The 115,343-nt window shown below is 71.5% G+C and carries 95 protein-coding genes and 7 pseudogenes (1 of these 102 only partly in view); 39 read left to right on the top strand and 63 right to left on the bottom strand.

Annotation, left to right across the window (positions count from 1 at the left end; all coding sequences use genetic code 11):
* The 14 genes from ACO0M4_RS32245 to ACO0M4_RS32180 all read right to left on the bottom strand — a co-directional run.
* On the bottom strand, positions 1-175 hold the 5' end (the start) of the coding sequence (locus tag ACO0M4_RS32245) for a tyrosine-protein phosphatase (protein WP_430374613.1). It extends 947 nt beyond the left edge of the window; 175 of the gene's 1,122 nt are visible here — the first part of the coding sequence; it begins with the start codon at positions 173-175; the stop codon falls past the left edge of the window.
* Between the two features lie 238 nt (positions 176-413).
* On the bottom strand, positions 414-5,636 hold the full coding sequence (locus ACO0M4_RS32240; RefSeq protein ID WP_430374612.1) for a beta-ketoacyl synthase N-terminal-like domain-containing protein: 5,223 nt from the start codon (positions 5,634-5,636) through the stop codon (positions 414-416).
* A 64-nt stretch (positions 5,637-5,700) separates the two neighbouring features.
* Positions 5,701-5,892 carry a ferredoxin gene (locus ACO0M4_RS32235; protein WP_351475334.1) on the bottom strand — a complete coding sequence of 64 codons (192 nt, stop codon included), beginning with the start codon at positions 5,890-5,892 and terminating at the stop codon, positions 5,701-5,703.
* A gap of 92 nt (positions 5,893-5,984) precedes the next feature.
* Positions 5,985-7,160, bottom strand: coding sequence for a cytochrome P450 (locus ACO0M4_RS32230; RefSeq protein WP_430374611.1), 1,176 nt, complete (start codon positions 7,158-7,160; stop codon positions 5,985-5,987).
* Positions 7,161-7,190: 30 nt separating this feature from the next.
* Positions 7,191-8,249, bottom strand: coding sequence for a DegT/DnrJ/EryC1/StrS family aminotransferase (locus ACO0M4_RS32225; protein ID WP_430374610.1), 1,059 nt, complete (start codon positions 8,247-8,249; stop codon positions 7,191-7,193).
* A gap of 56 nt (positions 8,250-8,305) precedes the next feature.
* On the bottom strand, positions 8,306-9,694 hold the full coding sequence (locus tag ACO0M4_RS32220; protein WP_430374609.1) for a glycosyltransferase: 1,389 nt from the start codon (positions 9,692-9,694) through the stop codon (positions 8,306-8,308).
* Positions 9,695-9,876: 182 nt separating this feature from the next.
* Positions 9,877-11,538 carry a GMC oxidoreductase gene (locus ACO0M4_RS32215; protein WP_430374608.1) on the bottom strand — a complete coding sequence of 554 codons (1,662 nt, stop codon included), beginning with the start codon at positions 11,536-11,538 and terminating at the stop codon, positions 9,877-9,879.
* Between the two features lie 249 nt (positions 11,539-11,787).
* The gene (locus tag ACO0M4_RS32210) at positions 11,788-13,440 is read right to left on the bottom strand and encodes a hypothetical protein (RefSeq protein WP_430374607.1); all 1,653 of its coding nucleotides are present in this window, start codon (positions 13,438-13,440) and stop codon (positions 11,788-11,790) included.
* Positions 13,441-13,467: 27 nt separating this feature from the next.
* Entirely contained in the window at positions 13,468-15,405 is a 1,938-nt protein-coding gene (locus tag ACO0M4_RS32205) for an ABC transporter ATP-binding protein (RefSeq protein WP_430374606.1), read from the bottom strand.
* Positions 15,406-15,536: 131 nt separating this feature from the next.
* Complete coding sequence (locus tag ACO0M4_RS32200) at positions 15,537-15,683, bottom strand: hypothetical protein (protein WP_430374605.1); 147 nt, start codon at positions 15,681-15,683, stop codon at positions 15,537-15,539.
* Positions 15,680-16,300: a 2OG-Fe(II) oxygenase gene (locus tag ACO0M4_RS32195; RefSeq protein WP_430374604.1), complete on the bottom strand. Its 621-nt coding sequence runs from the start codon at positions 16,298-16,300 to the stop codon at positions 15,680-15,682. The genes ACO0M4_RS32200 and ACO0M4_RS32195 overlap by 4 nt, the downstream gene beginning before the upstream one ends.
* Positions 16,301-16,311: 11 nt before the next feature.
* A complete protein-coding gene (locus ACO0M4_RS32190) occupies positions 16,312-17,097 on the bottom strand; it encodes an SDR family oxidoreductase (RefSeq protein WP_430374603.1) in 786 nt (261 codons plus the stop codon).
* A 287-nt stretch (positions 17,098-17,384) separates the two neighbouring features.
* On the bottom strand, positions 17,385-18,122 hold the full coding sequence (locus ACO0M4_RS32185; protein ID WP_430374602.1) for a methyltransferase domain-containing protein: 738 nt from the start codon (positions 18,120-18,122) through the stop codon (positions 17,385-17,387).
* Between the two features lie 19 nt (positions 18,123-18,141).
* Positions 18,142-18,918, bottom strand: coding sequence for a DUF6071 family protein (locus tag ACO0M4_RS32180; RefSeq protein WP_430374601.1), 777 nt, complete (start codon positions 18,916-18,918; stop codon positions 18,142-18,144).
* A 677-nt stretch (positions 18,919-19,595) separates the two neighbouring features.
* Here ACO0M4_RS32180 and ACO0M4_RS32175 point away from each other — a divergent pair.
* From ACO0M4_RS32175 to ACO0M4_RS32125, 11 genes and pseudogenes are all read left to right on the top strand, one after another.
* On the top strand, positions 19,596-21,068 hold the full coding sequence (locus ACO0M4_RS32175) for a carbamoyltransferase family protein (protein WP_430374600.1): 1,473 nt from the start codon (positions 19,596-19,598) through the stop codon (positions 21,066-21,068).
* A gap of 93 nt (positions 21,069-21,161) precedes the next feature.
* Positions 21,162-22,013, top strand: a complete 852-nt coding sequence (locus ACO0M4_RS32170) for a glycosyltransferase family 2 protein (RefSeq protein ID WP_430374599.1) — start codon at positions 21,162-21,164, stop codon at positions 22,011-22,013.
* A gap of 9 nt (positions 22,014-22,022) precedes the next feature.
* A complete protein-coding gene (locus ACO0M4_RS32165; protein WP_430374598.1) occupies positions 22,023-23,627 on the top strand; it encodes a hypothetical protein in 1,605 nt (534 codons plus the stop codon).
* Between the two features lie 18 nt (positions 23,628-23,645).
* Positions 23,646-24,923: a sulfotransferase gene (locus ACO0M4_RS32160; protein ID WP_430374597.1), complete on the top strand. Its 1,278-nt coding sequence runs from the start codon at positions 23,646-23,648 to the stop codon at positions 24,921-24,923.
* Entirely contained in the window at positions 24,920-25,783 is an 864-nt protein-coding gene (locus tag ACO0M4_RS32155; RefSeq protein ID WP_430374596.1) for a sulfotransferase family protein, read from the top strand. Before ACO0M4_RS32160 ends, ACO0M4_RS32155 begins: the two co-directional genes overlap by 4 nt.
* Positions 25,780-26,739, top strand: a complete 960-nt coding sequence (locus ACO0M4_RS32150) for a UDP-glucuronic acid decarboxylase family protein (protein WP_430374595.1) — start codon at positions 25,780-25,782, stop codon at positions 26,737-26,739. Before ACO0M4_RS32155 ends, ACO0M4_RS32150 begins: the two co-directional genes overlap by 4 nt.
* A 23-nt stretch (positions 26,740-26,762) precedes the next feature.
* Positions 26,763-27,737, top strand: a complete 975-nt coding sequence (locus tag ACO0M4_RS32145; RefSeq protein WP_430374594.1) for an NAD-dependent epimerase/dehydratase family protein — start codon at positions 26,763-26,765, stop codon at positions 27,735-27,737.
* A complete protein-coding gene (locus tag ACO0M4_RS32140) occupies positions 27,734-28,324 on the top strand; it encodes a sulfotransferase family protein (RefSeq protein ID WP_430374593.1) in 591 nt (196 codons plus the stop codon). Before ACO0M4_RS32145 ends, ACO0M4_RS32140 begins: the two co-directional genes overlap by 4 nt.
* Positions 28,325-28,330: 6 nt before the next feature.
* Entirely contained in the window at positions 28,331-29,353 is a 1,023-nt protein-coding gene (cysD, locus tag ACO0M4_RS32135; RefSeq protein WP_430374592.1) for a sulfate adenylyltransferase subunit CysD, read from the top strand.
* Positions 29,354-29,555: 202 nt separating this feature from the next.
* Positions 29,556-30,759, top strand: a pseudogene (locus ACO0M4_RS32130) (NAD(P)/FAD-dependent oxidoreductase).
* The gene (locus ACO0M4_RS32125; RefSeq protein ID WP_430374590.1) at positions 30,756-31,682 is read left to right on the top strand and encodes an RNA polymerase sigma-70 factor; all 927 of its coding nucleotides are present in this window, start codon (positions 30,756-30,758) and stop codon (positions 31,680-31,682) included. Before ACO0M4_RS32130 ends, ACO0M4_RS32125 begins: the two are co-directional and overlap by 4 nt.
* Before the next feature lie 87 nt (positions 31,683-31,769).
* Here ACO0M4_RS32125 and ACO0M4_RS32120 read toward each other — a convergent pair whose 3' ends face one another.
* Positions 31,770-33,122, bottom strand: coding sequence for an alpha/beta hydrolase (locus tag ACO0M4_RS32120; protein ID WP_430374589.1), 1,353 nt, complete (start codon positions 33,120-33,122; stop codon positions 31,770-31,772).
* A gap of 67 nt (positions 33,123-33,189) precedes the next feature.
* Here ACO0M4_RS32120 and ACO0M4_RS32115 point away from each other — a divergent pair, with 67 nt between their 5' ends.
* Positions 33,190-33,807, top strand: coding sequence for a TetR-like C-terminal domain-containing protein (locus ACO0M4_RS32115; protein ID WP_430374588.1), 618 nt, complete (start codon positions 33,190-33,192; stop codon positions 33,805-33,807).
* 42 nt (positions 33,808-33,849) lie between these two features.
* On the opposite strand, the pseudogene ACO0M4_RS32110 reads toward ACO0M4_RS32115, so the two are convergent.
* A pseudogene (locus ACO0M4_RS32110) lies at positions 33,850-34,026 on the bottom strand (alpha/beta hydrolase); the annotation flags it as partial.
* 50 nt (positions 34,027-34,076) lie between these two features.
* Between ACO0M4_RS32110 and ACO0M4_RS32105 the strand changes: the two are divergent.
* Together ACO0M4_RS32105 and ACO0M4_RS32100 are read left to right on the top strand one after the other, a co-directional pair.
* Positions 34,077-34,601 carry a MepB family protein gene (locus ACO0M4_RS32105; protein WP_430374587.1) on the top strand — a complete coding sequence of 175 codons (525 nt, stop codon included), beginning with the start codon at positions 34,077-34,079 and terminating at the stop codon, positions 34,599-34,601.
* Positions 34,602-34,680: 79 nt separating this feature from the next.
* The gene (locus ACO0M4_RS32100) at positions 34,681-35,142 is read left to right on the top strand and encodes a hypothetical protein (RefSeq protein ID WP_430374586.1); all 462 of its coding nucleotides are present in this window, start codon (positions 34,681-34,683) and stop codon (positions 35,140-35,142) included.
* A gap of 61 nt (positions 35,143-35,203) precedes the next feature.
* Here the strand turns inward: ACO0M4_RS32100 and ACO0M4_RS32095 are convergent, their stop codons facing one another.
* Both ACO0M4_RS32095 and ACO0M4_RS32090 read right to left on the bottom strand, forming a co-directional pair.
* Positions 35,204-36,016 carry a maleylpyruvate isomerase family mycothiol-dependent enzyme gene (locus tag ACO0M4_RS32095; protein ID WP_430374585.1) on the bottom strand — a complete coding sequence of 271 codons (813 nt, stop codon included), beginning with the start codon at positions 36,014-36,016 and terminating at the stop codon, positions 35,204-35,206.
* Between the two features lie 200 nt (positions 36,017-36,216).
* Positions 36,217-37,047, bottom strand: coding sequence for a ZIP family metal transporter (locus ACO0M4_RS32090; protein ID WP_430374584.1), 831 nt, complete (start codon positions 37,045-37,047; stop codon positions 36,217-36,219).
* Between the two features lie 194 nt (positions 37,048-37,241).
* Between ACO0M4_RS32090 and ACO0M4_RS32085 the strand changes: the two genes are divergently transcribed.
* The gene (locus tag ACO0M4_RS32085; RefSeq protein WP_430374583.1) at positions 37,242-38,435 is read left to right on the top strand and encodes a hypothetical protein; all 1,194 of its coding nucleotides are present in this window, start codon (positions 37,242-37,244) and stop codon (positions 38,433-38,435) included.
* A 34-nt stretch (positions 38,436-38,469) separates the two neighbouring features.
* Here ACO0M4_RS32085 and ACO0M4_RS32080 read toward each other — a convergent pair whose 3' ends face one another.
* The 8 genes and pseudogenes from ACO0M4_RS32080 to ACO0M4_RS32045 all read right to left on the bottom strand — a co-directional run.
* A complete protein-coding gene (locus tag ACO0M4_RS32080; RefSeq protein ID WP_430374582.1) occupies positions 38,470-40,044 on the bottom strand; it encodes an alpha/beta hydrolase in 1,575 nt (524 codons plus the stop codon).
* Positions 40,045-40,292: 248 nt separating this feature from the next.
* On the bottom strand, positions 40,293-41,903 hold the full coding sequence (locus ACO0M4_RS32075) for a carboxylesterase/lipase family protein (RefSeq protein WP_430374581.1): 1,611 nt from the start codon (positions 41,901-41,903) through the stop codon (positions 40,293-40,295).
* 292 nt (positions 41,904-42,195) lie between these two features.
* A pseudogene (locus ACO0M4_RS32070) lies at positions 42,196-42,402 on the bottom strand (VOC family protein); the annotation flags it as partial.
* Positions 42,403-42,468: 66 nt separating this feature from the next.
* Positions 42,469-43,950 carry an NADH-ubiquinone oxidoreductase-F iron-sulfur binding region domain-containing protein gene (locus ACO0M4_RS32065; protein ID WP_430374580.1) on the bottom strand — a complete coding sequence of 494 codons (1,482 nt, stop codon included), beginning with the start codon at positions 43,948-43,950 and terminating at the stop codon, positions 42,469-42,471.
* A complete protein-coding gene (locus ACO0M4_RS32060) occupies positions 43,947-44,714 on the bottom strand; it encodes a hypothetical protein (protein WP_430374579.1) in 768 nt (255 codons plus the stop codon). Before ACO0M4_RS32060 ends, ACO0M4_RS32065 begins: the two co-directional genes overlap by 4 nt.
* A 662-nt stretch (positions 44,715-45,376) precedes the next feature.
* Positions 45,377-46,537: a ferritin-like domain-containing protein gene (locus ACO0M4_RS32055; protein WP_430374578.1), complete on the bottom strand. Its 1,161-nt coding sequence runs from the start codon at positions 46,535-46,537 to the stop codon at positions 45,377-45,379.
* 310 nt (positions 46,538-46,847) lie between these two features.
* Positions 46,848-47,990 carry a peptidase dimerization domain-containing protein gene (locus tag ACO0M4_RS32050; protein ID WP_430374577.1) on the bottom strand — a complete coding sequence of 381 codons (1,143 nt, stop codon included), beginning with the start codon at positions 47,988-47,990 and terminating at the stop codon, positions 46,848-46,850.
* 98 nt (positions 47,991-48,088) lie between these two features.
* A pseudogene (locus tag ACO0M4_RS32045) lies at positions 48,089-48,385 on the bottom strand (MFS transporter); the annotation flags it as partial.
* Positions 48,386-48,569: 184 nt separating this feature from the next.
* On the opposite strand from ACO0M4_RS32045, the gene ACO0M4_RS32040 reads away from it, so the two are divergent.
* Positions 48,570-49,586: an Lrp/AsnC family transcriptional regulator gene (locus tag ACO0M4_RS32040; protein ID WP_430374576.1), complete on the top strand. Its 1,017-nt coding sequence runs from the start codon at positions 48,570-48,572 to the stop codon at positions 49,584-49,586.
* Between the two features lie 46 nt (positions 49,587-49,632).
* Here ACO0M4_RS32040 and ACO0M4_RS32035 read toward each other — a convergent pair whose 3' ends face one another.
* The 3 genes and pseudogenes from ACO0M4_RS32035 to ACO0M4_RS32025 form a co-directional block, all read right to left on the bottom strand.
* A complete protein-coding gene (locus ACO0M4_RS32035) occupies positions 49,633-50,601 on the bottom strand; it encodes a nitronate monooxygenase (RefSeq protein WP_430374575.1) in 969 nt (322 codons plus the stop codon).
* Positions 50,602-50,711: 110 nt separating this feature from the next.
* Positions 50,712-51,098, bottom strand: coding sequence for a DoxX family protein (locus ACO0M4_RS32030; protein WP_430374574.1), 387 nt, complete (start codon positions 51,096-51,098; stop codon positions 50,712-50,714).
* A gap of 53 nt (positions 51,099-51,151) precedes the next feature.
* Positions 51,152-51,439 (bottom strand): annotated as a pseudogene (locus ACO0M4_RS32025) (carboxymuconolactone decarboxylase family protein); the annotation flags it as partial.
* A gap of 283 nt (positions 51,440-51,722) precedes the next feature.
* On the opposite strand from ACO0M4_RS32025, the gene sigJ reads away from it, so the two are divergent.
* A complete protein-coding gene (gene sigJ / locus ACO0M4_RS32020; RefSeq protein WP_430374573.1) occupies positions 51,723-52,661 on the top strand; it encodes an RNA polymerase sigma factor SigJ in 939 nt (312 codons plus the stop codon).
* 119 nt (positions 52,662-52,780) lie between these two features.
* Here sigJ and ACO0M4_RS32015 read toward each other — a convergent pair whose 3' ends face one another.
* From ACO0M4_RS32015 to ACO0M4_RS32005, 3 genes are all read right to left on the bottom strand, one after another.
* Positions 52,781-55,951: a tetratricopeptide repeat protein gene (locus ACO0M4_RS32015; protein ID WP_430374572.1), complete on the bottom strand. Its 3,171-nt coding sequence runs from the start codon at positions 55,949-55,951 to the stop codon at positions 52,781-52,783.
* A gap of 276 nt (positions 55,952-56,227) precedes the next feature.
* Positions 56,228-57,154 carry a LysR family transcriptional regulator gene (locus ACO0M4_RS32010; protein ID WP_430374571.1) on the bottom strand — a complete coding sequence of 309 codons (927 nt, stop codon included), beginning with the start codon at positions 57,152-57,154 and terminating at the stop codon, positions 56,228-56,230.
* Positions 57,155-57,289: 135 nt separating this feature from the next.
* A complete protein-coding gene (locus tag ACO0M4_RS32005; protein ID WP_430374570.1) occupies positions 57,290-59,599 on the bottom strand; it encodes an FdhF/YdeP family oxidoreductase in 2,310 nt (769 codons plus the stop codon).
* A 590-nt stretch (positions 59,600-60,189) separates the two neighbouring features.
* On the opposite strand from ACO0M4_RS32005, the gene ACO0M4_RS32000 reads away from it, so the two are divergent.
* A complete protein-coding gene (locus ACO0M4_RS32000; protein ID WP_430375339.1) occupies positions 60,190-61,368 on the top strand; it encodes a molybdopterin molybdotransferase MoeA in 1,179 nt (392 codons plus the stop codon).
* An 89-nt stretch (positions 61,369-61,457) separates the two neighbouring features.
* Here ACO0M4_RS32000 and ACO0M4_RS31995 read toward each other — a convergent pair whose 3' ends face one another.
* Entirely contained in the window at positions 61,458-62,216 is a 759-nt protein-coding gene (locus tag ACO0M4_RS31995; protein WP_430374569.1) for an AfsR/SARP family transcriptional regulator, read from the bottom strand.
* Between the two features lie 1,353 nt (positions 62,217-63,569).
* Here ACO0M4_RS31995 and ACO0M4_RS31990 point away from each other — a divergent pair.
* The 7 genes from ACO0M4_RS31990 to ACO0M4_RS31960 all read left to right on the top strand — a co-directional run bounded on the left by ACO0M4_RS31990 (position 63,570) and on the right by ACO0M4_RS31960 (position 68,397).
* On the top strand, positions 63,570-63,986 hold the full coding sequence (locus tag ACO0M4_RS31990; RefSeq protein ID WP_430374568.1) for a hypothetical protein: 417 nt from the start codon (positions 63,570-63,572) through the stop codon (positions 63,984-63,986).
* A complete protein-coding gene (locus ACO0M4_RS31985; protein ID WP_430374567.1) occupies positions 63,944-64,219 on the top strand; it encodes a hypothetical protein in 276 nt (91 codons plus the stop codon). The genes ACO0M4_RS31990 and ACO0M4_RS31985 overlap by 43 nt, the downstream gene beginning before the upstream one ends.
* Positions 64,220-64,281: 62 nt before the next feature.
* Complete coding sequence (locus ACO0M4_RS31980) at positions 64,282-64,815, top strand: nitroreductase family protein (RefSeq protein ID WP_430374566.1); 534 nt, start codon at positions 64,282-64,284, stop codon at positions 64,813-64,815.
* On the top strand, positions 64,772-65,098 hold the full coding sequence (locus tag ACO0M4_RS31975) for a DUF6092 family protein (protein WP_430374565.1): 327 nt from the start codon (positions 64,772-64,774) through the stop codon (positions 65,096-65,098). The genes ACO0M4_RS31980 and ACO0M4_RS31975 overlap by 44 nt, the downstream gene beginning before the upstream one ends.
* Before the next feature lie 30 nt (positions 65,099-65,128).
* Positions 65,129-65,911, top strand: a complete 783-nt coding sequence (locus ACO0M4_RS31970) for a tRNA-dependent cyclodipeptide synthase (RefSeq protein WP_430374564.1) — start codon at positions 65,129-65,131, stop codon at positions 65,909-65,911.
* A gap of 464 nt (positions 65,912-66,375) precedes the next feature.
* On the top strand, positions 66,376-66,579 hold the full coding sequence (locus ACO0M4_RS31965; protein WP_390718617.1) for a cold-shock protein: 204 nt from the start codon (positions 66,376-66,378) through the stop codon (positions 66,577-66,579).
* Positions 66,580-66,666: 87 nt separating this feature from the next.
* Entirely contained in the window at positions 66,667-68,397 is a 1,731-nt protein-coding gene (locus tag ACO0M4_RS31960) for a DEAD/DEAH box helicase (RefSeq protein ID WP_430374563.1), read from the top strand.
* A 301-nt stretch (positions 68,398-68,698) separates the two neighbouring features.
* Here the strand turns inward: ACO0M4_RS31960 and ACO0M4_RS31955 are convergent, their stop codons facing one another.
* Positions 68,699-69,526, bottom strand: a complete 828-nt coding sequence (locus ACO0M4_RS31955; RefSeq protein WP_430374562.1) for a 3-hydroxybutyrate dehydrogenase — start codon at positions 69,524-69,526, stop codon at positions 68,699-68,701.
* A 351-nt stretch (positions 69,527-69,877) separates the two neighbouring features.
* On the opposite strand from ACO0M4_RS31955, the pseudogene ACO0M4_RS31950 reads away from it, so the two are divergent.
* Positions 69,878-70,879 (top strand): annotated as a pseudogene (locus tag ACO0M4_RS31950) (extracellular catalytic domain type 1 short-chain-length polyhydroxyalkanoate depolymerase); the annotation flags it as partial.
* Between the two features lie 60 nt (positions 70,880-70,939).
* On the opposite strand, the gene ACO0M4_RS31945 reads toward ACO0M4_RS31950, so the two are convergent.
* From ACO0M4_RS31945 to ACO0M4_RS31930, 4 genes are all read right to left on the bottom strand, one after another.
* Complete coding sequence (locus ACO0M4_RS31945; protein ID WP_430374561.1) at positions 70,940-71,140, bottom strand: hypothetical protein; 201 nt, start codon at positions 71,138-71,140, stop codon at positions 70,940-70,942.
* A gap of 132 nt (positions 71,141-71,272) precedes the next feature.
* Positions 71,273-71,704: a methyltransferase domain-containing protein gene (locus ACO0M4_RS31940; protein WP_430374560.1), complete on the bottom strand. Its 432-nt coding sequence runs from the start codon at positions 71,702-71,704 to the stop codon at positions 71,273-71,275.
* Between the two features lie 64 nt (positions 71,705-71,768).
* On the bottom strand, positions 71,769-72,377 hold the full coding sequence (locus tag ACO0M4_RS31935) for a TetR/AcrR family transcriptional regulator (RefSeq protein WP_430374559.1): 609 nt from the start codon (positions 72,375-72,377) through the stop codon (positions 71,769-71,771).
* Positions 72,378-72,659: 282 nt separating this feature from the next.
* A complete protein-coding gene (locus ACO0M4_RS31930; RefSeq protein WP_430375337.1) occupies positions 72,660-73,274 on the bottom strand; it encodes a CatB-related O-acetyltransferase in 615 nt (204 codons plus the stop codon).
* 245 nt (positions 73,275-73,519) lie between these two features.
* On the opposite strand from ACO0M4_RS31930, the gene ACO0M4_RS31925 reads away from it, so the two are divergent.
* Entirely contained in the window at positions 73,520-74,035 is a 516-nt protein-coding gene (locus ACO0M4_RS31925) for a TetR-like C-terminal domain-containing protein (RefSeq protein ID WP_430375336.1), read from the top strand.
* A 74-nt stretch (positions 74,036-74,109) separates the two neighbouring features.
* On the opposite strand, the gene ACO0M4_RS31920 is transcribed toward ACO0M4_RS31925, so the two are convergent.
* From ACO0M4_RS31920 to ACO0M4_RS31900, 5 genes are read right to left on the bottom strand one after another with little or no spacing between them, the layout of a single operon-like run.
* Positions 74,110-75,552: an MFS transporter gene (locus ACO0M4_RS31920; protein ID WP_430374558.1), complete on the bottom strand. Its 1,443-nt coding sequence runs from the start codon at positions 75,550-75,552 to the stop codon at positions 74,110-74,112.
* Positions 75,549-76,844, bottom strand: a complete 1,296-nt coding sequence (locus ACO0M4_RS31915) for a hypothetical protein (protein ID WP_430374557.1) — start codon at positions 76,842-76,844, stop codon at positions 75,549-75,551. Before ACO0M4_RS31915 ends, ACO0M4_RS31920 begins: the two co-directional genes overlap by 4 nt.
* On the bottom strand, positions 76,841-77,623 hold the full coding sequence (locus ACO0M4_RS31910) for a creatininase family protein (protein WP_430374556.1): 783 nt from the start codon (positions 77,621-77,623) through the stop codon (positions 76,841-76,843). The genes ACO0M4_RS31915 and ACO0M4_RS31910 overlap by 4 nt, the downstream gene beginning before the upstream one ends.
* Positions 77,620-78,519: a dihydroorotate dehydrogenase gene (locus ACO0M4_RS31905; protein ID WP_430374555.1), complete on the bottom strand. Its 900-nt coding sequence runs from the start codon at positions 78,517-78,519 to the stop codon at positions 77,620-77,622. Before ACO0M4_RS31905 ends, ACO0M4_RS31910 begins: the two co-directional genes overlap by 4 nt.
* 1 nt (position 78,520) lies before the next feature.
* Positions 78,521-79,036 (bottom strand): hypothetical protein, encoded by a 516-nt coding sequence (locus ACO0M4_RS31900; RefSeq protein ID WP_430374554.1) that lies wholly within the window; start codon positions 79,034-79,036, stop codon positions 78,521-78,523.
* A 688-nt stretch (positions 79,037-79,724) separates the two neighbouring features.
* Between ACO0M4_RS31900 and ACO0M4_RS31895 the strand changes: the two genes are divergently transcribed.
* The 8 genes from ACO0M4_RS31895 to ACO0M4_RS31860 are packed head-to-tail and all read left to right on the top strand — an operon-like array spanning position 79,725 to position 86,094.
* On the top strand, positions 79,725-79,994 hold the full coding sequence (locus ACO0M4_RS31895; RefSeq protein ID WP_430374553.1) for an acyl carrier protein: 270 nt from the start codon (positions 79,725-79,727) through the stop codon (positions 79,992-79,994).
* Positions 79,991-81,376 carry an aminotransferase class III-fold pyridoxal phosphate-dependent enzyme gene (locus ACO0M4_RS31890; RefSeq protein ID WP_430374552.1) on the top strand — a complete coding sequence of 462 codons (1,386 nt, stop codon included), beginning with the start codon at positions 79,991-79,993 and terminating at the stop codon, positions 81,374-81,376. Before ACO0M4_RS31895 ends, ACO0M4_RS31890 begins: the two co-directional genes overlap by 4 nt.
* Positions 81,373-81,921 carry an acyl-CoA thioesterase gene (locus ACO0M4_RS31885; protein WP_430374551.1) on the top strand — a complete coding sequence of 183 codons (549 nt, stop codon included), beginning with the start codon at positions 81,373-81,375 and terminating at the stop codon, positions 81,919-81,921. Before ACO0M4_RS31890 ends, ACO0M4_RS31885 begins: the two co-directional genes overlap by 4 nt.
* Positions 81,922-81,928: 7 nt before the next feature.
* A complete protein-coding gene (locus ACO0M4_RS31880; RefSeq protein WP_430374550.1) occupies positions 81,929-82,312 on the top strand; it encodes a 3-hydroxyacyl-ACP dehydratase FabZ family protein in 384 nt (127 codons plus the stop codon).
* Entirely contained in the window at positions 82,306-83,415 is a 1,110-nt protein-coding gene (locus tag ACO0M4_RS31875; RefSeq protein ID WP_430374549.1) for a beta-ketoacyl-[acyl-carrier-protein] synthase family protein, read from the top strand. The genes ACO0M4_RS31880 and ACO0M4_RS31875 overlap by 7 nt, the downstream gene beginning before the upstream one ends.
* The gene (locus tag ACO0M4_RS31870) at positions 83,412-83,930 is read left to right on the top strand and encodes a polyketide synthase (protein WP_430374548.1); all 519 of its coding nucleotides are present in this window, start codon (positions 83,412-83,414) and stop codon (positions 83,928-83,930) included. The genes ACO0M4_RS31875 and ACO0M4_RS31870 overlap by 4 nt, the downstream gene beginning before the upstream one ends.
* Entirely contained in the window at positions 83,927-85,285 is a 1,359-nt protein-coding gene (locus tag ACO0M4_RS31865) for a class I adenylate-forming enzyme family protein (RefSeq protein ID WP_430374547.1), read from the top strand. The genes ACO0M4_RS31870 and ACO0M4_RS31865 overlap by 4 nt, the downstream gene beginning before the upstream one ends.
* Positions 85,282-86,094 (top strand): TIGR03619 family F420-dependent LLM class oxidoreductase, encoded by an 813-nt coding sequence (locus tag ACO0M4_RS31860; RefSeq protein ID WP_430374546.1) that lies wholly within the window; start codon positions 85,282-85,284, stop codon positions 86,092-86,094. The genes ACO0M4_RS31865 and ACO0M4_RS31860 overlap by 4 nt, the downstream gene beginning before the upstream one ends.
* 78 nt (positions 86,095-86,172) lie before the next feature.
* On the opposite strand, the gene ACO0M4_RS31855 is transcribed toward ACO0M4_RS31860, so the two are convergent.
* Together ACO0M4_RS31855 and ACO0M4_RS31850 are read right to left on the bottom strand one after the other, a co-directional pair.
* Positions 86,173-86,724: a GNAT family N-acetyltransferase gene (locus ACO0M4_RS31855; protein ID WP_430374545.1), complete on the bottom strand. Its 552-nt coding sequence runs from the start codon at positions 86,722-86,724 to the stop codon at positions 86,173-86,175.
* Between the two features lie 173 nt (positions 86,725-86,897).
* The gene (locus ACO0M4_RS31850; protein WP_430374544.1) at positions 86,898-87,491 is read right to left on the bottom strand and encodes a TetR/AcrR family transcriptional regulator; all 594 of its coding nucleotides are present in this window, start codon (positions 87,489-87,491) and stop codon (positions 86,898-86,900) included.
* Between the two features lie 41 nt (positions 87,492-87,532).
* Here ACO0M4_RS31850 and ACO0M4_RS31845 point away from each other — a divergent pair, with 41 nt between their 5' ends.
* A complete protein-coding gene (locus tag ACO0M4_RS31845; RefSeq protein ID WP_390018932.1) occupies positions 87,533-88,093 on the top strand; it encodes a GNAT family N-acetyltransferase in 561 nt (186 codons plus the stop codon).
* Between the two features lie 44 nt (positions 88,094-88,137).
* On the opposite strand, the gene ACO0M4_RS31840 is transcribed toward ACO0M4_RS31845, so the two are convergent.
* The 12 genes from ACO0M4_RS31840 to ACO0M4_RS31785 form a co-directional block, all read right to left on the bottom strand.
* Complete coding sequence (locus ACO0M4_RS31840; RefSeq protein ID WP_430374543.1) at positions 88,138-89,805, bottom strand: glycoside hydrolase family 13 protein; 1,668 nt, start codon at positions 89,803-89,805, stop codon at positions 88,138-88,140.
* A complete protein-coding gene (locus tag ACO0M4_RS31835; protein WP_430374542.1) occupies positions 89,802-90,671 on the bottom strand; it encodes an endonuclease/exonuclease/phosphatase family protein in 870 nt (289 codons plus the stop codon). The genes ACO0M4_RS31840 and ACO0M4_RS31835 overlap by 4 nt, the downstream gene beginning before the upstream one ends.
* Entirely contained in the window at positions 90,668-91,663 is a 996-nt protein-coding gene (locus ACO0M4_RS31830) for a methyltransferase (protein ID WP_430374541.1), read from the bottom strand. Before ACO0M4_RS31830 ends, ACO0M4_RS31835 begins: the two co-directional genes overlap by 4 nt.
* A 52-nt stretch (positions 91,664-91,715) precedes the next feature.
* Complete coding sequence (locus ACO0M4_RS31825; RefSeq protein ID WP_430374540.1) at positions 91,716-92,333, bottom strand: DUF1349 domain-containing protein; 618 nt, start codon at positions 92,331-92,333, stop codon at positions 91,716-91,718.
* Positions 92,330-93,187, bottom strand: coding sequence for an SDR family NAD(P)-dependent oxidoreductase (locus tag ACO0M4_RS31820; protein WP_430374539.1), 858 nt, complete (start codon positions 93,185-93,187; stop codon positions 92,330-92,332). Before ACO0M4_RS31820 ends, ACO0M4_RS31825 begins: the two co-directional genes overlap by 4 nt.
* Complete coding sequence (locus ACO0M4_RS31815; protein ID WP_430374538.1) at positions 93,184-94,569, bottom strand: glycosyltransferase; 1,386 nt, start codon at positions 94,567-94,569, stop codon at positions 93,184-93,186. Before ACO0M4_RS31815 ends, ACO0M4_RS31820 begins: the two co-directional genes overlap by 4 nt.
* Positions 94,550-96,334 carry a 1-deoxy-D-xylulose-5-phosphate synthase N-terminal domain-containing protein gene (locus ACO0M4_RS31810; protein ID WP_430374537.1) on the bottom strand — a complete coding sequence of 595 codons (1,785 nt, stop codon included), beginning with the start codon at positions 96,332-96,334 and terminating at the stop codon, positions 94,550-94,552. The genes ACO0M4_RS31815 and ACO0M4_RS31810 overlap by 20 nt, the downstream gene beginning before the upstream one ends.
* The gene (locus ACO0M4_RS31805) at positions 96,331-97,647 is read right to left on the bottom strand and encodes an aspartate aminotransferase family protein (protein ID WP_430374536.1); all 1,317 of its coding nucleotides are present in this window, start codon (positions 97,645-97,647) and stop codon (positions 96,331-96,333) included. Before ACO0M4_RS31805 ends, ACO0M4_RS31810 begins: the two co-directional genes overlap by 4 nt.
* Before the next feature lie 194 nt (positions 97,648-97,841).
* Positions 97,842-98,924, bottom strand: a complete 1,083-nt coding sequence (locus ACO0M4_RS31800) for a phosphotransferase (protein WP_430374535.1) — start codon at positions 98,922-98,924, stop codon at positions 97,842-97,844.
* Between the two features lie 43 nt (positions 98,925-98,967).
* Positions 98,968-100,215: an ATP-grasp domain-containing protein gene (locus ACO0M4_RS31795; protein WP_430374534.1), complete on the bottom strand. Its 1,248-nt coding sequence runs from the start codon at positions 100,213-100,215 to the stop codon at positions 98,968-98,970.
* Positions 100,216-100,261: 46 nt separating this feature from the next.
* Entirely contained in the window at positions 100,262-100,945 is a 684-nt protein-coding gene (locus tag ACO0M4_RS31790; protein ID WP_430374533.1) for an HAD family hydrolase, read from the bottom strand.
* A gap of 92 nt (positions 100,946-101,037) precedes the next feature.
* Positions 101,038-101,601, bottom strand: a complete 564-nt coding sequence (locus ACO0M4_RS31785; protein WP_430374532.1) for a sugar O-acetyltransferase — start codon at positions 101,599-101,601, stop codon at positions 101,038-101,040.
* Between the two features lie 700 nt (positions 101,602-102,301).
* On the opposite strand from ACO0M4_RS31785, the gene ACO0M4_RS31780 reads away from it, so the two are divergent.
* Positions 102,302-103,417 (top strand): SagB/ThcOx family dehydrogenase, encoded by a 1,116-nt coding sequence (locus ACO0M4_RS31780; protein ID WP_430374530.1) that lies wholly within the window; start codon positions 102,302-102,304, stop codon positions 103,415-103,417.
* An 82-nt stretch (positions 103,418-103,499) separates the two neighbouring features.
* Here ACO0M4_RS31780 and ACO0M4_RS31775 read toward each other — a convergent pair whose 3' ends face one another.
* The gene (locus ACO0M4_RS31775; protein ID WP_430374529.1) at positions 103,500-106,274 is read right to left on the bottom strand and encodes an ATP-binding protein; all 2,775 of its coding nucleotides are present in this window, start codon (positions 106,272-106,274) and stop codon (positions 103,500-103,502) included.
* A 369-nt stretch (positions 106,275-106,643) separates the two neighbouring features.
* On the bottom strand, positions 106,644-106,994 hold the full coding sequence (locus ACO0M4_RS31770; protein ID WP_430374528.1) for an ArsR/SmtB family transcription factor: 351 nt from the start codon (positions 106,992-106,994) through the stop codon (positions 106,644-106,646).
* A 90-nt stretch (positions 106,995-107,084) separates the two neighbouring features.
* On the opposite strand from ACO0M4_RS31770, the gene ACO0M4_RS31765 reads away from it, so the two are divergent.
* Positions 107,085-108,062: a quinone oxidoreductase family protein gene (locus ACO0M4_RS31765; RefSeq protein WP_430374527.1), complete on the top strand. Its 978-nt coding sequence runs from the start codon at positions 107,085-107,087 to the stop codon at positions 108,060-108,062.
* On the opposite strand, the pseudogene ACO0M4_RS31760 reads toward ACO0M4_RS31765, so the two are convergent.
* A pseudogene (locus tag ACO0M4_RS31760) lies at positions 108,063-109,173 on the bottom strand (MFS transporter). It abuts the gene before it with no gap.
* Positions 109,174-109,318: 145 nt separating this feature from the next.
* Between ACO0M4_RS31760 and ACO0M4_RS31755 the strand changes: the two are divergent.
* Complete coding sequence (locus ACO0M4_RS31755; RefSeq protein ID WP_430374526.1) at positions 109,319-109,939, top strand: uridine kinase family protein; 621 nt, start codon at positions 109,319-109,321, stop codon at positions 109,937-109,939.
* Between the two features lie 36 nt (positions 109,940-109,975).
* Here ACO0M4_RS31755 and ACO0M4_RS31750 read toward each other — a convergent pair whose 3' ends face one another.
* The 3 genes from ACO0M4_RS31750 to ACO0M4_RS31740 form a co-directional block, all read right to left on the bottom strand.
* Positions 109,976-110,917: a phosphotriesterase family protein gene (locus ACO0M4_RS31750; protein ID WP_430374524.1), complete on the bottom strand. Its 942-nt coding sequence runs from the start codon at positions 110,915-110,917 to the stop codon at positions 109,976-109,978.
* Between the two features lie 125 nt (positions 110,918-111,042).
* The gene (locus ACO0M4_RS31745) at positions 111,043-112,935 is read right to left on the bottom strand and encodes an alpha-keto acid decarboxylase family protein (protein WP_430374523.1); all 1,893 of its coding nucleotides are present in this window, start codon (positions 112,933-112,935) and stop codon (positions 111,043-111,045) included.
* Complete coding sequence (locus ACO0M4_RS31740; protein ID WP_430375335.1) at positions 112,932-114,986, bottom strand: flavin monoamine oxidase family protein; 2,055 nt, start codon at positions 114,984-114,986, stop codon at positions 112,932-112,934. Before ACO0M4_RS31740 ends, ACO0M4_RS31745 begins: the two co-directional genes overlap by 4 nt.
* Positions 114,987-115,343 lie beyond the last annotated feature (357 nt).

The raw sequence follows: 115,343 nt of genomic DNA, 5'->3' as shown, positions 1-115,343 counted from the left end.
GGATCCCGTGTGCGGCGAGCGGTGCCCGCGGGGCGTGTTGGCTGGCTTCGGGGGACGGGCCGAGGGGATCGGCCGCGGCGAGCGGCGTGGCGCCCCCCACTGCCGATACGGCGGCCATGAACGAGACGGCGATGCGGCGGGCGGATAACACCGCCGCCGTGGAAGGAGAATTCATGACGAGACCATACGGCCCGAAATAGGCCGGAATTATCTAGTTTTGTGCGGCGGACTCGGGCCGCGACGGGCGCGCGGAGCCCGGCACACCGAAGCGGCGGGCGCTGCCGGCGCACGCCGTGGCCGACGGGCGGCGCGGGGTCCGGTCGCCCGTCGGACGACCGGACCCCGCACGCCGCAAACCCCGGCGTCCGTCCATGGTGGTGGGCGCCCGGAGGCCATCCGGACCCACCTGCCCGTCAGCCCTCCGCGTCCATCAGGCGGAACAGGTCCTCGTCGCTGGCCGAATCCAGGTCCAGCGCCGCGTCCGAGCCGGGGTCGGTACCGCCGTCCGCCCCCCGCGCCCCGGCCGTCACCGCCTTCAGCCGCGCCATCGCCTCCTGCGGCACCTCCGCGCCGGCCGTGAGCAGGGCGTGCAACTCGCCGACGAGCGCGGCCACATCGCGACCGGGGGCGTTTGGCGGTGCGAGGCGTTCGCGCACGAGGCGGACCACGGCGAGCGGCTTGGGGTAGTCGTAGACGAGCGTGGCGGGCAGCCGCAGTTCGGTGGCCGCGATCAGGCGGTTGCGCAGTTCGACGGCGTTGACCGAGTTGACGCCCAACTCCTTGAACGTACGGTTGCCGTGCTCGGCGGACAGCTCCTCGCCGCCCAGCACGGCCGAGGTCTCCGCGAGCACCAGGGCCAGCACGAGCGCGTCCTGCTCGGCGTCGTCGAGACCGGCCACGCGGGACGCCAGCCCCGACGGCTCCGCACCGGCCGCCGCGTCACCGGCCGACACGGCGTCCGCCGCCTCGGCAGCGCGGTCCACCGGGCCCACGGGCACCGGCGCCAGCCAGAACCGCCGCCGCTGGAACGCGTACGTGGGCAGCGGCACGGTCCGGGCCCCGGGGAGTACCGCGTCCCAGTCGACCGCGACGCCGTGGGCGTGCAGCCGGGCGACCGCGGTGAGCAGAGCCTGCCGCTCCGACGCCCCACCGCGCAGGCTCGGCAGCACGGCGGCCGCCAGCTGCGGGTCACCCGACTCCAGGCACTCGTCGATCATCGGCGTGAGCGCCGGCTCGGCGCCCAACTCCAGGAATCCGGTGACGCGCGCGTCCAGGAGGTGGTCGATCCCGTCCCGGAACCGCACGGACTGCCGCACGTGCCGCACCCAGTGCTCCGGGTCCCGCGCCTCCGCCTCGGTGAACGGCCGGCCGGTGACGGTGGAGACGAGCGGCACGGCGGGCGCGGCGAACGACAGCGTCCCGACGACCTCGCGGAACGCGGCCAGCATGGGTTCCATCAGTGGCGAGTGCGGCGCGGTGCTCACCGTGAGCCGCCGGGTCTTGTGGCCGGCGGCCGCCAGCCGGTCGGTGAGGGCGAGGAGCGGCGCCTCGGCGCCCGAGAGCACCAGGGAGTGCGGACCGTTCACGGCCGCGACCGCCACCGAGTCCGTCACGTCGGCGAGCCACGGCAGTACCTCGTCCTCCGTGATGCGCACCGCCACCATCGCGCCCCCGGGCGGCAGCGAGCCCATCAGCCGGCTCCGGGCCGCCACCAGGGTGCACGCGTCCCGCAGCCCGAGCACGCCCGCCACGTGGGCGGCGGAGATCTCGCCGATCGAGTGCCCCACCAGGTGGTCGGGGACCACGCCCCACGACTCGAACTGCCGGTACAGGGCGACCTGGACGGCGAACAGCGCCGGCTGCGTGTAGGTCGTGTCGTCGAGGAGGGCCGCCTCGTCGGAGTCGGGCGCCGCCCACATCACCGGGGTCAGCGGCCGGTCCAGCAGCGGGTCCAGCGCGGCACAGACCTCGCGCAGGGCCCGCCCGAAGACGGGGAACGCCTCGGCGGCCTCGCGCCCCATGCCGCTGCGCTGGCTGCCCTGCCCGGAGAACACGAAGGCCAGGCCGCCCGGATCGGCGTCGTGCAAAGTGACTCCCGAAGAGCCCTCGCCCCGCCCGAACCGGTCCGCCGCGGACAGCAGTTGGGCCCGCTCGGTGCCGCTGACGACGGCCCGGTGCCGGTGCACGGCACGCGTGGTGGCCAGGGCGTGGGCGACGTCCTGGGCGCGCAGCGCGGGGTCGGCGGCAACGTGTTCGGCCAGCCGCCGCGCCTGCGCGCGCAGCGCCGCCGGACTCCGGGCGGACAGCACCCACGGCACGGCCGGGTCACCCATCGGCTCCGTGGCCGCGGTCGCCGCGCCCCCGTCCGGTGCCGTCTCCGGCACCCCACCGGGCGACGCCTGCGCCGCGGCGGCCGGCGGCTCCTCGACGATCACGTGTGCGTTGGTGCCGGTGAGCCCGAACGAGGACACGCCCGCCCGCCGGGTCGCTCCGTCGTCCGGCAGCCAGGGCCGGGCCTCGGTCAGCAGCCGTACCGAACCGGCGGACCAGTCGACCTTGGTCGAGGGCACGTCGACGTGCAGGGTCCTGGGCAGCACGCCGTGGTGCAGCGCGAGCACGGTCTTGATGACGCCGACGACGCCGGCGGCGGCCTGCGTGTGACCGACGTTCGACTTCACCGACCCCAGCCACAGCGGCCGTTGCGCCGGCCGCTCCCGGCCGTAGGTGGCCAGCAGGGCCTGCGCCTCGATGGGGTCGCCCAGCGGGGTGCCGGTGCCGTGCCCCTCCACGGCGTCCACGTCCTGCGGCAGCAGCCCGGCGTCGGCCAGCGCCTCGCGGATGACGCGCTGCTGCGCCGGGCCGCTCGGTGCGGTCAGCCCGTTGGAGGCACCGTCCTGGTTCACGGCGGACCCCCGCACCAGGGCCAGGACCCGGTGTCCGTTGCGCCGGGCGTCGCTCAGCCGCTCCAGCAGGAGCAGCCCGGCACCCTCCGACCAAGCGGAGCCGTTCGCGGAGTCCGCGTACGCCATGGCGCGGGAGTCGGGGGACAGCGCCCGCAACCGGGAGAAGTGCGCGAAGGGCGTCGGATTCGCCATCACGGTGACGCCGCCGGCCAGCGCCAGGTCGGTCTCGCCCGACCGCAGGGACCGGCACGCCAGGTGCAGGGCGACGAGCGACGACGAGGAGGCGGTGTCGACCGTCAGCGCGGGGCCTTCGAGCCCGTAGGTGTAGGCGATGCGTCCCGAGATCGCACTGGCGGAAGCACCGGTGATCAGCATGCTCTCCCAGGCGCGGGGCACGGCGGACGCCTGCGCGCCGTAGCCGCGGTCCATCGCCCCGGTGAACACGCCGGTGCGGCTGCCCTTGAGGGACCGCGGGTCGATGCCCGCCCGCTCGAACGTCTCCCAGGCGGCCTCCAGGAGCAGTCGCTGCTGCGGGTCGGTCGCCGTCGCCTCCTGGTCGGACAGGCCGAAGAAGCCCGCGTCGAAGTCGCCCGCGTCGTCCAGGAAGCCCCCTTCGCGGGCGTACGAGGTCCCGGGGCGGTCCGGGTCCTCGTCGAAGAGCCGCTCCAGGTCCCAGCCCCGGTCGTCCGGGAACGGGGACATCGCATCGGTCCCGCCGGCCAAGAGGTCCCACAGCGCCTCGGGGGAGTCGGCCCGGCCGGGCAACCGACAGGCCATGCCGACGATCGCCACCGGGTCGGCACCTTCGGCCGGCACCCCCCGTGCGGCCGGCCGGAGCCGGTCCTCCTGCTGGACCAGTACGTGGGCGACGGCGCGCGGATCGGGACGGTCGAAGGCCAGGGTGGCCGGCAGCGGCAGCCCGGTCGCCTCGCACAGCAGGCTCCGCAGCCGTACCGAACGGAGCGAGTCGAGGCCGAGCCGGCGGAAGTCCGTGTCGGGCGCGAACGGAACCGCGGCGCCGTCCTCCCCGAGCACCCGCCCGACGCAGTCCCGCACGAGGTCCAGGGCCTCCTCGACGGTGGCCGGGGGGACGGCGCCGGGACGGGCCGACACGGGCGGCGCCGCACCGTCGGCGAGCAGCTGCGTGAGCCGTTGCCGGTCGAGCTTCCCGGCGGGGGAGCGGGGGAGCGCGCGCACCGTGACCAGTTCGACGGGGATCTTGTGCTCGGCCACCCCCAGTCCCCGCAGGAACGCGGTCACCTCGCCCAGGCCGAGGGCGCGGTCCGCCTCCTCGGTCACGACCAGGCAGGGATACTGCCCCAGCCGGTCGTCCGGCGCTGCGACCACGGCCAGTGGGCCCAGGCCGGTGAGGCCCGCGAGCCACCCCTCGACCTCCGGGGCGGCGAACTTCCGGCCCGCCGTGTTGATCAACTCGGCGGTCCGGCCGTGCAGCACCACCACGCCGTCCGCGTCGACGGCGGCGAGGTCACCGGTCCGCAGCCACCCGTCGTCGGTGAGGGCCGCGCGGGTCAGCTCCGGCTCGCGGAAGTAACCGCGGAACAGTCCGGGCCCCCGGTACTGGAGCTCCCCGGTCTCGCCCGCCGCGCACACCGCACCGTGCGCGTCGACGGTCCGCAGCTCCACGCCGGCGACCGGGCCGCCGACACTGCCGTCGGGGTCCTGCGCCCGGGTGCTGGTGCCGGTGCCGATCTCGGACATCCCCCACACCACGACCAGTTCGCAGTCGAGGGCCGCCCGCACCCGCCCGGCGAGCGCGGGCGCGACCGCGGCGCCCGCCGTACGCACCTGGCGGGGGGCGAACCCCGCCGGCCCCTCGGACGACTCCAACCGGCCGACGACGTCCCACAGTTGCGTGGGCACGGCGAAGACGACGCGCGGGTCGTGCTCCCGGGCCAGGGCCAGGAAGCGGTCCGCGTCCCAGTCGGTGAGCACGACCTGGCGGCAGGCGGCGGACAGCGCCGCGTGCACGGCCTGGAGGCCGAACAGATGCGTCATCGGGCAGGCCGTGAGGACCGTGCCGGAGAAGGCGTCGGCGGCCTCGGCGGTCACGGCCGCGGTGTGCGACAGCAGACCGTCGTGGCTGTGCAGACACAGCTTGGGCCGCGCCGAGGCCGTTCCGGACGACGGGACCAGGACGAACGGGAGGTCGGGGGTGACCTCCATCGGCCGGGGCCCGCTGCCCGCCCAGGCCGCCAGCAGCCCGTCCAGCGTCCCGACCCGCGGCTCCTCGCCGCCGGTCGTCGCCCCGCCGGTCAGCAACACCCCGCGCAGCGACGGCACGCCGTCCAGCAGCGAACGGGCCGTCGCCGAGCCCTCGTCCGCCGCGCCCGACAGGACGAGGAGGACGGGCTCCGCGCGGGTCAGCAACGCGCGCGTCTCACCCGTCGAGGTGCCCTGGTGCAGGGGCAGCAGCACCGCGCCGACGGCCGCGACCGCCAGGTGCAGGGTCTGCAACTCCCAGCAGTTCGGCAGCCGCACCGCCACCACGTCGCCGGGCGCGACGTCCGACTCCTGGAGCCCGCGGGCCAGCGCGTCGACGTCCGCCCGCCACTCGGCCCACGTCCAGGAGCGGTCCCCGTCGACGAGGGCCACCGCGTCGGGGGCGGCCGCCACCGCGGAGGCGAACACCTCGGGGAGCGTGCGGCCCCCCGAGGCACCAGCGCCGTCGGACGGCGGGTCGATCACATAGTCATCGGTGTGGACGGGCACCATCTCTCCCGGATGTCGAGCACGTGCGTCGGTCGGGGATCCGGAAGGTGGATCGCCCGTGCGGGCGTCAGCCCTCGTGTGCGGTGATCGCCCCGGAGGGGCACAACGCCGCGGCGATGCGGACCTTGGCCGCCTCGTCGGCGCCGGGCGCGGCGAGCAGGCTGACGATCCCGTCCTCGTCCTGATCGAAGACCTGTGGCGCGGACAGCACGCACTGGCCCGCGCCCACGCAGCGGTCCGAATCGATGGTGATACGCATGCCGATGTCTCTCCTGCAAGGGGATCGGGGTCCACCGGCGGCCGCTGGCGCGCCGGGTGGACGGTACTGGGCCTTCCGCTGGCGGGACGTGCCTACCAGCGGACGGGAAGCTGCTCCAGGCCGTAGAGCACGCCGTCGTACTTGATGCTCAAGCCCTCGTCGGGCGTGGCCAGTTGGATGTCGGGAATGCGCTCGAAGAGCTTGCGGTAGGCGATCTCCATCTCGACGCGCACCAGGTTCTGCCCCAGGCACTGATGGATGCCGTAGCCGAACGCCACGTGGTGGCGGGCGCTCCGGGCGGGGTCGAACATGTGCGGGCACTCGAAGGCGCTCGTGTCGTGGTTGGCCGCGGCGATCAGGGGCACGATGCCGTCGCCCGCCTTGATGAGCTGCCCGGCGATCTCGACGTCCTCGACGGCCACCCGCAGGGACACGATGTCGGCGACCGAGTGGAAGCGCAGGGTCTCCTCCACCGCCCGGTCGTCACCGATCCACTCGGGGTTCGCCAGCAGGGTGACGACGCCCAGCGCGATGTTGTTGGCCGTGGTCTCGTGGCCGGCGATGAGCAGCAGCATCAGCACGCCCGACAGCTCGTGCGGCGCGATCGAACCGGCGGCCAGCAGCCGGCTGATGAGGTCGTCGCCCGGCCACTTCTGCTTGATGCCGACCAGCCGCTTGATGTAGCGCAGCAGCTCCTTGACGGCGGTCTCGCGCTGCGCGTCGGTCGAGGCGCGGAGCGAGACCAGGGTGCGGGTCCGGGACTCGAAGAAGTCGCGGTCGGAGGGCGGCACGCCGAGCAGTGTCGAGATCACCAGGGAGGGCACGGGCAGGGCGTAGTCCGCAACGAGGTCGGCGGAGTTGCCCGCGGCCAGCATCGCGTCGAGCCGCTCGTCCACCGTGCGCTCGATCGCCGGGCGCAACCCCCGGATCCGCCGCACGGTGAACTCGGGGATGAGGGCCTTGCGGAACCGGTCATGCTCGGGGGAGTCCAACCCCACGAACCAGCCGGGGATCTGCTCCTGCGTGGGCACGCCCACCGTTCCGACGTTGGGGAAGCCCTTGTGCGAGGGGTTGGAGCTGATCCTCGGGTCGGTCAGCACGGCGCGCACGTCCTCGTGCCGGGTGACCAGCCACGCCCGGGCGCCATTGGACAGGCGGGAGAGGACCAGTCCCTCGTGCTCGCGGTACCCGCCGTAGTCGGGCGGCGGGAAGGGCACGCCGGGTTTGCGGGTGGGGAAGTCGACCACCATCGGGTCCGAGTGCGTCATGAACGGAATTCCTCTCTGCGGCGGGGCCGATCAGCCGACGCCGTAGAAGGCGCGGATCTTGCCGACGATGAAGTCCTGGTCGTCAGGGGACAGATCGGTGTGCGTGGGCAGGTAGAGCCCGTCCTCGGCGAACTCGCTGGCCTTGAGCGACGGCCAGTTAGGGTCGAAGTACATGGGCTGCCGGCTCATCGGCTTGAAGAAGAGCCGGGTCTCGATGGAGTGGTCGGCCAGGAACGCCTGGAGTTCCGCCCGGCGTTCCGCCCGGAGGTCGTACATCCACAGCACGTCCCGCGGGGGCATCAACGTGATTCCGGGGACGTCGGCCAGTCCCTCGTCGTAGCGCTTCTCGATCCTGCGGCGCAGTTCGAGGATCTCGTCGAGGCGCTCGGTCTGCGCCAGGGCCACGGCGGCCTGCATGGCCGTGATGCGGTAGTTGTACGCGACCTTCTTGTGCAGGAAGCTGTGGTCCTTGGTGAAGGCCATGGCCCGCAGGTGCGCGATCTGGTCCGCGAGTTTGGGGTCGTCGGTGAGGCAGATGCCTCCCTCACCGGAAGTGATGATCTTGTTGGCGAACAGCGAATAACAGGCGATGTCCCCGGTCGGCCGGACGCCGTGCGCCTCGGCACTGTCCTCCACGACCTTCAGGTTGTACTGGAACGCGATGTCCATGATGGCGTCCATGTCGCAACGCCGCCCGTAGACGTGGACGGGCATGATGACCTTCGTCCGCGACGTGATCTTCTCCTCGATGCGGGAGACGTCGATGTTGAGGTCGTCCCCGCAGTCGACGAAGACCGGCGTCGCACCGGTGTACGTCACCGCCCACGCCGAGGCCACCATCGTGAACTCCGGGACGATCACCTCGTCGCCCGGACCGACGCCCAGGGCCCGAAGTGCCAACGTCAGTGCGGTCGTTCCGGACGAACAGGCCACGCCGTGCGCGATCCCGTTGTACTCGGCGAAGGCATGCTCGAAGCGCCTTACCATCGGCCCCTGCGACGATATCCACCCGTCCTCGACCGTGGCGGTCAGGTATTCCAGCTCGCGTCCGTTCAACGCGGGTCGGGAAACGGGATATGTGAACGACATCCGCTACCTCATCCTCTTCGTATTTCCCCACGCCCGCGCCACGCGCACGGGCTTCTTCACTGCTGGGCCCCGGCGAGAACCGGCAGCCCGAGGATCAGATCGGCGGCTGCCGCCCGACCGCCCGCCGCCCGCTGCAGAGCACCGAGCCGCTCCGCGTTCTTGCGGAAGGAGGGGGTTTCCAGCACCTGGGTCAACTTGTCGACCACGTCGTTGACGTCCATGTCCCGTGGCTTGTCGAGCGTCAGACTGATGCCGAAGTCCCGGCCGCGGACGGCCTGGTCGTAGCAGTCCACCCACAACGGTCGGACCACCAGCGGCTTTCCGAAATACATGCCCTCGTTGTAACCGTTGCCGCCGGCGTGCGTGAAGAACACCTTCACGTTCGGATGCGCCAAGACGTCCAATTGGGAGGGCACCCAACTCTCGATGCGCAGATTTCCCGGCAGCGTTTCCTTCGGCGGCAACAGGTGCTGTTGTTCCGACGGCAGCTTCCACAGCACCTGATGCCGTCCTTCCAGGCGCCGGACCACCTCCACCATGGAACTCACCTGATCCCGGGTCAGCCGGGTGATCGTCCCGAATCCCGCGTAGACCACCGAGGACTGCGCGTCCAACCAGGCCGACAACTCCTCGTCGTCCGGCGCCTCCGGCAGGGGCGGCACCATCGCCCCGACCAATTGCATCTGCGACGGAATGTGCACCGGATAGTCCAACTCGGCAATCGAATTGCACAGCACCAGCTCGGAGCTCTCGATCCGCTCCATCGGGCTCATCGACGGCAGCCCGTGGGCCTTCCGGCGCCGGGTGTCCTGCGCGACGACCTTGCTCATCCGCGGCGTGAGGAACATCGCCAGGGTCCGCCATTTGAACAGCTGGTTGCTGATCTGCTGCGCCAACGTCATGCGGTACGGCAGTCCGGTGTGCGGGACGGGGAAGCCCCGGGGCGTGTACCGCTTCCCGAAGGGCGTGAAGGCCGTCAGCACGTTGCTCGGTGCGAACGGCACGCTCAACACGAACGGAATTCCCCGCGAGATGGCCAGCTCGATGGCGAACCCGCTGATGCAGTCGATGACCATCAACGCCGGCTGGACCTCGTCGACGATGGCCGCCAGCTTCCGGAACTTCGCATCCTGGGCCGCCGGCACGAACGACTGCCTGATCACCGCGCGATGCGCCTTGAACCGCGACGACTGGGTGATCTCCCGATAGACCTCGTCGCTCCACGTCACCGCCGACAGCTCGCTGACGACCTCCCCCAGCGAGCCGAATTCCACCGGGGAGCCCACCGAAATCTTCTTCACGTCCTGGCGCCGCGGCTCGTCGGTGGCGAACCACAGATCCGGCACGTTCCGGCGGGAGAGTTCCTCGGCGAGCACCAGCAACGGATTTGCCAGCCCACTCTCCGGAAGGCTGACGAAAAGGATCGGCCGTCGGGCGGAGTCCATGGATTCCCTTTCAGCGATGACATACGGGGTTCGGCGAGCACGCCCCTGCGCGTTTCGGCTGGCCGCACCCTCCTTTGATCTCACGCCGACCACCGGAAAATCCGTAGACCCGGGGGAGGCCAGGAGCGGGCGGGGCGGCCCTTCGGCGTCCGCGGCCGACCGGCGCCGTGGACCGCCGCCGACTAGGACGCGGCCTTGACGTCCTCCGCGATGATCCGCTCGATGTTCCGCTCGGCCAGCGCCGTGATGGTCACGAAGGGGTTGACTCCGATGGACCCCGGAATGAGCGCGCCGTCCGTGACGTAGAGGTTGCGGTAGCCGGCGACCCGGCCGTACCCGTCGGTCGCCTTGCCCAGGACGCAGCCGCCGAGCGGGTGGTAGCAGAAGTCGTCGGCGAAGTTCTTCAGCTGCGGCCCGAACAGGTCGTAGCGGTACATCGTCGTGTTGGCCTTGTTGATCCGGTCGAAGAGCGACTTCGCCGCGTCGACCGCGGGCGCGTTCTGGTCCCGGGTCCAGCGCAGCACGGCCCGGTCGCTGGCCTTGTCGTAGACGAAGGTGCCGCGCTCGGGGTTCTTCGTGATCGCCAGATAGAGGCTGACCCAGGTCTCCAGGCCGGCCGGCATCGGCGCGATCTCCGCGAAGACCGGGGCTGTGGGGTTGTCCCAGTCATCGATGCCGAGCGAGGGGATCGACGACTGGTGGGCACCGGTGGGGTTCCAGACGTGGTTGGCCCGGCCGGTCATGATGTTGCCGTTGGGGCCCCAGCCCGCGCCGACCTCGGAGTTGAGACGGGGCAGCGCGCCGGTGTCCCGGGCGCGCACCAGCAGCTCGGTGGAGCCGAGGCTGCCGGCGCCGAGGAACAGGTGGCGGCAGGCGATCTCCTTGTGGGCGACGACCTTCCCGTCGGCGTCGATCTGGTCCACGGACAGTACGTAGCTGCTGTCCGGCTGCTGCTGGATCGCCTTCACCTGGTGCAGGGTCTCGATGGTGACCTTGCCGGTGCCGAGCGCGGCGGCCAAGTAGGTCTTGTCCAGGCTCTGCTTGCCGTGGTTGTTGCCGTAGATGACCTCGCCCGCCAGCGCGGACTTGGGCACCTCACCGGCCGCCTCGCGTCGCATGTAGTCGAAGTCGTAGACGTTGGGGACGAAGGTGGTGCTCAGGCCCGCCTTCGCCGCCTGTTCGCGCGAGACCCGCGCGAACTTGTACCACTCCGTGTCCTCGAACCAGCCCTTGTCGATGTGGTTCACCTTGAGCATGGAGTTGGCGCGCGGGAAGTACTGCTCGTACATCTGTGAGGCGTCCACCTGCGGCAGCACCTCCTCGAAGTAGGTGCGCTTCGGTACGACCGCCATGCCGCCGTTGACCAGCGAGCCGCCGCCGACACCCCGCCCGACGTACACCGACATCTGATCGAAGTGCACCTTGTCCAGCACGCCCGCGTACGGGGTGATGTCCCGGTTGATCACGTCCAGCCACAGGAACGAGCCGAGCGGGGCCTCGGTGCGCGACTTGAACCAGCTTGAGCGGCGGTCGGGCTTGAGCATTCCGCAGAAGATGTTGTCGTCGTCCGCGGGCTTGTTCCACAGCTGGCCCATTTCGAGCATGAGCGTCGGAATTCCGGCCTCGCCGAGCCGCAGCGCGGAGACCGCGGCGCCGTATCCCGTACCGATCACCACAGCCGGTACGAACGTGCCGTTGCCGGCCTGCGCACTCTGCCGTTCGGCGGCCGTGGCGCGGGGGGCGGCGGTGATCGTGGTCATTCCGGCGGCGGCGGCGCCACCGAGGGCCGCCAGCCCGAGCAGACGCCGTCGTGACAGATGCTGGTTCTGCTGGTTCTCGAACACGTTGAGGGTACCTGGCCTTCGCCGACAGGACTTTTCCCCGCAGGGCTGATCCGCGGGGCCGTCCCGGTGGGAATCGCGGGCCGTCCATCAGCCCGAGCCGCCGCGCGCCCCCATCCTGATCACGAAAGACTGCGGGAAATGCCAGAAGTATGACGGCCCTTTACCGGATACAATGCGCCGCCCCTCCAGACCGTGCCGGCTACCCCAGCAGGCAGTTGGCGGGAAAACGGCGTGCGACCGGGCGCGTGCTCAACGTGGTTCGACCTCGTCGTCCAGGCCGGCGGGTGGTCCGCCGTCGGTCGGCGGGACGGCGATGTCGAAGAGCACCTCGTCGCGCAGGCGGACGAAGGTACGGGAGCCGGAGTGGAAGTAGACCTCCCGATAGCGCACCTGGACGGTGGTGATGGGGCCGTGGTGCGGCCGGTAGCCGGGCAGGTCGCCCCAGTAGTAGTAGTGGCTGCCCGGTGCCCTGAGCCAGCGCAGGGCCCGCGGCAACGGGTTCTTGGCGACGTCGGCGTTGATCCGGGCGACGAGACGCGCGAGGTACCGGATGTGCCGCTCCCGGTAAGACCCGTCCCAACGGCACGTCCCGTAGCGGGACTTGAGGTCCGGCAGCGCTTCGCCGTCGGAGCCCAGGGCGAGCAGCCGATCGCGCAATACGGGATCCCGTACGCCTCCCATGGCGAAGGTGAGGACGGGCTCGGTCGCCAACGGATTGCCGACGGACCGTCCGTACTCCCGGTCGAAGGGGCGCATGAAGTCGTTGTAGAGGCCGACGGTGTGGCCGGGTCGGGTCCGGGCGCACCAGTACACCCGGGCCGTGAACGGCGTGTCCCACCAGCCCAGTTCGGTCGGACGCCAGGCCACTCCGCGGAGCACCAGGGCCATTACGGCGACGCTGAGGAGCCACGGTCCCCACCCGTACATCTCGGCCTGCACCGGCGCCGGAGCCCGCAGGAGCAGCACCGCCAGTACCACGCCGAGGGTGATGTGCTCCCAGAACAGCAGCCCCGAGGCCACCGCGACGGCCAGGTTGAACAGCACGGCCCCGACGACGGCCGCCAGGAGCAGCCAGCGGTTCGCGTAGGCCACCAGGCCCATGCCCTCGACGGCGAGGGTGGCCGCATTGAGCCCGACGGTGAAGGGGGCCAGGGCTCCGATGATGCGGGCCGCGGCCGGTTCGGACAGGCAACGGGCCCAGCCACGGGCGTAGGCCGCGGCGATGAGCAACTCGGTCCGGTTGTCGGTGATCCAGGACCACGGCCGCGGGCCCAGTCTCACCTTGCTCCGCGCGGGCACCACGTAGTGCGACAGGTGGACCAGGCCGAGCAGCATCAGCAACCCGGCCGTACTGTCCGTCGGCTGCGGGCCGGCCAGCGCGTCGTACCCGGCGCCGACCAGGGACCAGCCGAAGGACACCTTGACGACGCGTACACACGCCTTGGAGTGATGCGTCCAGCCGCCCAGCCGGCCGCAGACCGCGACCGCGGCCGGGTACGACAGGGCCGGCCAGACCAGCGCCGCGACGCCGAGCAGGGCACCGGCGATCCGGTCCGCCCGCTGCCAACTCAGCTCGCGGGCCGCGTCGTAGTCGGCCGAGAGGTGCTTCCAGAGCAGGATCGCCAGGGCGGTCGGGGACAGCAGCGCGACGCCCCCGGCCGGGGTGCGGCCGCACGCGAACGCGAGAGCGGTGAGCGGGGTGAGGAGCAGGGCGACCCGAACGACGTCCGCGCGGCGTGCCGGCCGCTCGGGGTGGGTGCCGTTCAGCGCCCCGCCCGGGAAGAGGCCCGCGCCCAGGCGCCTGGCGCACCGGCGGGCCGTGGGCGCGAGCACACATCGGTAGAGGGCGATGGTGGCCGCGCACTCGACGGTGATGCGGGGGAGACCGTGCGCTGGGATCATCACTTCCCCGGGGGGTCGAAAGCGGTGTCAGCTGTGGGCGGCGCGCTGCAACGCGTAGGCGCCCGCGTAGTCCTGGTCGGCGGTCAGGAGCTCGTCATGGGTGCCCTGCTCGACCAGGCGGCCGCGGCGGAGGACCAAAATACGGTCGCAGTGGCGGGCGTTGGCGAGCCGATGGGTGATGATCAGGACGGTCCGGTTGCCGGCAAGTCGACGGATCTGGTCGATCACCCGGGCCTCGGCGCGGGCGTCCATCGCAGAGGTGGGCTCGTCGAGGAAGAGCAGCGGTGCGTCCCGGAAGTGCCCCCGGGCGACCGCGATCCGCTGCCACTCACCGCCGGACAGCTCACAACCCTGGGCGAACTTCTTCGACAGCAGGGTCCGGTAGCCGTTCGACAGGGAGGCGATGGCTCGGTCCGCCCCCGCCGTGACCGCGGCCTGCGTCGAGAGCTCGTGGGTCGGGTCGGTGCGGTCGTGCCGGCCGATGGTGATGTTGTCCCGGGCGGTGCTCGGCCAGCGGGCGGGGCACTGCATGACGAAGGCGACGCGTTCGTGCAGGGACTGCGGGGTGAATCCGGCGATGTCCTGGCCGTCCCAGCAGATCGCGCCGTGTGTGGGTGGATACAACCCGGCGAGCAACTTCGCCAGCGTGCTCTTGCCGGACCCGTTCTCCCCGACCAGGGCGACGACCTCGCCACGGCCGATGGTGAACGACACGTCCCGCAGCGCCGGAGCGTTCTCCCCGGGGTAGGCGAAGGTCAGGTTGCGGACCTGGATCTCGGAGAACGCGGGGGGACAGGGCAGTCCGGGGCGGAGATACGTGCGCCGTTCGGACTGGCGGAGGAACGTGGCGAACTCCTCGACGTGCAGGCCCAGCTTGAACAGTTCGCGGGTGCCCTCGATGACCCCGATGAGCGCGGCCTGAGCGGACTTGGTCGCCAGCACGGCCGCGCCGGCCAGGGAGAGCGGCAGGGCGCTCGTAGCCAGGAGGGTGCCGAGAGCGGTGTAGGACGCAGCGGTGCCGATGCCGCCGAGCGCGCGGCCGACGGCGGTGCGGTGGGCCTGCGCGACGCCCACCCGCGTCTCCTCCTGCTCGACGGTCGCGGCGAGCCGTTGGTACTGGGCCAACAGGGCCTCGCGCGCGGTGCAGGCACGGATCTCGGCGGCGAAGTCCGGATCGGTGAGCGGCTCGGTACACATCCGCAGCCGGCGACGCAGGAGCCACACGGCCAGGCCACTGGCGTACTCCAACCGGGCCGCACTCAACATGCCCCACGCCTGGGGCAGCAGCGACATGGTGAGCAGCGGCAGCAGCAACGGATCCAGGGCACCGAGCACGGCCGCCGCGCCGAGGAGCGCCACCGCCGAGCCGACCCACTTGCAGAACTGCTCCGCGGCCGCGGGCACGAAGCGCATGCCGCGGTCCTTGACCCGGTTCAACAGATCGTGCCAGTCGGCATCCTCGAAGGCCGCCAACTCGACCTCCACGGCGCTCTGGCACAGCCGCTCCTCCAGATAGCGCTGTACTGCGGGGACCAGCAGCGCCCGGGCATGCTCCGCACCGGACACCAGGACGCCGCGCACCGCGTACCAGAGCGCCACCGCGATCAGGGCGGGCAGCGCGCCGCGGATGCGGTCCGGGGTGGGGGCCTGGGCGAACAGGTGGGCCAGGATGCCGCGGGTGGCGAGCAGTCCGAGCGCGGTGGCACAGCCGGCGCCCGCCTCGGCCAGGAGCACGCCGGTGGTCGCCGGGCGGTGCGCGGCCCAGGACAGCGCGGCGATCTGCCGCAGCAGCCCGGGCAGTCGGCGCAACAGCTGCCAGGTACTCAGGGCGGTGGCCTCGGTGGCGACGTTCGACGCGAACGTCGCGGTCAGATCGGCGTCCAGCACCGTCGACAGCGCCCGGGGAGCGCCGTCCTGAACCTCGGCGCGCGGTGGTGTGCGCGGGGAGCGTGGCTTCTTGATCATGGTTCCTCCGCCCCGATCAACCACCGGGGCGGAGAAATGACACGAGGCCGGGCGAGCGCCCCACCTTCGAGCTAACGGAGTGTGCGCAGCGGCGTATCGGCAGGGGAAGCACGTCGGCGGGGCAGTGAGCGCTACCAGCGACACGGCCGGGGGAGCTGCGCCACGGTGTGGGGCGGGGCGGGGACGACCTCGATGGCGGCCTCGGAGCGGCTCCGCCCGCGCAGGACGCGCGGGGTGCCGTGCCGGTCGAGGCTCCTCGACGGAACGCACGTCGTCACCGCCACATCTCCACCTGGAAGGTCAGCCGGAACTCGTGCGCGTCGTCGGCAACGGGGGCGACGGAGTGCCAGGAGCGGTGGGAGCGGACGAACAGCACCGAACGGCCGTTGCCGGGGGACACGGTGGCCAGCGGGGGCGTCCCGGCGGCGCCGTCGGTGCGCACCTCGAACTGGCCGCCGGACGCGGTGTCCCACCGCTCGTTGAGGTAGAAGACGTGGGTGGCGCACTTCCCCGGCTTGTCGGTGTGCGGGGAGATCCGGTCGCCGGGTCCGAACGCGAACAGCCCGATGTCGAAGGCGCAGTCCCGCACGTCCAGGTCCAGCAGCGACCGCACCCACGTGCGGTAGCCGCCACCGTCGAGGGCGCCGACGAGTCGGCGCCAGGCCGCACCGAGGCCGGCCAGGGCGGGAAGCGGCTCGCCGCGTCGGACCAGCGGTACGACGGACATGCGGTAGGTCTTGTCGCCGCCGGAGTCCCGGCAGGAGCGGGGAAGCACGGCGGTGGGCGGGTACTCCGCCCGGATCTGCCGCAGTCCGTCCGGTGTGATCAGGCCCTGGACCTCGGCCCAGCGGTACGGCTCGTCGTGCACCCGTGCCGGGGCGCGCAGGTTCAGCATGAGGTGGCCCCTCACGGCAGTGGGGCGATCGGCTCGGCCTGCGGCGGCTGGGGGACACGCGCGCCGAAGGACACCTCGGGCACGCCCTCCCGGCCCGGTACCCCACTGCGCAGGATCTGGGCTTCCTGGAAGGGGGCGGTCTGTCGGCGGACCAGGTCCCAGATGATGCCGGCGACCTCGCCGGGGTCCATCATGTGGCCGTAGTCGATCTCCAGCCCGGTGTGGAAGTCGGGCACCGCCAGTCCGCCGGGGTTGATCAGCGTGACGCGGGAACCGGGGTGCGCGGCGGTCAGTTCGGGTACCAGGTTGCGGGTGAGGGTGGCCTGCGCCGCCTTCAGGCCGCAGTACAGGGCCTCCCGCTCGCGCCGCTTCCAGGACGAGGACGAGGCGATGGTGACCAGGTGCACCGGCCCGTCCTGCGCGGCCAGCAGACGGCGCAGGAAGAGCACGGGGCCGGTGAACAACAGCTGGGTCAGCCCGGTCAGTTCGGCCTCTTCGGTGTCTACCAGCGACTTCTTCAAGAATGCGCCCGCCACCCAGAACAGGTATGCCGGGGTCGGCATGGCGATGTCGGCGGTGCGGACGCTGTCGAGGTCGGTGAGGTCCAGCCTCCTGGTGTCGAAGCCGGTGGCCGTCGGCACGGTGTCCGCCGAGCGGCCGTACACGACGGTGGTGAGGCCCGCCGTGCGGGCGCGCAGTGCGAGCTGGTGGCCGAGGCCGTGCGTGCCGCCGATCACGGCCGCGGCGCGGTGGGTGTGCGGGGGAGCGGTCTGCGGGTTCGGTTCCGGCTGGGTCACGTGCCCTCCTGGGGAAGCAGGTCCGTGGAGCCCAACTCCTCGGCCAGGCACGCGAGTTCGGAGCAACGGACGCCGCCGGCGGGCGGTGCGGCAGGTAACCTGCCGGGCGTCCGGCGGGTCTCGGCGAGCCGGGTGGTGGGGCCTGAGGGTGGGCCGTCGGATGGGTCAGATGGTCCTCTCCGGTCCAGCCGTGCGTGGTCCGGTTCGCCGCGCACCGATCGGCGGGATGGCGGAGGTTCGCCGGCCGGCGGCGTCGAGGCTCGGTACGCGCACGCCCGTGCCGTGGGTCACCCGGGGCCGTCCTCTTGCCGGCCGAAGACGAGGAGTAGGTACCACGGCTGGGTGGTCAGTGCGTCGAAGCGCTTGCCGAACGCCGCCCGGTGTTCCTCGTCCGGGCGCGGTTCCAGCAGTCCGCGCAGCACGAGGCCCGCCCGGTGCGCGCTGTCCAGGGCGTCGGAGAGCGGTCGGCGGAACCAGCGGACGGACAGCGGGGCGCCGCCGTCCGCGGCCTCCCACTCCTCGTGCACCTCCTCGACGGCGTAGTAGTCGCCGCTCGGGGACAGTCGCAGCTCCGCCATCGGGTGGCCGGTGGAGACGACCACGACGCCGCCGGGCGCAAGGACGCGCCGTAGTTCGCGCAGCGGTGCCTCCCAGTCGTGCAGGTAGTGCAGCATCAGGGAGGCGACGACCACGTCGAAGGACCGGTCGGCCGCGAAGTCGAGCCGCTCGCGCAGGTCATGTACGTGGAATTCCACGCCGGCGACCCGCTCCCGGGCGAGCCCGACGAGCGTCGGGCTGGCGTCGAAGGCGACCACGTGCGCGCCGCGGGCGACCAGCTCCCGGGTGAGCAGGCCGCCCGCGCAGCCGGCCTCCAGCACCCGGCGGCCGGCCAGGGCGCCGCAGGCGGCGAGGACGGCCGGTCGTTCCACCAACGTGTTGTAGGGGCTGGCGGCGCTGTGCCGGTCGTAGCGTTCGGCGAACGTCTCGTACTGGTTGCCTGGGTCCCCGGCTCGGTCGGACACCATCAGACCTTTCTCTGGGTGGTCAGGGGTAGAGGAAGTCGCGGTTGGCGGGACGGAAGCGGCGCCGGGTGAAGGGCGGCTCCGCGGGGTCGGGGCGGACCGGGGCTTCGGCCGCGGGGCGTTGGACCAGGCGGTGCTTCATGATGTGCGACGCCAACTTGTGCGCCCAGACCTCGTGTCCGTTCTCTGCCGGGTGGCGGCCCTTCCAGTCGGTGCCGGCCGCCCGTAGCACGTCGGCCATCGCGCCGTCGGGGTCGCCGAACCGGTACCACCGGGTGCGGTCGACGGCGGCCGTGCGGGCGGCGTCGGCCAGGCCCGCGCGACCGAAGGCGTCGTAGGAGCTCTCGATGGCGTCGAAGAACAGGTACGGGATGCGGTGCAGTCGGAGGAACGCCTGGAGGCTGAGGGCCTGGGTGGCGAGGCGCTCCCCGCTCTCCACGTCGTGGAAGGCCACGTCCCGATAGACGTCGAGCAGCCGGCCCACCGCCGGGTGGGGGTGCGCTTGGTAGGGGATCACCTGGTGGTACGTCCCGTCCACGTAGAACTCGCGGCGGATCGCGCCGGACCAGCCGATGACGACCAGGACGCCGCGGTCGCGGAAGGACCGCTGCCGCTCGGTCAGCCAGTCGATGGTGGTGCGCAGGACCCGGTCGTTGGAGCCGGAGATGACGGCGTCGTTGACGACCTCGTCGGCGTCGAGCACGTCCCCGAGCCGCCCCGGCCAGGCATGCGCCCGGCGGTACGCGTGCAGCTCCGGGTCGTCCGAGGTGTCGTCGACGAGCTCCATGCCGTACGTCATCGAGCACCCATTGGCATATAGAATCAATGATTCGTCCTTCGCCATCGATCCGGCCGTCGCGAAATTCCGCGCAGAACGTGATCCTCGCCCCCAGAGTACGGGTCGCTTCCAGAATGTCCATGGGACACCCTGAAGCACGCTCGACTGGCCGGAAAGGACCCTCTTCCGACCTTTCCCGGGGATGGTTACGCTGGCTTTCGGCAACTCGGTACCGCTACCGTCTTCCGAGGTGGAAGGTAGGAATGCCATGACGAGCGTGCTGCTCATCTTGGCTCCACACACGCGTAGTTGCATTACCTTTGGTCGCCGCGCCCAGCCCTGCGGTTCCTTGGGGTACGTGCACTCAGCCCTGATGGGAGAGGGCTGAGGCGTATGAGGTTCACGTGTTCAACGTGAACCGGAATGCCATGCGAGACCCTTTTTATCAAGGTGATTGCGCTGCCATTCGGATACCGCCTGACTTTGTCGTCGTCGATGCTTCTGAACGATTCGCGGACCATGTTTTGTGTCATTCCTCCCGGGGGTCGCCTGATCAATTTCACGGGGCCGCCGAGCACCGAGCCGCAATCCGTCCGCCGCCATGGTGACGGGCACCTCGCAGGCCCACCCCACCGCCGCCGCGAGGTGCCGACGGTCGTCACGCCGTACCGCCACGTCCTTGAGGAGCCTGCCCGCCGATGACGAACATCCTTGGCGTGTCCTGCCGCGGGCACGACGCGGCCGTCTCCGTCGTCCGCGACGGTGAGCTGGTGTACGCCTCGCACTGCGAGCGCTACAGCCGGGTGAAGAACGATCCGCAACTTGCCCCGGCGGCGGTGGCCGACGCCCTGAGCCGGGTCGACCGGATCGATGCGGTGGTCCATTACGAACGCCCCCTGCGCACCCGCACGCGCCAACTACGGGCTGGCCAGTTCGCCTCCGCCCTCGACCCGCACGGACTGCGGGCCTACCTGCGGTCCGTCCCGGGCCTGCGCCGAGCGCCGGTACACACCGTCGGCCACCATGAATCCCACGCGGCCGGCGGCTACTTCACCTCCGGATTCGACGAGGCCGCCGTGGTCGTCGTCGACGCCATCGGCGAATGGGACACCATCTCGGTGTGGTCGGCCCACGGCACCACCCTGACCAAGGTCGCCGGGGTCCGCTACCCGCACAGCATCGGCCTGTTGTACTCCGCCTTCACCCAGCGCGTGGGCTTCCGGCCCAACGAGGAGGAGTACATCATGATGGGCCTCGCCGCCTACGGCACACCGGACCTCGCGGACCTGATCTGGGACGACTTCGTCCGCTGCGCCGACTGGCCGGACTTCCGACTGACCCGCTCGGTGCACCGCGGCATCGCGGACTGGCGCCCCCACCTCACCGACGCCGCCACCCTCGCCGCCAGCGTCCAGGAGGTCACCGAGCGGCTGCTGGACGGGCTGTTCGCCTGGGCGGCCCGTGCCGTCGGCTCCCGCAACCTGGTGTACTCCGGCGGGGTCGCGCTCAACTGCGCCTACAACTCCCAACTGGCGAGGTCCGGAGCGTTCGACCGGATCTGGATCATGCCCAGCCCGGGCGACTCCGGGAGCGCGATCGGAGCCGCCCTCGCCCTTCTGCGCCGGCACGTCAGCTGGCCCGGCCCCTACCTCGGCCACGCCATCACCGGCGAGCCCGATCTCGACGAGGCGGTCCGCCGCCTGGTACGCGGGGAGGTGATCGGAATGGCCCACGGCCGCTCCGAGTTCGGACCCCGCGCGCTCGGCAACCGCAGCCTGCTCGCCGACCCCCGCCCGGCGGCCGCCAAACGGAAGGTCAACGCGATCAAACGGCGCGAACAGTTCCGGCCCTTCGCACCCGCCGTACTGGCCGAGCACGCACCCGACCTGTTCGACCTTCCGGTGCCGCACAGCCCCTACATGCAGTACGTGGCGCCCTGCCGCGACCCCGAACAACTCCTCTCGGTCTGCCATGTGGACGGCACCAGCCGCGTCCAGACGGTCCGGCAGCCGGAGAACCCGGTCTTCCACGAACTGCTCACCCGCTTCCACCACGAGACCGGCTGCCCGGTGCTGCTCAACACCAGCCTCAACATCAAGGGCGAACCCCTGGTCAACACCCGTGCGGACGCCCAACGCTTCCAGAAGAGCCATGGCATCCCGGTCCTGTGAACCGCGGCGGACCGCCGCGCCGGGCACACCGCCGCGCGAGCCACCGGGGTCCCGTCACCATGAACTGCCCCTCAGGGGGAGAGTGCAGCCTTGGTGAGCGACACCAGCGTGGTCATCCCGGTCTGGGACGCGTACGTGGACTCCCGACTGGACGACGCCGTCCGCAGCATCCGGGACCAGGGACTGCCCGTCGAGATCATCCTCGTCGACAACGCCTCCACCGTCCCGCTGCCGTGGTTCCCCGGCACCCGCCGGATCAGCTCGGCGCACCGGCTCAGTCTCGGCGCCTCGCGCAACCTCGGCCTGGTCTCCGTCACCACTCCGTACGTGGTGTTCTGGGACTCGGACGACATCATGCCGGCCGGTACCCTGCACGACCTCCACCGGGCGATGGCACAGGCCGACGACGTCGTGGCCGCGGCCACCGCCATGCACCATCCGCTGACCGGGAAGCGCTACCCTTTCCCGCCGCGCTTGGCCTACCACCTCGCCCCGCGGAGCCGGCTGTTCGCCCTCTGCAACACGGTCCGCCCGCTCTACCCCGGCCTGGGCAGCGTCCTGATGCGCACCGACGCCGTCCGCGAGGCCGGCGGCTACGACGACGCCAACCACGGGGAGGACTGGGCGCTCACGAGCGCACTGGCCTTCCGCGGGCGGATCGTGCTGACGCACCACCCCGGGCGTAGCTACCTCGCCACCCCCGACTCGCTCAGTTCCCGACACCGTTCGCTCTGCGCGGTCTGGTCCCGCCGCTGTCGGGTCCGCCGCCGGCTGCGCGCGGATCCCGGTCTGCCGAAGGCGGGGAAGCGCCTGCTGCCGCTGCTCGCCGTCGCCCAGTGGTTCGACGTCGTGATCTTCCGGATCCTGCGTCAGCTGCTCCAGAAGGCGACGGGCACGGTGACGGGACCCATCCTGACCAACAGCAAAGGATCACCGACACCCTAGGGAGTGCTCATGGCGACAACCCCCCTGGCATTCACCTTCGTCTGCCACGCCGGCCCGCTGGAACCGCAGGCGGTCCTGCTGGCCGCCTCGCTCCGCCGGTACGCGCCACACGTCCCCGCCGTCGTCGCCGTGCCACAGCCGGAACGGACCTGGGGCGCACCGGCCGAGCACACCCTCGCCGCGTTCGCGCGGTTCGGCATCGAGGTCGCCCCGGTCGAGGTGCCCTTCGGCCGGGAACGTCCGCTCACCAACAAGATCGGGGCGCTGCGGATCCCGGTATCCGCCGACCACCTCGTGCTGCTGGACAGCGACATCCTGGTACTCGGACCGCTACTCGACCACCCGCTACTGCGCTCCGCCGCCGACGTGGTGGCCAAGCCCGCCGACTTCCAGACCTACACCCGGGATCCGGCGGACTGGGAGCGCACCTACGCCGCCTGCGAGGCGCGGGTCCCACCGCACCGGGTCGCGAGCACCGTCTCCGGACACCTGGGCCCACCGTTCTTCAACTCAGGCATGGTGATCACCCGTCGTCCGCGGGAACTGGCCGATGTCTGGGAGCGGTGCGCACACGCGCTCGCAGCCACCGAAGGGCTGCCGTTCGCCCCGCACCGGTGGGACGACCAGCCCGCCTTCGCCGTCGCGGTGCACAAGGGCGGCTTCACCGTCGAGCACGCCACCGAGCAGCTCAACTACCCGGCGCACGTCCGGGCGTTGCCCGAGGCCACGCCGCCGCTGCTCTGCCACTACCACCGTCCGCGGGTGATCCGCATCGACCCGGTGCTGCGCGGCGTCGTCGCCGACTACGCCGCACGGTACCCCGAGGTCGCGCGGGTGCTGTGGGCCCACCCCGAATGGGCGCCGTTCGTGACCGGCACGCCCGACGCACGGCGAGCGCCAGCACCGGACCTGCTGATCTCCGGCATCCCGGACGGTGGCGCGCACACCCTCTGCGACCTGCTCAACCGTTACGACGACGGCGTCGCGCTGGTCGATCCGCCCGAGGTCGAGGGCTCCCTGCGGGAACATCAACAACCGTGGGGCGTACCGGTGTTCCTGCGGGAGACCCGGACAGCCGTCGCCGACGGCCGGACGGACTTCCGACCCGCTTCCCCCGACTTCCTGCTCGCCGTGGCGAACAGCGACGGCGCCCTCCTCGCCCGCGCCGACGCGGTCCGCGCGGTGCTGCCCAGGACCCGGATCGCGCTCTGTGTGCGCGACCCCTACGACACCCTCGCCGACTGGAAACGTGCCGACGACCGGCCGACGCCGGCCACCTCCTGGCTACCGGAGGCGGAACGGGCGGCGTGGCAGCGTATCGACGCCGGCCCGGACCCGGCCGAACGCCTGGCACTGCGGTGGGCCTGGTGGGCCAGGCAACTGCTCGACCGGCCCGACAACACCGTGCTGGTCACCCATGAGCAGCTACTGACCGATCCGCGGGCGGCGCTCGCCTCGGTCCTGGAAGGGCTCGATGCCGGGCGCGCCCCCGCCGATCTGCCACGGAGCGGACCCGTCCGGGACCGCGGGGCGCTGGATGCCCGTGACCGCAGAGCCATCGCCGACATCTGCGTTCCGCTCGCCCACAAGCTCGGCATCGTCGTGCACCCGTAGCCGTGAGGATCACGCACCGTGAATCAGGCCGTTCATGAAGAGCAGATCACCGTCCTCCCCGGCAACTGGGCCCCGCCCGGCTCCCGCCCCGTGGAACTGGTCTTCCGAACCGTCGGGGAGCGCACCAGCAACCTTGCACTCGACCTCGCCCTACGGCACGTCCAGCCACAACGCGCCCATGTCATCCGCAACGTCAAGCCCTTCGCCCGCGCCGTCCGCCGGATGCTCGACGAGCTGGACCACTCCTGTTCGCACGTGGTCTTCGTGGACGCCGACTGTCTGATCCTCGAAGACCTCCGCCCCTTCCTGGACACCAACGACCTGCCCTGCGTCGACGCCTACGGCCACGACCGGTTCCGCCGGCGCATCCACTGCGGTGCTCGGATCAGCCGGATCGACGTGGTCCGGGCCATGGCCGCCCTACCAGCGCCGTCCGACGCCCGAGGGGTGACGCTGTGGCCCGAGGGCTACCGGGTCGGTGCGGTCCTGCGCGACCTCGGACTGACCTGGCAGTACAAGGACTTCCACATCCTGCACGACCACTTCCAGCGCTACCGGGACCTGTTCGCGAAGTACGCCCTGTGCCAACTCCGCAGCCGCGAGGGCATCCGCAGACACCTACTCGCCGAGTCCATGGCCCGGTGGGGCCCCGAGCCCGAGTTCACTGCGGCCCGGCTCGGGGTGCAGCACGCGGCCGCGACGGTCCACGAGCGGGCCGGGGCGGAGGAGATCGCCCGCTACCTCCGAGACCTGCCGCGGATCGCCCCGGGCGAGGTGGCGGGGCAAGGGCTGACCGAACTCGACGGCGAGGCCGAAGCGGAGGACGTGGCGGCCGCACTGGCCGCCGACCCCGTCGGACTCGCGCCGCCCGCCGCACCGTTCAAGGTCTTCGGCATCGGCCTTCCCGGCACCGGCACCCAGTCACTGAACCGGGCCCTGCACGTCCTGGGCTTCAGCGCACTGCACGATGCGCACCCCACGGCCCGGCCCCTTGAGGAATTCCCGGCGCTGCGCCACTACGACGGGATGACCGGCGCGACCGCAGCCGCCCGGGTCGAGGAACTGGACCGGGCGTGGCCCGGCAGCAAGTTCGTCCGCACCGTCGGGTCGCAGGACCCTCCGGACCACGTACGGCGCACCACCGCGCACTTCGCCGCCCGCCCCGACGACCTGCTGGTGCTGGACCTCGCACGCGGTCACGGCTACCCGGAACTCGCCGCCTTCCTCGGCGTACCGACACCCGGCCAGCCCTTCCCGCACCGCCCCGGCCGACCCACCCGGGAGGTCCCGTCATGACAGAGCAACTGGGCGTCCTGGTCATCGGCATGCACCGCAGCGGGACCTCGGCGGTGACCCGCGCGGTGAACCTGCTCGGTGTGCCGACGTGCGTGCCTTCCGACCTGATGCCGGCGCTGCCGAGCAACCAGCGCGGCCACTGGGAGAGCCGCACCCTGGTCGAGCTCAACAACACGATCCTGCACGCACTCGGCCGGAGCTCGTGGTGCCCGCCCCCGCTCGACGTCTGGGCCGGCGCCCCACAGCTCCCCGGCCTGCCGCCCGAACACGCCCGCCACCTGCTCGATCGCCTCCACCCCACCCCCCAGTGGGTGTGGAAGGACCCCCGCACCAGCCTCACCCTCCCGTTCTGGTTCACCGCCCTCCACGACGTGCCCGTCGCACTGGTGCTGTGCGTCCGACACCCGCTGGAGGTGGCGGCGTCGATCCGGCGGCGGGACGGCACACCGTGGGAGGTGGCGCTGTGCATGTGGGAGCGGTACCTGCGCCACGCCCTCGCGGCAGCGGCGGGACGCCCCGTCCTGGTGACCCACTACGAGACGTTGCTGGCCGACCCGGTGCGGTGGGCGCGGCACGCCGCGACCTTCCTCACCTCGTTCGGCGCCCGGATCGACTGGCGCGCCTCGCTGCCTGCGGAACTGGGCGCCTTCGTCGACCCCGGGCTGCACCACGAGACCGCACCGCCCCATGAGGCGCCGCTCTCGCCCGGCCAGCGCGCCGTGTACGAGGCGCTGTGCCGCTACGACGGTCCCGCAGATTCCTTCCGGCCCCCGGTCCTGCCGGCCGAGGCGCCGGAGACCGAGCTGACGCTGTGCCGGCACGCGGCACGGCCGCGACGGCATGCAGGAGGACGGCGATGACGCGCAGACGGCGGGCGGTGGTGACCGGTGGCGCGGGATTCCTCGGCTCCCACCTCTGCGAACGCCTGCTGGCGGAAGGCTACGCGGTGGTGTGCCTGGACAACCTGTCGACCGGACAGGAGGGCAACGTCTCCCACCTTCCCCAGCGCGGCCCCTTCGAGTTCGTGCGGGCCGACGCGACGACGGGCATCCGCATCGCCGGCGCGGTCGATGCGGTGTTGCACTTCGCCTCACCGGCCGCGCCCGCCGACTACGGCCGACTGCCCATCGAGACGCTCAAGGTCGGCTCCATCGGCACGCTGAACGCCCTGGAACTGGCCCGGGAGCACCGGGCGCGGTTCGTACTGGCCTCCACCTCGGAGGTGTACGGCGATCCGCTGGTCAACCCGCAGCCCGAGAGTTACTGGGGACACGTCAACCAGGTCGGGCCCCGCGGCGTCTACGACGAGGCCAAGCGGTTCGCCGAGGCGCTGACCGTCGCCTACCGGCAACGCCACGGCGTCGACACCGCCGTGCTGCGCCTCTTCAACACCTTCGGGCCCCGGATGCGCCCGGACGACGGCCGCGCCGTCCCCGCCTTCGTCCAACAGGCACTCCTCGGCGAGCCGCTGACCGTCGCCGGCGACGGCCGGCAGACCCGCTCGATGTGCTACGTCGACGACCTGGTCGAGGGCGTGTTCCGGCTGCTGCGCTCCGACCACCCCGGGCCGATGAACCTGGGCAATCCGCACGAGATGCGCATCGTCGACCTGGCCCGACGGATCATCGAGCTGACCGGCTCACGCTCGACGGTCACCCTGGTGCCCCGCCCGGTCGACGACCCCGGGGTCCGCTGCCCGGACATCACGCTCGCCCGCACCGTGCTGCGCTGGGAGCCGACGATCGAGCTCAGCCAGGGCCTGCACCGCACCATCGCCTGGTTCCGACTGCACCTGAACCGGTCGGCTCCCCGTTGAGCCGGCGAACACAAGGAGTCCCGATGACCGTGTCATTACCGCGCTCCGCGCTGGTCACCGGCGTGGCGGGCTTCGTTGCCTCCCATCTCGCGGAGGCCCTGCTGGACCACGGCACCCAAGTCACCGGGCTGGACCGGCGGTCCCCCGAGACCGACGCCGTCGCCGCCGCCAACCTGACCGCCTGCCTGGGCCGGCCCGGGTTCACCCTGGCCCGGGCAGACCTCATCGACTGCGAGCTCGCCCCGCTGCTCGCCACCGTCGACGTCGTCTTCCACCTGGCGGGCATCCCCGGCGTCCGGGCGTCCTGGGGAGCCCGGTTCCCGGAGTACGTGGCCAGCAACATCGTCGCCACCCGCAGACTCGCCGCGACCTGCCACCAACTGGGGGTTCCCCGCCTGGTGGTGGCTTCCTCCTCCAGCGTGTACGGACCCGCCGGCGACCGGCCCGTCACCGAGGACGGCCCGACCCGGCCGATGTCCCCGTACGGAGTGACCAAGCTCGCCGGCGAGCAACTGTCCCTCGCCTACGGCTCGCTGCCGCAGCCCGCCACCACCGTCGTGGCACTGCGCTACTTCACCGTGTACGGGCCCCGCCAGCGACCGGACATGCTGATCCAGCGCGCGCTACAGGCCGCGTTGGGCGGCGAGGAACTGCTGGTCTACGGGGACGGCAAGCAACGCCGTGACTTCACCTTCGTCGGCGACGTGGTGCGGGCCTCCCTGCTGGCAGCGGGTGTTCCGGGCCCTGCTGAAGTCCTGAACGTCGCCGGCGGCAACAGCGTTTCGGTGACCGAGGTGCTCGCCACGATCGCCGAACTGACCGGACGACCGGTACCCACCAGATCCGCCCCGGACCAGGCCGGAGACGTCCCCGGCACCTGGGCCGACACCAGCAAGGCCCGATCACTCCTGCACTGGCAACCCCGGACGGGGCTCGCCGACGGACTCGCCCAGCAACTCGACTGGCTGCGCTGCCACCAGCCCGGAGGCCACCGATGACGTCCAACGCTGCGATGCCGAGCCCCAAGGTCTTCTGCCTGGGCCTGTCACGGACCGGAACCCGTTCCCTGACGGCGGGCCTGCGGACGCTGGGCTTCGACGTACTGCACTACCCCACCGACCGCGCCGCGTTGGACACGCTGCACCGGGGAGACGCGTGCTTCCCGCACCTGGACCACTGCGCGGGCCTCGCCGACATCACCGTGGTGCCCTACTTCCAGCAGCTGGACCGCCTGTGGCCCGGCAGCAGGTTCGTCCTCACCCTCCGCGACGAGGAGAGCTGGCTGCGCTCCTGCCGCGAGCACTGGGCGCTGAACCCGGTCGACACCACCCCGACCACGGCGAAGGCCCGCATCAAACGGGAGGTCCAACGCTTCCTGCGCGCGGCCGTCTACGGCGGGTACGAGTTCCACGAGGACCGCTTCCGGGCCGTGTACCGCCGCCATGTGGACCTCGTGTGCCGCCACTTCGACGGCCGCCAGGACGATCTGCTGCTCCTGCGTCCCTGCGCCGGGGAAGGCTACGAACGCCTCGCCCCGTTCCTCGGAGTCCCGACACCCTTGGGGCCCTTCCCCCACGTCAGGTGACCGGAGATGGCAGCTGGTAGGGGAGGAGTCGTACGGGACAACGGGAACAGCGGGGGCGGCAAGAGGAACAACGGGGACGGGTACGGTGACGGTCGAAGGCCGGCGAACCGCCGCGACCGGACCGCCGACCCTTCCTACACCCTGGCCCACCTGGACCTGCTGGAGTCCGAGGCCGTGCACATCTTCCGGGAGGCGGCCGGCGAGTTCGAACGTCCGGTGATCCTCTTCTCGGGCGGCAAGGACTCCCTCGTCATGCTCCACCTGGCGCGGAAGGCATTCACACCTGCGCCGCAACCCTTCCCCCTGCTCCATGTCGACACCGGGCACAACTTCCCGGAGGTCCTGGACCACCGGGACCGCACCGTGGCCCGGCACCGCCTACGGCTGCACATCGTCTCCGTACAGGACTACATCGACCGCGGTGAGCTGCGCGAACGCCCGGACGGCACCCGTAACCCGCTGCAGTCCGTGCCGCTCACGGAGGCGATACGGAACGAGCGGTTCGACGCGGTCTTCGGCGGCGGCCGCCGTGACGAGGAGAAGGCCCGCGCCAAGGAACGGATCTTCTCCCTGCGTGACGAGTTCTCGCAATGGGACCCACGGCACCAACGCCCCGAGCTCTGGCAGCTCTACAACGGCCGACACGCACCCGGTGAACACGTCAGGGTCTTCCCGCTCTCCAACTGGACCGAACTGGACGTGTGGCAGTACATCGCCCGCGAGCGGATCGACCTGCCGAAGATCTATTTCGCGCATCGGCGCGAGCTGTTCCGACGTGGCGGAATGTGGCTGGCGGCGGGCAGTTGGGGCGGGCCCGAGGAGGGGGAGAAGACCGAGAGGCGGAGGGTGCGCTACCGCACCGTCGGTGACATGTCCTGCTCGGGCGCCATCGACTCCGACGCCGCCACGGTGGACGCCGTGATAGCCGAGATCGCCGCATCCAGAATCACCGAGCGGGGCGCAACCCGCGCCGACGACCAGCTCTCCGAGGCCGCCATGGAAGACCGGAAGCGCGAGGGCTACTTCTAGCGAGGGCCGCCGACGCCCCCGTGGTCGTGCCACCATCAGGCGCCGACGCCGCCCTCTCATGACGGCTTCGCGGGTCCTTTCGACCGTCTTCCGGAGGGCCCCGATTCGGGCTGTGGCGCGCCTCACATCCGACCCATGTCACGTCCAGGCCGCCTGCTCCCATCTGGTGGGCGTCTGCAAGCGAACCGAGGAGGACGGAACGATGAGCGCACAGCAGGAGACCGGCACGGCGACCGCGCACCGCGTGGTGATCCTGGGGGCGGGTTACGCGGGCATGGGCGCGGCCGTCCAGCTCGCGGCCCGGGTGAAGGGACGCGCGGGGGTGCAGGTGACCGTCGTGAACGCACAGGAGCGGTTCACCGAACGCATGCGGCTGCACATGACAGCGACCGGGCAACAACTCGCCGAGCTGAGCATCCCGGAGCTGCTGGCGGGCACGGGCGTGCGGTTCGTGCGCGGCTGGGTCACGGCGCTGGACGCCGACGCCAAGACCGTACGGATCGACGACGACCGGGTGCTGCCCTACGACACCCTGGTGTACGGGCTGGGCGGGATCGCCGACACCTCGGCGGTGCCTGGGGGCGAGGACCACGCGTACACCCTGAGCAGCGCCCAGGACGCCGAACTGCTGGCCGACCGACTGGCGCGGCTCGACAGCGGCACGGTGGTGGTCGCGGGCAGCGGACTGACCGGGATCGAGTCGGCCGCCGAGATCGCCGAGCAGTACCCGCAGTTGGGCGTGGTGCTGTTGGGTCGGCAGGAGCCCGGTGCGGCCATGAACCCGCGGGCGAGGGCGTATCTGCGTGCCGCGCTCGACCGGTTGGGCGTCCGGGTGCGCGCCGGCGTCGAGGTGGTGAAGGTACTGCCCGACGCAGTGGAGTTGGCGGGCGGGGAGGACATCGCCGCCGCCGCGGTCCTGTGGACGAGCGGCACCAGGGTGTCGCCGCTGGCGGCCGCCGCCGGGCTGGCCGTCGACGAGCACGGACGCATCCGCACCGACGCCGCGCTGCGTTCGGTGTCCCACCCCGACGTGTACGCGATCGGCGACGCCGCCGCGATCCGCCAGGGTTACGGCGTCATACACGGCACCTGCCAGGGCGGCATGCCGACCGGAGTGCACGCCGCGCTCTCGATCGACCGGGTGCTGCGGGGCAAGCGGCCCAAGCCGTTCCGCTTCGGCTACTACCACACGCCGGTGAGCCTGGGGCGCCGTGACGCCGTGGTGCAGTTCACCCGGCCCGACGACAGTCCGCGCCGAATATGCCTGACCGGCCGCATGGCCGTCCGGTACAAGGAGACGGTGACAGCCTCCCCCTGGCCGACCTGGCCGCATGAAGAAGATGCCCGCCTCGGGCGCGATCTGGCCCCGCGGAGGCCGCTTCACCCGGAACCAGGAGGCCCAGTGACCACCCCGTCCGCCCACCCCGACCAGCAGGTCTTCCACGAGCACCGGCGGCTGCTGTTCTCGGTCGCCTACCGCCTCCTGGGCACCGCGGCCGACGCCGAGGACGCGGTCCAGGACGCCTGGATCAAATGGTCGGCCGCGGACCGCTCGCAGGTGGCCGACCCCAAGGCGTACCTGACGCGCATCGTCTCGAACCTGGCGCTGGAACGGCTGCGCTCCACCCGGCACAAGCGCGAGACCTATGTGGGGCCGTGGCTTCCGGAGCCCATCCTCACCGGCGGGGATGCCTCCGAGGTCGTCATGGACGCCGAGTCGGTGTCGATGGCCATGCTGGTGGTGCTGGAGACGCTCAGCCCACTGGAGCGCGCGGTGTTCGTGCTGAAGGAGGTCTTCGACTTCAGCCACGCGGAAATCGGGGAGGCGGTGGAGCGTTCCGAAGTCGCGGTGCGGCAGGCCGCGCACCGTGCTCGCGAGCATGTGCGGGCCCGGCGGCCGCGCTTCGCCGCGGACCGGTCGCGGCAGCGTGAGGCCACCGAGCGGTTCTTCGCCGCCGCGACCGGCGGGGACGTCAACGCCCTGATGGAACTGCTCTCCCCGGACGTCACCCTGTGGACCGACGGCGGCGGCAAGGTCCGCCAGGCGCTGCGCCCGGTCGTGGGCGCGGCCACGGTGGCCGCCTGGTTCGCCGCCATCGGCACCGTTACCTACCAGGGCGTCGAGCCTGCCGATATGAAGGCCGAGCTCGTCGAGATCAACGGCGGGCCGGGCATGGTGTTCAGCGCGCCGGGACGTGTGATCGCCACCGTCACCTTCGACTTCGACGCCGACGGCCGTATCACCGCCCTGCACAACGTGGCCAACCCGGACAAACTCCAGGCCGTCGCCGACGGCACCACGTACAACATCGGGACGCACCGAGCCTGATGGCCGCGTGCTGCGATGCCGATGCCGATGGCTGTGCTGATAGCCATGCCGATGGCGTTCGCGAGGGGGTGACGGGCTGCCGGGGCTTCACTCGTGGTTGCGGAGGAAGGTGGGGATCTCGTCGCGGGTCGGGTAGTTCGGTACGGGTGCGGGCGCGGCCTGGAGGAACGCGGTGATGACGGCGGCGGCTCGGTCGTTGTTGTCGTCCAGGCCGTTCCACATGTGGTGCCCGACTCCGGGCATGTACTGCGTGCGTTGGACGGCGGGGTCATCGGCCAGGACGGCGGTCGCCCATTGACGGACCTGGGAAGAGCATTCGGCGATCATCAGCATCGCGGGGGTCCGGGAGCGCCTCAGTTGCGGGGCGAGGGAGGGCGCGTCCTGCACCGTCTGCTGGACGCGGAGGCTGGCGGCGGGGCTGAAGGAGAAGTTCTGCGCGGTGTCTTCGGTCGGGATGCGGTGCGCGTCGCGCGCACAGTAGGCGGATGCGGTGTCGCTGCCGAGGTCGGCGGCGGTGAACGCGTTGTCGCCTTCGGCCTGTCCGATCAGCCCGGTGTCGGGGGTGAGCAGTCCGAGTCGCATGAGGCCGAATGCGGTGGCGTACCGGGGGACGCGTGTCGACCGCGGTCCGGGCATGGTCGGCGCGAGTCCGACGGCGGACGGCCGGCCCTGGTGCCCGGTGAGGTGCGCGGTGGGGCCGTCCATCGGGCCGGGTTCGGCGATGACCGCCCGGTGCAGGCGTGCGGCGACGTGCGGATCGGCCAGGGCGCGGGTGAGCACGACGCCGCCTGAGGAGAAGCCGAGGACGTCGACCCTGCCCTTGTCCAGGCGGTCGACGAAGGCCCCGAGGTCACGGACCGACCTGGAGATCGTGTACTGGTCCATGGGAAGCAGGTCGCTTCGTCCGCCGCCTGCCTGCTCGTAGGCGTAGACGTCGTAGCCCTGGCGCGCCAGGAGTTGCAGGAACCGGTGGTCGACGAGCGAAATGCCGCGCACCGGCCCGCCGTTGAGGTACACGAACGGGACGGGATGCCGCCGGGGGGCGGTTTTGGCGGGCGGGTAGTGGTACACCGCGACCCGGCTGCCGGTGGCCAGGCTCCAGTGCTGCGTGGCCACGAAGGGCAGGGCGGTTGAGTGCCGCGGGGCCGTGGGCGCGGTGGGGACGCAGACCGACGCCGTCAGCGCTGCCGCGACGACCACCGGCAGGAACAGCACGAGTCGCGCCGCCCGGGTGCGACGCCGTCCCCGCCACAGTGCGGCGACGGTCCCGACGCCAAGGGCCGCCAACCATGCGCCGAACCCCGAGCCCGCCCCGTTGGTGAGGACGATCAACACGAGGAAGACGACGACCAGCGTCGTGACGGCGGCCAGGGCCAGCAGCGAGCGTCCGGCGAAACGGGCAAGGCGTATGGCGAACGTGGGCATGGCGAACGTGGGCACGGCGGACCTCCGAAGTTTCAGAACGCTGTTTCAAAACGACGTTATCAAAGAAGGTAGGCTTCGCGTCATGGGTAGGCCGAGGACGAACGACGAGACCGTCAAAGAGCGACTGGTGGAGTGCGCGACCGAGCTGCTCGCCACCCGTCCGCAGGAGTCGGTCGCGGTCCGCGCCGTGGCCACGGCCGCCGGTGCGTCGACGGCGGCGGTGTACTCCCTGTTCGGCGGCAAGGACGGACTGATCGGAGCGGTGCGCGACCGAGCCGTCACCGGCCTGTTCCAGGCGCTGTCGGCGGTGCCGACCTCCGAGGACGCCCTCGCCGACCTCTACGCACTGGCCGCCGCGTACCGGCGATGGGGACGCGAACACAGGCACCTGTACGCGGTGTTGTTCGGCGGAGTGCAATCCTTCAAGCCGTCCGGGGCGGTCGGTACCAGTGACCCCGTCCGGCCGCTCGTCGCGGCGATCGATCGCGCCGTGGCGGAGTCCGTCCTCGACGGTGAAGTGACGTCGATCGCCGTCTCGCTCTGGGTGACCCTGCACGGGCTGGTGACACTCGAACTCGCCGGGGCCCTCGACGCCCCCACGGCCGAGGCCGCATTCCGGTCGACGATCCAGGCGACGCTGCGGGGCTGGACGACCCCCACGGTATTCCGCCGCCTTCGGCGCGACGAACCCGCTCCCTGATGGAGACCACGGGCACGGGCGGCACCGCCCTCGCCCGCATCCGAGGGTGTCGAACGGTGCCAGCGTCGCCGCCCTCGGCACCTTCTCGCCGTCCCGCTGCACCAAGAACTCCACCGCCGCGGTGATCCGTGCCGCGGCGTCGGCCGGGGTCTCCGCCCCGTTCGGACCCGACACCGCCGCGCGGACGCGGGGCTCGGCGGCGACGAACGGAACGCCGAGCGAGGCAACCCACGACAATGCGCACAAGTGTGCGATGGCAAGATGGCGGCATGGTGACGAATCAGTCGTGGACGGGGCTCCACAGCGACCTGCTGGCGGCGAAGGCGTTGGTGTACGACCCGGGCCGTTTCGCCTGTTCACTGCCGGTGCCCGAACCGGAGGGCGCCGAGTACGCGGCTTGCGCGTTCACGCTCGACGGCCGCTCGGTTCGGTTCCGGGTGGCCAAGACCACCCCGACGAAGGTGGGCCAGTTCGTCACCGTGTGGCAGCGGTCCGAGGAGGGGCCGATCCGCCCCTTCGACGCCGACGACGGGGTGGACCTCTTCGTCATCAGCAGCCGCGACGATGACGGCTTCGGACAGTTCGTGTTCCCGCGCGAGGTGTTGTGCGAGCGCGACATCGTCTCCCGCGACGGCTCCGGCGGGAAGCGTGGATTCCGGGTCTACCCGCCATGGGTGACCACGACCAACCGGCAGGCCCGCAGCACCCAGGCATGGCAGGTGAACTACTTCTTCCACCTCGGCCAGGACGGGCCTGCCGACCTGACGCGCGCCCAGGCCCTCCACCGCCCGTAGGTACGCCTTGCGCCATGCCGTCCGGCTACGGGGGCGAACGGGGCGCGAACGAGCGAACGGGGCGAAGAAGGGACGCCGGGTGAGCCCGATGGCCTGTGCCGGTCCGCTGGCGAAAGAGGAGGCCGGGCCCACTCCGCGCCAGACGGATCGGCTCCGCCCCGCACCGGGCGCAGCGGCACCACGTTGGTCAGCATCGCCGGCACCCGGCGGAGCATGGGCGAACATCGCACGCCTGCCGAAGGATTCCGGCCGCCCCGCCATCGACGTCCGGTGCCAGGACGCCCGGGAGTTCGAGATCCCCGACGACGCGGGCTTCTTCTACTTCTACGAGCCGTTCTCCACGGCCGTCGCCGCCTCGGTGCTCGACAACATCGAGGAATCCCTCGCCCGCTTCCCGCGCACCGCGGTGCTGTGTTTCGTGGGGTCGGCCACTATCCCCGTCTTCGACGGACGCGCAACGTGGTCGCAGTTGGGCGAGACACTCACCTCACCGGACGACGCGTACTACGAAACCCGGCTCTACACGAATACGAGCGGCTGAGGAGCGCCGGCAGCACCATGGGCGGCATCAACCGCTCTACCAGCGCTCCTTCCGGCGCGATTCAGAAGGCCGTGTGGGTGAACCAGCGGTCGAGTACCGTTGCCTGCCCCGAGACGTCGAAGGCTGTCTCCTGGTACGACCGCCGCCCGTAGAGCAGCAGCAGGAGGTCCGCCGCCTGTCCCCGTACCGTCGCCGTCGCCTCGGACGGCGCGGCGTCGGCTCGGGCCCCCGGCAGCAGGCGGAAACCGTCCGGATCCAGCCGCACCCGCCACTCCTCGTCGGTGCCGCCCGCGGAGTCCGCGCACCGGAAGGCGATGGTCTCACCGTTGCCGTGCAGTTTCGTCACGGCCGGGGCGAAGAGGCCCGCGTAGGGCAGGTTGACGAGGAATTCGTCGACGCCGTCCGCCGCCAGCACGGGATCGACGTCCGACTCCTGGCCGACGGCACGTTCCGCGTCCACTCGGTGCACCAGCGTTTCGAACAGCATCCGGCGGGCCCAGAACCGCGCGTGCTGGTCCTCGCCCCAGGCCCACATCGCCGCTTGGGGATCCGTGGCCCGCAGTACGGCGGCCACGTCGGGTACGCCCGCGACCACCCAGTCGGCGTACTCCTCGACGCGCTCCGGCAGTCCCAGCTCGACGTCGCGGCTGCGCGGAGGCTCCTGCACCAACCGGGTCAGCAGCGTGCAGAACCAGCGCTGGAGCGCTCCCACATGCTGGGTGAGCTCGGTCAGCGTCCAGTCGGGGCAGGAGGGCACCGCGGTCGCGGGGTCCGCGCCCTTGGCCAGCTCGGCGAAGTGCAGGGTCTCCCGCTCGATCGCCTGCCGGTAGATGTCGTACGGCAGGGGATGCCCCGTTCGACCAGTCGTTTCCATCAGCTGACGCCTTTCTGTCCACAGCACGGATCCCAGCCTGATCAGTGTGGTGGTTGGAGTCCACTCGAAGGCAAATCCGGGTGGGTGCCTGAGTCGGTGGGGTCCCTATGCGATAGCGCGGATGGTCGGCCATGCGCGTCGGCCGCCCGCGGATCCTCCTGGCGGGCGGCCGACGGTGGGGGATTTCTCCGCCCGGCAGGTCAGGCTCCGGCTGCCGTGACCACCGCGTCCGTGGCGAAGCCGAGGAGGAGGCCGACGAAGATGCCCCAGGTGGTGAGCGTCTTGAGACCGGTCTTGCGGGCGACGGCCAGCAGCTCGATGACCACGTACAGGATGGAGCCGGCGGCCAGGCCGAGGAAGGCGATGGACAGGGTGTCGTTGACCAGGTGCTGGCCGACGATGGTGCCGAGGAAGGTGGGGCCGCCGCCGATCAGGCCCAGCCAGAGCAGGGTGGTCCAGGTCGGGCGCTCACCCTCGGCGGCGAGCGGGGCGACGATGCCGAAGCCTTCGGTGGCGTTGTGCAGGCCGAATCCGATGATCAGCAGCACTGCGAGGGAGAGTTCGCCCTGCGCGGCGGAGTTGCCGATCGCCAGCCCTTCGGCGAAGTTGTGCAGGCCGATGCCGGTCGCGATCATCAGGGCCAGCGAGCTCGCCTGGCTTCGGATCTTGGGTGCCGGCTCGGTGGTGGTGGCCGCGCCGGGCCCGGCGGGGGTGCCGGCGGCTGCCTGGCGCCGACGGGCGATCCAGGCGTCGTAATGCACGAGCCCCACCAACCCGATCCCCAGCCCGGCGGCCAGGACGAGCCCGCCGGTGGCGACAGGCCCCCAGTGGTGCTTGCTCAACCCCTCGTCGATGGGTTCCCAGGCATGGGTCAGGACGTCCCATACGAGGAAGAGCAGGATGCCGATGGCGACGGCGTTCAGCCCGCCCTTCAGGCGGGGCGTCGGCTTGCGGAGTCGACCGATCGGCAAGCCCAGGTAAATGGTGAATCCGGCGATGGCGCCGAGCAGAGCGATGTGCGCGCTGGACATGGGGACTCCGGTCGGAAGGGGTGGGGACGAGCGCAGACACTAAGCCAGGCAAGCCTTACCTAACAATCCCGTCGGTCGGTTTTGGTGGAAGCTTGGTGAAGTCATGACCCCCGGGCAAGCGAGACCGCCCACCGCCCTCGCGGCTCCGTCCTACGGCCGACCACGCGGCTGATGCGCGAGCCGGGGCGGGCGACGTGATGGTCGCCCTCTGGGACGGCCGCCCGGCCCGGGGGCGGGGCGGCACCGCGGCCATCGTGGGCTACGCGCAGGAGCGCGGCGTGCCCCTGGCGTGGATCCGTACGACGGGCGAGCCGCGGGTGGAGTACCGGTTGGACGAGTCCCGCGCCCGCGGAACGCGCGAAGCGGCGTACGAGTTCCGCCAGTACAACGCGGGCAGAGTGCGCGACTTCCCCCGGTTGGTACGCGTCGAGCGGGACCGGCTCAAGCCCGGCTCCGCGGGCCGATCGGCGGCCGTCGAGCAGGCCCACGAGGCCGTCGCCGACTGGATCGTTCCCTACTTCGTCCGGGCGGACACCCTGGCATCGCGGCTGCACCGCCGTTTCCGCGTGGCGAGCGCGGCGATCTTCCTCATGGCGGCGGCGGCCGTCGTCGCCGTCGCCACCCAAGTCACCTTCCTTCCCCGGCACGACTGGATCACCGCGGTGGAGATCGTGCTGCTCGCCCTGCTGCTGGTGGTCCCGACCGCGACCCACCGGCGTCGGGTGCTCGACCGCTGGATCTCCTACCGGTTCCTGGCCGAACGCCTGCGGTCCGAGTACTTCTTCGCGCTGTGCGGAACGAGGAGCCGAAGGGCCCGCACCGATGGCGGAGGCGAGCTCTTCGACCCGTCCGAAGCATGGGTCAGACGGGCCGTGCTGGAAATCACCGCCCGCCGCCCGCCCGTTCGTCTGACGCCGGCGGACGTCCCCGCACTCAAGGAGCACCTCAGTCGGCACTGGATCCGCGCCCAGATCCGCTACCACCAGCAGGCGGCCCGGCGGCACGGTGCCTGGGAGACCAGGCTGTACCTGACGACCACCGTCATCTTCGGTATCACCCTGATCGCCGCCCTCCTTCACATGCTGGGCGCCGGTCAGGACGCGGACCACGACTCCCCGTGGGGACTGCTCCTCATCGTGCTGTCGATCGGCATGCCGACCCTCGGCGCCGCCGTGCACGGCATCCGGACCCAGGCCCAGTTCCGGCAGCACTGCCAGCGCTACCTGCGGATGGCCCAACTGTTGGAGGGCCTCGAAGGGAAGTTGCAGCGGGCCCGCACGCTGGAGCGGATCCGTGAGGTCGCGATCGAGACGGAGCGCGTCATGCGGGAGGAGACCAGTGCCTGGTTCGGCGTCATGCGCTTCCACGACATCGAGCTGATCTCCTGAGGCGCGGGTGCGTGGTCCCACGCGGGGCGACCGGCTAGTGCGGGTTCGTGCCGGCTTTGCTCGGCACCGGGAGCGGGTTGGCGGTGCAGGTCGTGTCGGTGGGCGGGACCGTTCCGTTGAGGAGGTAGCCCTCGACCAGGTTGTCGACGCATGCGTTGTGGTTCTGGAACTGTCCGTGATCACCGCCGCCGCCGACCGTCACCAGACGCGAGCCGGCCAGAGTCCGGTGGTCGCGCAGTGCGCCCTCGTAGTAAGTGGCGGGGTCATGTGTGGAGTTCAGCATGAGGATGGGGGGCAGGTCGCGCCCGGTGATGTGGATGTGGGGTGCGGTGGAGCGCGGCCAGGCGGCGCAGACCGCGGAGTAGGCCAGCGAGCGGGCGCCCACCAGCGGGTAGTCGCGTGTGGCGCGGCCGCTCTGTGCGGTCCAGTAGCTGGTGCTGCGGTTCCAGGGAGTGTCGTTGCAGACGACGGAGAAGAAGTCCGCCACGAAACCCGCGTCGATGGGGTGCGCCAGCGCCGCGGCGAGGGCCTGCTTGGCGGCGGGCGGTGCGGTATCGGGGTGTTCCAGGACCGTCAGAGCGGTGGCGAGCTTCTCGAAGCCCGGGTCGGCCTGGTAGATCGCGTTGCTGGTGGCGGCGTCCAGCTGGTCGGGGGTGATGGTCGTCCCGTCGAGGACCAGCGGGTGCTCGTGCAGCCCGCGGCGTAGGCGCTCGAAGGTCTCCTTGGCCTGTGCGGGCGTCCGGCCTTGGTGGTACACGCCGTCGTTCTTCGCCAGCCAGGGGAGGAAGTCCGCCTCGAACCGGCGCTGGAAGCTGAACGGTTGGGCCTCCATGAACGACTGCCACGTGCCGGTGAAGTCGACGTTGCTGTCGAGGACCATGCGCGCCACGCGGTGCGGGAACTCGGTCGCGTAGGAGGCACCGAGGACGGTGGCGTAGGACGGACCGTAGTAGGAGAGCGTGTCGGCGCCGAGGAGGGACCGGTAGAGGTCCATGTCGTGGACGGCCTGCTCGGTGGTGATGTAGGGCAGCAGGCCCTTGGAGCGGCGTTGGCAGTCGCGGACGAAGGCGCGTGCCTGGGCGAAGGTCTGGTGGATCGCGTCGGCGGAACGGTCGCGTTTGTCGCCGGAGAAGTAGGCGTCGACGGCTGACTGGTCGGAGCAGGTGACCTTGGTGCTGCTGCCGACGCCACGTTGGTCGAAGCTGACGATGTCGTACGTGGCGGCCAGCCCCGGAGCGTAGGCCGCCAGACCTGCGGGCCGCTTGAGGCCGGAGGCTCCGGGGCCGCCGGCGGCCATCATCAGCACACCGCGCCGCTTGGCGGGATCGGTCGCCCGGTGTCGGGAGACCTCCACGGTCAGGTTGGGGCCCTGGTCGGGATGGTGCCAGTCCCGTGGCACGGCCATGGCCGCGCACTCCAGCGCGCCGGAGGCACAGGGCTGCCAGTCGAGATGCTGGTTCAGATAGCGCATGGGTGTGCGCGCGGCGCCTGGGCGGGAGGCGTCCGCGGCCGTGGCACTGTCCGCCCCCGCGACCGGAAGGGCCGCTGCCGCGAGGAGTACGGATGCGGCGACGGCCGCCCAGCGCGTGGATTTCCCGGGTACGGGCATGCGTTCCCCCTTGAGGAATGTCGGTTCCCTCGATACTCGGCCGCCCGGGCCCGGCGATCAATGAAGCCAACTTCCGTACTTGGGGTGGTGCTAGTACCACATCGGCCACCCGGCCACCCGGCCGCCCAGACCGCACAGAAGGTCGGCGCCGAGCAGGTCGCCGTGCTCGACGCCGAGTCTCCTGTGACGGTGACTTCCTGGGCTGCTGTGGTCGACTGCCGGCGCGTTGGAGCAGGACCGCTACGTCCTCAATCCTGCGGCCAGAGTCGGCAGTGGTGTTCGGCGGCGCCGTCCACGCGGTGGATCCCGCCGGGCCCGGTGTCGAGCTGCTGGACGTACGGGGCAGCGGCCCGGGCGGGCGTCCGTGGCCAGTGCGGCAGGTCCCGGCGGTCGGGTGCGCCGGTGCGCGCGAACGTCGTCCAGTAGTCGATCATGTGGGCGGCCAGCCTGTTCTGCGCGGGGGTGAAGGAGGCGGGCCGGCCGCCGAGGTCGAACAGGTAGGGGAGGTCGGTGGCGTGCGCGGCGCCCAATGGGAGTTGCGGCGACTGGGGGTAGCCGAGGCTGGGTGCCTGGCGGTCGGCGAACTCGTAGGCGTAGGTGGCGGTGTGGCGGGCGAGTAGCCGGTCGGCGGTGAGTGTCGGGCAGGCGAAGGCCCGGTCGGTGTTCAGCGCCGCCCAGGCAAGTGCCGGTGTGCCGTACGCGGTGGGGGAGTAGACCGCTGCCAGGCGCCGGGCGCGGTCGCCGAAGGTGTCCAGCAGCAGGGCGCGGTAGGAGTCGGTGGTGATCGGATGTTGCTGTTGAAGGGGGGCGACGTAGGCCCGCATCTCGTCGCGGGTGTTGCCCTGTAGGACGGGGACCCGGTGGAATCGGCCCTCGCGCAACGCGGTCGCCGGGCGTTGGGGCACCAGGGGAGTGTCGTAGGCGATCTGTTGGAAGTTCTGGTTGGCGCTCAGCAGTGTGGCGGCGGGCTTGGCGCGCAGGCACGACAGCGCTCGGGCCGGCTGCGGACAGCCCAGGGCGGTGGCAGCCTGCTGGCCCGCGGACCGCACAGCCGCCTGTGACGTCCATGGCGAGAAGTCTGCGACACCCGGATAGACGGCGTTCTTGCCGAAGTCGACCGAGCAGGCGCCGCTTTGAACGATCGCTTTGGCGAACAGCCCGGCTGCGCTCGGCGACGTCAGCTGGGTGCAGGTGCTCATTCCGCCGGCTGATTCCCCGGCGAGCGTCACGTTGCGCGGGTCGCCGCCGAATGAGGTGGCGTTGCGCTGTACCCAGTGCAGCGCGGCCTGTTGGTCGGCCAGTCCGAAGTCGCCCGAGCCGTTGAGGCCCGGGTAGCCGAAGTTGCCGAAGACGCCCAGTCGGTAGTTGAGCGTCACCACGACGACGTGCCCGCGCACGGCCATCCGGTGCGCGTCGTAGCTGCTGCCGGCGCCGGTGAGGAACCCGCCGCCGTGTAGCCAGACCACGATCGGTAGCGGCCGGTGCCGATCGGTACGGGGGAGGGTGACGTTCAGGTGGAGGCAGTCCTCGTTCGTGCTGCCGCTGTGAGCCTCGCTGTTGGGTGTTTGCGGGCATGGGCTGCCGGGCTGGCTGGCGTCTCGTATGCCTGGCCACGGGCGGGCCGGGCCGGGCGGCCGCCACCGTAACGGGCCCACCGGCGCCGCCGCATACGGGATTCCGGCGAACGTCTGGTAGTCCCCGTGGTCAACGCCGCGTACCAAGCCTGTTTCGGTGGCCACGACCGGCCGCTTCGGCGCGTCCGAGGCCACCGCCGGAACGGCTGGTGAAGTCAGGCATGCGGCCAGTGTCAGCCCGGCGGCAAGGGCGAGCGGAACACGGCGACGCGATATCAGTCTCATCAATCCTCCCTGAGGTTGGGGTAGTTCAGGGGTAGTTCAGGAGGTCCAGGTCCAGGTCCAGGTCCAGGTCCGAGGTCGGGGCCCGGAGGTCCGGAGGGCAGTGGGTGTCCTGTGCCATGCCTGGCTCCTGAGAGTTGGCCTCCCGTTGCTCCCCTGGGTGTGCTCATGTCCCAGACTGATCGCCCGACCGGCTCCCTGGTAGAGCCAAGCCTCATGCGCTTCGCCATGACATTTGTCGTGGTGCGCGGTCAACACCGCTCATTCCCCGCACGCTCGTCGGCGTCAGCGCCTGTCAGCCCCTGACCAGACAGAAAGGATGCCCGGCCGGATCGGTGAGGACCCGCCACCGGTCCTGGTTCGGCTGGTGGTCAGGCTTGCTCGCCCCCAGCTCAAGAAGCCGGTTCTCGGCTTCGTCCAGGTCGTCGACCGCGAAGTCGAGGTGGAACTGCTGAGGAACCGTTTGGTGGGGCCAGCGCCCATACCAATACCAATACCAATGGCAATGGCAATGGCAATACCAATGTCGGCGTCAGTGCCGGCAGTCGCGAGGGGTCTGCCGGAGGATTCACCCGCGGTGCCGGAGGCGCAATGCCAGGGCCGGGCACTGGTTGACGGCGCGGCGGGCGCCGTGCTCCTGCCAGGGGGAGACCGGGATGGTGGTGGAGGGGGGGTAGCCGTGCGGGCCGAGGCGGATGAGGTCAGGGGCCAGCACGGCGCACAGGCCATGGCCCGTGCAGCGGGACCAGTCCACCTCCAGCCGGGCGCCCTTTGCGCGGGGGAGGGGCAGCGCGCCGCGCACGGGGCGGCCGCAGCCGGGCCCGGAGAGGTGCGCGTCGACGTCCTCGGAGAAGACGTCGAGCGCGGTGAGTACGAAGCGGGCCGTGCCGTCCGGGTGCGAGCAGGCACCACCGCCCTGAGCCGCACCGAGGGCACGCCGGGCGTCCTCCAGTACCGCGGGCTCGGCGGCACCGGCGGCCAGCAATGCGAGGGCCTCGGCGGCGGCGGGCAGGCCGTGCTTGCACGGTCCGCACTGGCCGGCGGACTCGGCCGCCAGCCAGGCCGCGACCTGGGCGGTCTCGCCGAGCGGGCAGGTGTCGTTGGGGAGCGCGACGATGGCGCCCGCACCAAGGGTTCCGCCGAGGTCGGCGAGTCCGGCGCGGGACAGCGGCGCGTCTACGGCGGCCGACGGGTGCAGCCAGGCGCCGTGGTAGCCGCCCACCAGCACCCCCGCGCCCGGCTGGAGGCCGCAGGCGTCCAGGACCGGGCCCAGTCGGGTGCCGGTCGGAACCTCGACCACCAGCGGACCGGTGCCCGGCCGGTTGACGGTGAGCAGGACCGTGCCGGGTTCGGCGGCGGTGCCGACGGCGGCGTGGGCATCGGGTCCGAGCCGGGCCGCGATGGCGAGTTGAGCCCAGGTCTCGGCGTTGGAGAGGAGCGTCGGACGGCGGCGCACGCCGCCCGTTCCGCCGTCGGCCGCGCGGGTCTTCAGCGGCGCCGGTACCGCCGGCAGACCGTTGACGCCACGGATCAGGGCCCCGGACTCGCCGGAGACGAAGCGTTCGGGCAGGCACACGGTCCGGGCCGGGCAGGGAAGTTCGCGCTCGGCGAGGGCGGCCGGGACCGATATCTCGCCGGGGCTGCCCGCGGCGACACCGATCACGATCTCCTCGGCGCCGAACGCGGCCGCGGCCAGGCAGGCGCCGTCCAGCACCAGATGCGGCGCGCGGCCGAGCAGCGTCGCGTCCTTGGCGCTGGAGGGTTCGCCCTCGGCGCCGTTCACCACGATGACGGGCGGCGCGCCGGTGCGGTCGGCGGTGGCCAGTGTGGCCCGGGCCTTGCGGGCGAACGGGAAACCGGCGCCGCCGCGGCCGGGCAGCTCGACGGCCGCGGCCAGGGCGAGCAGGCCGTCCCGGTCCGGCTGCGGGAGCGGTGGGTGGACGTGGGTGTGTGCGGCGAGGTCCAGGCGCTGGTGGCGGTCCAGGCCGGCGGTCAGCCGGGCCGAACCCAGCCAGCGCACCTCGGGCAGCTCCAGCGGGGCGTCCTTCACTCGCCGCTCCCCGGTTGGGCCAGCCGGAACGGCCGGGTCCCCGGTCCCGCGGCGTGCTTGGGCTGCCTGGCCGGTCCGGCACTCTGCGCGGGCCGGGGAGCCGTCGTCGTCGGTTCCGCGGCCCAGGAGATCGGACGGGCGCGAGTGAGGGGCCGGCCGGGCCGCGTGGACAGGGCGGCCAGCGCGGCCGGGCGGGCGGTAGCGGGCCGGTACGCCTTGGCGTCGCGCCGGCGCCGGCTCCGGGTCCGGTGGCGGCCCAGGTAGGAAAGTGCACGGACCAACAGTGCGAGCGCCACCAGGGCCGCGCACAGGCCGTAGCCCCAGAGCACCCATGGGTGTGCCTGGCGCCCCGCCGTCAGCCCGTGCGCCAGCGCGATCGGCCAGCAGGCGTACGCCGTCGAGTGCAGCACCCGCCACAGCCAGGGGCGGCGGCTGCCGGCGAACCGACCGCGGAGCACACCGGTGGCCGCGATGAGGACGAGCAGGTCGGCGGCGACGGTGCCCAGGCTCGCCGTGAGGGCGGCGCCGCCGGTGAACGGGACCACTGCGGTCTGCGGGGCGGCGTGCCGCTCGGCGATCTTGACCGCGATGTGGGTGGCCAGGAAGCCGAGCGCTGCGACGGCGCTCGCCCGGTGCACCGACTGCACGGCGACCCGAAGCCGGGGGGTGAGCACCAGCCGGTCGGTGGCGGCGAGCCCGCACGTCACCACGGCGGTCAGCGAGAGCAGGGTGAAGACGCCGGCGAAGTGGTCGAGGAAGGCCATCGTCCGGGCGGCTACTCCGGCCGACGCGGCGCCGACCGGAGGATGGGCGAGCAGGGCGAGGCTGGAGATGGGGCACCTTCTTCCTTGCGCTCGGGTCACGCAGCCGAGGGCGTGGCGGGGCCGGATCGGGATCCGGCCCGAATGCCCATGTCGGAGAGGGCACCGCCGGGTGTGGCATGGCGGCCCTACACGACAGCGCACATTGTTAGCTCGTAGCCCAGCCGGCGACAACGCTCCCTGCTACGACCCACGACCGTAGCGAGGTCCCGACGTCGGCGCCGGTTTCTCGGAGCCCGGCCGGGAGTTCGGGTCTACGGCCGCGCGTAGTAGATGCCGGTCGTGCTGTGACCCGTCTCACCCGCGCGGGAGCCGTGGGGCGCGCCGAGATCCCCACCCAGGCGATGGGCGGGGGCGGACCGCGGCCGCAGGTGACCGGCGGCCGTCCCGGCCGCCGACCCGCCGCAGGCCGACCGTGCGGGCCGTCGGCGAAGGGACGGGCGAGGCCACACCAGCCGTAGCCGTGACCGCAGCCGCTGGTGTGGGTGTGTGGGTGTCCGTGGGCGGGCCCGAGGGCCCGTGTCGGGGACTCCTCGCACGTCAACGGCGCCGCACAGGAGCCTCCTGCCTGCAGAACCTCCTGTGCGGCGCCGTGCCTGCGGATATCAACTCAACCGGTCATGGCGGGGGAACGGGCGGAACTCGGGGCCGTAGGTGCCCGCGGCGTCGGGAATAGCGATCTCCATCAGTTCCACCGCCGGGGTCTCCAGCCCGCGCATGGCGTGGACTGCCGCGCTCAGGGCACGGTGACCGCCCCCGTCCCAGGCCCGGTCGAGGGTCGTGAGCACGGCGTGGTAGTTGGCGTCGAAACGGTCCAAGAGCCGCCGAACGTGCTCCGGGGGGTGGGGCCAACCGTCAGCCGGTACCCGGGCCATGGGGCGGACGTCCGGGAAGGGTACGGGCGCGCCGGAGAACTCCGATCTGTCTCCCACCTTGCGCAGCCGTTGTCCGTGGTAGATCTCACCGAAGGCGTAGTAATGCGCCGGATGGTCGTCCTCGAAGGTGTCGGAGGGGGAGCTGGCGGTGCCCTCGCCCTGCTCCTTGACGATCTCGATGGCGTACTCGACGTCGTCGAGGTTCTCGACCGGCCGCAGCACGTCCGAGCCGATGTGCATGGACAGTTGCCCTCGCGTCGACAGTTCGGGCTCCGCCTTCCGGAACGCCTGCTGCAGATCGCTGTAGAAGAGGCCAATGCTGAGCGAGTTGTTCACGCCCTGGGCGAGCGGGGCTTCCGGAGCCTCGATCGCCATCATCACGTCGTGCACGAGTGACTTGGTGAGCCCTGACAGGTACACGTTCACGTCGGCGCGCACGCCGCCGGGTAGTGGGCCTGGGTAGGTGGGTGCCGCATCCCTGATGTTCGGACGCCCGCCCACCGCGACAAGCAGGTTGGACACCACGCCCAAGTGGTACATCTCGTCGCCGACGATGCGGCGGAGCAACCGGGCGGCCTCGCTGTCGCGGTCCTTGATAGACCACCAGCCGCACAAGTACACGGGGATGGTGGCGAGTTCGAGTTCCACGGCGGCTTGGAGGGCCGACCTGATCCAGGTCACCCCGCGGCCCGCTTCGGGAACGGCGAGGAGGCGCCGCACGGAGCCGTGGTCGGGCGTGGTGGGAGGGCCGTCCGTCGGCGGCTCGGTGGCCTGCGCGGTACCGGCGGCCGAGGCCGGTGCGGCGACCGCAAGAGCAGCCGATGCCAGGAAACTCCGGCGCTTGAACCGGGAGTCTGCCAGGGTGTTCGGAGCTTCTGCCGCGTCAGTCACCGTTGCCTCCGCTCACAACCGTGGTCCCGCCTCGGCTGCAGTTGCCTGGGTTCCTTCGGACAGTTCGCGAAGCTAGCAGCCAGCACAATCGTTCCTGGCGCGCACGGCTTCAGGCAGCGCATCCACCACCCTGTCGGTCCAGTCGGCGGCGCGTTGTCGTGGCCGGGCGATCCGGCAGTCACCGGGTCGGCGGCCCGGTCGACCAGCCCGCGCAGGCAGGAGCGCTCCGCAGTCCGCAGCCGCGAGCCGGAGCGTTCGCCGTCGTCGCGATCCGACCGGAACGCGACGCGCGGCGCCCGGGGCCGGCCGGCTAACTCCGTTGCCGCTTCCGCACCCCGTCGAGCAGCCGGCTCCGCTGGGTCGGCGACGTCGCCAGACCGACCGCGGTCAGGGCGAGCGCGGTCGCCCCGTCGAGCACCGCCCGGTCCGCGCCCGCGCTCTTGCCGTACGCGGTGAACTCGGGAGTGTGCTGCTGGGCGCCGCCCGTGTCGTAGCCGATCGTGGGGTGGATCGTGGGAATGAGCTGCGAGACGTTGCCCATGTCCGTCGACGCCATCGACTCGCCGTGCCGCGGGATCGCGGTACGGCCCAGTCCGCTGAGGACTCCGGCGTACACCTCCGTCAGGTCCGGGTCCTGGCGCAGGTCGGCGAAGTCCCGTCCCCGCGGCTGTAGTTGGAGTTCGGTTCCGGTGGCCAGGGCGCCGGCCTCGAAGCAGGCGCGCACCCGCTGCCACGCCGTTGCGAGCTGCTCCACGTTCGGCGCCCTGACCTCGCAGCGCGCGCGGGTGCGGGCCGGGATGACGTTCACGGCCTGCCCGCCGTCGGTGACGATCCCGTGCACGACCACACCGGGCGGCAACTGTTGGCGGAGCAGACCTATGGCGGTGTGGGCGACGGTCAGCGCGTCGAGGGCGTTGACGCCTTCCCAGGGGGCGAGTGCGGCGTGCGAGGGCTTGCCGAGGTAGGTGACGTCCCAGGCGCCGATGGCCTGCGGTCCCAGCCCCATGCCGTAGCCGGTCGCGGACCGTGCGGCGCCCAGGAAGAGGGCGTTGGCGCCGAGGAAGCCGATCGTGCCGAACGCGGCGCAGAAGGTGTAGCCGCTGACCAGGGCGAGGCGTGGATTACTCAGCAACCGCACGCTGACCAAGGGATGCGCGGACCGCCGTTCGACCACCACCCAGGCCGACAGGGCGACGAGGGCCACCACGGCGAGCGCGATCGTGCGCGGTGCGCCCCAGCCCCACGTACCGCCCTGCGCGAGGACCAGGACGAGCGCCACCAGGCCCGCGGTGAGCAGCGTTGCCGCCCGGTAGTGGAAGCGCCCGCCGTGCGGTGCGTCGCTGTCGGGCAGGACGAGGCCCGCGAGCACGGCGAGGGCGGCGACCGGGACGGCCACCCACAGGCCCGCCTCCGCGTGCCGCTCGCTGAGCGCGCCCGCCACCAGGCCGCCCACGCCGATCGCGTGAGCAGGACCCCCACGAGAAGGGAGATCCCGGCGCGATTACGCTCCGGAGCGCGGGCGCGGAGGATGCCCACGAGGAGCGGGAAGAAGCCGACCAGGGCGCCCTGGAGCACTACGCCGACGGCGAGGGTCACGGCGGAGGGCCGCACCGCGATCAGGAGCGAACCGCCCGCCACCATCGCCAGGGCCACCCGCAGCAGCCTGCGGTGCCCGTACAGGTCGCCGAGCCGGGAGAGCAGCGGCGTCAGCACCGCGAAGGCCAGTTGGGACAGCAGGTAGATGTTGTTCTGTCCCACGGTGCCGATGTGGAGGCGCAGGCCGACCTCGGGCAGCAGCGGCGTCAGATAGCCCTGGACGATGCCGCTGAACAGGACGACGACGGCCATCGTCGCCAGGAGGCCCGCGCCGGAACCGAGCGCCCCGGGCCCGCGCCCCGTTCCCCATGTGTGTGTGGACACAGCTTCACCTCTGGATCATCTGGTGGCCGGAACCGAATGTGGTGGCTACTCTGCGGGCCGAGGCGCGAACGACCCCGAATATTCATGGATTCGTACGTACGGAGTGCTTGTGATGCGAGAAACGGTCACCGCCAGCGAGCTCGACCTCGCCCTGGTGAACGCCCTCCAACTGCGGCCCCGGGCCTCGTGGACGGAACTGGCGCCACTGCTCGGCGTGACCGCGGGCACGCTGGCGCGGCGCTGGGAGCGGCTGGCCGGGGCGGGGCTCGCCTGGGTGTACGCGGCTCCCGGGCGGGAGTTCACCCGCAACCGCTGCACGGCCTTCGTCCTGCTGCGCTGCCGCCCCCAGGAGCGGTCCCGACTGTTGACGGATCTGGGCGCGCTCCCGGAAGTGGTGACGATCGAGCTCACCGGGCCGGGCAGCGCCGACCTGCTCCTCGATGTGCTGGCCCCTGACTTGCCCTCGCTCACCCGGTTTCTCCACGAGAAGCTCGACCGGCTGCCCGGCATCGTCTCGGTGAGCTGTCTGTTCGCCACCTCGCTCTACGTCGAGGGCAGCCGCTGGCGACTGCGCTCCCTGGATCCCGCCCAGTTGACGGCGCTCGGCGGTGCGGCGGCGGCCTGGGAGCCGGCCCGTACCCTCGCACTCGATCCCGTCGACCGGTCCCTGCTCGACGAGTTGGTCCGCGACGGCCGCCTCGGCCTGGCCGAACTCGCCGAGCGCACGGCCACCAGCCCGGCCACCGTCCGCCGCCGCCTGCGCCGCCTCACGGAATCCGCGGTCCTGACCTTCCGCTGCGACGTCGCCTCCGCGCTCGCCGGCCGTCCGGTCCCGGTATCCCTGCTCGGCCAGGTGCCCGCACGGGACATCGGCACCGTCCACCGCACCCTCGCCGCCCTGCCCGAGTGCCGCCTGGTCGCGGCCGTCACCGGTCCCGCGAACATCTTCGCCACGCTCTGGGTGCACGACCTCGGAGACATCCAGCGGCGCGAGATCGCCCTGTGCGCCCGCCTGCCCACCCTCACGGTGACCGACCGCATCGTCGGCCTGCGCACGGCCAAACGCATGGGCCATCTCCTCGACGAGGAGGGGCGCCGCATCGGCATTCAGCCGATCTCGCCCTGGTAGCCGGGGCCCCTCGCCGGCCCCTCGGCCGCCTTCCCCGTGAGCGCGGTCAGCGCCTGCCGGCGCGGGCCAGTGCGTCCGCCGCCTGGGCGGCCAAGGTGCCGACCAGATCGACCGCGGACGGCAGGTCGTTGATGAGGTCGACGGCCTGGCTGGCCCATTGCGGCAGTGTGGGGATCTCGCCTCGTGCCACGGCGTCCTGGTACTCCTGCCGGGCATCGGGGGCGGTGGCGAGTTCGTTCTCCCGGCCCCGCCACGCGTCGAGGAAAGGGTGGCCAAGGGTGCGCGCGGTGTACTTCGCCGGCCACTGCGAGCCGCGGGCGATGTCCAGCACCCTGTTGCGCTCGGTGTCCTCCCCGCGTCCGGCCACGATGGCCCGGGCCGTCGCGGGGGCGACCAGGGCCTCGGTCGTCGCTTGGAAGCGGGTGCCGAGCAGTGCTCCGGCAGCCCCCAGCGCCAGGGCGGCCGCCGCGCCGCGGCCGTCGGCGATCCCGCCGGCCGCCAGCACCGGCACGGGCGCTGCCAGGTCCACCACGAGCGGCACAAACGGCAGCGTGGACCGGCCGTGCCGGGCCCCGTGGCCGCCCCCTTCGGTGCCCTGCGCCACGATCACATCGGCACCCAGATCCACCGCCCTCCGGGCCTCCTCCAGGTCGGTGACCTGGAGGATCAGCGCCGTGTCCGCGCTACGGATGCGCTCCACGAACGGACTGGGGTCGCCGAAGGACAACATCACCGCCGCCGGGTTGTGCTCCAGTGCCCCAGCGACCGTACCGACGTCGATCGCCCATGTCTGAAAGCCGATGCCCCAAGGTTTCCCGGCGCCCTCGGCGGCCAGGACGGGCAGTTCGCGGGCCAGCCAGTCCTGGTCCCCGTTGCCGCTGCCGAGCAGTCCGAGGCCGCCGCCGCGCGAGACCGCCGCCGCCAGGGCACCGCCGGCCGACCCGCCCATGGGGGCCAAGGCGATCGGATGCTCCACAGCGAACAGTTCCGTGAACGCCGTTGACAATCCCCTCACCGCACACCTCACTCACCCGTCATGCCGGGAGCAACGAACTGCCCGCCGGCGCTCCTGCTACTGAACGTCCCCGCACACCTCACGAGCAGTGTTTCACCCTGTCGTCGCCGTCAGTTGAGGAAGGACTCGGGTCCGAAGCGGCCCCACGCCACGAAACCGGCCAGGACGACATAGACCAGGTCCACCATCATGAGCTTGGTCTCATGACGTCGGACGCGGGTGACCGCCGCACCCACCATGATCATCACCAGGCCGAGGGCAGCCAGCGGCACCAGAACCGGTGCGATGTGGAGCACGGCGGGCAGGACCAGCCCCACCGCGGCCAGGACCTCCAGGGCTCCGATGGCCTTCACCCCACCGGCGCTGAAGTCCTCGACCCATCGTGCGCTGGCCCCGGCGGCGGCCAGCTTCTCCTTCGACATGATCACCTTGCTGCCGCCGCCGAGCAGGTAGGCAACGGCGAGTAGACCGGTAACGATCCACAGGGCGAGGTTCATGAGGTTCTCCTTGCGGGGTGGTAGGGGGACTGCGGTTGTGGCCGCCTGCGTTCGCTGCCGCGAGGAGTGCGGCGGAGCGGAAGATCTCGGTTATCCGTGCTGGCCGGGCCGGTAGTCGCGACCAGGCCGAGGCGCGTCGCGGTCTCCCCGGCGTGCGCGGCGTCCTTGGTGTGCATGTCGACGCAGAAACCACAGCCGTTGATCTGACTGGCACGGAGCTTGACCAGTTCCTGCGTCGCCGCGGGCAACGTCGAGTCCGCGAGCACCCTGCCCGCCGCGACGAGGTGCTTCCCGAACTTGGCCGCGACCGGGCTGGTGAAGACGTTCAACCGGGCTTCCATCGTGAACTCCTCAATCGTTGTTCGCTGTTGCCCCTCTAAGACAGGGCACCCGGGCGGGCTGTGACAGGTGCGCATGTGACGTGGGTCTCGCCGGCGAGGTGCTGGCGGCCCGCTCCCTCGCACCGCCGGGCCGTGGGTTCCGCCGGCAATCGTGTCCTGCCCGGCACGAACCACGGGCCGGTCGCCTCGGATACCCTGCTGGGCGTCGTGCGGATCATCGAACGAGCTGGCGAGGATGGAGCTCGGCCGGAAGCCGCGTACGCGAGCTGGTGGGAGGGGTTCCGTGCCAGGATCAGCAGGTGGGACGGACGCGGCCGGATACCGGGCGCTGCTGTTCTCCATCGCCTACGGGATGACCGGATCCGTGGGCGACGCCGAGGACATCGTGCAGGACGCGTTCCTCGGCCTGACCCGGGCGCACCAAGCGGGCACCGCGATCGCCGATATGAAGGCGTACCTGACCACGACGGTGACCCGGCTGGGAATCAACTACCTGAGTTCGGCGCGGGTGCGGCGGGAGACCTACGTGGGCGACTGGCTGCCCGAGCCGGTCGTGGTGTCCGCCGACCGGCCGGGACCGGCCGAGCACGCCGAGCTGACCGACTCGCTGTCGATGGCGTTCCTCGTCCTGCTGGAGGCCCTCTCTCCGGTGGAGCGGGCGGTGTTCGTGCTGCGAGAGGTCTTCGAGTACGGATACCTGGACGTGGCGAGGATCACCGGCAAGTCGGAGGCCAACTGCCGGCAGATCTTCGCCCGCGCCAGGAAGCGCATCGCCCCCGGGGGACAGGCGGTCGACAGCGCGCCGCCCCGGGCACGGCGGGTGGCGGGTGAGGAGCTGGCCCGGAGGTTCTTCGACGCGGCCGCGGGCGGCGACATGGACGCGCTGCTCGGCATGCTCGCGCCCGACGTGGTGTTCCACGGGGACGGCGGCGGCAAGGCGCGGGCGCTCGGGAAGTCGCTGAGCGACCCGCAGCGCGTCGGGCAGCTGCTCGTCGGTGGGTTCCGCCGGGTCCGGATGCTCGGCATCTCCCTCCGGCTGGTCTGGGTCAACGGCCGGCCGGGCGCCGTGATGTACGACGCCGAAGGGCGCGTGGCCAGCGTGGTCGAACTCGACATCGTCGACGGTGCGGTCCAGGCGATCCACTCGGTGTCCAATCCCGACAAGCTCGGCCATCTCGGACCCGTATCCGATATCGCACGGCTGCCGGAGAGAAAGTCCTAGGGAGCGTGGGCCACGCCCATCGGAGGTGTCGGCCCCGCGCCCGTGCAACACCCTTGCCCGGTGCGGTGGCGGCTCGTACGCGTACGCGTCGAGCGGATCCAACGGGGTACCGGAGCTGGCTAGTTGGCCCGGAGCCAAGCCTGGACAGCTGACGTGTGTGCACGGAGTGCGGGGATGTCGGGCAGGGCGTCCGCGGCGTCGTGGGCGTCCCCGGCGGCGGTCCGGGCCTGGTCGGGGCGGTCGAGGAGGTGCAGCCAGAGGGCGAGGCTGGTGAGGTTCAGGGCCAGGTCGCAGAGGTGTGCGTCGGAGGGGATCGAGTTCAGTGCGGCGGCCGCCTCGACGGCTGCCGTCACGGCCGGCAGGAGCTCCGCCTGGCTTCCGGGGTCCGGCGGCCGGGCTGTGAGGGCGTCCAACGTCCGGGCGAGTGAGGGCAGGTAGGCGTCGGCCAGGGCAGGGCGGTCGCGCACGGCGATCACCACCCAGGCCAGCGCCGCCGCCCGGCTTCCCTGGTCGGCCGCTCGCATGGCCTGCTCGTGCGAGCCTCGGAGCTCGGGCAGTTGAGCGGTGGGGCGGTTGGGGGCCAGCGCGCGGCGGATGCGGACGGCGGCGTCGGTCGCGGCGGCCGCCGGGTGCTGGCTGCGGTCGTTCCGTCTCCTGGCCCGCTCGCGGAACTCGGCGGCCAGCGTGGGCTGTCGGCGGTGGTTGAAGGCGTCGGCCGCCAGTGGGTACGCCGTCTCCGGAACCCAACCGGCCCCGCCTGGATCGGTGGTGAGGAGCGGGCCCGCGGCGTCGAGTGCCGCGGCGGTGTCCCGCAGCGCCGCTTGCGGATCGTCGGGGAGTTGGTCCCGGCCCCGGCGCAGCAGCAGGTACACCAGATTTCCCCGGGCGATGTGGGTGTTCGGGTCGCCGGGGGCGAGCAGACGCTCGCCGTCGGCCAGGACCCGTTGTTGGAGGGTGACGGCATCGCCGACCCGATCGGCCTTCGCGTAGCAGACGGCGAGGTTCGACCGGGTGGTGTGGGTGGTGCGGTGGTCGGGGCCGAGTAAGCGCTCCTCCAGGACGAGCACCTGCTCCAACAGGGCGACGGCCGCACCGGTCCGGCCGGCCTGGGCGTAGGCATCGGCGAGGTGGGCCCGGGCGACGAGGGTCTGGCGGTCCTCGGCTCCGAGGACGCGTTCGCTTTCGGCCGCGACCCGCTCCAGTACGGCGATGGCTTCCTCGGCGCGACCCGCCTTCGTGTACGAGGCGCCGAGACTGCTCTGGGCGCTCAGATGGTGGGGATGCTCGGCGCCGAACCGGCTCGGAGCCGCCGCGACGACCTGCTCCTCCAGCCTGATCGCCGCGTCCTGGTGACCGGCCCGGCCGTAGCAGGTGGCGAGGTTGTGCCGGGCGGTGAGGGTGTCGGGGTGGTCGGGGCCGAGCAGGCGCTCGGTCTCGTCCAGGACCTGTTCCAGCATGCCGATGGCCTCGCCGGTGCGGCCGGACTGGAAGTAGGCGCCGGCCAGGCTGCTGCGCCGGGAGAGCACCTCCGGGTCCCGCGGACCGAGCAGGCGCTCGCTGGCGGCCACGACCTGTTCGCCCCACCAGACGGCCTCTTCGGTCCGTCCGACGTCCCGGTAGGCGGAGACCAGGTTCGCCCGGGCGGTGAGCAGCTCGCGACGGCGGCGCCAGGCGGACCGGTGGCGGTCGCGCAACAGTGCTTCCAGGATGGTGATCGCCTCCTCGGCGCGGCCCGCCGCGAGGCAGGAGACGCCGAGTTGGCCCTGGGCGATCACCGCCTCCATACGGCGCGGGCCCCGAAGGACCCGGGCCTTGGCGGCGATCCGCTCCCACTGCACGATCGCGGCGCTGAACAGGCCGGCATCGAAGAGGCTCTCGGCGGCCCGGTAGAGCACCGGGAAGCTGCCCGGCCGCCAGAGGTCGTCGCCGGCGAGTTCGGCCAGCGCCTCGGTGCTGGACCGCAGGGCGGCCGCGAGATCGCGGTCCGCGTGGTCCTCTTCGGGCCACAGCTCTACCAGCCCGGCGGCGGCCACGCGGTACAGGACGCCGGGTTCGGGGGTGGTGTCCAGCGCGGCGCGGGCGGTCAGGGCATGCAGGCTGACGGCGCGTGCTCCGGCCGCCGGGCCTTGGTCGGAGAGCAGGTTGTAGTTGTGCAACACGGCCACGGCACGCAGCGCCTCGTCCGCGCTGACCGGTGCGGCGGCGGTCCTGGCGCGTCGCCGCCGCCGGGCCGGCTCCGCCGTCTCCGGCGGTGCGGTGCGGTGCCGGGTGAGGTAGCGGGTGACGGCCTCGGTGGTCCACAGCTCTCGGGGGTGCCCGGTCGGGTCGAAGACCGCGGCCAGTCGCATCGCGGGCACGGCCAGTCCCCGCGGTTCCTGGCGCTGCGCGGCGTCCAGGGCGAGCAGCAGCGCGGCGGTGACGGGGCGTCCGTAGTTCTCGGCGTCGGCGCTGGTGGGCAGCACGGTGTCGAGGGAGTGGCTGCGTTGGGTGAGCAGGGTGAGGTACGCGCCGGTGGTGCAGCCGGTGTTGATGATGTGGGCCGCCGCATAGCCGAGGGCGAGGGGCAGGCGCCCCAGCGCTTCGGCCAGCTCGTCGGCCCGGTCGTCCAGCAGCGGCGCCCGCCCGGCCTGCGTCAGCCGCTCGCGCAGGTAGGCGGCCGCCTCCTCCCTGGTGTAACGGTCGACATCCACCAGCGTCCGGCCGGCCGCACTGGCCGCGGCGTCGCGTCGCCGCGTGGTGGCCAGCACCCGCCCGTTGCCGCGTCGCGATCCGCTCGGCCAGAGCCCGCCCGCGCCGAAGTCGGTGACGTTGTCGAGGACCACCAGCCAGCTCCGGTCGGTGCTCGCCAGCCAGTTCAGGAAGCACTCGGCGTCCCGCTCGGTACTCGCGAAGTTCCCTACCGCCCCCGGTGCCTGGACCGCGACCGCGGCGCGCGCATAGACGCCGGTGACCGCCGACACCTCACCCGCGTCGGCCCACACCACGACGTCGATCCCCTCGGCGACGGCCTGCCCTGCGTAGTACGCCGCGAGTTGGCTCTTGCCGACACCGCCCGCGCCGGACAACAGCTGGGTCAGGACCACGGTCTCACTCCCGCGCCGGGCCCGCTCGATCGCCTCCCGCGTCGTGGTCCGCGGCTGGAACGCGCTCGCCAGCAACGGGATCCGGCCCACCACCTGTTGGGACGGTGCGACGGGGGTGACCTGTTGGACGGTCACCCGCAGGTCGCCGATGCTGCCGGCCATGATGACGGGGCCGTGGATGGTGCTGTCACGGATGCTGTTGGACACGGGCGCCGGGGGAGGGGCGGGCGTGGGCCGGGGCGTCGGGGTGCCGTGCCGGAGCCCGTTGCCGTCCTGGTCATTGCTGCCGCCAGTCACTGCCACCCCCTGGTCGCCGCTGCCGCGATGCCGCACCGTCCACGTGAGCACCGAGGTCGACCGCAACTACCTCGTCCACGGCCGTCAGGCACTCATCCTGCCCTGCCCAGGCCGTACGGAGAAAGTCCAACAGAGCACGGGTGCCCAGAGCACGTCGGCCGAGGATTCGGGCCCGCAGGTCGGCGATCAGGAGCCCGCATGGTGGGGGAGGCTCTCCAGGACCGCGGCGGTGTCGGTGCGCCGGGCGGTCTCCAGCAGGGCGCGGGCCATGACCGAGCCCGGCTCCCGAGCGGCGGTCACCAGCCCGATGGGCGCCGCGTGGTCGGGCTCCACCAGCGGCACCGCCTGCATGCCGTGCGGTACGCCGAAGACGTGCAGCCACGCGTACGGCACGATGCTGGCCCACTGGGCGGTCCTGACGTGGGCGAACAGTGAGGCCACCGAATCGGTCTCGACCCGCGGCATCGGCTGTAGGCCGACCCCGGCGAAGACCTCGTCCAGCACCCGCCGTCCCTGCATGCTCGCGGTCAGCAGGCACAGGGGCAGGTGGGACGCCTCGGCCCAGGTCGCGGTCGGACGACGGGAGAGTTCGTCGGCCGCGTTGGTCAGCAGTACGTACCGTTCCTCGTAGAGGGCGACCGTCTGGAAGTTCTCGGAGATGCCCTGGCTCAGATAGGTGATGCCGGCGTCGATCTCGAAGTTCCGCAACTGGCGCAGCAGTTCCTCGGAGCGGAGGTCCGCCGTCACCTCCACGGTGACGAGCGGGTGCGCGGCGCAGAACGGTGCGGTGAGCAGCGAGACGGCGCCCGACGCGGTCGGGACCGAGCCGATCCGCAGGCGCCCGCTGAGGCCGGTGCGCAGCGCGTCGACCTCGTCCTTGAGGGCGTCGCGGTCGGCCAGGATCCGCTGTGCCCACAGCACGATGCGCTCGCCCTCGGGGGTGAGGCCCCCGTAGGTGCGGCCGCGCCGGACCAGCAGTACGTCCAGTTCGTCCTCCAGCTTGCGGATCGCCTCGGAAAGGGCCGGCTGGGAGACGTGGCAGGACTGGGCGGCGCGGGCGAAATGGCGCTCCCGGGCGAGCGCCACCAGGTACTCCAGCTGACGGAACAGCATCGCTATCTCCCGGAGGTGAGGCGGACCCGGTCGGCACCGGCGTAGACGTTCATCGAATCACCACGGAGGAAGCCGATCGGGAAACGGTTCAGGGGCGCCGCACGCTGCTGGGGCGTCGGCACGACGGCCGGGGCGTCAGCGGTCGGCGGGGGACAGCGCCGGGGTCAGACGGATCAGGACGCTCTTCGAGGTGGGCGTGTTGCTGATGTCGGCCACGCTGTCGAGGGGGACCAGGACGTTGGTCTCCGGGTAGTAGGCGGCGGCCGAGCCGCGCGTGGTGGGGTAGGAGACCACCACGAAACCCTCCGCGCGGCGCTCCACACCGTCGTGCCACACGCTCACCAGGTCCACCAGATCGCCGTCGGCGACGCCGAGGGCGTCCAGGTCGGCGGGGTTGACGAGGACGACCCGGCGGGCATTGTGGACGCCGCGGTAGCGGTCGTTCATGGCGTACGGGACGGTGTTCCACTGGTCGTGCGAGCGCAGGGTCTGGAGCAGCAGATGGCCCTCCGGGATGTGCGGCATCGTGAAGTCGTTGCGGGTGAAGACGGCCTTGCCGCTCGGGGTGGGGAAGACACCCTGGTTGACCGGGTTGGGCAGGCGGAAGCCGCCGGGTTCGGCCACCCGGGCGTTGAAGTCCTCGAAGCCGGGTACGACGCGGGCGATCCGGTCCCGGATGGTGCCGTAGTCCGCCTCGAACTCCTCCCAGGGGATGGACGGGTCCGCTCCCAGGGTCCTGCGGGCCAACCGGGCGATGAGGGCAACCTCGCTGAGCAGGTGAGGGGAGGCGGGCGGCAGCTTGCCGCGGGAGGCGTGGACCTCGCTCATGGAGTCCTCGACCGTGTAGAACTGCACGCCGGTGGCCTGCACGTCCCGGTCGCTGCGGCCCAGGGTCGGCAGGATCAAGGCGGTGTCGCCGCACACGGTGTGCGAGCGGTTCAGCTTGGTGGAGATGTGGGCCGTGAGCCGGCACCGCCGCATCGCGCCCTCGGTGACGTCGCTGTCGGGGGTGGCCCGTACGAAGTTGCCGGCGACGCCCAGGAAGACCTTCGCCTTGCCGTCGCGCATGGCGCGGATGCCGTTCACCGAGTCCAGCCCGTGCCGGGTGGGCGCGCGGAAACCGAACTCGCCTCCCAGCGCATCGAGGAACTTCTGCGGCATCCGCTCCCACACGCCCATGGTGCGGTCGCCCTGCACGTTGCTGTGGCCGCGGACCGGGCACACGCCCGCCCCGGGCTTGCCTATGTTCCCGCGCAGCATCAGGAAGTTGACGATCTCGCGGATGGAGGGCACACCGTGTTTGTGCTGGGTCAGTCCCATCGCCCAGCAGACGATGATCCCCTTGCTCGCCAGGACCTGTTCGTGCACCCGCTCGATCTCTTCACGGGGCAGTCCGGTGGCGGCGAGGACGTCGTCCCAGGAGATCTTCCGGGCGTGTTCGGCGAATTCGGCGAAGCCGGTGGAGTGGGTCCGGACGAAGTCGTGGTCGAGTACGGTGCCGGGCGCTGCCTCCTCGGCCTCCAGCAGCAGCCGGTTGAGGGCCTGGAACAGGGCGAGGTCGCCACCGGCGCGGATGTGCAGGAACTGGTCGGCGATCGGCGTGCCGCGGCCGACCACGCCGCGCGCCTTCTGCGGGTGCTTGAAGCGGATCAGGCCGGCCTCGGGAAGCGTGTTGACCGCGATGACCTTCCCACCGTTGCGCTTGGTCTCCTCCAGGGCGGAGAGCATCCGGGGGTGGTTGGTGCCGGGATTCTGCCCCACGACGAAGATCAGGTCGGCGTGGTGGATGTCGTCCAGCGTGACGCTGCCCTTGCCGATGCCCAGCGTCTCCTGAAGCGCGCACCCGCTGGACTCGTGGCACATGTTGGAACAGTCGGGCAGGTTGTTGGTGCCGTAGGCGCGGGCGAACAACTGGAGGAGGAAGGCGGCTTCGTTGTTGAGTCGTCCAGAGGTGTAGAACAGCGCCTCGTCGGGGGAGTCCAGCGCCCGGAGCTCCTGGGCGATCAGGTCCAGTGCCTGGTCCCAGCCGATCGGCTCGTAGTGGCTCGCGCCGGGGCGCTTGACCATGGGTTCGGTCAGCCGACCTTGCTGGTTGAGCCAGTAGTCGGACCTACGGCCCAAATCGGCGACGGAGTGTGTGCGGAAGAAATCAGCGGTCACGCGCCGCGACGTCGCCTCGTCGTTGATGTGCTTGGCGCCGTTCTCGCAGTATTCGTTGCGGTGCCGCTTTCCCGGCGCGGGTTCCGGCCAGGCACAGCCGGGGCAGTCGAAGCCCTTGGCCTGATTGATGTTCAGGAGGGTCAGCGCCGTCCGCCGCACCGACGTTTGGGAAAGCGAGTACGCAAGCGCGTGGGTGACCGCGGGCATACCGGTGGCCCATGTCTTGGGCGGGGTCACCGACACGTCGTCGATCGGGTCCTCGGCCGGGTCCTCGATGGTGCTCATGGCCTGCTCAGCCCCCTCCTGATGCGTCCGCGCACACGGTGCGCGCTGGTCGGCGGAGAACGTCGTCGGCGCCTGAATTCGCGGGCCCCGGACGAGTTGCGGACCACCGCCGGGACAGTCTCCATTCGCTCGCCGAAGAAAGTCAAAGAGGCGCTTCTTCTGGGGTGATAAATGACGCCTATCAAACCCACTGGGGTTTCGCCGATCCGTGGCGCGAAATATTTCGTTTATCGAGGGATCTGGAAATTCTTTTTGACTTCCGTTGCCGAATGCGCCGATGATGGGGCCCGAATGGAATGTGGTGCTTGCCGGAATGGCGCTGGTGACGGCGGAGGCCGGTCCGCGCGACCGGCGGAATCGAGGACACCGCACGCCGCGCCACGACTCCCGACCATCGGCGTGCGGGTCGCCACGACCGGAGCCGCCCCACGACCCCGGACCAGTGCCGCGGACGCGCCGGTGCGTCCGCCGCACGCCGCGGGGCGCCCGGAACCCCAACTGCGCGAGAGGTGAATGCAGTGCGGACACGGAGCGCCGACGTGACACCCTTCGACGGCCCCCCGCGCGGACCGGCCGGCCCGGCGCCGGCCATGCCGTGGGAGCAGGCACGGGCGATCGCGCGGGACAGCGCCGGACGGCCGCTCGCGCGGGTCCACCGCGGACTCTCACAGGCCCTCGGCCACGCCCTGGCCGAACCGTTGACGGCCCGCACCGACCTGCCGCCGTTCGACACCTCCGCGATGGACGGCTGGGCCGTTGCCGGACCGGGGCCGTGGCGGCTGCTCGGCGGCGGCGTACTGGCCGGGGAGCAGCCCGCACCGCTGCTCCCCGGTACCGCCGTTCCCCTCGCCACCGGAGCCGTGCTGCCGCCCGGCGCGACCGCCGTACTCCGCCGCGAGCACGGGGAGTCCGCGACACCGGACGGCGTGCTGCACCACCGCTCGCCGGGCCCGCTGAATCCGGGGCGCGACATCCGGCCGCGCGGCCAGGAGTGCCGTACCGGTGAACCGCTCCTCCCGGCGGGTACGACGGTCACGCCGGCCGTGCTGGGCCTGGCGGCGGCCACGGGGTACGACCGGCTGGCGGTACACCGGCGCCCGACCGTGGAACTCCTGCTGCTCGGCGACGAGTTGCTGGACCACGGCGTGCCACGCGAGGGGCGGGTGCGCGACGCGCTGGGCCCGCTGCTTGCCCCCTGGCTGCGCCGCGGCGGCGCCGAAGTGATCGGCGCGCGCCGGGTGGCCGACGAACTCGGGCCGCTGTGCGCCGCGATGCGCCGTTCCCTCGCCGATGTCGTGGTCACGACCGGTAGCACCGCCGCGGGGCCCGTGGACTTCCTGCACACGGCGCTCGCTGAGACGGGTGCCCGTCTCCTGGTTGACTCCGTCGCGGTACGCCCCGGTCACCCCATGCTGCTCGCCGAACTGCCGCCCACGGCCGACGATCGGCCCAGGCTCTTGGTGGGGTTGCCTGGCAACCCGCTGGCCGCCGTGGCCGGCACCGTGACCCTGGCGGCTCCGCTGCTGGGGTGCCTGGGGGGACACCGCGACCGGACGGCGCGCCGCGTCACCGCTGCCGCCCTGCCGGGGCACCCCGGCGACACGCGGCTGCTGCCGGTGCGGCTCGCCGAGGGCGCGGTGGTGCCGATCGCCTTCGACGGCCCGGCCATGTTGCGGGGACTGGCGCTTGCCGACGGCCTCGCGGTGGTCCCGCCGGGCGGTCTCGCCGCGGGCGCCACCACCGAGGTCCTGGCGGTACCCGGCCCGTGAACCGCCCCGCTCCGCCCCGAACCCGGCCGCCTACGCGCGGTCCCGGGCCCCCGCAGCACCGAGCCGCTCCAGCGGCGCGGCGCCCGCGGTCAGGGCGTCAGCTCCAGCGAGATGTCGCTGGCGAGGATCTCCCGGAGGAGCCGCTGCACCGAGGGGGAGGGTTCCACGCCCAGTTCGCCGACCATGGACTTGCGCAGGTCGTGGTAGACCTGCAACGCACGGCCCCGGTGGCCGCTGCGGTAGAGGGCCAGCATGAACTTCGCATGCAGCCCCTCCTCGAACGGGTGGGCCTGGACCAGGCCGGCGAGTTCGGCCAGCGAGGGGTGGTGCAGACCGAGGCGCAGTTGGGCGTCGATCCGGCGTTCCTTGGCCGACAGGCGCGACTGGCGCAGGGACGCCGCCTCCGCCCGCAACAGTGGGCCGTGTTCCACATCGGCGATCGCATCGCCGCGCCAGAGCCTTTCCGCGTGTTCCCAGAGTTCCACCGCTTCCTGGTCCATACCGGCCGTGACGGCGGCCTCGGCCCGGGCCAGTGAAAGCCGGTATTCGTGTAGATCCAGGGAGCCCGCCGGAATCTCCAAGCGGTAACTGGTCCCACTGGTCTCCAGGACTTTCTTACTCACCTCGGTGGAGGAAATGCCAAGGCCGGCCGCTAATAATTTACGCAATTGCACGATGTAGGTCTGCGTAGTGGCGACCGCGCTTTTCGGCGGTTCATAAGACCACAGCTCGCGGGTGAGGGAGGGAATGGAAATGTAGTGTGATTCATTGAGGAGGAAGAGCGCAAGGATCTGCCTTACCTTGTGCGCCGGTGGTTTCAGCTCGATCAGATCGGAAGAGACGCGCACCGGGCCCAGAATAGAGAATTTCATTTACTCCCCCGCTCAAGAGAAGAATGTCCCCATAGGTGTTGATTGCACATTGTTGCCCATTGCGACATGGCGGAGTCAAGTGCCGCAGCAGTTCTTTACCTACGCTTTACAGTATTGCGCTTGACTTCCCCTGCGGTTGAAGGACTCAAGGGTCGGTGCCCGTACGGACTTAACGCGGATCTGACGTGCCATGTCGTCGAGTTCGCGGAGTCGGTATTCACCGGGAAGTATTCCGCCGGACATTTTCCCGTGGCGGCCGGTGTGGCCGCTATCCGACGCTTTCCGGCCCCGCGGGTCGGTTTTTCGCTGGTACCGCCGGCCGGTGCGACGTACGCGACGGATAGCGAGGCGGCCCGCTGGCCGGCCGCCGGGACACGGACCGGCACTCGGTATCAGAACGTGCCCGGGCTCGCCCCGCATTCACAGCCGACCCGACCACGCCCTGGACGCGGTCGCCGTCAACGCATGGAGCGATTTGCCGTTCCCCGCCCCACCGCGAGTTCCGCAAACCCTCCCGGGACAGCGGTCGGCGGGTAATCGCGGTCGTCACTATCCGCCTTACCGGTAAAGCCCCCTGGCGCGGGCATTCGCCCCAGCTGCGTTATGAGGACGTGGTCCAGCCGTCGCCACGAGAATCGCAAACGACATGTCAACGGCCTTCCGGGGGCGACAGAGACCGTATCGGCGATGCCAGTATTTCCCCCCGACACTTCCTCCTCTCCCCGCGGGCCATAGCGCGATCGCGCCCGCACCAGCCGGTCAGCAGCAGTCGTCGGCGTGATCCAGTGCCCACCGCGCAGAGCTGCGCCCCGGCCGACCGGTCAAGTCCCGGTACGTCCGGTACACCGCGGCCGGCTGGACATCCGACTCCACCAAGCGCCGGACCTCACGCCAACTCCCCCCGCTGTGTGCCGTGTTCACCCGGAACAGTGGCGAGTTCGCCGCCTTGCGGGAACGCCACGAGACCGGTGCCAACCGCGCCATGACCGCGCGCCGCCCCACCTCGTCGCCGGCCCCTGGAACCGGACTGCGCACTGCCCGCCGTCCCGGACTCCGACCAGCGGCTCACGCCCCACCCGGCCGTGCCCGGCACCCCACGCCCCATGCGCTGCGCGGGCCGCGGGAGACCAGGCAGGAACGGCTCACCTGCCGACCGCCACCCGCCCCGCCGCACCGGCACAGCCGAAACACTGCCCACGCTCAGTCCAAACTCAGCCGATCTTCAAGTCCGGCCCACCACGATCAGCGGGTGTCGACCGGACTGTCCGGACGACGCGGAATGGGGGATGGGGACGGGGGATGTGGGGACTGTTGGCGAGACACAGACACGTGCGGGAATCCCAGGGTGAAGGCGCCCCGGAGTCCGCAGCGTTGCGCCGCGCTCGCGAGGCCGGGCTCCAGGACGCGTTGGGACGTCCGGCACGTTCCGTACGGGCGGCGGGCAGGCCGACCGCGCCCGCGGCGGCACGGGAGCGCAAGGCGACGCCTCACCCGGCCGAGCGCGCCGCCACCGACCACGTCCGGGCCGCCCGGCTCGACGACGTCACCGGCACGAGCTTCCGGAACAAGGACACCCGCCCCCTGCTAGCCCATGCCGGTGCCACGATGGACGGCGCGCTGACCGCCGGACTCGGCCGCCACGAGCTGCCCCCACCCCCGTCGGCGACCACAGACGACAGCACCGCGCCGCCCCGCCCCACCAGGTGGACCGGCGCCCGCGCCCCGGCGGCACCTTCGCCGCACTGACCCTCCGGCCCGCACCGGACCCCGTCCACCGGCATTGCCCCACCGCGATCGACGAGTGCCTCGGCATACGGAGCTACCACCCCGATGCCCGCGCCACCGCCCTCGCCGAGGCCGGTCTGACGCTCCGCCGCCAGGCGGAACCGAGAACGTTCCTCATCCTCACCGCGACACGCACGACACCACCCCGTACGGCGTATCCCACCGCCGGCCCAACAGGCCGGGACAACCAGTGAGAGAAGGGAAAGACATGTCTGCCGGCGATTCTCCGGGAACCCTCCCGGAGATCCTGCGAGTCATGTGCTCGCGCACCGTGTTGCGCAATTACGCGGCAAAACCCGTCGACGACGCCCTGGTCGAGCAGATGCTCACCGGCATGCTGGCGGCCCCGACCGCGTCCAACAAACAAGCCTGGTCCTTCGTCGTGGTACGCGACCCCGCGCGGGTCCGGCGGCTGCGGGCGTTCGCCCCAGGCATCATCGGCAGCCCCGCCCTCATCGTCGTCGCCTGCGTCGACAAGCGCCGGATGACCGGGGTCTCCGCCGAGGTCTCGCAGAAGATCTACGAGACCGCCAAGCTCTGCGTGGCCATGGCGGTGGAGAACCTGCTGCTCTCCGCCCACGCGTTGAACCTCGGCGGCTGCCCGGTCGGCAGCTTCCGCGAGGACGCGGTCCGCCTGCTGCTGGGCCTCCCGCCCTTCATCGAACCGATGCTGACGGTCCCCATCGGTCATCCCGCGCACCAGACCACGCCCTCCCAACGCCGAGACAAGAGCGAGGTGATCAGCTATGACATCTGGGGACACCAGGACGCCGCAGGACAGGCTGCGTGAGGAACTCGCCCTGTTGGCGGTCTATCTGCTGAGCAGCGGCCGCGGACTGCTGGACGAGCCGCCGGACTACGGCGCGTTCCGCTGCACCGACGCCGCCCGCCGGGTGCTGCACATCCTGGAAGAAGACGGCCCGGTCAGCCCCGAACTGGCCGCCGTGCGCAGCCGCCTGGACGACTTCATGTTCGCCCCCATGGGAGGCGACGACGTTGACCTCGCCGGGCTCCTGGACGAGGCATGCCTACAGATGGCCGTCGCGCTCCAAGGCACAGAGAAGCCCGCCTGAGCGGGCCCGAAGAGACCAGGAACACACGGCATGGAACCCGAATTACTGGCAGGCGCCAGCACCCTGCGCGCGGAACCGCTCAGCGAGGACTGCCGGCTCATCTGGAAGCGCGGTGATCACGCGCTCATCGGGATCAGCGGGGGAAACAGCTACTTCAACCAGGACCGCCTGACCGCGCTGCTGTGCTGGGCGGGCGAACACTTCACCGAAATCGACGTGGTCTACGTCGACATGCACATGGACGACATGCTGGTCGCGGACGGCCACACCCCCGAGCGCGCCGCCCGTTCGGTGCGCAGCACGCTCAAGGACGTCCGCCGCCGGATCCGGCGTTCCCTGGAACGGCTCGGCCCCGAGGCGAAACGTTTCCGGGTCCGGGCCCTGTCCGAGGTCACGCCCCTCCCGGCATACCAGTCCGTCCGCAACCGGATCGAGCAAGCCCTCGTCACCGACCGTGACTTCTACGCGGCCTGCGACCGCATGGTGCGCCAGGTGGCCAACCACCGCACCCAGTCGCACGCCGCCACAGGCATGCCCACCACCGAGGCCCACCTGACCGCCGGCCTCCACTACGTCACCGCCGAGGCCCCGCTCTTCATCGACTCCCCGGCCATCTTCGACGTCCCGTCCTCCACCCTCCTCTACCACCTCAGAACACCCGTCACCGACTACCTGGCGGGCCGACAGACCGGCTTCCGCGCAGCCCCGGGGCAGGGCTACGTCGTCGTCGCACCCCCCACCAGCACCCGCGCCGAACACCTCGGCGACCCCGCTGAACCCGACCTGCTGAACCGGACCGCCCCGATGTCGTAGCCGCCAGCAGATGAACGTGCCCGCCCCCGGAAGCCTCGACTTCCGGGGGCGGACCCGCCCCTGCCGGCGATGCCCCTTCAATCCCACGTCCGCTCGTCAGTGCCTGGAACGTCCCGTCCCAGGCACTGACGAGCCTCGGCTCCTGCCTGGTCTGCCTGCGGCTGCTACCGTCCGCACAGTCACAGGCCGAACAGTCACCACCAGTCACCAACTGGGGCCGCTCGGTCACATCTCGGGGCCGCCGGCGGGCGGTTCGGGCTCCAGAGCGTGTGCGTAGGCTGAGGTGAGGCGCACATCACGATCGTGGTTTCACCACGGCCGTCGAGCTGTGCTACGGTTTCTGAGTTGCAGTTGTGGTACCCATGAACCTATGTGCGCCTGACGGAAATGTTTCTCCCTCAGGCGCATTAGTTGTTTTCCCGGCTTCTCCGGATGGGGCCTCTGCCTACCAGAAGGAGACGGTTATGGCACAGGGAATCGTGAAGTGGTTCAACGCCGAAAAGGGTTTCGGCTTCATCCAGCAGGACGGCGGCGGCCCCGACGTCTTCGCGCACTACTCGAACATCCAGTCCCAGGGCTTCCGTGAGCTCCAGGAGGGCCAGCGGGTCTCCTTCGACGTGACGCAGGGCCAGAAGGGCCCGCAGGCGGAGAACATCGTCCCCGCCTAATCGCCGGACGCGTATCCGCTTACCGGGGTCCGCACCGCCATGGTGCGGACCCCGGTTTGTGCTGTTTCCAGGAAGGCAAATAACTGCATGTCCCGCAGGTCCCAGAAGTCGAACCGGCGCGCCTCGTCGCCCTCGCCGTCCGCGTCGTTGCCGAGGGAATTCCGGCTGCCGGAAAGCACGACACCCGCACTTCCCGCCGTCGAGGACTTCGCCGGTCTGGACATGCCTGCGGGGTTGCTCAAGACCCTCACCGCACAAGGAGTGACCACTCCCTTCCCCATCCAGGCCGCCACGCTGCCCAACTCGCTCGCCGGTCGTGACCTGCTGGGGCGTGGACGCACCGGCTCCGGCAAGACCCTCGCGTTCGGATTGGCGCTCCTGGCCCGTACGGCCGGACTGCGGGCGGAGCCCAAGGCTCCGCTCGCCCTCGTGCTGGTGCCCACCCGTGAACTCGCCCAGCAGGTGGCGGACGCGTTGACGCCCTACGCGACGGCGGTGAACCTCCGGCTGACCACTGTGGTCGGAGGGCTGTCGATCATGAAGCAGGCCGGTGCGCTCCGCCGCGGTGTCGAGGTGCTCGTGGCGACTCCCGGCCGGCTCAACGACCTCGTGGAACGCGGGGACTGCCGGCTCGACGGCGTACGCATCACGGTGCTGGACGAAGCCGACCAGATGACCGACATGGGCTTCCTTCCGCAGATCACCAAGGTGATCGAGAACGTGCGGCCCGACGGCCAGCGCATGCTCTTCTCGGCCACTCTGGACCGCAACATCGACCGCCTGGTGCAGCGGTTCCTGACCGACCCCGTGGTGCACTCCGTGGACCCGTCCGCGGGAGCGGTGACCACCATGGAGCACCACGTGCTCCACATCCTGGACGAGACCGACAAGAAGGCCGTCACCACGCGTATCGCGGCCCGTGACGGTCGGGTCATCCTCTTCCTCGACACCAAGCGGTCCGCCGACCGGCTCGCCAAGCGGCTCCTGGCCGTCGGTGTGCGAGCGGCGGCACTGCACGGCGGTCGTTCCCAGCCGCAGCGGAACCGCACCCTGGAACAGTTCAAGAACGGCCAGGTCACCGCGTTGGTGGCGACGAACGTCGCGGCCCGGGGCATCCACGTCGACGATCTCGACCTCGTCGTCAACGTCGATCCCCCCACCGACCACAAGGACTACCTCCACCGGGGAGGGCGTACGGCCCGCGCCGGTGGTTCCGGCAGCGTGGTCACGCTGGTCCTGCCCAACCAGAAGCGGGACGTCACCCAGCTCATGTCGGCCGCGGGCATCCGTCCGCGGACGGCCCGCATCACGTCGAGCGACGCGGAACTGTCCACCATCACCGGCGCCCGCGAGCCCTCCGGTGTGGCCGTCACCATCGAGATCCCCCAGCCGGCGACGCCGGCGCGCTCGGAGCGGAAGCCCGGCACCGAGGGCGGTGGGCGGTCCGGCCGCCGACGCCGGAGCGGTGGCGGGGCCGGAGCGGCGAAGGCTGCCCCCACCGGGACGGCGGGCCGGGGCTCCGACCGCCGGGCCGCGGCCGGGGCGGCGACGGCCGGTGGCGCTTCCGCCACCGGCGGGCGCAGTTCTTCCCGCCGGGCGGGAGCAGGCGGGTCCACTGGAGGCGCCGCCGCCGCGGGCGGCCGGGGCTCGGACCGTCGGGCCGCGGCCGGGGCAGCGGCCGGCGCCGCCGCCGGCAAGGGCGTCCGCCGATCCGGCCGACGTACGGCAGCCGGCGGGGCCGCTGGCGGCGCTGCCGGCAACGGCGCCGGTGGCCGGGGCTCCGACCGCCGAGGTGGCCGTCGCACCTCCGCGTCCTAGTCGGCATCGGGCAGCGTGCGCCCCGTGGATGACTGCGGGTGCCTGCGCTGGAGCATTTCCTGGGTGACCGTGGCCGGGCTCTTCCTGGCCACGGTCACCTGGCTTTTCCGTTCGCCGGGGCCGGCTCGTGGAGTCCGTCCAGTGGCGGCGGCGGGCCGTGCCGGCGCGCCGTCGCGTCACCCTGGGGGCGGCGAGAAGGTCCCAACAGCGTTCCGTGCGGGGGTTGTTGGGGATTCCCAGGCGCGTCGGCAACCGGTCGTGCGGCACGCCGTCGTCGGCGCGGTCGAAGACCAGTCAGGGGTCAGCGTGCGGTCCAACCACCGTCGAGGGGGAGGGACGTGCCGGTGATGCAGCCGGCCGGCGGGGAGCACAGCCACAGTACGGCCCGCGCCACTTCGTCGGGCTCGATCAGGCGCTTGATCGCCGTGCGGTCCAGCATCACGCGTGCCACCACCTCTTCTTCGGGGATCCCGTGGGCGCGGGCCTGGGTGGCGATCTGCTGCTCGACCAATGGGGTACGCACATAGCCCGGATTGATGCAGTTGCTGGTCACCCCGTGCTCGGCGCCTTCGAGGGCGACGACCTTGCTCAGGCCCTCCAGCGCGTGCTTGGCCGCCACGTAAGCCGACTTGTAGGGACTGGCGCGCAATCCGTGGACGGAGGACATGTTGATCACCCGTCCCCATGCGCGCCCGTACATCTGTGGCAGGGTGCGGCGCAGGATGCGGAAGGGGGCCTCCACCATGACCCGTTGCATCAGACCGAAGAGGTCCGGCGGGAATTCGTGGACGGCGGCCACGTGTTGCAGACCCGCGTTGTTGACCACCACGTCGGCGTCATCGGGGAGCGTGTCCACGGCGTCCGGAACGGACAGGTCGACGATGTGGGCGGTGCCACCGATCGCCTCGGCGAGCCGTTCGGTCGCCTCCTCGGTACGGTCCACCACGCGGACGTAGGCCCCCGCGGCCGAGAGTGCCACCGCACAGGCCCGCCCGATGCCGCTGGCCGCTCCGGTGACCATGGCGGTCCGGCCGGCCAGGAACCGGGCACCAACCGCTACTTGATCGACGACGTCGCGCGGATCGCCCGCCGTGTACGGCCCTTCATCGGGGCTGTGGCTACTTTGCATGACCGAAACGATAGGAACGACGCGATCCTCGGCACATGGGAGCGCACCACACTTTCCTGTGCGCGGGAGTGGGCGTGACCGCCATACCGGGGCCGCCGTGGGAACCGTATGCCGTCGGGACCGCCTCGTAGCGCTCCGGCCGCCACCCCCACCCGCCCGGCAGCGGCGCAATGGGGCCCGACGCCACATCCGACCGAAGACCGTGGGCACCCGGCCCATATCCGCCCGCGGCCTCGGCTCGTAACGTCCGGCACCAGCAGGCGAAGCGGCGCCCGCGGCGGCATCCTGCGCGAGGGGATGCGAAATCGATGCCCGACGGTGCGCCGACCGTCCCCACCTCCAGGAGCCACCATGCACCTGACCACACGGCACAGTCATCGCACCCGCCGCACGCTCGCCGTCGTCCTCGGCCTCGTCGCCGCGTGCCTGAGCGTCTTCTCCCCGAGCGTCCCCACCGCCGCGGCGGCAGCCGGGACGTTCCGGCAAGTCACCGACTTCGGCCCGAACCCGGGCAACCTGCAGATGTACGAGTACGCACCGGCCGACCTCCCGCCGGGCGCGCCCCTCGTCGTCGCCCTGCACGGTTGCACGCAGAGCGCCGACGACTACTACGCGCACTCCGGTTGGTCCAAGTACGCCGACCTGTACGGCTTCGCGCTCGTCTTCCCGCAGACCACCTCGGCCAACAACCCACTGTTGTGCTTCAGTTGGTTCGACGCCGCCAAGGACACCCGGGGCCACGGCGAGGCGGCGTCCATCGTCCAGATGGTCCAACACGCCTCGGCGCAACACGGCTCCGACTCCCACCGGGTCTTCGTCACCGGGCTGTCGGCTGGCGGGGGCATGACCGCCGACCTGCTCGCCGACTACCCTGACGTCTTCGCCGCCGGCTCGGTCGACGCCGGACTGCCCGCCCACTGCGCCACCAGTGTGATCCAGGCATCCGGCTGCCAGCTCAGCGACCAGTACCTCACGCCCGCCCAGTGGGGCGACAAGGTCCGCAACGCCCACCCCGGTTTCACCGGCCCCTGGCCGCGCGTGGCGGTCTGGCAAGGCACCGCCGATCTCACCGTCCGCCCGGTGAACGCCACCGAGCTGAGGGACCAGTGGACCAACGTCTGGGGCATCAGCCAGACACCGTCGAGCACCTGGAGCCTCCCCGGCGGCACCACCCGGAGCACCTACGACGACGCCAACGGCCGGCCGGCCGTCGAGGTCTACTCGGTATCCGGCATGCCCCACGCCCTTGCCGTCAGCCCCGGATCCGGCACCGACCAGTGCGGGACCACCGGCACCTACTACTTCAACTCCCTCTGCTCCAGCTACTACACGGCGACGTTCTTCGGGCTGGATGCGCCCTCGCGCACCCCGCGCATGGAGCGCAGCGGGGTGAGGCCGACGCGGTAGGGGCGTTCACGCCTCGGCCACCACGAGGTAGAACGTCACCGCCGCGAGGAACGGCCCCTGGGTGAGGTGGGCCAGCCAGCGTTCTGCCGCGTCCTCGGTGAAGTAGCCGGCGGCGACCGCGCGGCGTGTGGTGCGTTCCAGGCCGAGGACCTGGTCGGCGACCCGGACGTCACGGAAGACCGACGTGAGGGGAATGACCGCAGGCACCGCGAATCCGGCTGCGGTCGCCAGGCGGGCAAGCTGCCTGCCGATCCCCGCATTACGTACCACCTCGTCGGCGACGTGGTGGGTGTAGGCACGCGTCAGGGCCCCATCGGGGTGGTCGACGGTCAGGGTCTCTCAGTCGGGCTCGCCCATGACGAGGCGCCCGCCCGGCCGCAGGACCCGGCGGATCTCGGCGAGCGCCAGGCCGGGATCGGCGACGTGCTGAAGCACCCGGTCGGTGCGCGCGCGGTCAGCGGACTGGTCGGGCAGTGCCAGATCGTGGACGTCGCCCAGCCGGACGTCCACCACGGGTTGGCCGGCGGTGCGTGCCCGGGCCGCGTCGACCATGGCCTGGTCGCGGTCGAAACCGAGCACGCTGCCCGTCGCGGTGGTCGCCTCGACGAGGGTTCCGAGATCGGTACCGGGACCACACCCGAGGTCCAATACCGTCTGGCCGGCACAGATCTCCAACTCGTCGAGCATGCGCTGCTTGTAAGAGCGGCCGAGATCGCTCGCGGCGAGCCGGTCGAGATAGCTGATCTGGTCGGGCTTCGCGGTTTCGAACATGGGTGAGGTCATAGACATCAGTCAAGCAGTTCCCGTGGCCGCTCCCGCCGAGGCTTGCGCGAGGTCATGGGGCGGCGCTGTGGGTGAACAGCCGGTCCAGGTGCAGATCGATGGCGATGAGGGTGTCCTGGGGGCCGACCACGTCCAGTTCGATGAGGGTGGTGAAGCCGGTGAGCGCGAGCAGCAGATTGGTCTCGGCCACCGGGTCGCGGTCCGCTGGGATGTGCCCCTCGGCGATTGCCTGGCGCACCAACTGCTCGACGGCAGCGCGTCCTTGGGAGATCCCGTGCCGCGCCCGCGCGTGGATGTGCTCGTCGTGCAGGGCCTCCAGGACGTAGGCGGCGCTCATCCGGCTGGTCGCGCGAGCGTCCGGATGCAACGGGAGCATCTCGGTGAGCATCACCCGTAGGACGTCGCGGGGGTGCGGCCGGTCACCGAGCTCCGCCAGGCCGCGGTCGACGCGCGAGGTGGTCTGCTCGGCCGCGAAGTCCACGGCGAAGGTCAGCATTGCCTCCCGGGAGGCGAAGTAGTGCTGCAACTGTCCGTGGGACATGCCTGCTTCCCGTGCGACCTCGCGCAGGGAGAGATGCGCGACGCCGCGCTGTTCCACCACGCGCCACAGCGCTCGGGCGATCGCTTCGCGGCGTTCGCGGTGATCCACCTGCTTGGGCATAGTCGGCGTCTCCGGGCTGCTCCGCGAGTTCTTTCCAATACGGTTGACATAATACATTTGCCGGCTTGTCGGGTCTGGACGGGCGCGACATCGGGCGATTTCCGCGTGTGGTCACCCGGGTCATCCCAGTCATCCCAGGTGGGTGAGGGGGACGGCGTGGGTGCGAAGCCAGTCGGTGAACGGGTTGTCGTGGGGCGAAGCAGGCATGCTGATGACGTGAATGCCCAACTCTTGGACTCTGACGCGAACTTGGGAACGCTGACGCGCTGGCGCGCGAGTGGATCACGGTTGCGGGAGCGCGGGCGCCGCGTTCTCCAGGTCGTCGATGCTGCCGGACATGATGGTGCGGACTTTTTCGGTGATGTGCTGGAGCGGCCAGTCCCACCAGGCCAGCGCGAGGAGGCGGTTGATGTCGGCGTCGCTGTGGCGGCGGCGGATGAGGCGGGCGGGGTTGCCGCCGACGATGCCGTAGTCGGGGACGTCGTCGACGACAACGGAGCCGGAGGCGATGATGGCTCCGTGGCCGATGCGGACGCCGGGCATCACCATGGACCGGTAGCCGAACCAGACGTCATGGCCCACCACGGTGTCGCCGCGTCCAGTCAGGCCGGTGATCAGGTCGAAGTGCTCGGACCAGGAACCGCCCATGATGGGGAACGGGAACGTCGAGGGGCCGTCCATGCGGTGGTTGGCGCCGTTCATGATGAACCGCACACCCTCGCCCAGCGCGCAGAACTTCCCGATGACCAGCTTCTCCGGCCCATAGTGGTACAGCACGTTGCGGGTCTCGAAGGCGGTCGGGTCATCGGGATCGTCGTAGTAGGAGAACTCCCCGACCTCGATCAGCGGCGAGGTGATCAGCGGCTTCAGCAGCACCACCCGCGGCTGCTCGGGCATCGGATGTACCACGGTCGGGTCGGCGGGAACGGGCGGGGTCACGAATTGCTTCCTTTCTGAAGGGATGTCTGCGGGGCTGGAGGGCCGTGGCGCGTGGTGGCGGACGTCGCAGTCGCCTGCACGGCCGAAGGGCGTCTGCCGTTGCCGTTGCCGTTGCCGTCGCCGTTACTCGGCCGTGCCCGGCTCGTCAGCGCCGGCCGTCGCGGCCTCCGGGCCGCGCGGCCGGGCGAACGCTACGGAAGAGTATCGATCACTTCACCGACTCCGTCGCCGCCCGCGCCGGCGTGCACCGCACCACGGTGTACCGGCGCTGGGGGGACGTCGGCGGCCTGCTCGCCGACGTCCTCGACGCGGCGAGCGACGACGACTGGCAGCCACCGGACACCGGCTCGCTGGAAGGCGATCTGGCCGAACTGAACCAGGAGATCCAGGCAGCCCTGACCGCACAGCCACCGATCGTGGTAGCGCTGATCGCCGCCTCGTTCCGCGCCGAGAAAGCCGCCCAGGCCCAACAGCGGCTCTGGGAGGACCGCTACGCCCGCTGCGAGATCATCGTCGGCCGGGCCGTCCGGCGCGGCGAACTCCCACCGTCCACCAACGCTCGGCACCTGCTCATCGCCGCCACCGCGCCGCTGTACCACCAGCTGGTGCTCCTGCGCACCCCCGCCGATCCGCAACTGCCCGGCCAGGCAGCCAGAACCGCCGCCCTCGCCGCAGCCGCCGGGGCCTTCGTCGAGCCGCCGTCAGCGGACGATGCCTGAGTGGCACTTCCCCTGCTGGCCAGACGGCTTCTCGCTCCACGCGCAGGGCGAAAACCTCGGTCGAAGACGGGCATTTACTCAGGTTGCCCGGACGGAGCGTGGGTTGCCGGTGATTTCGGGGTGGCCAGGAAGATCGTGGCCAGGGTGAGGGCGGCGGCCAGCCATGTGGTGGTGTGGAACGCCTCGGCGAATGCCCGAGCCGTTTCCGGGGAGGTGCCTGCTTCCAGCGGGGACGTCGACGTGCCCGGGGGGAGGAGCGCGCGGTAGGCCACCGCGGTGACCGTGCCGAAGATGGCGATTCCCAGGCCGGCGCCGGCCTCGTAGGAGACGGACTCGATGCCTGCCGCCGCACCCGCCTGGGAGGACGGTGCGGTGGCCATGATCAGGTTCGAGGCGACCATTTGGACCAGACCGTGGCCGAACCCGATCAGGGCCAAGCCGAGCGGGACCACCGTGCCGGAAGCGACCAGGACGTACCCGGTCACCGCGAGCAGCAGGCCGGCGGGCACGTCCGCACGCGGTTGGCCCACCCGCGAGAGGACCATTCCGCCCACCGGGCCCGCCACCATCGCGGCCACCGGCATCGGGATCAGGTACAGCGCGGCGGCCTCCGCCGACAGTCCCTCGACGAACTGGAGGTACTGCACCAGTTGGAGTTCGAAGCCGACCATCACCAGTACCGGCAGCACCGAGGCCACCACTCCGGCACGCAGCCCGGGCAGCCGGAACAGCGACAGGTCCAACATCGGGTGCGGCGCGCGCTGCTGCCGTCGTACGAACAGGATCAGTGCGGTCAGGCCCACCACGGCCGGCAATGCCACCTCCAGCGGTCCGACGCCGTCGTGGGTGAAGGTGATGATGGCGTAGGCACTGCCCAGGAACCCCACGACCGAGAGGACGGGCGAGGTGGCCTCCCAGGGTTGCCGCTCGGCCTCGACCTTGTTGCGCAGCAGCAGCGCCACAGCGGGCATGGCCAGCGCCACGACCGGCAGGTTGACCAGGAAGATCGAGCCCCACCAGAAATGCTGGAGCAGGAAGCCGCCCACCACCGGCCCCAGCGCGGAGGCTCCGGCGGCGACCGCACTCCACGCCCCGATGGCCACCGCGTGGTCGCGGCCGTCGCCGAACGTCTGCCGGATGAGCGCCAGCGTGGCCGGGATGATCATCGAAGCACCGACCGCCAGCAGCGCCCGGGCACCGATCAGGGTCAGCGGCCCCGATGCCATCGCGCACAGTACCGAGGCCGCACTGAAGACCGCCAAACCGGCCAGCAGCAACCGCTGGTGTCCGATCCGGTCGCCCAACGGCCCGCTCACCAGCACCAGTCCGACCATCAGGAGCGAGTACACGTCCACTGTCCACAGCAGTTCGGGCGGGGACGCGTGCAGCTCGTGGGCGAGGGTCGGGACGGTGATGGTGAGGATGGTGACGTCGATGGCCGCGGGCAGGAAGCACCACAGCACCACGGTCAGCACCAGCCAGCGCCGGGCCCCGACCACAGGCAGCGTGCTGGTCACTGGTCGGGGCCCAGAGCCGCCCTGACTCTGATGATCAGATCGTCCAGCTCGGCCAGGCTTGAGGCGTAGAACATGCAGCTCAGTCTGCCAGTTCGCAGATCCGTCAGCTCGGTGGGGACGACACCCCGTTCGGCGTGCCGGGGCGAGGCCACCAGCCGTCCGAGCCGGCGCAGCACTTCCGGCAGATCCAGTCCGGCCGGCAGTCCGTAGAAGTCGTAGTTGCCGACCGCGTGGGTGTCGAGGTAGCCGGGGCCGATGAGGTGCTCGCCGAATTCGTGCACATGGCTCGAGCCGGTGCGACGGGCGTTGAGGTCGTGCATGTAGACGACGTCGTCGCGGGCGATCGCGTCGATGCCGAAGCGCCCCCGGTAGCCGCGCCGTTGCATCTCCTCGGCCAGCCGGAGTCCGCCCTCGGTCAGCGGGCGGTACCACCATCGGTCACGCAATTCCCGTGCGGTGACGTTGCCGCGCAGGTGGGTGGCGCCCTCGAACAGCATGTCGGTCGTGTAGCACAGGTGGGGCGGGGCGTCCACGGGCACCATGTACTCCACGGACGGGAAGGCGATGTCGCCGTCGAGGAACTCCTCGACCACCACCGGATCTTCGCCGTAGAACTCGCTCGCGGCCAAGCGTTCGGCGATGTCGTCGTCGCCCGGCCGGAAGATCAGCAGACCGAGGCTCGCCTCCCCGCGGTCCGCCTTGACGATGCACGGCGTGCCCGTCGCGAGCATGTCCCGCACCGCCGCCGGCACCTCGGCCTTCCCGGAGCAGTGCGTACCGGGCGGGATGCGGCAGGGCCCGTCGGTCATGCCGAGGTCGGTGGCCAGGTCGCGCAGGCCGGTCTTGGTGTCCAACAGGTCGCGCAAACCCTGCTGTGGCGGGCTCTCCGGCAACTCGACCGCCACGCCGTACCGGGTGCGCAGGACCTCGGTGAACCGCCACAGGTCGGAGGTGGTCGTGTGCGGGATCAGCCGGAGCCGGCGGCCCGGCCCCGCGTGGGCGGCCACGGCGGCCATCAGCCCGGGGTCGGCCAGCGTGTCGGCGAACAGCGAGCCGGTGCTGCCCGCCGGGCTGAGGTTCACCACGCCGTTGAGCTCCAGGAACTTCCGTTGCCAGTCCAGGTCTCCGATCGGCTCGTAGGTGATGAGCATCTTGTCCAACGGCCCCCAGAACAGCGCCTGGTCCTGCTGGGCGTAGCACTCCGACAGCAACGCGTCGACGCCGTCGGCGCGGACCGCGAAGTCGCGCAGGGTGTCGACGGCGTTGCTCACGCAGAGGGTGGGTGTGGTCATGTCTTCTCCTCGCGCAGCAGTCCGTTGCCCTCGGACACCAGGGCGACGGCGGCCGAGACCACGTGCCAGAAGAGGTCCTTGCCCAGGGCTGCGGTGGCGTCCGAAGTGTTCGACAGGACACCTTGGTTGGTCGTGCGGTTCACGTCGACGGGGTGCAGGTAGACCCCCGGGCGCGGCGGGTCGGCGTGGTCGGGCCGCGCGGCCGAGACCAGGTCCGGTCGGAGGTAGAGCATCAGGCTGGTCTCGGTGATGCCCGCGTGCTCGGCGTGCCACCCCGGAAAGAGCGGCACCCGTCCGGCCAGCCAGTCGGTGTCGACCAGGCTCCACCAGCTCAGTGCGATGAACTCCTTGCCCGCGGCCGCTGGCCGTCGCCCTACCTCGTCGAGGGCCTCGAACAGGAACGGTTCGTTCTCGAAGTGGCCGTTGACGATCAGCAACCGGCGCCACGGCAGGGCGCACAACGACTCCAGCGCGTCCTCCAGGAAGGCCAGCAGGGACTGGCCCCGCACGTGGACGGTGCCGGGAAAGGCCAGTCCGCCCCCGCTCTGCGGCAACGACCGCGCCGCGATGGACTGCGCCGGCAGGGTCAGGGCGTTCAGCTCGTAGGCGATCTGCTGGGCGAAGGCGTCGGCCAGGAGGGTGTCCACGGACAGCGGCAGGTGCGGACCGTGCTGTTCGATGGACCCCACTGGCCACGCCAGGGTCTGCCCGGCGGTGGCCGCCAGGATCTCGGCACTGCTCAGGTCGCACAGGTGCGGCCCGGCCGACCGGGGCGTCATGACCGCACCTGGCCTGATCGGTCCGCTCCGGTGGCGGGTTCGGAGCCGTGGTCGGTGGTGCGCAGTTCGGTGGCCTCGGCGACGATCCGGGCGAGCGTGGGGCTCATGTCGGTGTGCAGTGCGGTGTACACCTGGGCCGCCACCGCGCCGACCCGCAGGTAGTCCTGGACGTCCCGGCCCGACTGCACGCCGCCGGAGCCCAGCAGGGGCAGCGGGAACCCGGCTCTGCACAGCTTCCACAGTGAGGCCAGTACGAGCGGCTTGATGCCTGGTCCGGAGTAGCCGAAGACACCGCCGAGGCGGAGGTCGCCGGACTCCGGGTGTACGGCGACGGCGGGCAGGGTGTCGCTGATGGTCACCGCGTCCGCGCCGGCCCGGGCGGCGGCGAACGCCCGGGCGTGGAGGCCCTCGCCGCTGGCCAGTTTGACCGAGAACGGCACCCGCGTCGCGGCGCGGGCAGCCGCGGTGTAGGCGTGCACCCGCTCGGGAGTGTCGTCGAGGCCGTCCGTCTCATTGAGGCAGGAGATGCCGAGCTCCAGTGCCCGGCAGCCCGCGGCCTCCACCTGGGCGGCCAACTCGGCCAGTTCCGTGGGGCTGTCGGCGTGCAGCGACGCGATGACCGGCAGCCGGTCCCGTGCCAGGTCGCGCAGGATGCCCATCCAGCGGTCGACGGACCGCTTGGAGTAGGTGGTGCTGTTGATCATTCCGGTGGGCAGCCGGATGATGCGCTCGTCCAGGCCGGTTGGCGGGTTGGGGTGGATGGTTTTGGTGATGACCGCGCCTGCGCCGGAGTTCAGCAGTCTGCGGATGTTGCGTTCCTGGTCGGTGAGCAGGCCGGAACCGACCACGACCGGATTGGCCAGGTCCATCCCCAGCACATGTGTCGTGGCCGCCATGTCAGACGGCCGTCCTGGTCCGGCCCAGCGCCGCTAGTACGCCGTCGACCAATAGTGCCGGTTCGGTGGCGATCTCCGCGGCGGAGAGGAACGTGGCGGCGGCGACCTGGGCGAGCCCCTTGAGCAGGTGGCTGGCCGACTCGGCGAAGGGTTGGTCGGTGATGCCCACGATGGGGCGGCCCAGCGCGCTGGCCCACCCCAATTCGATGTGTGTACCGTCCGTGCGCAGCAGGGTGCCGTCGAGCACCGGCAGGACCGGCACGAACACATCGCACTCGCGCATCCACGCGTAGTCGCGCACGGACACCTCTTCGGGGGTGAACGAAGCGGTGTCGGCGCCGAACCGCTCTGCCACGTGTGCGGAGAGCACAGTGGCGCCGGCCCGTTGCGACTGGTCGATGGTCAGGCTCACGTATTCGCGGATCGGCGCTGCCATTCCGCCGGGTACCAAGGCGTGCTGGATCGGGCCGCCGACAAACAGGGTGACGCCACGCAAGGCGTCCGGGGTGACACTCATGACTTTTCGCGGTTCCTTCGAAAGATTCTGCCGACGACCGTGCCATCGGGCGGACTTCGGCCACCGGAAAGGAAGGGACTGGGCTGCGCAATCACATAATGCGCTTGCGGTGAATCGCAGGGGATTCCGGGCGCGAAACCCGGCGGTGTCGCCGGGGTGCCCGGTTGCCTACTCGGCCCGCACTCGGCGTCCACCAGGTAGGCAAATAGACGACTTGAGTCTAGTCCGGGGCGATTCATCACTACAAGCGCAGTCTGCGCCAGGTGAAAATATGTGACAAATTGCGAAAAAGGTGCATAACGATCGCTCTGAAACGCGGCTCGGCTGCCTCTGGGAAGCGCTCTTCCTGCTGGATTCGCGGGCGTGGGCGGCGGTCCAAGGGATTCTGTTCCGCAGGTATATCCATAGCCGAACGCGAGTGGCCGAAACGCTGCCGAACTCATGTGCAAAAACCTATGGAGGTCGATGCCCGAAGGTGAGTAACGAGGAAAATCGAAGACCGCATTGACAGGCGGTAAAGCCTCAACTAGCTTCGATGAGCGTGAATGGCTGGCATCGGCATGTTCCCGATCGGTGCCAGCTCACCTCCGGCCCGACTTTCGCCGCGATCTCATCTCCATTTCCTTTGCCATGTGCCGGGCGCCGGCCGTGGCCTTTTGGATGAGCCCACCCTGAGGGGAAAATCCTGGTGAACTCTCTGCAAACCATCAAACGCATTCTGCACTCCGATGTGCTGGTGGAGGTGCCGATCGATCAGATGCGGCTCGACGACAGCCTCCGTGAGAGCTACGGCATGGACTCACTCGGATTCGTGGAACTGCGCGTGCAGTGTGAGGAGGCGTTCGGCATCGACATCCCCGACGAGGCCGTCGCCACGGGGGAGTTGTCCACCCTCGGTGACGTACTCGCACTGGTCGAGCGGCTGTCGGGGGCCGAACACCCCCCGGCCATCCCGTGAGCACCGCCCCGGTCGCCCGGGACGACCGCGCCGAGGAACCGACCGGTGTGCTGTCGCGCGGCACGGACCTGCACCTGAACCACTACGGGGCGGCGCGGCTGCCGTTCGCCTGTGTGGGCGGGCGCGGCCTGGAGCTTGAGATGGTCGACCTGAGCCCGGCGGGCCGGGGCAGACGGCTGCGGCTGCTGGACGCCAGCGGCGGCTACGCCAGCGCGACCCTGGGCGGCGACCACCCCGTCGTACGCGCGGCGCTGACGCGTGGCACCGGGGTCGGCAACGTCACCGACGAACTGGGTTCGCTGGAACGGGCGGAACTCCTCGACCGGCTCTTCGGCCCCGGCGGGCTGTGGACCGCTCACTTCCCCGCGGGGCAGTACCACGTCAGCGGCCGCAACTCCGGCTCGGAGGGGAACGAGTTGGCGTTACGGCTGGTGCTGGAGTCCCGGTTCGACGGCCGACGGCTGCGCCACCGCCCGGGCAAGGAGCGGCGCGACACCATCCTGGCTTTCCAGGGCGCCTGGCACGGCTGGACCGGTGGGCTGGTGCAGCTGCTCAACCGCAGGTACTACCGGGCCGGACTGCCCGCTTCGGACCCCGCCGGCTCGTACGGCGTCCGGGTCGAACACATCCCGTTCGGCGACCTCGACGCCCTGGCGGAGTACTTCGCCGCGTCTGCCGACCGGCTGCTGGCCGTAGTGGTCGAACCGATCCAGGGCGACGCGGGCATTCTGCTGCCTCCGCCCGGCTACCTGCGCGAACTCGCGCGGCGCTGCACGGCCGACGACGTGCTGCTGGTGGCCGACGAGGTGCTGACGTTCGCCAAGACCGGCGACTGGTTCGCCATGCGCGACGCGGACGGGCCGGTGCCCACCGACATCACCGTCATCGGAAAATTCCTGGGCATGGGCGCGGTGTCCACGTCGATGGTGATCGCCCGCAAGGATCTGGCCGTCCGCTCCTCCGGCGCCGTGACCACCTCCGATCTACGGCCGCTGAACTGCGCGGTGATCCGTGACGGCATCGAACACATCGAGACCGAAGGGCTGCTGCGCCGGTCGGCCGACGTCGGCGGGGACCTGGCCGAATACCTCGACGCCGTCTTGGTGGGCCGCCACCCGGACGTGTTCACCGAGGTCCGCGGTACCGGGGCCATGCTCGGAGTGGAGCTGACCGCCGCGGCGGCGGATCGGATCGGCGAACTGCGCCGGAAGCTCATCGAAGCGGGTGTGTACGCGGAGTTCATGGCGGGCGCGGGGAAACGCTCTGGCGGCCGGCGCTACGTCCATCCCACGCTGCGGATCGTGCTGCCGCTGATCGCCACCGCGACGCAGGCCCACGAGGTCGTGGACCGGGTGGCGGCAGGCGCCCGGGCGATGCGGTGAGCGCGGGGTTCCGCACCCGGGTCGAGCACGTCGACACCGACGCGACCGGGATCGTGCACTTCTCCCGCTACACCTCACTGATGGAGACCGCGGGCACGGAACACCTCGAAGTGCACCACGCCGGTCTGACCGCCTTCAGCGCGGCGGGCGTCGACTTGGTCGCCGCCGACCTGCGGGTGACCTATCTCCACAGCGCCGTGTACCGCGACGTGATCGTCGCAGACACCCGGGTCGACCACGTCGGCGCGGCCTGGTTCGCGCTCGCGGTAAGTCTGCTGCGCGAGGAGGAGGACGGCATCCGCACCCCGCTGGTGACCGGCGACCTCGTCTTCGCCGCCGTCGACCCCGCCACCCGGCGCGCGGTGCCCCTACCGGCGCCGCTGCGACAGACACTGAGAGGAATCGTCCCGGATGCGGCACACGAACGAAACGGCACCCCCTCCCGCAGCGGTCCACACCGCTCAGCCACTGGGTACCTCGGCAATCGCCGCCCTGGTGCGCGGACGCCATCCCCGACTGTTCATCGACCGGGTTCTGGACCATGAGCCCGGTGTGTTCCTGCGCAGCATGTTCGCCGTCTCGGCCGAGATGAGCGCGCTGTCCGGGCACCTGCCCGAGCGCGGCCTGACCCCGGGGGTGATCCTGCCCGGCAGCCACACCATGCAGGCATTTGCCCAATCCGGCGTGCTGCTCTACCAGTTGAGTAGCGCCCCGCTCGCCGACGACGAGGTGACCCTGGTCGGCACGGTCAAGTCCCGCTTCCTCGCCCCGGTCGTGCCCGGCGACCAGGTCGTGCTCGACGTCCGCGCGGACCGACTGTCCGGCCACACCTTCGCCTTCTCCGCCGCGGTGACCGTGGAGGGCCGGTCGGTCGCCGGGTTCCGCGGCGCGATGAGCCGGGTGAAGGTCGATCCGGCGAGGGCCCGGCCGTGGTGACCCCGGTGATCACCGGACTGGCCTGGGACACTCCGCTGGGCCGGGACCCGGAGACGGTGTGGGAGCGACTGTGCGCGGGTGACTCGGGTCTGGCGCCGGTCGACTCGCCGCACCGGTTACGCAACACCGTCGCGGCCGTCATCGAGTCGGTGCCGTACGGGACTCCGGCGAGCGAGCGGCAGCGCGTGCTCGCCCGGCGGGCACTGTCCTCCGCGTTTGCGGACGCCGGCCTGACCACCACCGACCCCGGGGTCGGCCTGGTACTGGGCACCAGCTTCGGCGCCGCGTTGGACGAGGCGGAGCCGACGCTGCACGCCTGGGCCGACGACGCGGCGGCGGACATCGGGTACCCGGGTACGCCGATGTGTGTCATGACCGCGTGCTCCGCGGGGTCGGACGCGATCGCCGTCGCGCACGCCCTGGTGCGCTCGGGCCGGCGGCGCATCTGCGTGGCGGGCGGGGTGGACGTGGTCACCGAGGCCAAACGGCTCGGGCATTCCGCGCTGGGCACGATGAGCCCCACCGGCATACGGGCGTTCGACCGGGCACGCGACGGCATGCTGCTCGGCGAGGGCGCCGCGTTCGTGGTGGTCGAGCACCCCGACTCCGCCCGGCAGCGCGGCGCCCGGGTGTACGCCCGGCTGCGCGGGACCGGCGCGGCCAACGACGCCGCCGGGCTCACCGCACCGGACCCGTCCGGACGCGCCGTGGTGCGCGCGGTGCAACGCTGCCTGGCATCCGCGAGCCTGGCACCCGCGGAAGTCGCAGTGATCAACGCACACGGGACCGGAACACCACTCAACGACGCGGTCGAGGCGCGCAGCCTGCTGGAACTGTTCGGGGACGACGGCCCGTTGACCTTCGCCACCAAGGGGGCGTTCGGGCACAGCCTGGGCGCCACCGGGGCCATCGAGGCCGTAGCGACGGTACTGGCACTGCGCCACCGACGGGTTCCGCCGGTCGTCGGACTGCGCGATCCGGCGGTACCGCTGCGGCTGGCCACGGGATCGGCGCAACCTGTCGGCGCCGGCGCCGGATTGAGCCTGACATTGGGGTTCGGCGGGTTCAACACGTGCCTGCTGTTCGAAGGGGTGAGGGCATGACACAGGTGCCGCCGGGCACACGGCTGCTGGGTTCGGCGACGGTGATCGCCGAGGACCCGGCCGAGTACGCGACCAACAAACCGTCCTTCTACGCCGACCCCGCGGCCTGGCTGGTCGCCGAGACCGTGGACCGGGCGCTGACGGACTGCGCGGAGCCCGTACTCGACGCCGCCGACGACACCGCGATCCTGGTGATGAGCGCGACCGGGAGCGAGCGGACGATACGCCGCATCGCCGCCTCGGTACCGCGGTCCCGGGTCTCGCCGCTGCGCTTCGCCGGAGCCAATCCGGGGGTACTGGCCGGGCTGCCCGCCCTGCGCCACGGGCTGCGCGGGCCGTCCCTGATGCTGGCGGCGCACCCGGACGAAGCCGCCCCCGTGGCGTTCACGGTGATCGACAGCTGGCTTGCGGACGGCCACGCCCGGCACGTGATCCTGGTCGGCCTGCAATCCACCGCGGGAGACCGGGAGACGTGCCGCTGCCTGGTCCTGACCCGGGCCGGGGAGGACCGGTGAACGGCCTCACCCGGTCCGGGGTGGCCGACTTCCTGACCCGGGTCCACGGCACCCCGGCCCGCCTGGACGCCGGCGCCCCGGCCGGGGTGGACGACGTCCTGGCGGACCTGGCCGGGCTGGGCCTGGCGCCGGGCGATGCGGTCGTGCTCTGCCTGGCCAACGGCGTGGAACTGCTGCGCGTACAGCTCGCGTCGCTGCTGCTGGGCCTGGTGCCGCTGGCCGTGCCTCCGAGCACGCCGTGGCAGCGGGTCCGCGCGCTGGCAGGGCACGTCGGGGCCGGCGTGGTGGTGACCACACGACTGACCGGCACGGGGCCGCAGGTGCCGGTGGGCGGCGCGTTCGCCGTTCCGACCGGGCACCCCGCCACCCCGTACCGGTCGGGCGAGATCCTGCTGTCCACCTCCGGCACCTCGGGGATGTTCAGTGCCTGCGTGCACCAGGTCTCCTCGCTGCTGCACAACGCGCGCCTGCACGCCGCGGCCACCGGCATCACCTCGGCCGACACCCTGCTGGTGAACCTGCCGCTGTACTACTCCTACGCCCTCGTGGCGCAGGCGTTCGCCGCGTACGTGACCAAGGCGCGAGTGGTGCTCGACGGCCCGCCGTTCTCGCCGGTCGCGTACCGCGAGGTGGTCACCGCGCACGGGGTCACCCACTCCGCGGTGACACCGACGATCGCCCGTCAACTGCTGGCCGACCCCGGACTCATGCCACGTGGTCTGCGGGTGCTGGGGGTCGGCGGGGACCGGCTCGCGCCCGCCGAGGTGGCGGACCTGCTGGCCGCGCGCCCGTCCTCGGAGCTGTATCTCACCTACGGGCTCACCGAGGCCGGGCCGCGCGTGTCCACCCTGGCCGCGCACGCCGAGCCCGCGCACCGGTACGGCTCGGTCGGCCGCCCACTGCCCGGGGTACGCGCGTCGCTGCGCGCGGTGCAGGGCGACGTGGGCGAATTGGTGGTCGAATCCGACACCGTACTGCTGCGACGGGTCGGGGAGCACAGCGGGAGAGTCCTGCTGGGACCGCGGACCATCGCCACGGGGGACGCCTTCTCGATCGACGACGGCTATCTGACCTTCCACGGGCGCCTGTCGGACTTCGTGGTGCTGCGGGGCGAGAAGGTCTCTCTGAACACCGTCCGGCAAGCCGCACACGCCATCCCGGGGGTGGTGCACTGCGTGCCCGAGGTGGTGAACGAGGGCGGCACGCAAGTGCTCGACGTCCATCTGTCGGTCACCGACTCCTTGCCCGGCGGGGAGAAAGCGGTACGACGCCTGCTCAACTCCCAGTTGCTGCCCGCCGAACGCCCGCGCGCGGTCTTCCTCTCGGCCGCCGACCCGGAGACCTTCCGCAAATGACCTGCCGCCTCGGCTGGACCGTTCCCACGACCCTCTCGCCCGCCGGGCTCCGTGAGTTCGCCGTGACCGCGGAGCGCCTTGGGTACGACCACCTGTCCGTCCCGGAACACCTGGTGTCCAGCACTCCCAGCTACGAGAGCCTGACGCTGGTGGCGTTCCTGGCGGCGGTCACCACCCGGATCGAGCTGGCAACCGCGATGACGATCCTGCCGCACCGCCCGGTGGTGCTCGCCGCCAAGCAGGCCGCGCAACTGGCCCACCTCAGCGGCGACCGGCTGCGACTGGGCATCGCCATCGGGTCCGACCCCGCCGAGTCCGCCGCCCTCGGTGTCGCCCCGGGCGTCCGCGCGGCACTGTTCGAGGAACAGGTCCATGCGCTGCGCCTGCTGTGGACGCGGCCGGAAGCGGAATTCGCCGGCGAACACGTCGCGTTCTCCGGCGTCACCCTCACACCCCGGCCGCGTCGGATACCGCTCTGGATGGGCGGCGGCACTCTGCGCACCGGAGGCAGACCGGGCGCACTGCGCCGGATCGCCACCCTCGCCGACGGCTTCACCATGTCCGGCCTGCTCGCCAACCGGGTCAACCGCGGTGCCGCACTCATCGCCGAGCTGCGTACGGCGGTGACCGAAGCCGGCCGTGACTGGGCCGCCTTCGGCACAGAGGCCCGCCTCCGTCCCGTCCCCGGCCGGCCGGACACCTGGCGCTCCCTCGCCGACGCCTGGCGGTCCGCCGGCGCCACCCACCTCACCGTCACCACCGACGACGTCTCTCTACTGGCCCCACTGCACGCGGCGTTGACCGGGTAGCTACGGGGTCCGTGCCTGATTTCCGCGGGCCGAGGCGGGGCAGCGGTCGGCGGCACTCCTGTCGCCTCTTCGGTGACCTCACTGACGGTCGGCTGCCGCCTGTGGCGCGGGCGTGTGGCGCACCGTCGAATCAGCCTGCCCAGCCGTGACGGGTTCGGTGCGTGCCATGGCGAACTCCAACGCGGGCTCCCCTTCTCGTACGGGTTGCACCAGCCCGGTCCGCTGGAAGCCGTGACGGGCGTAGAGGCGCTCCGCAGGGTCGTTGCCCTGCGCCACCCAGAGTTCCACCCGGGGGAAGCCCTGATCGCTCGTCCACCGCAACGCCTCCAACACCAGGTGGTCACCCACCCGGCGCCCGCGTGCGTCGGGGCGAACCCACATCGACACCAGCTCGGCGAGACCCGGCCCGACGGGGACGATGCCGATCAGCCCGCACACCTCGGCACCGTCCTGCGCAACGAACTGGTTGCGCCGGGTGAGGCGTTCGCGCCATCTGTCGTCCGTGAACGCCTGCTCTTGCTTCAGGGTGGAACCGAACGCCTCAGGGGCATCCGCCAAAGCCGCCAGGCGAACTGCGCGGTAGAGGGCCCAGTCTTCGGCTGACAGTGGCCGCACGGAGATCGTCGTCATGGGCGAGACCCTGACGCCGGCCGCCGTCGCGCGCAAGGGGTTTTCGTGACGGCGCGGCGCCGGTCAGCCTGGTGCATCAGTGCATCAGTGCATCAGTGCATCAGTGCGTCGGTCAGTCGCTCAGTTCGCGGGCCGGTTGTCGCTGCCAGTCGTCGATAGCCCGTTGCTGTGGGTCAGCGCTTCCGGAGTGCATTGAGGAAGCCGTCGACCGTGGCGGCCTGGGTTTCCGCGGGGAAGCGTTGCGGGTCGAAGAGGGCCTGGATCACCAGACCGTGGATGAACGCGACCACCGTTGTGGCGAGTTGGTCGAGATCGGTGGTGGCCGGGAGTTCGTCCAGCGCGCGGGCGGCTTCCAGGTGGGGGCGGACCGTGGCGCGGATGCGGACGTAGCGGTCGGCCTGGTCGGCGTGCAGGCCCTGGTCGGCGAGGGCCAGGTCCCAGGAGCTGACCCAGATCCGATTGCGTGCGGTGTTCTCCTGGCCGATCGGCAGGAAGTCCAACAGGACGGCGCGGAGCGCGGCGAGGCCCTCGTGGGGGCGGGCGCGGCGCGGGCGTTCCGCGCTGCTCTTCTCCAGGAGTTCGAGGGCGTGTACGACCAGGGCTCGTTTGGTCGGGAAGTAGTGCATCAGCAGTCCGGTGGAGACGTCCATCTCGGCCGCCACGGCGCGCAGGGTCAGGCCGCCGAACCCCTTGGCGGCCAGTATTCGCCATACCGCCTGGGAGACGTGCTCGCGGCGGGATTCGTGATCGACGGGCGCGGGAGGCATGGGATTAGAGTACGTACCGAACGCTTGTTACGCACCCCTGGATGCAGACGGAGGACCACATGTTCGCCTTGCCGCTCGATGACGGCGCCCAGCTACGCCCCTTGGAGCCCTGGCAGGCGCAGGAGTTCCTCGCGCACATGGAGCGCGCGCGGCCGACGGTGGACCCCTGGATTCCGTGGGCGACGCGCAGCACCGACCTGGAGTCCGCGATCGACGTCCTCCAGGGTTACGCGGACGGCCAGGCCAAGGACGGTGCCCGCATCTACGGCATCTGGTTGGAAGGGGTGCTGGTCGGCGGGGTGATGTTCACGCAGTTCGACGCCGCGCTGGGGGTCTGCGAGATCGGCTGCTGGTTGGAATCGGCGGGGGAGGGGCGAGGTCTGGTGCACCGCGCCAGCCGGATACTGATCGACTGGGCCTTCCGGGTGCGCGGGATGAGCCGCGTGGAGTGGCGGACGACGCCTGCCAACAAGCGCAGCGTCGCGGCGGCACGCCGGCTCGGTATGAGCCGGGACGGGGTGCTGCGTCAGCAGTTCCCGTACCAGGGCGTCCGGCACGATACGGAGATCTGGTCCGTGCTGGCGGAGGAGTGGAACGGGTGAGTGGGGCGGGCCGGCGCCCTGGAGTGGGCGCGCCGGCCCGGGTGTCACATCGGACGCAGCCAGGCGGTGGTGTCCGGGGGCAGCGTGCCGCCGGTCAGCGGTGCGCTGGCGAGGAGGACGTCGTGCTGGGCGGGTAGCGATATATGACGAGGCGTCAGATTTGTCCAGCAGGTGAGGGTGCCGGGTCCGTGGAAGGCGAGAACGCCTTCGGGGGCGGGCAGCCATCGGAGACCGGAACGGGTGGCGGTCGGGCCGCTGGTCGCCGCGCGGCGCAGGCGTAGCGCCGAGCGGTACAGGTTGAGCGTCGAATCGGGTGTCGACTGCTGTGCCGCCACCGTGAGGGCCGCCCATGCGGGCGGTTGCGGGAGCCAGGGGTCCGAGCCGTCGGGGCCGAAGCCGAACGGCGGGGTGGTGCCGGACCAGGGCATCGGGACGCGGCAGCCGTCGCGGCCCGGGTCGGTCCCGCCGGACCGCAGGTGCATCGGGTCGCGCAGCCGGTCGGCCGGCAGGTCCTCCACCTCGTGGAGGCCCAGTTCCTCGCCCTGGTAGAGGTACACCGAACCGGGCAGGGCCAGGGTGAACAGCGCGGCGGCCCGGGCCCGTCGGGTGCCGAGGGCCCGGTCGGTGGGCACGCCGTGGGCCTTGCGGGCGAAGTCGAAGGAGGTGTCGGCGCGGCCGTAGCGGGTGACGGTGCGGGTCACGTCGTGGTTGCACAGCACCCAGGTCGGCGGCGCGTCGACCGTCGCGTGGCCGGCCAGGGTCGCGTCGATGCAGGCGCGGATCCGGTCCGCGTCCCAGGGGCTGCGCAGGAAGTCGAAGGTGAAGGCGGTGTGCAGCTCGTCCGGGCGCAGGTAGCGGGCGAGCCGGGCGGGGTCGCGGAGCCACATCTCGCCCACCAGGACGCGGGCGTCGGGGTACGCGTCGGCGATCCGGCGCCAGGCGCGGTAGATGTCGTGCAGGTCCTCCCGGTCGACGTACGGGTGCGGGCCCTCGCCGGGCAGGTCGGGCAGCGCGGGGTCCTTGGCGAGGAGGGTCGCCGAGTCCACCCGGATGCCGGCCACGCCCCGGTCGAACCAGAAGCGCAGGACGGACTCGTACTCGGCGCGTACCCGGGGGTCGGCCCAGTTGAGGTCCGGCTGTTCGGGGGCGAAGAGGTGCAGGTACCACTCGCCCGGTGTGCCGTCGGGCTCGACGACGCGCGTCCAGGCCGGTCCGCCGAACTCGGAGGGCCAGTTGTTGGGCGGCAGGTCACCGGCCGGGCCGCGGCCGGGACGGAAGTGGAACCGGGCGCGCTCCGGGCTCCCCGGCGGGGCGGCGAGCGCGGCCCGGAACCACGGGTGGGCCTCCGAGACGTGGTTGGGCACGACGTCCACGAGGGTGCGCAGGCCGCGCCGCCGCGCCTCGGCGATCAGCTCCTCGGCGTCGGCGAGGGTGCCGAACACCGGGTCGACGCCGCGCGGGTCCGCCACGTCGTAGCCGCCGTCGGCCATGGGGGAGGGGTACCACGGGGTGATCCACAGCGCGTCGACGCCGAGCGTCACCAGGTGGTCCAGGCGCTGCCGCAGCCCGGCGAGGTCGCCCACGCCGTCCCCGTCGCCGTCCGCGTAACTGCGGGGATACACCTGGTAGATGACCGCGTCGCGCCACCAGTCGGGTGCGCGGTGGGGTGGTTCGGTCGGTCGCACGGTGGCCGGTTGCCTTTCGTGGGTCATCGGCGGCGGAGCCGGATGGTGACGGGGCGGTGGTCGGAGGCGGTGGGCCGGGCGTCGGGCGGTGCCGGGCGGGGATCCAGGGCCCGGTAGGCCACCAGGTCGGGGACGAGCGACGGGGCGAGCAGGAACAGGTCGATGCGGCGCTCCGCCTCCCCGGGGAGGAACTGCCCGTACGTAGGCGACCGGTCGCCCAGGTGGGCGCCGGCGTCGACGAGCAGCGGATCGGTGGGGGCGCCGAGCAGGCGCCGCAGCGGCGTCCGGTCGGCGCGGTCCTCGTCGGGGAGCAGGTGGTCGTCCCGGCGGTGGCGGGCCACCCGGGACCAGTCGGGTTCGGGGTCGCCGGGCGGGACGCAGTTGGCGTCCATGGCGAGCACGAGCGGCGGCAGGGCGGGGTCCGCGTGCTGGCGCAGATGGTCCGCCTCGATGCGTCGGCCCGGGGGGCTGAACGGGTCGAGGTGGGCGACCAGGAACCGCAGCGGTGTGGTCCAGCCCGGCAGCCGCAGGGTGACCAGGCCGTGGCCGTGCCAGTGGGCCAGCTCGGGGGCGAGGCGCTGCACGGCCACCCGCTCGACGTCGGGCTGCCAGAACACGGCGAGGTGACAGCCGGTCTTCGCGGTGAACAACTCGCCGGCCATCCCGAAGGCGGCCTTGGCGTCCTCGAAGAGCGCCCCACCGTCGCGGTGCCAACCCCAGCCCTCGGTCGTCAGCAGCACCCGCGGCCGGTGGGCGGCGATCAGCTCGCACTGGGCGTGCCACCGGTCGTGGCGGCCCTGGAGGCGCTCGATGCCGGTCTCGTACAGGTTCCAGAACATCACCAGGTCGGTGTCGTCCGGGGCGTCGTCCGGGGCGGTCGGTGGGGTGCTCACTTGATGCCGACCACCATGGATTCGGGCCCGTCCAGGTGCTCGACGTAGGTGTCCTTGAAGCCCGTCCGGCGCAGCCACGCGCGGCACTGCGCACCGGTGTAGTCGAATCCGCCGGGCACCTCGGCGTGCATGATCAGGCTGAGGATCAGGCCGACGGCGTTACTGCGGCGCTCGTCGTCGATCAGGGTCTCGTAGACCACGACGGCCCCGCCGGGCGCCAGCGCCTCGTACGCCTTCGCCAGCAGCCGGAGCTTCTCCTCCTCGCCCCAGTTGTGCAGGACATGGCCGAAGACGACGACGTCGGCCGGGGGCAGCGGGTCGTGGAAGAAGTCACCGGGCCGGAACTCGACGCGGTCGGCGACGCCCAGCCGCGCCGTGTACTCCTCGAAGCCCGCGCGGGCGACCGGCAGGTCGAAGCCGACGGCGGTCAGGTGCGGGTGGCTCCGCAGCAGCCAGCCGGGCAGGGCGCCCTCCGCGCAGCCGACGTCGACGAGGGTGCGGTAGCGGTCCCAGGGGAACCGCTCGGCGAGGGCCCGGGCCGATCCGATGCTCAGGGCGGTCATGTCCCGCTGGAACGCGCGGACCGAGTCCGGCGTGGCGTAGGTGCCGGAGTAGAAGTCCCGCCCGTCGCGGCGGGCCTGGGCCGCCTGCCCGGTGCGCAGCACGGCCACCAGGTCGTCGGCGAGGCCGGTGCCCCGGGACAGGAAGCTGTCGCCGAGGTAGGTGGCGGGCTTGCCGGCGTCGAGGTACTCCTGTGCCTCGGGCGTGTTGGCGTACCCGTCGCCGGAGCGCTCCAGCAGGCCGAGCGCCACGAGGGCGTCGAGGAAGTCCGCGGCGGGTCGCCGGTGCAGACCCGTGCGGTTGCACAGTTCCGCCGCGGGCAGCGGTCGCTCGGCGAGTTCGGTGCACACGCCCAGCTCGACGGCGCTCAGCATGATCTTGGTCTTCCAGTGCGCCCACAACAGGTCGGTGACGGGCTGCGGCGAGATCACGAGTGGAACTCCCTTGGTACGGAGGGGTGGTGGAAGGGGCGGTACGGGCCGGTCACCGCCGGTCGGCGAGTGCGACGGGGGCGTGCCGGAGCGGGGCGAAGGAGGCCGTACAGGCGTCGGAGAACGGCGCCTGCGCGAACAACCCGACCCGGACGTCCGCGCCGGCGGTGCCGAAGAACGTCCGGACGAACCGCCAGTCCCCGCCCTCGTGTTCGCGGTGGAACACGGCGTGCCGCCGGCCCTCCCGGGTGAGGAGGAGCTCGGCGCCCGGGCCGGCGAGGGCGGGGCCCGCCGCCTCGTCGGACACCGGGCGGGAGACGACGGTGACGACCGCCCACCCGCCGGCGCGGGTGCGCTCCACGCACGCCTTGAACCAGCCGTCCCCGTCGTGGACGACGATGCCGCCGGCGTCCCCGAACTCCCGCCCGTCGACGGTGACCCGGGTCCACAGGGTGTGGTCGCCCGTGACGCGGCGGCTCAACCGCGGGATCCCGGACGCCTCGTACGCGCCCGGCATGCGGAACAGGTCGGCGCCGCGCGGGGCACGGACGCGCAGTTCCGAGGCGTGGCGCACGGGGGTGGTGCCGGGGCCGTCGAAGCGCCAGCCCGGGTCGTCGAAGCCGATCGCCCGCGTCCCCGGCGGGTCGGCCGGGCCGGAGGACGCCGTCACGGTGCGCTCATCCCACCGTCCACGCTGATCGCCTGGCCGGTGACCCTGGGCGCCGACGCCAGGTAGCGCACCAGGCCGGCGATGTCCTCGGGCGTCTGGAACGCGCGCTGCGGGATCATGCCGCGCATCCGCTCCCAGCACTCGTCCTCGGTCTCACCGGGCCGGACGAACTCCGACAGCAGGTAGCGCCACATGTTGGAGCGCACGATGCCGGGGCAGACCGCGTTGACCCGGATGTTCTCCTTCGCGACCTCCTGGGCGAGGGCCGCGGTGAAACCGACGACACCGAACTTCGCCGCGCAGTAGTGCGCGACCTTCGCGAAGCCCGAACGGCCCGACACGGAAGAGAAGTTGATGATCGAACCGCCTCCGGAGGCGCGCAGCAGCGGCAGCGCCGCCCGCGAGGAGAGGAACACCCCGTCCAGATTGCCGGAGACGACGTGCCGGAACTCGCTCAGCTCCATCTTCTCGACGGGGCTGACGTGGGTCACCCCGAAGGCGTTCACGACGGTGTCGAGGCGGCCCGGACCGTCGGCGATGCCCTCGTAGAGGCGGCGGACCGCGTCCTCGTCGGTGGCGTCCGCGGCGGCGGCCGTCACCGACAGACCCTCGACGGCGAGCCGGTCGGCCAGCTCGCGCGCTTCGGCGTAGCCGGTGACGGCGGTCGAGCGGTAGTGGTTGTACGCGGAGGGCAGCCGGTCGGTGTCGGCGACGACGACATGGGCCCCGCGCCGGGCGAAGCCCTCGACGACGGCGGCCCCGATGCCGCGACCGCCGCCGACGACGAGGGCCACCTTGCCGGCGAACTGCTCGGCCGGATCCGTCGTTCCGGCCGGTGTCACGTCTGACGTCATGCGGAGTCTCCCGTCGTGGCGGCACCCACGGGGGCGGGTGCGAGGGTGTAGGTCAGTGGGGGCAGGACGAGGGCGTCCAACAGCCGGGGGAAGGCCCGGTAGTCGGCGAGTTTGCGGTGCGGTGCGGCGACGATGCGGCGCAGCGCCGGGTCGTCCCGGCCGGTGCGGGCGGCCAGCGCGTCCAGGGCGGCCGTCACGGTGTCGTCGCGACGCTCGAAGAACGCCCGGAACAGCCGGGTGGCCGCCGCGGTCCGCTCCGCCGGGTCGCCACCGGTGCGCGGCGCGACGCGGAGCGCCGCCGGCAGGGTCCGGTCGTGGAAGGCGTCCGCGGGGGCCGCGGGGGCCGGGGGGCCGGCGAGCGCGCGCAGGAACGCCGCGTCGGTGTAGGGCGCCGGGCACCGCACGGACGCCTCGGCGAAGTCACGGGTGAGGACCTTCGCCACCAGGGCGTCCTCGTCGACCCGGCCGAGCGGTCCGACCCGCCCCATGTCGAAGGTGCCGGCCGTGTCGAGCGTGGTGGGCACCAGGTTCCGGGCGGGGAGCAGCTCGACGGCCGGGCCGACGTCGGCGGCCAGCACCGGCACACCGTGCGCGAGGGCCTCGACGACGACGCGGCCCAGGGTCTCCCGCGACGCCGTGCTGGGGAACAACAGGACGTCGACGGCATCGAAGAACTCCGCGAGGCGGGCCTGCGGCCAGACACCCTCGATACGGACCGAACCGTCGGCCACCCCGGCCGCCCGGAGCCCCGCGCGCACCGCTTCGGCCTCCCAGCGGGGGGCGTTGGGCTTGCCCGCGCACACCAGGTCCACCCGCCCGCCGGTCTCCCGGTGGCAGCGGGCGAAGACCGACAGGACCTGGTCGAAGTTCTTCGCCAGGGACAGCGCGCCGAGGTAGCCGAGACGCAGGCGCCGCCCGGGTGGCGGCACGGGGCGGGGCGCGCGCCGCGGCATCCGGTCGAGCATCGGGTAGGCGACGGCCGATCCCCCCTCGGTGACGGCGGGGAAGTTCCGCAGGAAGAGCTCGCGGGTGTACGCGGTGGGGAAGAGCGCCAGGTCCCCCGGGCGCACCAAGGGCGCGCACAGCTCCTCCTGGGCCCAGTAGCCGGACCAGAGCGCGGTGTGCACCTCCCGGACGATCCGGAAGTCGCCGCCGGTCCGCTCCCGCCAGTGGTGGTACAGGAAGGCGTACGGCCCCGAGCCCGCGTACACCGTCTCCCCGGCGCCCACGCCGGTGACGCAGTCGGGTCCGCGGGTCAGGTCGTGCCAGGTGACGGCGCCTCGGCGGGTGAGCAGCTCGGACATCTCGCGGTGCATCAGGATCGCGCCGTCGACGATGCCGTCGGAGTCCGCCGCGCGGTAGTCATGCGTGTGCAGGCGCACGGCCGGCCTCCCGGCTCTTCAGCAGGGCCGCCAGGCGCTCCCGCAGCGCGGTCGGGGTCATGCCGTGCAGCGGCAGTTGGCGGGCGTGCACCTGGTTGGCGATGTCGCGACGTACCCCGTGCACCTCGACCGGCAGCAGGTACTCTGCGCGCAGCCACTCGCCGAAGCCGCCCCGCGCACCGTTGTACTCGACGCTCAACAGGCGCCGGCAGCCCCGCAGTACGGCCAGGTCGGCGGGGGCGAGGCGCGGGGCGAGCGCCGCGCAGTGCAGGTGCGGGACGCCGAGGTCCCGGTTGGCCTGGTCGACCAGGACGCTCGCGTACCCGAAGGTCACCACCGCCGCCTCGGTCCCGGCACCGCCGGGCGGGGTGAGCCACACCGCGCCGTCGATGTCGGCCGAGCAGTCGCGGGACGGCGGGTCGAACCGCGCGTCGACCATGCTGACGACGTGCGCGGTGGTCGGGTCCCGGTCGAGCCGGTCCAGGCATGCGGCGAACTCGCCGGCGGTGACCGGCTCGTGGACCCGGGTGTGGAGCAGCAGGCCGAGCAGGTTGGTGGCGTTGTGCGCACCGCCCCAGGCACCCCAGCTGCGTCCGGCGAGGACGAGCAGGTTCCGCACGCTGGTGGTCGCCTCGGTGAGCATGCTCAGCGAGTCCATGTAGTACATCGCGTCGGTGGCCACCACCTTGAGGGTGTCCGCCGGCAGCGACAGGGTCATGCCGACGGTCAGCGTCTCGGCCAACCCGGTGTTGGTGTACGGAACGCGGCCGCGCAGCCCGAACCGGGCGGCCATGTCGGGGGTGAACACGGCCAGATCGCGCCCGGTGCGTTCCTGATGGGCGGCGAGCATGTGCCCGGCCGTCGCCGCGAACGTCGGACGGGCGGGGGTGGCGGTCGCGGCGCCGGCCGGCTTGAAGCTGTGATCGCCCTTGTGGGTGCGGCACACCAGCGCCGCGGACCCGGGGGCGGCCAGCAGCGCGCCGAGCGCCTCCGCCACGGCGTGCTCGTCACGGCCATCGGCCTCCACGACCCGGCCCAGGTAGGCGCCGAGGTAACCGGTGTTCACCGGCTTGGCCAGCGGCTCGATGCCCTTGGCGTTGGCGTCGACGACGAGCACGAGATTGGTCAGGCCCATGTCGTGGGCGAACCGCAGCGCCTCGAAGGCGACGCCCTCGTGCAGTTCACCGTCCCCGGCGAGGCACACCACCCTGCGGTCCTCGCCGCGCCGGGCCAGGTCCCAGGCCAGGCTGACTGCCTGGGCCACGCCGACGCCGAGGCTGTAGCGCATGGTGTTGCGGAAGCCGAGAGCGCGGTGGACGACCCCGGTGAGCCCGCCTTGGTGGAGGGTGGCCAGCGGGGTGAACGGCAGGGTGCCGCGCACGTAGTGCTCGGCGTAGAAGGCGGGGGCTATATGGCCGCGGCCCACGATGAGTTCGGCCGGTCCGCCCCCGCCGTCCGCCCCGCCGTCGTCGACGAGGCTCAGTGCGAAGCAGGCGCGTACCAGTGGCAGCGACGACAGGTTGCTCTGGTGGTTGCCCGAGCCGGCGATCTCGTGCATGCGCAGCAGGACGTCGGCGCTGTCGGTGTACAGCCGCTCCGGGACCTGCGCGGCGAGCTTGCGCAGGCCCTCCAGGAGGGAGCCGCCGCCCTGGTCGCCGCGCTCCAACTCCGCCAACTCCCGCTCGACCACGGCCGTTTCGTCCGGGGTGAGCCGGGGCAGCGCCGCGCGGGCCGGCCCGGCGAAGCGGTCCCGCAGCGCGTTCACCGGTGGTACCCGCAGACCTCGTCGAGGGCCTCGCCGAGGGTGTGCAGGATCTCGTCGACCTCGGCGGGCGTGGTGACGAAGGCGGGCGCCAGCACCACCCAGTCGTCCTGACCGCGCAGGATCAGGCCGCGTCGCAGACAGGCCGCGGCCACCCGCTCGCCGAGGTCCGCCACCCCGCCGGCGAGCTTGACGCCGTACAGCAGGCCGACGGCGCGTACCGTGCCGCGCTCGCCGACGACGCCGCGCAGCCGGGGCTCAAGGTACCCGGACAGTTTGCGGATCCGGTCGGGGTAGCCGCCCTCGCGGAAGTGGGTGACGGCGGCCAGCCCGGCGGCGGAGGCCAGCGGGTTGGCGGCGTAGGTGTGCGAGGGCGCGAACGACGTCGGCCCGCCGGACTCGCCGAGGACCGCCGCGAGGTGTTCGGCCATGAGGACGGCGGCCAGCGGCGCGTAGCCGCCCGAGATGCCCTTGCCGACGCACAGGATGTCCGGGGTGACGCCGAAGGTCTGGGCGGCGAAGGGCGCTCCGGTGCGACCGAAGCCGGTGACGATCTCGTCGAACACCAGCAGGACGCCGTGGCGGTCGCACACCTCGCGGACGCGGGTGAGGTAGTCGGCCGAGGGGATCGCCATACCGCGCAGGTGGATGACGGGTTCCATGACGAGCGCCGCGACCGAGTCGGGTCCCTCGGCCTCGATGGTCCGCTCGATCATGGCGGCGGCCAGCTCGCCGGACCGCTCCCGCGGCACGTCCCAGAACTCCTCCAGGCAGTCCGGCGGCCACACGTGCACGACGCCGGGGAGGCCGGGCCCGAACCGGGTGACGTCGGGCCGCCCGGTGAGGGAGAGGGAACCGAAGGTGGCGCCGTGGTAGCCGTGGTAGTAGCTGAGGATCTTCACCTTGCCGGGGTTGCCGTGACTGCGGTGGTACAGCCGGGCCAGCCGGACCGCCGCCTCCACGCTCTCGGAACCCCCGTTGACGAGCTTCGCGGCGGTGATGCCGGGCGGCGCGAGGTCGACGAGCGCCCGGGCCAGCTCCAGGGCGGCGCGGTTGGTGCCGTGTAGCGGCGGATTGAAGGGCAGGGTGCGCAGCTGGTCGGTGACGGCCCTGACGATCGGCTCGCAGTCGTATCCGAAGCAGGTGACGAAGACGCCGGAGAGGGCGTCAAGGTAGCTGCGGCCCGCCGCGTCGGACAGGCGGACGCCCTTGCCGGACTCGAAGAGGAGGGACTGGTCCGAGTGCGGTACCTCGAAGCAGAACGCGGAGAGGTCCGTCGGCCAGGCGGACGGCGGCGTCGGGTCGGCGGTGGTCATGGGCAGCTCCTCGCTGGCGAGTGGATCGGACGGCGGGCGGGGGAGGGCGCTCGGGACGGCGGGCGGGCCGGGGCGGAGCAAGGGACGGGCAAGGACGGGGACGGAGCAGGGGACGGGCAGGGGAGGGGGCAACGCGGTGGGGAGGCGGGGACCGGAGTGGGCAGGGGCGGCGGTGGCGGCGGGGCCGGCCGGGGTCAGGGGCCGTCGGCGCCGGTGAGCAGGCGATGGACGGTGCGGCGCCGTGCGGGCGACAGCAGTGCGAAGTAGTCGAGCCACTGCGCGGCGAGGATGCCGCGGTCGAGGATGTCCTTGGCGATGTCGACGATCACCGGCAGCGAGTGCGCCAGGAGCAGCGGCATCAGGCGTTCCGCATCGCCGGGACCGAGCAGCCCCCGCCGCCGCCCGGCGGCCAGGAAGTCGGCCACGACCCGGCGGGCCCCGGCGAGGTCGTCGCCGCAGGCGTGCACCGCGGTGTCGGCGAGCCAGGCCAGGTCCAGCAGCCGGTCGTGCACGTGCAGGTTGTCGAAGTCCAGCACGGCCACGACCCGCGCCGGGGCCTGCGGGGCCAGCAGGAAGTGCTGGAGGTGCAGGTCACCGTGGACGACCGCCGGGCGCGCCGCGGACCCGGACGCCCCGCCGGCCGGGTCACGGCGCAACAGCGGTGCGACGGCGGCCAGTTCGCGCAGGACGGTGGCGGCGGCGCGGTGCCAGCGGTCGTGGCCGGCCGCCGCCTTCGGTAGCAGCCGCCGCTCGGCGTCGTCGAGGGCCGCCGGCCAGTGCTCCTCCTCGACCAGCCGCGGCAGATGGACGGTGGCGAGCTCCTCGGCGGTTCCCGGCGGCAGACCGTCGAGCGCCTGCCGCAGGTCCAGGCCGGTGCGGACGATCGCGGCGGCGTGTGCCCGGCTGCCGGTGCTGACCGTGCCGTCGCTGCGGGGGCTCAGCTCACAGACGACGCCGTCGTGCCGGGCACCGGGGCTACCGTCCGCGGTCGGCACCACCGGGAGGACGGGGACCCCTTGGTGGCGGCAGTGGGTGAGGATGCGCTCCTTGAGCGGGGCGAACCGCTCGGCGCGCACGGCCTCGGCAGTGAGCTGCACCTTCAGGACGTGGTCGGCCCCGGGGCCCGTGACGTGCCAGAGCCCCGCCGTGTGCGTGAGGGGTTCGGCACCGCCGACGGTCAGCGGAGCCAGTGCGCCGGCACCCCACCGGGCGCCCCAGTGGACGGTGAGGACGTGACGTATCCAACCCTCGGTTCCTGCGGGGGCGGTGACGGTCATCGACTCTCCTCTCTCGCTCCTCGGCCCTCCCGGGGGAGCACGGTCAGTCGACGTCGTAGAACTCTTTGCCGTCGAGGTAGCGAACGGTGGCGAGGTCGCGCAGTACGACATCGAGCACGTCGTGGCGCAATTCGACGAGCAGGGGGTACGTCAGGTCGTCGACGGTCGGTACGATCCGGTCGCCGGGTCGACGGAATTCCCGCACACCGTGGTAACTCTCCAGTTTCTTGAGCGCGTCGAGGCCCTGATATCCCCGCAAGGTCCCCTCGACCGGAGAGATCATCGGCGCGCCGGCGATGAACTGCTGGACCTCGTAACGTTCCGGGCAGCGCGCGAAGAACCGCTCCGGATCGGTATAGGCGTCCACCGTCCAGTTCAACTGCGATTCCCCGATGCCCATCCGCGCGTAATGGTCGGTGTACCCGCCTCCCATCCGCGCGCCGATCTCGATCAGACACGGACCGGTCGGGGTCAGCTTGACGTCGATGTGGGCCGGGCCGTGGCGGATGTCCATCGCGTCCAGGACCTGCTCGCAATAGGCGACGACCCGGTCGATCTTCTCGCCCTCGTGCGGCAACAGGACCAGACCGTCACAGAGGTCGAGGACCCCGTTCGCGGTGATCTGGGTCGCGGTCCAGATGTCGCACACATGGTGCTTCCCGTCCCGGCTGACGGTGTTGATCGCGTATTCGGTGCCGACGAGGTATTCCTGCGCCAGCACCGCGTCATTGGGCATCGAGAAGATGTTCTCCGTGCCGGCCAACGCTTCGTACGCACGCACCGCCTGCTCGGGGGTGTCGCAGTAGTGCACGCCCTGACTGCCCGCGCTGCTCAGCGGCTTCACCACGATCCGGCAGCCCAATTCCCGGTGCCAGTCGGCCAGTTCCCCGGCGTCCTTGACCAGCAACTGCTGTGCGCCGCGCAGTCCGGCCGCTTTGATCGTCTCGATCATCACGTACTTGTCGCGCCGGGCCGGACTCTTGTCCGTCCCGTTCGTCAGCAGCCCCATCTTCTCGCTCAGCAGATCCGCGAAGGGGACACCGAACTCGCTGTCCGGAAGGACCGCGACCGGCTGGTAAGCGGAAAGCCGCTCGATGGTGCGGTCGAGGTCGCCGTCATGAATGACCTCGCCGACATAGCCGGTGGGCACGACCTTCTCGTACATCTTCGGGCGCACGGGAGCGCTCTGCACGTGGACGGACGCGTATCCGGCCTTCTCGAACTCGGAGACCAGGCCGCCGGAGAGGCCGGCGGGGCTCGCGTCGACGATCGCGACGTAACCTTTTCGCATTCTTCTCGCCTTTACTGATCGCACGCACTCTGAACGGACAGCGCCTTCACCGCGGTGGCACCGGGTCGCTGGCCGGCAACAGCCTCCGCACTTCGTGCAGGTCCGACGCGACATAGTCGGCCGACGCATGGTCGAGATGGCGCGTGAGCCGGATCGGGACCGCAACGACGGTGCAGCCGGTGGCGGCGGCCATCCCCGTCAACGAATCCTCCACGGCCAGGCATCGCGCCGCGGGCACACCCAATTCCGCGGCCGCCACCATGTACGCCATCGGATCGGGCTTCTTCCTGGCCACGTCATCGCCCGACACGACCACCGAGAAATGCCGCTCGACCGCGAAGTGCCGAAGCCAGCGGGTGACCCATTCCCGGTCGGACGACGACGCGACGGCCAACGGTCGCCCGGAAGACCGGAGTTCATCGAGCAGGACGTCCGCTCCCGGCAGCAACGTGACGTACTCCGGAGTGAAGAAACGGTCCCACTGGACGGCGAGCCGGGCCCGCAACTCCGCATCGGTCAACGGGACCGCCGCCCGCTGCCGAAGGACCTCGAAAAGAGCCGGGTATCCGCCTACGTGACCACACACCTCACGCGCCCAGAAGTCGGGGCTGAACTCGGCACCGAATTCCTCGAAGAGCGCCGAACAGGCCAGGAATTCCGGCCGCACCGAATCGATGAGCGTCCCGTCGAGGTCGAACACCACGGCGTCGAAGTCGATTGAGCAATCCATGTGTCCCCATCCCTCACCGGCACAGCCGGAAAGCCCTTGCGGCGCGGTGCCACGTCGGCCCCGCGGCCGATACGGGACGGGTGCGCAACGCCTCAGCCGAGCGCCCGCACCACGCGCGCCGGGTTACCCACGGCGACCACCTCGTCCGGCAGGTCCCGCGTCACGACGCTGCCGGCCCCGACCACCGTGTTGGCGCCGATCGTGACGCCCGGCAGGACGATCACCCCGCCGCCGAGCCAGGCACCGTCCTTGACCCGGATGGGTTGCGCGCTCTCCCACATACCGTGCCGCAGCTCGGCGGAGTGCGGATGATTGGCGGTGTAGAGCTGACAGCGGGGACCCATCCGGACGTCGGCGCCAATGGTGATCGGCGCGCAGTCGAGAAGAACGGCATCGAAGTTGATCCGCGACCGTTCGCCGATCTCGATGAAGAACCCGAATTCACAGAGGAATCTGGGCACCACCCGGACGCCCTGCGCAACGGATCCCAACAGCTCCGGAAGGAGCACATCCCTTCCCCGTTGGTCCCCGAGCGCCGTGGCGTTGAAGTCGTCCAGCAGTCTTTCGCACCGCTTGCGGTACGGCCGTAACAAGGGGTCGTTGGCCAGATAGGGCTCGCCACTCGCCATTCGGCTTTTGAGCTCGTCGAGTTCCACCGTCCACACTCCCCCTCAATGGCCAGGATGCGGTAGGAGCGGAATCCGGGTGATCGGGGGCCGGACAGGCCGGCCCCCGATCGAACTACCCGGACGCTCAGCGCTGGTAGTGAACCTTGATGGAGCGACCCTCGACCGGCTTGGCAGCGAGTGCAATCTTCTTCATCACGCTCTCCTTTCGGATGGTGAGCCCGTTTGGCTCGCTGCACAGTCAACCCGCGCAGTGACGTCGGCGGCATCCGTCGGACGACCGGTCCGGAACGGCCGGTGCTCATCGGGTGGGCCATCCGCCGGCGCCCTCCGACGCGGTGACGTAACCACCGCATCGGTAAGACGACTTGACTACGCAACGCGACCGGGAATTCCTCGGCGCCGCCAGCCCGCGTGGGAAGCCACGTCACTCTACTGATGCGCCGGGCAATCCCTTGTGGCGACGGGTGGGGGCGCCCACCCGAGCCCGTCACCTATCGGACGCGTCGGACCGGTCGCCCGACGGATGCCGCCGCCCGCGCCGCACCGGTTCACTGGGCGTCGAGCCAAATGGGCTCGCCAACAGAGAGGAGTGCGTGATGAAGAAGATGGATCTCGCTGCCAAGCCGGTCGAGGGTCGCTCCATCAAGGTTCACTACCAGCGCTGAAGCATCACGAGATAACCGATCGGGGGCCGGGCACACCGGCCCCCGATCCTCAAGGAGAAGCCATGCTGTTGCGGCGCGCACACAACCTCGTCTGCTATTGGCGCGACGGGTCCTTCGTCATCCAGAACTACCTCGGTGGCACACCGATCTCGCTCGCCCCGATGGCCGCCGACATCCTCGCTGCGTTCACCGACTGGACGACCGAGGACGACGCCCTGACGGCATTCCCGGAATACGACCCGGACTCCTGCCGCGCGGCCGTGCGGGAACTGCACACCTTCGGTTTCCTCGTCTCCGAAGGCGAGAGCGAGCGCGACGCACTGCTGGCCGCGCACTGGGAGACCTGGTCGCCGGAGGCCACCGCGCTGCACTTCTCCAGCAAGGACGCCGACTACACGGAATCACCTGAGGTCAACGCCGATTTCCGGGCCGGAAAGCGTCCCGCTCTGTTCAAGAACTACCCGACCGCGGACCGGATCCTGCTTCCCCGCGGCCCCCTCGACGCGGACGCCGACTTCGTCCGGACCCTTTACCAGCGTCGCACCCACCGGAGTTTCGCGCAGGTGGATCTGCCGCTGCCGCTGCTGTCCGGATTGCTGGCGATGGTGTTCGGCCCCAGCGAATTCCTCGACGGTCAGGACTTCGGGGCCCTGATGAAACGCACCAGTGCGGCGGGTGGTGCCCGCCACGAACTGGAGGCGTACGTCGGGATTTTCGCCGTCGACGGGGTTACTCCGGGGCTCTACCACTACAACTGCCTCGAACACTCGCTGGAACTGCTGGACGGCGTATTCACCCGCGAACAGGCGGCACACCTGTGCTTCGACCAGTCCGGGGTCGGTGACGCCGCGCTGGTGGTGTTCGTGACCGCCGTGGTCGAGCGCATGAGCAGCAAGTACCGGGCGCCCCGCGCCTATCGAGTGATGTTGCTGAACGCCGGTCACCTCGGGCAGACCTTCGCCCTCACCGCCACCGCGTTGGGCCTGGGGCCGTTCCAGACCGCGGCCTTCCGCGACAGTGAGGTGGAGGACGCCCTCGGCGTGGACGGCATCCGCGAAACCGCCCTCTACGTCCTGGCCGCCGGGATGCCGGACGACCAGTCGGACGCCGGCTACACCGCCGGACTCGACGCCTTCCGGCAGGCGGTGCTGTACCCGCGGCACGACCAGGACGGCTGAGCGGATCCGCAGACCGCGTCGGGACGCGAGGACGACCGCAGCCCGACGCGGCCGGTACCGGCCGCCGGTCGGCCGCGCCCGCTCAGGTGCGGACGGTCGACGGCTGCTCCGCCCCCTCCGGCCGCACCGCCCGCAGTTGGTGCCGGGACGTGATGCCGAGCTTGGGGAACACCTTGTACAGGTGGTGCCCCACGGTTCGCGGACTGAGGAACAACCGCGCCGCGATGGCGCTGTTGCTCATCCCCTGGGCAGCGAGGCGCACGATCTCCAGTTCCCGGGGGGTGAGCCGGTGTGGTGCGTCGCCGGGACCCGCAGCCGGTTCCTCGACCTGCTCACCGGCGGCCCGCAGTTCGCACAGCGCAATGTCCGCCCAGGGCGTCGCGCCGGCTGCCTGGAACGACTTCAGCGCCTGGTGGAGGTGGTCCCGGGCGGGCTTGATGCGGCGGGCCCGGCGCAGCCACTCCCCGTAGAGCAGGTGGGTCCGCCCGGCTTCGAAGGCTGAGGGGGCATCGGCCGCCAGGGCCGCGGCGAACAGGGAGTCCGCCGCGTCGTGGGCGGCGAGCAGTGCCCGACACCGCCGCCATGTGGTGTGCAGGGCGGGCACGTTCGCGGGCGCGGCACAGCGTTCCCACTGCTCCAGGGCCGAACGGGCGAGCTCCGGCTGCCCGGCGCGCACGTACGCTTCGACGAGGTCGGGCAGCACGAGCCAGCTCATCATGAAGTGTTCCCCCTGGGCGCCGGGCGTGGTGACCTCGCGCAACAGCCGGGCGGCGCCGGACGCCTTGCCCTCGGCCAGGGCGTTCAGGCCCAGCGACCAGTACGTGAGCGCCGCGGTGGACGCGAGGCCCTGCGGCACGGCGAAGTCGAGGACCTGCTCGGCCAGTTCGCGGCACCGGTCACCCTCGCCGCGGGCGGCCGCGATCCAGGCGAGCACGGCGCGCAGGTCAGCGGCGGCGGCGCGTTGCCCGGTCTCGTCGGCGGGCGGGAGCGCTTCGGTCGCGAGCGCGGTCGCGGCGGTCCACTGGCCGGTGATGAGCTGGAGCGAGACGAGGGGGAGGACCGACAGCGGAAGGGCCCCCAGCGCACCGTTCTTGCGCAGCGTGGCGACCGCCCGCTGGAGGGCGTCCAGGGCGGATTCGGTGTCGCCCGTCAGGTGCGGCAGAAAGGCCGGCGGCCACATCCACGGCCGGGCGTCGGCCGTGCAGTACCAGAGTGGGGCACGGTCGGCGGTGGCACGAGGGCGGTACGCCGGGGAATCGCCGCGGGGCGCCGCGTCGCACGACAGACCACCCAAGTACGCGAGCTGCGCCCGGAAGTGGTCCGGAACCCAGCCTGTCGAGGACCGGGTCCGCTCCAGGAGCGCGGCGATGCGTCCCAGTTCCTGCGGACGGTTCGCCACCCACGCCGAGCGGGCCGCCAACACCAACATCTCCTCGGCCAGCCCCGCGTCACCCTCAAGGACGAGGCGGGCGCCGTCCAGGAGCGTGCGGCAGGCGAGCCCGGGGTTGCCGCCGGCGTGGATGACGGTGCCGCGCACCCGGGCCGACCGGGCGCGTAGCGCGGGCTCGGAGACCAGGGTCTCGGCCTCGTCGAGCAGGGGCAGGGCGTGCGCGGGATCGGAGGCTTCCCAGGCACATGCGGCGGCGTCGATGAGCCAACGTGCCCGCGCCCGGGGCGTGGTGGCGAACGCGGCGGCCCGGCGTAACGCCCGACCGGCGGTGATCACGCCGCCCGCGCGCCGGGAACGGTCCGCGCAGAGTGCCAGCAGATCGGCCACCGTGTCGTCCGCGCCCATGGTGGCGGCCGCCAGGTGCCACACCCGACGCTCGTCGTCCGCGGCCAAGCTGCGGGCCAGTGCATGGTGCGCGGCATGGCGGGTGCGGACCGGAGCGGCTTGGTAGAGGGCGGAGCGGACCAGTGGGTGGCGGAAGCGCACGCGCTGCTCGTCCAGGTCGATCAGCCCGGCCGCCGCGGCGGCATACAGGTCGGCGGTCGCCGCATCCCGGTCATCGCTGGCGTCGAGGATCGCCGTGAGATCCCCGTCGCGCTCGATCGCCGCCAGCAGCAGGGCATCGCTGTGCCGGTCGGACAACCGGGCCGTACGGTCCAAGTAGATCTGCTGCAAACGGGAGTTGAGAGGGAGGTGTTCGGGGAGCGGAGCGCTGCCCCGCAACTGTTCGGCGGTGAGCGCGGCGGGCAGTTCGCACAGCGCGAGCGGATTGCCTTCGGCCTCGCGCAACAGGCGTTGACGCACCGCGCGGACCGCCTCCGACGCCGTACGGGCCAGCAGCTTCTCGGCGGCGTCGGGGGGCAGCGGCCCCAAGGCGAACTCGGGCAGGCCCGGGGCGTCGAAGCGACCGCAGCCGTCCCGGGCGGCGAAGATCATCACCAGGCGCTCCGCCTCGATCCGCCGGGCGATGAAGGCCAACGCGTCGGCGGACGCCGGGTCCAGCCAGTGCGCGTCGTCCACGAGCACCGCCACCGGTGCCTCCTCGCAGGCGTCGGACAGCAAGGTCAGCCCGGCCAGCGAAACGAGGAAGCGGTCGACGGGGGCCGAGCCCAGCCCGAACGCCGCGCGGATCGCCTCGGCCTGCGGATCCGGGAGCCGATCCAGCCGCGGCAGGAGCGGACGCAGCACCTGGTGCAGGCCCGCGCAGCACAGCTCGACCTCGCTCTCCACGCCGACGACACGCAGCACCCGTACGTCAGGAGGGACGGTGTGCGCCAAATCGTCCAACAGCGCGCTCTTGCCGCTACCGGCCGGGCCGCGCAGCACGACCGAGCCGCTGCGCCCCTGCCGTGTGCCGCGGACCAGATCGGCCAGTCGCCGCTGTTCCCGCTCCCGCCCCAAGATCATGAGATCGGTGTCCCTTCGTCATGACGTCAGTCGCGTGACGGATGCTTCGTCCCCGCACGTGTCGGATGACTTCTGTCACTTGACCATGACGGGACAGCGGTGGTCCACGTTCTCCAACTTAAGTATGTCCGGGCAGGTCATGTGTCAGATAAGGGTCAATACCGCGGGCCGGTTTGGACCTTCCGCTCGTACGGTGCGTCACGACCGAAGAGTCACATGAGAGACATCGGCCACCGGCCACCGGCCATCGATGAACGGTCATTGCTCATTGGCCATCGCTCATCGCTCATGCTCATCGCCGTCGTGCGTGACCGGCCCGCCGAACGCGTCGCCCCGGTCGGTGTTCGTGCGCGCGCCCGGGCGATCGGCTCACGGAGCGAGCGGGTCTGGGCGCAGTACCAGGGCGAGGAGTCCGGGGAACCGGGCGTCGAACTCCTCGCGGCGCAGGCGGTTGACCCGCCGCGGCCCCGCGTCGCGCTGCTCGACGAGGCCCGCTTGGCGCAGCACGGAGAAGTGGTGGCTCAGCGCGGCCTTCTGCACCGGAACGTCGAAGCTGCCGCATGCGCGGGTCCAGTCGGCGCTGCCGGCGAGTTCGCGGACCAGTTGCAGTCGGACCGGGTCGGCCAGTGCGGCCAGTGCGGTCGGGAGCGGGACGTCGTCGGGGTGGGTGTGTGTGGGGGCGGCCCGGTGGCCGGTGGTGTGCGTGGTGTGGTCCGCCATGTCATGCCCCCTTGCCTGGTGTTCGATGAGGATCATACACTCCGAGTGTTCGAAACTCGTTGAACACTTGATTCGGTGAGGTGCATCCGTATGCGTGCGGTCCGGTTTGAGCGGTATGGCGACCCGGAGGTCCTTTCGGTCGTGGAAACCGAGGCGCCCGAGCCCGGCCCCGGACAGGTGAGCATCGACGTCGCCTTCGCCGGGGTGAACTTCGCCGACGTCAAAGCGCGGGCCGAGGGCTACCGCGTCCCCGCGCTGCCGTTCGTACCGGGACTGGACGTCTCCGGCCGGATCCGCGCGGTGGGCGAGGGGGTGACGGCGTTCCGCATCGGTCAGGAGGTGGCCGCGCTGATGCCCCACGGGGCGTACGCCGAAGTCGCCGTCGCCGACAGCGCGACCGTGTTCTCCGTACCGGACGGCCTCGACCTGCGCACCGCCGCCACCCTGCCCACCGTCCTCCCCACGGCCCATGCGCTGCTGCACGAAGTCGGGCGGCTGGGGAAGGGGGAGAGCGTGCTCGTCCAGGGGGCGGCCGGCGGCATCGGCACGGTCGTCGGCCAGTTGGCGAAGGCCGCCGGAGCGGGCGCGGTCTACGGCGTCGTCTCCCGTCCCGAAAAGGCCGACCACGCCCGCACCTACGGCTACGACGCGGTCTTCAGCACCGACGACTTCCCGGAAGAGGTGCGCCGGGCGACCGGCGGCCGGGGCGTCGACCTCGCGCTCGACCCGGTCGGTGGCGACACCTTCCGCCGCAGCCTGGACTCGCTGGCGGCCTTCGGTCGACTGGTCTCCTTCGGCAACGCCTCCGCGGCCGACCCCTGGCAGGTCGGCCAGCCCGAGCTCGTCCCGCTGGGCCTCTCCGTCGCCGTCCTCTCCGTCCTCTCCCTGGCACAAACCTCCCCCGACGCGCTGCGGGACCTGGCCCGACGCGCTTTCCGCACGGTCGCCGACGGCACCGTGGAACTCCCCGTCACCGCCGAATTCGCCCTCGCCGACGCCGCCGAGGCCCACCGACTCCTCGGCAGCCGGACCAGCACCGGCAAACTGCTGCTCCGCGTGGGGGCCTAGCTATTCGCGCAGCGCCCGGCGATGGTCGTCGTTGCGGAGGGTGGCCAGGGCGAGGGCTCCCAGGGAGCAGGTGGCGATGACGTAGTAGGCGGGGACGTCGGGATCGTGGGTGCGGCGGATGAGTTCGGTGACGAGGAGGCCGGCGCAGCCGGAGAAGACCGCGTTGGCCAGGGCGTAGGCCACGCCGAGGCCGGTGGTGCGGACCGGCGTGCGGAACATCTCGGGTGGCCAGCAGTGACCGCCCCGGGCTCGTTCCCACGGTGTTCTGGAGGTAGGAGGGCAGGACCACGAGGAACGTGTAGCCGGCCGCCGACCAGGCCATGAGGCGTCCGCATCCGAGGACGACCGCCCGTGCCGTGCTCCGCAGGGGTGCCGGGGGCGTGGGCGGGATGCCTGCGGAGGCCGCGGAGTTGGGCCTGGTGCGGTGCCTGGTGCGGTGGAACGCCGGGGATTCCGCCAGGCCCAGTCGTAGCCGCAGGGCGACCGCGCCCATCGGCAGTGCCGCCAGGAACGGCAGTCGCCACCCCCACACCGCGACCTGTGCCTCCGACAGCACGGCGGTCACCAGGGTTGCCGCGGCGGCTCCCCCGAGCAGGCCGAGTGCGACGGTGAAGGACTGCCACGCGCCGTACCGCCCCCGCTTCCCCGCGGGCGCACACTCCGTCATCAGGGAGACCGCACCGCCGAACTCCCCGCCCGCCGACAGGCCCTGGACGATCCGCAGCGCCGTCAGCAACCAGGGGGCGGCCGCGCCCGCCGTGGCATACGTGGGCAGCACCCCGATCAGCGTCGTCGCGCAGGTCATGGTCGTCACCGCGGCGATCAGTACCGGCCGGCGCCCGAAGCGGTCGCCCGCCCGGCCGAGGAGGAGCGCGCCCAGCGGCCGGAAGAAGAAGGCCAGCGCGAAGGTCGCGTACGTCCTGACCAGGGCCTCTGCGGCTCCGCCGCCGTGGGGCGTGAAGAAGTTGGCGGCGACGACGGTGGCGAAGTAGGCGTAGACACCGAACTCGTACCACTCGATGAAGTTGCCGACCGCGCCCGCGGCGACGGCCCGGGCCCCGGGGGCCGTCCGGCCCGCCGCCCGGTGCGGCTCGTTTGTGGAGGTCGTCATGACAGGCAGCCTTCCCGCCGACCGGGTCCGCCGTGCCGGGGCGCGTCCGTGGAAGGACCGGATCGCTGATCGACGGGTCGCGTGCCACTCGAGCGCCCCGTCGCGGGGCGTCGCGCCGCGGCCCCGTCGGGTGTCTCATGAGCGAATGACGGTGTCCTCGCGTGACGTCGAGAAGTTGGCCGGCGCGATCGTCCGGAGATCGGGCCGTGGTCCGACGCTGGTCTCGCTGGAGGGGCCGGCCGGGGCCGGGAAGACGACCCTCGCCGCCGCGCTGGTCGACCGCCTCGGCGGGCACGGCCCGGCCGCGGTGGTGCACGGGGACGACTTCTTCCGCCCCCTGCCGTGGGCCGAGCGGGTGTCCATGAGCCCCCGGCAGGGCTATCGGCGCCTGTTCGAATGGCAGCGGTTGCGCGACCAGGTGCTGGTCCCGCTGAGCGCCGGTCGCGCCGCGTCCTACGAGCGGTACGACCGGGTCACCAACGGCCGGCGGCAGGACGCACCGGGGCGGGTCGCCCCCACCGGCACGGTCATCGTCGAGGGGGTGCTCACCGCCCGCCCGGAACTCGCCCACTTCTACCGGCTGATCGTCTTCGTCGACACCCCCGGTGACGTGTGTCTGCGCCGCCTGTACGCACGGGGTGCCGATGCGCAGCGGCTGGCCTGGCTCAGGACCTGGCGGGCGGTGGAACGGCACTACTTCACCAGCACCGGCCTTCGGAGCCGTGCCCACGTCACCCTCGTGGCGGGGAGGGGAGAGGTGACGTAGCGCCAGGGAAGCGGCGGGCGGGGGACTCGCCGGGGGTCAGGTGTCGGGGCCGCCCGTGAGGAAGCGCAGCGGGTTGCGGCGGGTCATCCGGTCGATGAGGTCGTGCGGGACGCCGGCGGCCCGCAGCCGGGGCAGGAAGGTCCGGAACAGGTGGCCGTATCCCGTGCCCCCGTGGGCGGACAGGTACGTGTGGCGGGAGACGTCGCAGGAGAGCAGGACGCGATCGGCGTGCCCGGCCTCCAACAGCGCGAGGACGAGCCGCAGTCGGACGTCGTCGTCCTGGTAGTGGTTCTTGCCGATGGTGTCGAAGGAGACGTAGGCCCCCTCGGCGGCCAGGCGGCGATGGGTGGCGGGCTCGTCCAGCAGGTCCTGGTGTCCGAGGGCGATGCGGTGCGGCGCCAGCCCCTGGCCGGTGAGCAGGCGGAGCTGGGCGAGGCCGCCGCGGCCGAGGTGGGCGTGGGTGGCCACCGACAGTCCGGTGGTGACGGCGGCCCGGGCCGCGGCGGTGAGCGTGCGCCGTTCCGCCGGGCTGGGCCGGTCGCCGCCGGTGCCGACCTCCCCGATGAGCCCGGGACGGATCCGCGTCGGTCCGATGCCCTCCTCGATCTCCCGCCGCAACACCTCGACCAGGGAGCTGGTGTCGCCGTCGCGCACCTCCACGGGATGGAACGCCTCGTGGTACCAGCCGGTGGCCGTCACGACCGCGACGCCACAGGCGGTGGAGATCCCGGCGAGCGCGGCCACGTCGCGCCCCATGCCGCGGCAGGTCTGTTCGACGACCAGGGACAAGCCGAACTCGCCGTGCAACAGGGCGAGTTCGTGTGCGATCGCGTCGGCGTGTCGGGCGTGGAGGGTGTGGTTGTGGACCCCCGGACGATCCAGGTCGAGCCGTAGGTGCTCGTGGGGCAGTACCGGGCCGCGCAGGGCGGAGGTGTCGAGCGGACCGGTGACGGTGCGGACCGTGGTCACGGGAGCCATGGGCCTTGCTTTAGCACGTCGGTGGGCACCGGGTGGCGCCCCGGACGCCCTCCGGCCCGCTCGTGGCGTGCCGGAGGGCGTCGGCCGACCTGGTGGTCGGGGGCGGGTGCCTGTGGCGTTCGGGCCTACACCGTCCGTTCCTTGAGCACCACGCCGACCGGAGGCGGGCAGTTCTCCTCGATCTTGTACTTGAGCGCCTCGGGGTAGTCGTGCCGGGCGAGGGCGACCCGAACGATGATCGGGCCGTGGTTGATCGGGTTGTTGGGCTCGCCGATCTTCTTGAGCAGTGCGGTGAGGTCGTCGTGGGTGGTGACGGTGCAGCCGTGCATCGGCTGTTTGTCGGTGCCGAAGACCTCGGCGAGCTTCTCGTAGTGCCAGGGGTGGAGCTCGTTGTAGAAGTCGGCCCCGTCGGAGGGCGGTGCGCCGTTCGGCTTGTAGTAGCAGGGGTGCACCAGCATCTGCTCGATGCCGTAGAAGCCCTCGTTGTCCAGTACGAACACCACCGGCTTCAGGCCCTGCCGGACGTGCGTGGACATCTCCTGGCAGGTCTCCTGGAACGAGCCGTCGCCGACGAAGACCATCGGTCGCTTGCCGGCCTCCAGGCGGCCCAGGCCCACCCCGGTGGCGAAGCCGACCGAGTAGCCGATGGACAGCCAGCTGTTCTGCGCCACGTACGAGGCGCGCTCGGGCATCCGCAGGTTCATCGAGCCGATCAGCGCGAACGCGGCGTCGCTGATCACGGTGAACGGGGTGGTGCGCTGACCTGCGCGGTCGACGGTTTGGGCGGCGAGGAAGTCGTTGAGGTGCCGGAAGAAGCTGTCGTAGGTCGGGTGCGTCGGGTAGGGGCCGCCGGTCAGGGTGTCCAGGAAGGCGGCGACGCTGTCCGGGACGTCGAGGCCGGCCTGGTGGGCGTCGGCGAAGTAGTCGGCGGAGAAGTGTCCGGTGCCGAACTCCTCGACGAAGGCGTTCCGCAACGCCAGGATGAACTGGGCGAGTTGGACGTCGGGGAAGTACGAGGCGCCCACATGCACCCCCTCATGGGCGGCGACCACCCAGTCATCGCCGATGGACAGCTTCCCGCCGAGGTTCTTCGACGTCGCCCAGGTGCCCAGTCCGATGCGGCAGCCGACGCTCTGGAACACCGCTGCCACGTCCGGATTGCTGGCCTTGCCGTTGTAGACGCCGCTGAATCCCGGGGTGTCCTCGGAGATCACGGACTTGGCGCCGACGGTGGTGCAGTACGGGATGAGGGTGGCCCGTACCAGTTCCTCGAACGGGTCGGCCAGGTTGAACCGGTCGATCTCCTCGCCGGCCCACAGGATCGGGTTGGCGCCGTGTTCCTTCACCAGCTTCACGCACGCCGTGACCGCGGCGCGCAGCATCTTCTCGTTCTGCGGGGTGAGCGGCCGTTCCTGCCGCCTCAGCCGGCCGTGCGGCGCCGAGCAGCTCTCCTCCCAGACGTCCTCCATGAACTCCAGGTAGACCGGCCGGCGGTGGGACAGGCAGGCGACGATCGCGTTGTCGATCTGACTGGGGGCCAACCCCGGGTTGGAGATCACCTGGGCCTCCACCGTCACCTGCCGGTAGACGTCGAGGTTGCTCTCCGGGCGCTGGGACATGTGCGAGGTGAGCAGGCCGATCGCCCGTTGGTTGATCCACTGCTCATACGTGGGAGCCCCGTTGATCGCGATCAGCGGGATGTACTCGGTGTAGCCGCCACCGATGGCGTTGAGCAGGTTGAACGCGCCCACGCCGTAGGTGACCGCGACCGCGCCGACGCCCTGTTCGCCCAGCTCGACCTGTGCGTCGGCGACCTTCACCCGGGCGTAGGCGTCCGCGGCCTGGCCGGCGCCGCCCTCCGTGGGGGTGCCCACCCAACGCACCTTGGTCTTGTCGTGCAGGGTCGACAGGAACGGGCCCAGGTGGTTGCCTGGCACGCCGAACAGGTGGGTGATGCCGAGCTGTTCCAGTCGGATGGCCAGGTACTCGGCCACCGTGCAGGTCTGGGAGGTGGTCATGACGTCAGTGCTTCCTCTCGCATCGGTTCCGTTGCCGCGGCGGACCCGCGGCGGCTGGTGGCTGCGGTGACGCCCGCGTCCCCCACGGGCGCCTGGTTGACGGCGATGGCGGCGCGTACGGCGGTTTCCACCGCCCCCTCGATCCAGGCGTGCTTCAGCGACACGTGCTCACCGGCGAAGTACACCGGCCCCTCGGGCCGGACCACATCCAGGTGGAAGCTGGTCATCTGGTGCGGGGTGTAGACCGCCGCCTCGCCGCACGCGTACGGGTCGCGCAGCCAACTCTGGGTCTGGCCGGCGCCGGTGGAGAAGACCTCGATCCGGCGGCCGTGCACGGACTGGAGGTTCTCCAGGGCGTAGCCGTAGCGCTCGGCGTCGTCGAAGGAGTCCCAGCGGGCGGCGTCGTCCGACCAGGAGTAGGCGGCCAGCACCACACCGCCCTGGCTCCCGGGGACCGGGTGGGAGGGGTAGTACATGAAACGGTTGGGATTGTCGGTGGTGGAGCCGCCGCCGTAGGCGTTGGTGGCCGGTCGCACCCCGCCGCGCAGCTCGGAGTTGCGGTAGTACTCCACCTGCTCCTCGCTGATCCGGCTCTCGTCCACGCTCGGGTGCGCGCCCAGCAGCCCGGTGGGCAGGTTCCGCACGCTCTGCGGAAGCGCCAGTGCGGCCTCGGCGTCGTCCTCGCCCCACTGCTGGTAGTAGTCGTAGAGACCCGGTGCGATCGCGTCCAGCTCCCGCTTCCAGTCCGCCTCGGTGAACTCCCACCAGCGCCGCGAGAACTCCAACAACACCTTGGTGGCCTGGTCGTAGTGGGTCTCGATGACCGCGCGGCGCTTCTTGTACGAGAACGGCGGGGTCACCTTGACGAACCGCAGGCTGGAGAACGGGATGGTGACGATCGCCAGGTCACCGGTCCAGGTCTGGGTCGCCGCGTACGGTTCGGCCTCGGGGATGGTCTGGATGGCGACGGCCGGACCGCCGGGACCGGTGAGTTCGCCGTGGTGCCCGTCGCGTCCCGGGTCGTAGTACTCCAGCCGCACCATCCGCTGACCCATCACGATCTGGTCCCGCAGGTCCTTGGCCAGCGTTTCCGGCAGCAGGCGACTGCCGCCCTCGATCTCCCAGTACGTGGCGTTGGGGTCGATGTCGCTGCGCCCCAGGAAGCTGTGGAAGAACGCCAGGTGGAGCCGCGAGGTCATGTTCTCGATGGTGCCCATCGCCTCGATGGCCTCGTCGCTGAACTCCGCGTACTCGCGCAGGAAGCGCCCCATCGAATAGCCGTCGAAATCGCGGACGACGTCGGCCCAGCCCGCCAGCCATTCCTTGAACGGCTTGTTGACCCGGGTCCCGTCGTCCTGCTTCACGGAGTAGTAGTCGCGCACCGGCTCCAGTGCCTGGTTGACCATGTGCGAGACGGTCAGCCGGGTCTCGCAGCCGGTGAGGTGGAAGCCCTCGTTGATGCTGGAGGGGTCGGTGGCGTACTGGGCGCGCCGCACCTGTTCGCGGTTGGTGCGGATCCACGCGTGGTTGAGCTTGTCCGGCTCCTTGAACTCCGGGCTGGGCGCGCCGTTGGTCCAGGTCCTGCCGTCCTTGAAGGACTTGTAGAACACCGGCGGGACCGGCGCGTCCTGGTTGCCGGTCTGCGGATCGACGTCGACGTTGAAGAACAGCCGCCGCTTCAGGCCGAGTTTGTCGATCAACGCCAGGGTCAGCGGGTGGAAGCTGGGCAGGCGCATCGCCCCGGCCTCCGCGTACTGCGCCGGGTCGGTGAAGGGCGACGGCTCCCCCTTCTTGGCGTGGAAGGTCTTGATCCGCCCGCCGACCCGGTTGGCGTTGGCCTCCAGGATCGTCACGTCGTGCCCGGCGCGGGTCAGCAGATCACCGGCGACCAGACCGGCGATACCGGCCCCGACGATCAGGATGCGCTTGGGCGGTCCGGGGGGATTGAGCCCGTTGTCGATCAGCACGTCGAGGTACCGCAGCTTGAGGTCCTCGTTGCCGGGCGCGGGGCCGACCAGCAGCAGTTCGCGGGCCAGCTGCTCGTAGGTCATCTCGTTGGCGCGTTCGGCCCCGGTGTGATGGCGGGCGGTGTTGGTGATCACTGTTCTCCTCTGCGGGCACGGGCCGGCAGCGCGGGCAGACGGGGACGGCACAGGGCTTCGCCCACGCGGCACCGGCAACCCTGGTTCTCGGGCATACGGAGACCACGTGGAGCGGGGAGGGCATATTCCGCTGTCAGCTGCTGCACGGCAGGTGGCACCAGCCCACCACCGAACCCGATGGTCCGCATGCGCAACGTGGCGATCGGGCGGCTCCCCACCCACCCACGTGCCTGGGCAGGGCCTTCCCCGGCCGCTGCCGACCCGGGACGGCAGCGCTTCACCCCCGACCGCCGCGGCGGCCGGCGA

The sequence above is a fragment of the Streptomyces sp. RGM 3693 genome (assembly GCF_050471125.1).
In the GTDB taxonomy this organism is placed as follows: domain Bacteria; phylum Actinomycetota; class Actinomycetes; order Streptomycetales; family Streptomycetaceae; genus Streptomyces.
This window is presented reverse-complemented; position numbering and strand designations above follow the sequence as displayed.

Excerpts from the sequence above, each read along its gene's own strand:
- ACO0M4_RS31910 (WP_430374556.1), bottom strand. The coding sequence starts at position 77,623 with ATGACGCCCCGGTCGGCCGGGCCGCACCTGTGCGACCTGAGCAGTGCC.
- ACO0M4_RS31905 (WP_430374555.1), bottom strand. The coding sequence starts at position 78,519 with ATGGCGGCCACGACACATGTGCTGGGGATGGACCTGGCCAATCCGGTC.
- ACO0M4_RS31790 (WP_430374533.1), bottom strand. The coding sequence starts at position 100,945 with ATGGATTGCTCAATCGACTTCGACGCCGTGGTGTTCGACCTCGACGGG.
- ACO0M4_RS32220 (WP_430374609.1), bottom strand. The coding sequence starts at position 9,694 with ATGGACTCCGCCCGACGGCCGATCCTTTTCGTCAGCCTTCCGGAGAGT.
- ACO0M4_RS31745 (WP_430374523.1), bottom strand. The coding sequence starts at position 112,935 with ATGACCACCTCCCAGACCTGCACGGTGGCCGAGTACCTGGCCATCCGA.
- ACO0M4_RS32210 (WP_430374607.1), bottom strand. The coding sequence starts at position 13,440 with ATGATCCCAGCGCACGGTCTCCCCCGCATCACCGTCGAGTGCGCGGCC.
- ACO0M4_RS32105 (WP_430374587.1), top strand. The coding sequence starts at position 34,077 with ATGGTGACGAATCAGTCGTGGACGGGGCTCCACAGCGACCTGCTGGCG.
- ACO0M4_RS31960 (WP_430374563.1), top strand. The coding sequence starts at position 66,667 with ATGTCCCGCAGGTCCCAGAAGTCGAACCGGCGCGCCTCGTCGCCCTCG.
- ACO0M4_RS32075 (WP_430374581.1), bottom strand. The coding sequence starts at position 41,903 with ATGAGACTGATATCGCGTCGCCGTGTTCCGCTCGCCCTTGCCGCCGGG.
- ACO0M4_RS31800 (WP_430374535.1), bottom strand. The coding sequence starts at position 98,924 with ATGACCGTCACCGCCCCCGCAGGAACCGAGGGTTGGATACGTCACGTC.
- ACO0M4_RS31970 (WP_430374564.1), top strand. The coding sequence starts at position 65,129 with ATGGAACCCGAATTACTGGCAGGCGCCAGCACCCTGCGCGCGGAACCG.
- ACO0M4_RS32000 (WP_430375339.1), top strand. The coding sequence starts at position 60,190 with ATGCCGTGGGAGCAGGCACGGGCGATCGCGCGGGACAGCGCCGGACGG.
- ACO0M4_RS32010 (WP_430374571.1), bottom strand. The coding sequence starts at position 57,154 with ATGCTGTTCCGTCAGCTGGAGTACCTGGTGGCGCTCGCCCGGGAGCGC.
- ACO0M4_RS31965 (WP_390718617.1), top strand. The coding sequence starts at position 66,376 with ATGGCACAGGGAATCGTGAAGTGGTTCAACGCCGAAAAGGGTTTCGGC.
- ACO0M4_RS32205 (WP_430374606.1), bottom strand. The coding sequence starts at position 15,405 with ATGATCAAGAAGCCACGCTCCCCGCGCACACCACCGCGCGCCGAGGTT.
- ACO0M4_RS31850 (WP_430374544.1), bottom strand. The coding sequence starts at position 87,491 with ATGCCTCCCGCGCCCGTCGATCACGAATCCCGCCGCGAGCACGTCTCC.
- ACO0M4_RS32140 (WP_430374593.1), top strand. The coding sequence starts at position 27,734 with ATGACGTCCAACGCTGCGATGCCGAGCCCCAAGGTCTTCTGCCTGGGC.
- ACO0M4_RS32195 (WP_430374604.1), bottom strand. The coding sequence starts at position 16,300 with ATGCTGAACCTGCGCGCCCCGGCACGGGTGCACGACGAGCCGTACCGC.
- ACO0M4_RS31770 (WP_430374528.1), bottom strand. The coding sequence starts at position 106,994 with ATGGCGGACCACACCACGCACACCACCGGCCACCGGGCCGCCCCCACA.
- ACO0M4_RS32115 (WP_430374588.1), top strand. The coding sequence starts at position 33,190 with ATGGGTAGGCCGAGGACGAACGACGAGACCGTCAAAGAGCGACTGGTG.
- ACO0M4_RS31750 (WP_430374524.1), bottom strand. The coding sequence starts at position 110,917 with ATGGCTCCCGTGACCACGGTCCGCACCGTCACCGGTCCGCTCGACACC.
- ACO0M4_RS32240 (WP_430374612.1), bottom strand. The coding sequence starts at position 5,636 with ATGGTGCCCGTCCACACCGATGACTATGTGATCGACCCGCCGTCCGAC.
- ACO0M4_RS32150 (WP_430374595.1), top strand. The coding sequence starts at position 25,780 with ATGACGCGCAGACGGCGGGCGGTGGTGACCGGTGGCGCGGGATTCCTC.
- ACO0M4_RS32090 (WP_430374584.1), bottom strand. The coding sequence starts at position 37,047 with ATGTCCAGCGCGCACATCGCTCTGCTCGGCGCCATCGCCGGATTCACC.
- ACO0M4_RS31870 (WP_430374548.1), top strand. The coding sequence starts at position 83,412 with ATGACACAGGTGCCGCCGGGCACACGGCTGCTGGGTTCGGCGACGGTG.
- ACO0M4_RS32230 (WP_430374611.1), bottom strand. The coding sequence starts at position 7,160 with ATGACGCACTCGGACCCGATGGTGGTCGACTTCCCCACCCGCAAACCC.
- ACO0M4_RS32005 (WP_430374570.1), bottom strand. The coding sequence starts at position 59,599 with ATGAGCACCATCGAGGACCCGGCCGAGGACCCGATCGACGACGTGTCG.
- ACO0M4_RS31795 (WP_430374534.1), bottom strand. The coding sequence starts at position 100,215 with ATGCGAAAAGGTTACGTCGCGATCGTCGACGCGAGCCCCGCCGGCCTC.
- ACO0M4_RS31740 (WP_430375335.1), bottom strand. The coding sequence starts at position 114,986 with ATGACCTACGAGCAGCTGGCCCGCGAACTGCTGCTGGTCGGCCCCGCG.
- ACO0M4_RS32145 (WP_430374594.1), top strand. The coding sequence starts at position 26,763 with ATGACCGTGTCATTACCGCGCTCCGCGCTGGTCACCGGCGTGGCGGGC.
- ACO0M4_RS31975 (WP_430374565.1), top strand. The coding sequence starts at position 64,772 with ATGACATCTGGGGACACCAGGACGCCGCAGGACAGGCTGCGTGAGGAA.
- ACO0M4_RS31840 (WP_430374543.1), bottom strand. The coding sequence starts at position 89,805 with ATGACCCACGAAAGGCAACCGGCCACCGTGCGACCGACCGAACCACCC.
- ACO0M4_RS32155 (WP_430374596.1), top strand. The coding sequence starts at position 24,920 with ATGACAGAGCAACTGGGCGTCCTGGTCATCGGCATGCACCGCAGCGGG.
- ACO0M4_RS31780 (WP_430374530.1), top strand. The coding sequence starts at position 102,302 with ATGCTGTTGCGGCGCGCACACAACCTCGTCTGCTATTGGCGCGACGGG.
- ACO0M4_RS32180 (WP_430374601.1), bottom strand. The coding sequence starts at position 18,918 with ATGACGTACGGCATGGAGCTCGTCGACGACACCTCGGACGACCCGGAG.
- ACO0M4_RS32235 (WP_351475334.1), bottom strand. The coding sequence starts at position 5,892 with ATGCGTATCACCATCGATTCGGACCGCTGCGTGGGCGCGGGCCAGTGC.
- ACO0M4_RS32175 (WP_430374600.1), top strand. The coding sequence starts at position 19,596 with ATGACGAACATCCTTGGCGTGTCCTGCCGCGGGCACGACGCGGCCGTC.
- ACO0M4_RS31900 (WP_430374554.1), bottom strand. The coding sequence starts at position 79,036 with ATGAGTGTCACCCCGGACGCCTTGCGTGGCGTCACCCTGTTTGTCGGC.
- ACO0M4_RS31940 (WP_430374560.1), bottom strand. The coding sequence starts at position 71,704 with ATGTTCGAAACCGCGAAGCCCGACCAGATCAGCTATCTCGACCGGCTC.
- ACO0M4_RS31820 (WP_430374539.1), bottom strand. The coding sequence starts at position 93,187 with ATGACGTCAGACGTGACACCGGCCGGAACGACGGATCCGGCCGAGCAG.
- ACO0M4_RS32060 (WP_430374579.1), bottom strand. The coding sequence starts at position 44,714 with ATGGCCTTCCTCGACCACTTCGCCGGCGTCTTCACCCTGCTCTCGCTG.
- ACO0M4_RS32185 (WP_430374602.1), bottom strand. The coding sequence starts at position 18,122 with ATGGTGTCCGACCGAGCCGGGGACCCAGGCAACCAGTACGAGACGTTC.
- ACO0M4_RS32030 (WP_430374574.1), bottom strand. The coding sequence starts at position 51,098 with ATGAACCTCGCCCTGTGGATCGTTACCGGTCTACTCGCCGTTGCCTAC.
- ACO0M4_RS31755 (WP_430374526.1), top strand. The coding sequence starts at position 109,319 with ATGACGGTGTCCTCGCGTGACGTCGAGAAGTTGGCCGGCGCGATCGTC.
- ACO0M4_RS31855 (WP_430374545.1), bottom strand. The coding sequence starts at position 86,724 with ATGACGACGATCTCCGTGCGGCCACTGTCAGCCGAAGACTGGGCCCTC.
- ACO0M4_RS31980 (WP_430374566.1), top strand. The coding sequence starts at position 64,282 with ATGTGCTCGCGCACCGTGTTGCGCAATTACGCGGCAAAACCCGTCGAC.
- ACO0M4_RS31930 (WP_430375337.1), bottom strand. The coding sequence starts at position 73,274 with ATGCCCGAGCAGCCGCGGGTGGTGCTGCTGAAGCCGCTGATCACCTCG.
- ACO0M4_RS31915 (WP_430374557.1), bottom strand. The coding sequence starts at position 76,844 with ATGACCACACCCACCCTCTGCGTGAGCAACGCCGTCGACACCCTGCGC.
- ACO0M4_RS31845 (WP_390018932.1), top strand. The coding sequence starts at position 87,533 with ATGCAGACGGAGGACCACATGTTCGCCTTGCCGCTCGATGACGGCGCC.
- ACO0M4_RS31765 (WP_430374527.1), top strand. The coding sequence starts at position 107,085 with ATGCGTGCGGTCCGGTTTGAGCGGTATGGCGACCCGGAGGTCCTTTCG.
- ACO0M4_RS31775 (WP_430374529.1), bottom strand. The coding sequence starts at position 106,274 with ATGATCTTGGGGCGGGAGCGGGAACAGCGGCGACTGGCCGATCTGGTC.
- ACO0M4_RS32080 (WP_430374582.1), bottom strand. The coding sequence starts at position 40,044 with ATGCCCGTACCCGGGAAATCCACGCGCTGGGCGGCCGTCGCCGCATCC.
- ACO0M4_RS32095 (WP_430374585.1), bottom strand. The coding sequence starts at position 36,016 with ATGGAAACGACTGGTCGAACGGGGCATCCCCTGCCGTACGACATCTAC.
- ACO0M4_RS31805 (WP_430374536.1), bottom strand. The coding sequence starts at position 97,647 with ATGACCACCGCCGACCCGACGCCGCCGTCCGCCTGGCCGACGGACCTC.
- ACO0M4_RS32040 (WP_430374576.1), top strand. The coding sequence starts at position 48,570 with ATGCGAGAAACGGTCACCGCCAGCGAGCTCGACCTCGCCCTGGTGAAC.
- ACO0M4_RS31935 (WP_430374559.1), bottom strand. The coding sequence starts at position 72,377 with ATGCCCAAGCAGGTGGATCACCGCGAACGCCGCGAAGCGATCGCCCGA.
- ACO0M4_RS32225 (WP_430374610.1), bottom strand. The coding sequence starts at position 8,249 with ATGTCGTTCACATATCCCGTTTCCCGACCCGCGTTGAACGGACGCGAG.
- cysD (WP_430374592.1), top strand. The coding sequence starts at position 28,331 with ATGGCAGCTGGTAGGGGAGGAGTCGTACGGGACAACGGGAACAGCGGG.
- ACO0M4_RS31955 (WP_430374562.1), bottom strand. The coding sequence starts at position 69,526 with ATGCAAAGTAGCCACAGCCCCGATGAAGGGCCGTACACGGCGGGCGAT.
- ACO0M4_RS31860 (WP_430374546.1), top strand. The coding sequence starts at position 85,282 with ATGACCTGCCGCCTCGGCTGGACCGTTCCCACGACCCTCTCGCCCGCC.
- ACO0M4_RS32165 (WP_430374598.1), top strand. The coding sequence starts at position 22,023 with ATGGCGACAACCCCCCTGGCATTCACCTTCGTCTGCCACGCCGGCCCG.